This is a genomic window from Candidatus Competibacteraceae bacterium, from assembly GCA_016699715.1.
In the GTDB taxonomy this organism is placed as follows: domain Bacteria; phylum Pseudomonadota; class Gammaproteobacteria; order Competibacterales; family Competibacteraceae; genus Competibacter.
In genome coordinates this window covers 1,785,299-1,900,641 of sequence record CP065007.1, presented here as the reverse complement: position 1 = coordinate 1,900,641, position 115,343 = coordinate 1,785,299, and the positions used below count along the sequence as shown (strand labels likewise).

87 protein-coding genes and 4 pseudogenes (2 of these 91 running past the window's edge) are annotated in these 115,343 nt (G+C 61.2%); 31 read left to right on the top strand and 60 right to left on the bottom strand.

Features of this window, described 5'->3' with window-relative positions:
- The 9 genes from IPM89_08410 to dapD form a co-directional block, all read right to left on the bottom strand.
- Nucleotides 1-1,083, bottom strand: partial view of a HAMP domain-containing protein gene (locus IPM89_08410; protein QQS52961.1) — the 5' portion only. The gene continues 429 nt to the left of window position 1, outside the view; only the first 1,083 of its 1,512 coding nucleotides appear in the window; it begins with the start codon at nucleotides 1,081-1,083; its stop codon lies beyond the left edge, outside the window.
- Entirely contained in the window at nucleotides 1,077-1,784 is a 708-nt protein-coding gene (locus IPM89_08405; protein ID QQS55846.1) for a response regulator transcription factor, read from the bottom strand. The genes IPM89_08410 and IPM89_08405 overlap by 7 nt, the downstream gene beginning before the upstream one ends.
- Nucleotides 1,785-1,926: 142 nt before the next feature.
- Entirely contained in the window at nucleotides 1,927-2,691 is a 765-nt protein-coding gene (locus IPM89_08400) for a TSUP family transporter (protein ID QQS52960.1), read from the bottom strand.
- A gap of 15 nt (nucleotides 2,692-2,706) precedes the next feature.
- Nucleotides 2,707-3,510, bottom strand: a complete 804-nt coding sequence (gene otsB, locus IPM89_08395; GenBank protein ID QQS52959.1) for a trehalose-phosphatase — start codon at nucleotides 3,508-3,510, stop codon at nucleotides 2,707-2,709.
- The gene (locus IPM89_08390; protein ID QQS52958.1) at nucleotides 3,510-5,783 is read right to left on the bottom strand and encodes a trehalose-6-phosphate synthase; all 2,274 of its coding nucleotides are present in this window, start codon (nucleotides 5,781-5,783) and stop codon (nucleotides 3,510-3,512) included. Before IPM89_08390 ends, otsB begins: the two co-directional genes overlap by 1 nt.
- Nucleotides 5,784-5,841: 58 nt before the next feature.
- Nucleotides 5,842-6,999, bottom strand: coding sequence for a succinyl-diaminopimelate desuccinylase (gene dapE / locus IPM89_08385; protein ID QQS52957.1), 1,158 nt, complete (start codon nucleotides 6,997-6,999; stop codon nucleotides 5,842-5,844).
- A gap of 56 nt (nucleotides 7,000-7,055) precedes the next feature.
- A complete protein-coding gene (locus tag IPM89_08380) occupies nucleotides 7,056-7,760 on the bottom strand; it encodes a hypothetical protein (protein QQS52956.1) in 705 nt (234 codons plus the stop codon).
- Nucleotides 7,761-7,763: 3 nt separating this feature from the next.
- Nucleotides 7,764-8,993 carry a LysM peptidoglycan-binding domain-containing protein gene (locus IPM89_08375; protein ID QQS52955.1) on the bottom strand — a complete coding sequence of 410 codons (1,230 nt, stop codon included), beginning with the start codon at nucleotides 8,991-8,993 and terminating at the stop codon, nucleotides 7,764-7,766.
- 499 nt (nucleotides 8,994-9,492) lie between these two features.
- The gene (gene dapD, locus IPM89_08370) at nucleotides 9,493-10,311 is read right to left on the bottom strand and encodes a 2,3,4,5-tetrahydropyridine-2,6-dicarboxylate N-succinyltransferase (protein QQS52954.1); all 819 of its coding nucleotides are present in this window, start codon (nucleotides 10,309-10,311) and stop codon (nucleotides 9,493-9,495) included.
- Nucleotides 10,312-10,740: 429 nt separating this feature from the next.
- Here dapD and IPM89_08365 point away from each other — a divergent pair, with 429 nt between their 5' ends.
- From IPM89_08365 to glgX, 4 genes are all read left to right on the top strand, one after another.
- Nucleotides 10,741-12,762 (top strand): alpha-1,4-glucan--maltose-1-phosphate maltosyltransferase, encoded by a 2,022-nt coding sequence (locus IPM89_08365; GenBank protein ID QQS55845.1) that lies wholly within the window; start codon nucleotides 10,741-10,743, stop codon nucleotides 12,760-12,762.
- A gap of 13 nt (nucleotides 12,763-12,775) precedes the next feature.
- Entirely contained in the window at nucleotides 12,776-16,114 is a 3,339-nt protein-coding gene (gene treS, locus IPM89_08360; protein QQS52953.1) for a maltose alpha-D-glucosyltransferase, read from the top strand.
- The gene (locus tag IPM89_08355; protein ID QQS52952.1) at nucleotides 16,111-17,343 is read left to right on the top strand and encodes a glucose-1-phosphate adenylyltransferase; all 1,233 of its coding nucleotides are present in this window, start codon (nucleotides 16,111-16,113) and stop codon (nucleotides 17,341-17,343) included. Before treS ends, IPM89_08355 begins: the two co-directional genes overlap by 4 nt.
- Nucleotides 17,344-17,437: 94 nt before the next feature.
- The gene (gene glgX / locus IPM89_08350) at nucleotides 17,438-19,588 is read left to right on the top strand and encodes a glycogen debranching protein GlgX (GenBank protein ID QQS52951.1); all 2,151 of its coding nucleotides are present in this window, start codon (nucleotides 17,438-17,440) and stop codon (nucleotides 19,586-19,588) included.
- Nucleotides 19,589-19,624: 36 nt separating this feature from the next.
- Here glgX and IPM89_08345 read toward each other — a convergent pair whose 3' ends face one another.
- Together IPM89_08345 and IPM89_08340 are read right to left on the bottom strand one after the other, a co-directional pair.
- Nucleotides 19,625-20,041 carry a type II toxin-antitoxin system VapC family toxin gene (locus IPM89_08345; protein QQS52950.1) on the bottom strand — a complete coding sequence of 139 codons (417 nt, stop codon included), beginning with the start codon at nucleotides 20,039-20,041 and terminating at the stop codon, nucleotides 19,625-19,627.
- Nucleotides 20,038-20,295 (bottom strand): AbrB/MazE/SpoVT family DNA-binding domain-containing protein, encoded by a 258-nt coding sequence (locus IPM89_08340; protein QQS52949.1) that lies wholly within the window; start codon nucleotides 20,293-20,295, stop codon nucleotides 20,038-20,040. Before IPM89_08340 ends, IPM89_08345 begins: the two co-directional genes overlap by 4 nt.
- Before the next feature lie 393 nt (nucleotides 20,296-20,688).
- Here IPM89_08340 and IPM89_08335 point away from each other — a divergent pair, with 393 nt between their 5' ends.
- Nucleotides 20,689-22,584: an ATP-binding cassette domain-containing protein gene (locus IPM89_08335; protein ID QQS52948.1), complete on the top strand. Its 1,896-nt coding sequence runs from the start codon at nucleotides 20,689-20,691 to the stop codon at nucleotides 22,582-22,584.
- Nucleotides 22,585-22,627: 43 nt separating this feature from the next.
- Here IPM89_08335 and IPM89_08330 read toward each other — a convergent pair whose 3' ends face one another.
- From IPM89_08330 to IPM89_08300, 7 genes are all read right to left on the bottom strand, one after another.
- The gene (locus IPM89_08330; protein QQS52947.1) at nucleotides 22,628-22,993 is read right to left on the bottom strand and encodes a type II toxin-antitoxin system VapC family toxin; all 366 of its coding nucleotides are present in this window, start codon (nucleotides 22,991-22,993) and stop codon (nucleotides 22,628-22,630) included.
- Nucleotides 22,994-23,022: 29 nt separating this feature from the next.
- Nucleotides 23,023-29,577 carry a HEAT repeat domain-containing protein gene (locus IPM89_08325; protein QQS52946.1) on the bottom strand — a complete coding sequence of 2,185 codons (6,555 nt, stop codon included), beginning with the start codon at nucleotides 29,575-29,577 and terminating at the stop codon, nucleotides 23,023-23,025.
- Between the two features lie 84 nt (nucleotides 29,578-29,661).
- Nucleotides 29,662-29,853, bottom strand: a complete 192-nt coding sequence (locus IPM89_08320; protein ID QQS55844.1) for an excalibur calcium-binding domain-containing protein — start codon at nucleotides 29,851-29,853, stop codon at nucleotides 29,662-29,664.
- A gap of 573 nt (nucleotides 29,854-30,426) precedes the next feature.
- A complete protein-coding gene (locus IPM89_08315) occupies nucleotides 30,427-33,201 on the bottom strand; it encodes a hypothetical protein (GenBank protein QQS52945.1) in 2,775 nt (924 codons plus the stop codon).
- A 9-nt stretch (nucleotides 33,202-33,210) separates the two neighbouring features.
- Complete coding sequence (locus tag IPM89_08310) at nucleotides 33,211-33,663, bottom strand: WGR domain-containing protein (protein QQS52944.1); 453 nt, start codon at nucleotides 33,661-33,663, stop codon at nucleotides 33,211-33,213.
- The gene (locus IPM89_08305; GenBank protein ID QQS52943.1) at nucleotides 33,656-34,957 is read right to left on the bottom strand and encodes an RNA-directed DNA polymerase; all 1,302 of its coding nucleotides are present in this window, start codon (nucleotides 34,955-34,957) and stop codon (nucleotides 33,656-33,658) included. The genes IPM89_08310 and IPM89_08305 overlap by 8 nt, the downstream gene beginning before the upstream one ends.
- A gap of 349 nt (nucleotides 34,958-35,306) precedes the next feature.
- Nucleotides 35,307-37,157, bottom strand: coding sequence for a hypothetical protein (locus tag IPM89_08300; GenBank protein ID QQS52942.1), 1,851 nt, complete (start codon nucleotides 37,155-37,157; stop codon nucleotides 35,307-35,309).
- A 481-nt stretch (nucleotides 37,158-37,638) separates the two neighbouring features.
- On the opposite strand from IPM89_08300, the gene IPM89_08295 reads away from it, so the two are divergent.
- Nucleotides 37,639-38,898, top strand: coding sequence for an ammonium transporter (locus tag IPM89_08295; GenBank protein ID QQS52941.1), 1,260 nt, complete (start codon nucleotides 37,639-37,641; stop codon nucleotides 38,896-38,898).
- Between the two features lie 57 nt (nucleotides 38,899-38,955).
- On the opposite strand, the gene IPM89_08290 is transcribed toward IPM89_08295, so the two are convergent.
- Nucleotides 38,956-40,116 (bottom strand): PatB family C-S lyase, encoded by a 1,161-nt coding sequence (locus IPM89_08290; GenBank protein ID QQS52940.1) that lies wholly within the window; start codon nucleotides 40,114-40,116, stop codon nucleotides 38,956-38,958.
- A 106-nt stretch (nucleotides 40,117-40,222) separates the two neighbouring features.
- Between IPM89_08290 and IPM89_08285 the strand changes: the two genes are divergently transcribed.
- Complete coding sequence (locus tag IPM89_08285) at nucleotides 40,223-41,947, top strand: ShlB/FhaC/HecB family hemolysin secretion/activation protein (GenBank protein QQS52939.1); 1,725 nt, start codon at nucleotides 40,223-40,225, stop codon at nucleotides 41,945-41,947.
- A gap of 68 nt (nucleotides 41,948-42,015) precedes the next feature.
- Here IPM89_08285 and IPM89_08280 read toward each other — a convergent pair whose 3' ends face one another.
- The 8 genes from IPM89_08280 to IPM89_08245 form a co-directional block, all read right to left on the bottom strand.
- On the bottom strand, nucleotides 42,016-42,345 hold the full coding sequence (locus tag IPM89_08280) for a hypothetical protein (GenBank protein ID QQS52938.1): 330 nt from the start codon (nucleotides 42,343-42,345) through the stop codon (nucleotides 42,016-42,018).
- 6 nt (nucleotides 42,346-42,351) lie between these two features.
- Entirely contained in the window at nucleotides 42,352-42,684 is a 333-nt protein-coding gene (locus IPM89_08275) for a protease inhibitor I42 family protein (GenBank protein QQS52937.1), read from the bottom strand.
- 286 nt (nucleotides 42,685-42,970) lie between these two features.
- A complete protein-coding gene (locus IPM89_08270) occupies nucleotides 42,971-44,422 on the bottom strand; it encodes a hypothetical protein (protein QQS52936.1) in 1,452 nt (483 codons plus the stop codon).
- Nucleotides 44,423-44,726: 304 nt separating this feature from the next.
- Entirely contained in the window at nucleotides 44,727-45,362 is a 636-nt protein-coding gene (locus IPM89_08265) for a hypothetical protein (GenBank protein ID QQS52935.1), read from the bottom strand.
- Between the two features lie 245 nt (nucleotides 45,363-45,607).
- On the bottom strand, nucleotides 45,608-46,318 hold the full coding sequence (locus IPM89_08260; protein ID QQS52934.1) for a Crp/Fnr family transcriptional regulator: 711 nt from the start codon (nucleotides 46,316-46,318) through the stop codon (nucleotides 45,608-45,610).
- Nucleotides 46,319-46,343: 25 nt separating this feature from the next.
- Nucleotides 46,344-47,096 carry a DUF928 domain-containing protein gene (locus IPM89_08255; GenBank protein ID QQS52933.1) on the bottom strand — a complete coding sequence of 251 codons (753 nt, stop codon included), beginning with the start codon at nucleotides 47,094-47,096 and terminating at the stop codon, nucleotides 46,344-46,346.
- A gap of 29 nt (nucleotides 47,097-47,125) precedes the next feature.
- On the bottom strand, nucleotides 47,126-49,540 hold the full coding sequence (locus IPM89_08250) for a filamentous hemagglutinin N-terminal domain-containing protein (GenBank protein ID QQS52932.1): 2,415 nt from the start codon (nucleotides 49,538-49,540) through the stop codon (nucleotides 47,126-47,128).
- 11 nt (nucleotides 49,541-49,551) lie between these two features.
- On the bottom strand, nucleotides 49,552-51,765 hold the full coding sequence (locus IPM89_08245) for a CHAT domain-containing protein (protein ID QQS52931.1): 2,214 nt from the start codon (nucleotides 51,763-51,765) through the stop codon (nucleotides 49,552-49,554).
- Nucleotides 51,766-51,982: 217 nt separating this feature from the next.
- On the opposite strand from IPM89_08245, the gene IPM89_08240 reads away from it, so the two are divergent.
- Nucleotides 51,983-53,968 (top strand): adenylate/guanylate cyclase domain-containing protein, encoded by a 1,986-nt coding sequence (locus IPM89_08240; protein ID QQS52930.1) that lies wholly within the window; start codon nucleotides 51,983-51,985, stop codon nucleotides 53,966-53,968.
- Nucleotides 53,969-53,986: 18 nt separating this feature from the next.
- On the opposite strand, the gene IPM89_08235 is transcribed toward IPM89_08240, so the two are convergent.
- Nucleotides 53,987-54,787 (bottom strand): serine hydrolase, encoded by an 801-nt coding sequence (locus tag IPM89_08235; GenBank protein QQS52929.1) that lies wholly within the window; start codon nucleotides 54,785-54,787, stop codon nucleotides 53,987-53,989.
- A gap of 234 nt (nucleotides 54,788-55,021) precedes the next feature.
- Nucleotides 55,022-55,984, bottom strand: coding sequence for an endonuclease/exonuclease/phosphatase family protein (locus IPM89_08230; protein QQS52928.1), 963 nt, complete (start codon nucleotides 55,982-55,984; stop codon nucleotides 55,022-55,024).
- Nucleotides 55,985-56,245: 261 nt separating this feature from the next.
- Here IPM89_08230 and IPM89_08225 point away from each other — a divergent pair, with 261 nt between their 5' ends.
- Nucleotides 56,246-56,518: a hypothetical protein gene (locus IPM89_08225; GenBank protein ID QQS52927.1), complete on the top strand. Its 273-nt coding sequence runs from the start codon at nucleotides 56,246-56,248 to the stop codon at nucleotides 56,516-56,518.
- A 123-nt stretch (nucleotides 56,519-56,641) separates the two neighbouring features.
- Here IPM89_08225 and IPM89_08220 read toward each other — a convergent pair whose 3' ends face one another.
- On the bottom strand, nucleotides 56,642-59,641 hold the full coding sequence (locus IPM89_08220; GenBank protein QQS52926.1) for a protein kinase: 3,000 nt from the start codon (nucleotides 59,639-59,641) through the stop codon (nucleotides 56,642-56,644).
- A gap of 286 nt (nucleotides 59,642-59,927) precedes the next feature.
- Here IPM89_08220 and aroC point away from each other — a divergent pair, with 286 nt between their 5' ends.
- Both aroC and IPM89_08210 read left to right on the top strand, forming a co-directional pair.
- Complete coding sequence (gene aroC / locus IPM89_08215) at nucleotides 59,928-61,046, top strand: chorismate synthase (GenBank protein QQS52925.1); 1,119 nt, start codon at nucleotides 59,928-59,930, stop codon at nucleotides 61,044-61,046.
- A 19-nt stretch (nucleotides 61,047-61,065) separates the two neighbouring features.
- Nucleotides 61,066-62,208: an MFS transporter gene (locus IPM89_08210; protein QQS52924.1), complete on the top strand. Its 1,143-nt coding sequence runs from the start codon at nucleotides 61,066-61,068 to the stop codon at nucleotides 62,206-62,208.
- Nucleotides 62,209-62,213: 5 nt separating this feature from the next.
- Here IPM89_08210 and IPM89_08205 read toward each other — a convergent pair whose 3' ends face one another.
- The 10 genes and pseudogenes from IPM89_08205 to IPM89_08160 form a co-directional block, all read right to left on the bottom strand.
- The gene (locus IPM89_08205; GenBank protein QQS52923.1) at nucleotides 62,214-62,771 is read right to left on the bottom strand and encodes a class II aldolase/adducin family protein; all 558 of its coding nucleotides are present in this window, start codon (nucleotides 62,769-62,771) and stop codon (nucleotides 62,214-62,216) included.
- A 20-nt stretch (nucleotides 62,772-62,791) separates the two neighbouring features.
- Nucleotides 62,792-63,592 (bottom strand): 3',5'-cyclic-AMP phosphodiesterase, encoded by an 801-nt coding sequence (gene cpdA, locus IPM89_08200; GenBank protein QQS52922.1) that lies wholly within the window; start codon nucleotides 63,590-63,592, stop codon nucleotides 62,792-62,794.
- A 33-nt stretch (nucleotides 63,593-63,625) separates the two neighbouring features.
- Nucleotides 63,626-64,936 carry an amino-acid N-acetyltransferase gene (argA, locus tag IPM89_08195; protein QQS52921.1) on the bottom strand — a complete coding sequence of 437 codons (1,311 nt, stop codon included), beginning with the start codon at nucleotides 64,934-64,936 and terminating at the stop codon, nucleotides 63,626-63,628.
- A 78-nt stretch (nucleotides 64,937-65,014) separates the two neighbouring features.
- A complete protein-coding gene (locus IPM89_08190; GenBank protein ID QQS55843.1) occupies nucleotides 65,015-65,461 on the bottom strand; it encodes a nitrogen fixation protein NifZ in 447 nt (148 codons plus the stop codon).
- A 2-nt stretch (nucleotides 65,462-65,463) separates the two neighbouring features.
- Nucleotides 65,464-65,775 (bottom strand): nitrogenase-stabilizing/protective protein NifW, encoded by a 312-nt coding sequence (locus IPM89_08185; GenBank protein ID QQS52920.1) that lies wholly within the window; start codon nucleotides 65,773-65,775, stop codon nucleotides 65,464-65,466.
- Nucleotides 65,772-66,968, bottom strand: coding sequence for a homocitrate synthase (gene nifV / locus IPM89_08180; GenBank protein QQS52919.1), 1,197 nt, complete (start codon nucleotides 66,966-66,968; stop codon nucleotides 65,772-65,774). The genes IPM89_08185 and nifV overlap by 4 nt, the downstream gene beginning before the upstream one ends.
- A gap of 166 nt (nucleotides 66,969-67,134) precedes the next feature.
- Nucleotides 67,135-67,467 (bottom strand): PD-(D/E)XK nuclease domain-containing protein, encoded by a 333-nt coding sequence (locus tag IPM89_08175; protein QQS52918.1) that lies wholly within the window; start codon nucleotides 67,465-67,467, stop codon nucleotides 67,135-67,137.
- Nucleotides 67,468-67,563: 96 nt separating this feature from the next.
- Nucleotides 67,564-67,851 carry a hypothetical protein gene (locus IPM89_08170; protein QQS52917.1) on the bottom strand — a complete coding sequence of 96 codons (288 nt, stop codon included), beginning with the start codon at nucleotides 67,849-67,851 and terminating at the stop codon, nucleotides 67,564-67,566.
- A gap of 216 nt (nucleotides 67,852-68,067) precedes the next feature.
- Nucleotides 68,068-68,962 (bottom strand): annotated as a pseudogene (locus tag IPM89_08165) (AAA family ATPase).
- Between the two features lie 533 nt (nucleotides 68,963-69,495).
- Nucleotides 69,496-69,998 (bottom strand): annotated as a pseudogene (locus tag IPM89_08160) (ATP-binding cassette domain-containing protein).
- 22 nt (nucleotides 69,999-70,020) lie between these two features.
- Between IPM89_08160 and IPM89_08155 the strand changes: the two are divergent.
- The 4 genes from IPM89_08155 (at nucleotide 70,021) to IPM89_08140 (ending at nucleotide 72,444) form a co-directional block, all read left to right on the top strand.
- On the top strand, nucleotides 70,021-70,464 hold the full coding sequence (locus IPM89_08155; protein ID QQS52916.1) for a hypothetical protein: 444 nt from the start codon (nucleotides 70,021-70,023) through the stop codon (nucleotides 70,462-70,464).
- 199 nt (nucleotides 70,465-70,663) lie between these two features.
- Nucleotides 70,664-70,894, top strand: coding sequence for a hypothetical protein (locus IPM89_08150; protein QQS52915.1), 231 nt, complete (start codon nucleotides 70,664-70,666; stop codon nucleotides 70,892-70,894).
- A gap of 6 nt (nucleotides 70,895-70,900) precedes the next feature.
- The gene (locus IPM89_08145; protein ID QQS52914.1) at nucleotides 70,901-71,416 is read left to right on the top strand and encodes a DUF2779 domain-containing protein; all 516 of its coding nucleotides are present in this window, start codon (nucleotides 70,901-70,903) and stop codon (nucleotides 71,414-71,416) included.
- 230 nt (nucleotides 71,417-71,646) lie between these two features.
- On the top strand, nucleotides 71,647-72,444 hold the full coding sequence (locus tag IPM89_08140) for a protein phosphatase 2C domain-containing protein (protein QQS52913.1): 798 nt from the start codon (nucleotides 71,647-71,649) through the stop codon (nucleotides 72,442-72,444).
- A 1,082-nt stretch (nucleotides 72,445-73,526) separates the two neighbouring features.
- Here the strand turns inward: IPM89_08140 and IPM89_08135 are convergent.
- The 3 genes and pseudogenes from IPM89_08135 to IPM89_08125 all read right to left on the bottom strand — a co-directional run bounded on the left by IPM89_08135 (nucleotide 73,527) and on the right by IPM89_08125 (nucleotide 75,833).
- Nucleotides 73,527-74,186 (bottom strand): annotated as a pseudogene (locus IPM89_08135) (ATP-binding protein).
- Nucleotides 74,187-74,257: 71 nt separating this feature from the next.
- Nucleotides 74,258-75,358, bottom strand: a complete 1,101-nt coding sequence (locus IPM89_08130) for a WYL domain-containing protein (protein ID QQS52912.1) — start codon at nucleotides 75,356-75,358, stop codon at nucleotides 74,258-74,260.
- A 67-nt stretch (nucleotides 75,359-75,425) separates the two neighbouring features.
- On the bottom strand, nucleotides 75,426-75,833 hold the full coding sequence (locus IPM89_08125) for a hypothetical protein (protein ID QQS52911.1): 408 nt from the start codon (nucleotides 75,831-75,833) through the stop codon (nucleotides 75,426-75,428).
- 277 nt (nucleotides 75,834-76,110) lie between these two features.
- Between IPM89_08125 and IPM89_08120 the strand changes: the two genes are divergently transcribed.
- The 11 genes and pseudogenes from IPM89_08120 (at nucleotide 76,111) to vanZ (ending at nucleotide 94,318) form a co-directional block, all read left to right on the top strand.
- Complete coding sequence (locus IPM89_08120) at nucleotides 76,111-78,339, top strand: AAA family ATPase (GenBank protein ID QQS52910.1); 2,229 nt, start codon at nucleotides 76,111-76,113, stop codon at nucleotides 78,337-78,339.
- 35 nt (nucleotides 78,340-78,374) lie between these two features.
- On the top strand, nucleotides 78,375-78,668 hold the full coding sequence (locus tag IPM89_08115) for a hypothetical protein (protein ID QQS52909.1): 294 nt from the start codon (nucleotides 78,375-78,377) through the stop codon (nucleotides 78,666-78,668).
- The gene (locus IPM89_08110) at nucleotides 78,655-81,099 is read left to right on the top strand and encodes a VWA domain-containing protein (GenBank protein ID QQS52908.1); all 2,445 of its coding nucleotides are present in this window, start codon (nucleotides 78,655-78,657) and stop codon (nucleotides 81,097-81,099) included. The genes IPM89_08115 and IPM89_08110 overlap by 14 nt, the downstream gene beginning before the upstream one ends.
- Before the next feature lie 558 nt (nucleotides 81,100-81,657).
- Nucleotides 81,658-82,215: a cytochrome b/b6 domain-containing protein gene (locus IPM89_08105; GenBank protein QQS52907.1), complete on the top strand. Its 558-nt coding sequence runs from the start codon at nucleotides 81,658-81,660 to the stop codon at nucleotides 82,213-82,215.
- Between the two features lie 162 nt (nucleotides 82,216-82,377).
- Nucleotides 82,378-82,956: a 3'-5' exonuclease gene (locus tag IPM89_08100; GenBank protein ID QQS55842.1), complete on the top strand. Its 579-nt coding sequence runs from the start codon at nucleotides 82,378-82,380 to the stop codon at nucleotides 82,954-82,956.
- 404 nt (nucleotides 82,957-83,360) lie between these two features.
- Nucleotides 83,361-83,624, top strand: coding sequence for a hypothetical protein (locus IPM89_08095; protein QQS52906.1), 264 nt, complete (start codon nucleotides 83,361-83,363; stop codon nucleotides 83,622-83,624).
- A 229-nt stretch (nucleotides 83,625-83,853) separates the two neighbouring features.
- On the top strand, nucleotides 83,854-86,604 hold the full coding sequence (locus IPM89_08090; protein ID QQS52905.1) for a hypothetical protein: 2,751 nt from the start codon (nucleotides 83,854-83,856) through the stop codon (nucleotides 86,602-86,604).
- Nucleotides 86,605-86,646: 42 nt separating this feature from the next.
- A pseudogene (locus IPM89_08085) lies at nucleotides 86,647-87,533 on the top strand (IS982 family transposase).
- A 72-nt stretch (nucleotides 87,534-87,605) separates the two neighbouring features.
- Nucleotides 87,606-89,870 carry a DUF3883 domain-containing protein gene (locus IPM89_08080; protein QQS52904.1) on the top strand — a complete coding sequence of 755 codons (2,265 nt, stop codon included), beginning with the start codon at nucleotides 87,606-87,608 and terminating at the stop codon, nucleotides 89,868-89,870.
- A gap of 3 nt (nucleotides 89,871-89,873) precedes the next feature.
- Nucleotides 89,874-93,632, top strand: coding sequence for an AAA family ATPase (locus IPM89_08075; protein ID QQS52903.1), 3,759 nt, complete (start codon nucleotides 89,874-89,876; stop codon nucleotides 93,630-93,632).
- Nucleotides 93,633-93,946: 314 nt separating this feature from the next.
- The gene (gene vanZ / locus IPM89_08070; GenBank protein ID QQS52902.1) at nucleotides 93,947-94,318 is read left to right on the top strand and encodes a VanZ family protein; all 372 of its coding nucleotides are present in this window, start codon (nucleotides 93,947-93,949) and stop codon (nucleotides 94,316-94,318) included.
- A 34-nt stretch (nucleotides 94,319-94,352) separates the two neighbouring features.
- Here vanZ and IPM89_08065 read toward each other — a convergent pair whose 3' ends face one another.
- From IPM89_08065 to nifH, 12 genes are all read right to left on the bottom strand, one after another.
- Nucleotides 94,353-94,781 carry a TOBE domain-containing protein gene (locus IPM89_08065; GenBank protein ID QQS52901.1) on the bottom strand — a complete coding sequence of 143 codons (429 nt, stop codon included), beginning with the start codon at nucleotides 94,779-94,781 and terminating at the stop codon, nucleotides 94,353-94,355.
- A 120-nt stretch (nucleotides 94,782-94,901) separates the two neighbouring features.
- Entirely contained in the window at nucleotides 94,902-95,219 is a 318-nt protein-coding gene (gene fdxB / locus IPM89_08060) for a ferredoxin III, nif-specific (GenBank protein QQS52900.1), read from the bottom strand.
- Nucleotides 95,220-95,293: 74 nt separating this feature from the next.
- Nucleotides 95,294-95,719 carry a nitrogen fixation protein NifX gene (locus IPM89_08055; GenBank protein QQS55841.1) on the bottom strand — a complete coding sequence of 142 codons (426 nt, stop codon included), beginning with the start codon at nucleotides 95,717-95,719 and terminating at the stop codon, nucleotides 95,294-95,296.
- A 10-nt stretch (nucleotides 95,720-95,729) separates the two neighbouring features.
- Nucleotides 95,730-97,157, bottom strand: a complete 1,428-nt coding sequence (nifN, locus tag IPM89_08050; GenBank protein ID QQS52899.1) for a nitrogenase iron-molybdenum cofactor biosynthesis protein NifN — start codon at nucleotides 97,155-97,157, stop codon at nucleotides 95,730-95,732.
- Nucleotides 97,150-98,547: a nitrogenase iron-molybdenum cofactor biosynthesis protein NifE gene (nifE, locus tag IPM89_08045; protein QQS52898.1), complete on the bottom strand. Its 1,398-nt coding sequence runs from the start codon at nucleotides 98,545-98,547 to the stop codon at nucleotides 97,150-97,152. Before nifE ends, nifN begins: the two co-directional genes overlap by 8 nt.
- A gap of 146 nt (nucleotides 98,548-98,693) precedes the next feature.
- On the bottom strand, nucleotides 98,694-99,218 hold the full coding sequence (locus IPM89_08040; protein ID QQS52897.1) for a flavodoxin: 525 nt from the start codon (nucleotides 99,216-99,218) through the stop codon (nucleotides 98,694-98,696).
- Nucleotides 99,219-99,254: 36 nt separating this feature from the next.
- On the bottom strand, nucleotides 99,255-99,527 hold the full coding sequence (locus tag IPM89_08035; protein ID QQS52896.1) for a hypothetical protein: 273 nt from the start codon (nucleotides 99,525-99,527) through the stop codon (nucleotides 99,255-99,257).
- A complete protein-coding gene (locus tag IPM89_08030; protein QQS52895.1) occupies nucleotides 99,524-100,240 on the bottom strand; it encodes a dinitrogenase iron-molybdenum cofactor biosynthesis protein in 717 nt (238 codons plus the stop codon). The genes IPM89_08035 and IPM89_08030 overlap by 4 nt, the downstream gene beginning before the upstream one ends.
- Nucleotides 100,237-100,449, bottom strand: coding sequence for a putative nitrogen fixation protein NifT (gene nifT, locus IPM89_08025; GenBank protein ID QQS52894.1), 213 nt, complete (start codon nucleotides 100,447-100,449; stop codon nucleotides 100,237-100,239). The genes IPM89_08030 and nifT overlap by 4 nt, the downstream gene beginning before the upstream one ends.
- 63 nt (nucleotides 100,450-100,512) lie before the next feature.
- On the bottom strand, nucleotides 100,513-102,078 hold the full coding sequence (gene nifK / locus IPM89_08020) for a nitrogenase molybdenum-iron protein subunit beta (protein QQS52893.1): 1,566 nt from the start codon (nucleotides 102,076-102,078) through the stop codon (nucleotides 100,513-100,515).
- Between the two features lie 87 nt (nucleotides 102,079-102,165).
- Complete coding sequence (nifD, locus tag IPM89_08015; GenBank protein QQS55840.1) at nucleotides 102,166-103,644, bottom strand: nitrogenase molybdenum-iron protein alpha chain; 1,479 nt, start codon at nucleotides 103,642-103,644, stop codon at nucleotides 102,166-102,168.
- 18 nt (nucleotides 103,645-103,662) lie between these two features.
- Nucleotides 103,663-104,550 carry a nitrogenase iron protein gene (gene nifH / locus IPM89_08010; protein QQS55707.1) on the bottom strand — a complete coding sequence of 296 codons (888 nt, stop codon included), beginning with the start codon at nucleotides 104,548-104,550 and terminating at the stop codon, nucleotides 103,663-103,665.
- Between the two features lie 142 nt (nucleotides 104,551-104,692).
- Here nifH and IPM89_08005 point away from each other — a divergent pair, with 142 nt between their 5' ends.
- The 5 genes from IPM89_08005 (at nucleotide 104,693) to IPM89_07985 (ending at nucleotide 112,239) form a co-directional block, all read left to right on the top strand.
- Nucleotides 104,693-105,568 carry an NAD(+)--dinitrogen-reductase ADP-D-ribosyltransferase gene (locus IPM89_08005; GenBank protein ID QQS55706.1) on the top strand — a complete coding sequence of 292 codons (876 nt, stop codon included), beginning with the start codon at nucleotides 104,693-104,695 and terminating at the stop codon, nucleotides 105,566-105,568.
- A 34-nt stretch (nucleotides 105,569-105,602) separates the two neighbouring features.
- Nucleotides 105,603-108,947, top strand: a complete 3,345-nt coding sequence (locus IPM89_08000) for a response regulator (GenBank protein ID QQS55705.1) — start codon at nucleotides 105,603-105,605, stop codon at nucleotides 108,945-108,947.
- A gap of 135 nt (nucleotides 108,948-109,082) precedes the next feature.
- The gene (dctP, locus tag IPM89_07995; protein QQS55704.1) at nucleotides 109,083-110,237 is read left to right on the top strand and encodes a TRAP transporter substrate-binding protein DctP; all 1,155 of its coding nucleotides are present in this window, start codon (nucleotides 109,083-109,085) and stop codon (nucleotides 110,235-110,237) included.
- Nucleotides 110,238-110,380: 143 nt separating this feature from the next.
- Complete coding sequence (locus IPM89_07990; GenBank protein QQS55703.1) at nucleotides 110,381-110,893, top strand: TRAP transporter small permease subunit; 513 nt, start codon at nucleotides 110,381-110,383, stop codon at nucleotides 110,891-110,893.
- A gap of 2 nt (nucleotides 110,894-110,895) precedes the next feature.
- A complete protein-coding gene (locus IPM89_07985; GenBank protein QQS55702.1) occupies nucleotides 110,896-112,239 on the top strand; it encodes a TRAP transporter large permease subunit in 1,344 nt (447 codons plus the stop codon).
- Between the two features lie 57 nt (nucleotides 112,240-112,296).
- Here IPM89_07985 and IPM89_07980 read toward each other — a convergent pair whose 3' ends face one another.
- From IPM89_07980 to nifB, 5 genes are all read right to left on the bottom strand, one after another.
- Nucleotides 112,297-112,791, bottom strand: a complete 495-nt coding sequence (locus IPM89_07980) for a universal stress protein (GenBank protein QQS55701.1) — start codon at nucleotides 112,789-112,791, stop codon at nucleotides 112,297-112,299.
- An 83-nt stretch (nucleotides 112,792-112,874) separates the two neighbouring features.
- Nucleotides 112,875-113,477, bottom strand: coding sequence for a nitrogen fixation protein NifQ (locus tag IPM89_07975; GenBank protein ID QQS55700.1), 603 nt, complete (start codon nucleotides 113,475-113,477; stop codon nucleotides 112,875-112,877).
- 12 nt (nucleotides 113,478-113,489) lie between these two features.
- On the bottom strand, nucleotides 113,490-113,837 hold the full coding sequence (locus IPM89_07970; GenBank protein QQS55699.1) for a (2Fe-2S)-binding protein: 348 nt from the start codon (nucleotides 113,835-113,837) through the stop codon (nucleotides 113,490-113,492).
- Between the two features lie 28 nt (nucleotides 113,838-113,865).
- Entirely contained in the window at nucleotides 113,866-114,153 is a 288-nt protein-coding gene (locus IPM89_07965) for a (2Fe-2S)-binding protein (protein ID QQS55698.1), read from the bottom strand.
- 48 nt (nucleotides 114,154-114,201) lie between these two features.
- On the bottom strand, nucleotides 114,202-115,343 hold the 3' portion of the coding sequence (nifB, locus tag IPM89_07960; protein QQS55697.1) for a nitrogenase cofactor biosynthesis protein NifB. Its footprint extends 286 nt past the window's final position; only the last 1,142 of its 1,428 coding nucleotides appear in the window; its start codon lies off the right edge, out of view — the gene reads right to left on this strand; it ends in the stop codon at nucleotides 114,202-114,204.

Sequence of the window (115,343 nt, the reverse complement as noted above, 5' to 3'; positions counted from 1 at the left end):
GATGCGATGCTCGCGGGCGGGCAACGGGTATTTCTGCGCGATGTCTTGCAGCAGTTCGGCGGCGGCGAAGCACTCGCGGCGCGGCTGGATGGCATGGGCGTCGAGCTTGGCCAGTTCGAACAGATCGCCGACCAGCCGGCCCAGGCGTCGCGAGTGGCGCAGGGCGGCATCGAGATAAATCGCTCGGTCGGCGTCGGCGAGTTGGCCAGCCTTCATTTGCAGCGTTTCCAGATAGCCATGCAGCGCGGCCAGCGGGGTGCGCAGATCGTGCGAGACATGATTGACCAACTCGCGCCGCAGGGTGTCGCGCTCTTGCAAGCTCCCGATCAGGGCTTGCAGGCGCTGCGCCATCCGGTCGAAATGCGCGCCCAGTTGCTCGATCTCATCGCCTTGCGCGCCTTGGCCTTGATAGGGCGCGTAAGCCGTGAAATCGCCGCGCTGGAACTCGTCCACCAGTACTGCCAGCCGTCGCAGTCGGCGGGTCAACAGCCGAAACAATAGCAGTCCCGCCAGCAGCCCGGCTAACAGACTGCCAACCAGCACCCAGGCGCTGAGCCGCAGCAGCAGGCTGTCCTGATAGAGTCGTTCGAACGACTCGTACATCTGGCCGCGCAGCACCACGTACAGATACCCTTCGGGCCGTTCCGTCGAGGGGACCGGCGTGGCCGAGAAACTCTTGCGGGCGTCGTGGCTGCGCGGGTCGTCGCCGAGAATCGGCAACTCGGCCCCGGCCAGAAAGGCGCGAATCGGCTCCAGGGCGACATGGTCGCGTTTGACCGCCGCCGGTTCGGCGGAGTAGGCGAGAATCGCGCCGTCCAGGTCCAGCAGATAGATTTCGATGCTGGGGTTGATGGTCATGTAGCGCTCGAAGGTGGCTTTCAGCGCTCGTGGATCGAGTTTGCCCTCGGCGACCAGTCCCTGGTCGGCGACCAGATTGCGGGCCAGATCGCGGTTGAAACGCTGTTGCGCTTCCTGCAAGTAACGCTGGGTCAGGCCGTGGCTGATCAGCCCATGGCTCAGGCCGATGGCGCCCAGCAGCACCGCCAGCGCCAGCGCCAGTTTGCCGTACAGGGTGTTCAGCATGATTCGGCGAACTTGTAGCCGACACCCCAGACGGTCAGGAGGTAGCGGGGTTCCGCCGGATTCGGTTCCAGCTTGGCGCGCAGGCGGTTGATGTGCGAATTGACCGTGTGTTCGTAGCCGTCGTGGCCGTAGCCCCAGACCTGATCGAGCAGTTGGCCGCGACTGAACACCCGGCCGGGATGGCGGGCGAAATACAGCAGCAGGTCGAACTCCCGGGCGGTGAGCGACAACTCCCGGTCAGCGAGGGTGACTCGGCGCTTGTCGGTTTCGATCAGCAGTTCGCCACGGGTGATGCGCTCGTCGGCTGACTTGGCATCGCCGTGCTTGCCCAAGGCCTCGGCCCGGCGCAGCAGGGCTTTCACCCGCGCCAGCAGTTCCGGGAAGCTGAACGGCTTGACCAGATAATCGTCCGCGCCCAGTTCCAGCCCCAACACCCGGTCGAGTTCCGAGGACTTGGCGGTCAGCATCAGGATCGGTACGTAGTCGCCGCCGGCCCGCAGCTTTTGGCAAACGGTCAGTCCGTCCAGATCGGGCAGCATCAAATCCAGAATCACCAGGTCGTAACGGTCGCGGGCGTACAGGGCCAGCGCATCCTGCCCGCAATCGGCGATCTCCGCCTGGCAGTGGATATCCTGGAGGTGCAGCTTGACCAGCGCGGCGATATCGCGGTCGTCCTCGACCAGCAGCACCGTGCGAGCCATCGATTTCCGTGGGGTGTGCGTGTCGGCCAAGATGAAAACCCTCGCGCCGGGCAATTGTGGATCAAGGCATGATCGGCCCGGAAAGTCACAATTTCATCACGCCGCGCCCGCCAGACCGCCGGTCTTCCGGCTATCGCGGCTTTCAACCCGCCAGCAGCAAGCGTCCCGCCATCAGCGCCACCACCAGCAGGAACACCGGGCGGATGAACGGTGCGCCGTAGCGGATGGCGCTGTGGGCGCCGATGAACGCCCCGAGCATCAGGGTCACGCCCATGGTCAGGCCGACGCTGTAATCGATGTTGCCCAGGATGACGAAGGTTAGCAGCGCGGTGAGGTTGCTGACGAAATTCATGAAGCGCGCCACTCCGGCGGCGGCCACCAGATCCAGGTGGAACAGCTTCATCGCCGCCACCATCCAGAACGCGCCGGTGCCGGGGCCGATGAAACCATCGTAAAAACCGATCAACCCGCCGGCCAGCAGCTTGACCCCGCGCCGGCTCGCGGGCGTTACCGGCGCCGCCGCTTGGGGGGTTTGGACCGGCGGCGTTCGGCGCGGCCAGATCAGATAGCCCGACGCCAGCAGGATCGCCAGCGGCAGCAGCGTCTTCAGCGTACCGGCGCTCAACAGATAAATCAGCACCGCGCCGAGCAGTGCCCCGACGCAGGTGCCGAAACTCATCGCCCACCACAACACCGGTTGGAACAGGCCCTTGCGGATGAAGGTCAGCGAGGCGCTGAAGGTGCCGAAGGTGCCGACCAGCTTGTTGGTACCGACCACCAGATGCGGTGGCATTCCGATGCTCAGCAGCGCGGGCATGACCAGCATCCCGCCGCCGCCGGCGATGGCGTCGATGAAACCCGCCAGCAGGGCAATGATACCCAGCAGCAGGATGGTGGCGGGTTCCATGGTGGCGGGGTCGATTCAGGAAACGGCGATGGTTTCGGTCAGGGTCTCGGCCAGCGATGCCAGCAGGGCTGTCAGGGCAGCCGGATCGGGCAGGCGCTCGACCGCCTCGGCCGGCGGTTCCGGGCCGATGCCCAGGGCGATGCCGCCCAAGGCGTGCGCCGCCGCCAGCGCCGGCACGTCGTTGGCGGCGTCGCCGGCATACAACACCAGCGCCGGTTCCGCGCCGCCTTGGGCGACGAGGGTCCGTAATGCCGTGCCCTTGTCGTGTTCGATGGCCGGTAGCACTTCGATGGCCAGCGGTCCGTCCAGTACGTGCAGGGCGGCGGCGTGTGGCGTCAGCAAAGCCGTGGTTTCGGTGCACAGCGCTTCGACTCGTTCCGGTGCCAGTTGCCGATAGTGCACGGTAAAACCGAACGGTTTCTGTTCCACCCAGGCGCCGGGATAGGTGGCCAATTGGGCCTTGATGGCGGCACTCAGGGCATCGAGCAGAGGCCGGCTGGCCAGCGCCTCGGCGGGAATCAGGCGCTTTCCACCCAGTTCCAGTTCCAGTCCGGTGGAACCGCCGTAACTCAGTCCGGCCAGACCGACCATGCCAATGAGGTCGTCGAGCCCTCGACCGCTGACCATCCCGACCGTCACTCGGGGAATCGCCGCCAGCCGGGTCAGGGCCTCGCGCAGCGCGGGGTCCAGCGCCGCCAGGCGGGGATGCGCGACCAGCGGGGTCAGTGTGCCGTCGTAATCGAAAATCAGGACCAGGCGCTGGCCCCGGTGGTGGGCGGCGCGCAGCTTTTCCAGAATGTCCTGGCTGGTGGAGAGCATCAAGCGGTTTCCTGAGTGGATGGCGCAGGAGCCGGGTCGGTGGTCAGGGTTTCCAGGAAATCGGCGGCCCAACGATAGATATTGTGTTCCTCCACATGCCGCCGCATTCGCGTCATGCGTTCCCGCCGTTCGTCCGAGGGCATCTCCAAGGCCCGCTGGATCGTGTCGGCGAACTGATCGACGTCGTAGGGGTTGAAGATCAGCGCGTCGCTCAACTCGCGGGCCGCGCCGGCGAATTCCGAGAGGATCAATATCCCGTCCAGATCGGAGCGGGCCGCCACGAATTCCTTGGCCACCAGGTTCATGCCGTCGTGCAGCGAGCTGACGATGTTGATTTCGGCCAGCCGCATGAAGGCGTGGATGGTTGCCGGGTTTTGGTCGCCGACCAGAAAGCGGATCGGTTTCCAGGCAGCGGTCTGGAAGCGCCAGTTGATGGTGTCGACCAGCGATTCCAGCTCGTTGAGGTGGTCCCGGTAGCGACGGAGATAGCCGCGGCTGGGGGTGCTCAACTGTACCAGGGTGAACTGGCCCCGGTAGCGGGGGTAGCGCTCCAGAAAACGCGCGACGGCGCGGAACCGCTCCGGCAGTCCCTTGGTATAGTCGATTCGGTCGATCCCAACCGCAACCCGTATATTGTCCAGCGAGTAGCGGTCGCGTAGTTCGTCGATTTGATGGGCCAAATGAATGCCGCTGGGCGCCTGGCGCTCGCTCCAGGGTTGGACCCCGATGGGAAACGGTCGGACCCGCGAAACGTGATCGTGCGACTCCACGGTCAACCGGTCCCAGTCCATCCGGGCCTCGGTCATCCGATCGGCGGTATCGAGGAAATTGTTGCAATATTGCTGAAGGTGGAAACCGATCAGATCCGCGCCGAGCAGGCCGTGCAGCAGTTCGGCTCGCCACGGACAGATGCGGAATGCTTCCGGGTTGGGCCAGGGGATGTGCCAGAACAGACCGACCGCCAAATCCGGGCGGGCGTCCTTCAGCAGGCGTGGCACCAGCGCCAAGTGGTAATCCTGCACCAGCACCACCGCGGGATCGGTACCGAGCTCTTCCAGGGCGGCGGCGGCGAAACGCTGGTTGACGCGCAGATAGTGTTCCCAATTACTGGCCCGGAATACCGGCCGTTCGTGCGCCAGATGGCAGAGTGGCCACAGCCCTTCGTTGGCGAAGCCGTGGTAATAACCGCGTTCCTCTTCCCGGCTCAGCCATACCCGCCGCAGGGTATAGGCGGGATCGTCCGGCGGTACCGCCAGCCGCCCTTGATCGTCGGCGGTCATGCGGTCGGCGCTGCCGGCGCCGTGGGCGATCCATACGCCACCGCCGGCCCGCAGCACCGGATCAAGGGCGGTGACCAGCCCGCCGGCGGGGGTGCGGAGCTGGGTTTTGCCATCCTGCAACTCGTGCAGGTAGGGTTCGCGGTTGCTGAGCACCAGCAGACGGCGGCCGTGCAGGCGATCGGCCATATGGGCTTGCAGCTGCTCGCGAGTCCAGCCGCGATCGGTTTGCGTCACCGCCCGCGCCCGCGCCCGTTGCGTCGAGCGCGCGGTCCGCAACGAGTTGGCCAACCGGTCGTTTTCGTGGGCCAGCCGCGCGGCCGGCGGTTCAAGCAGCGGTTCGTTGTCGTCGCCGCCGCGCAGCTGCCGCACCCATTCCGTCATCCGCTTGAGTGGGCGGTCGTACAGCAACCAGGCGCCCACGACCACCAAGGTCAGCAGCAGCAGGGTGACGATACCTACCCAGAATCCGAATCGAACCCGCCGATTGATGACGCGCTCATCCACCTGCGCCATATCCTGAACCACCACCAGCACACCTTGCGGTTGACCGTCCGTCGCCCGAATCGCCGAGGCGAGGATATAGACACGGCCCTGATCGGTGAGGGTGGACTCAGTGATGTCTTTCTGTTCCTTGAGTGTCCGGGCAACGACTTTATCGAGATCGGCGGCGTATTCCCGCACCGCCTTGCCGGCGGCGAGCAGGCGGCCATCCGGTCGATAGACCGCCAATCCGATCAGCGGCGGATAACCTTCCAGGGTGGAACTCAGCGCCGCCGCCGCTTCGCGATCCGGCAGTTGCAGCGCGGCCTGGACCGAATAGGCCATTTGATGGGACAGCACGTAGGCGCGCCGGTCCATTTCTTCCAGGTCGGCGGTGCGCTCCCGCTCGACCTGAAACCAGGCCAGGGCGCTGATCAGCAGGCCCACCAGCCCGGCGACCAGCAGGCCCATCCGCAGCGCGTTGGGCAGGCGATATTTGGTTTTCGTGGGCATGAATATCTCTCGGGCAGGATTCCGCCAACGAGGGACGGATTCGGCTCATGGGGTTCGCTCAGGCCAGCAGCCGGCGCAGAATAGCTTGGTAGATTCGGCTCAGTCGTTCCAGATCGGTGACGGGCAAGCGTTCGTCGATCTGGTGGATGGTGGCGTTGGATGGCCCAAGTTCGATCACCTGCGCGCCGGTGGGCGCGATGAAGCGCCCGTCGGAGGTACCGCCGGCGGTGGACAGTTCCGGTTCCAGCCCGGTTTCGGCGCGGATCGCGGCGGCGGCGGCGGTCACCAGTTCGCCGGGCGGCGTAAAGAACGGCGACCCCGACAGGTTCCAGTCCAGTTCGTACTGGAACACCTGGCCGGTCTTGATTTCTTCGTTGAACAGGCCGGTTTCGATGATCAGGCGGGTGCGTTCCTCAAGCTGCCCGACCGTGACCGCCGGTGAAAAGCGGAAGTTGAACAACAGTTCCAGATCGCCGGGCACGACGTTGACCGCGCCGGTGCCGGAATGCAGGTTGGACATCTGCAACGAAGTCGGCGGGAAGCACTCGTGACCCTGATCCCAGACTTCATCCGCCAGCGCGCCGAGAATCGGCCCGATCGCGTGGATCGGGTTCTGGGCCAGGTGGGGGTAGGCGACGTGGCCCTGCTTCCCGCGCAGTCGTAGTCGGCCGTTCAGCGAGCCACGCCGGCCGTTTTTGATCGTATCGCCCAGTTGGGCCGAACTGGACGGTTCGCCCACCAGACACCAGCGGATTTTTTCGCCGCGCGCCTCCAGCCGCTCCACCACCTTGATTGTGCCGTCCACCGCCGCGCCTTCTTCGTCGCTGGTGACGAGGAAGGCGATGGAGCCGCGTGGACGCGGGCAGTCAGCGAGGAAGCGCTCGCAGGCGGTGACCATTGCCGCCAGGCTGCTTTTCATGTCGGCCGCGCCGCGCCCGTACAGCCAGCCCTCGCGGATTTCCGGGGCGAACGGCGGCGATTGCCAGCGCTCCAGCGGGCCGGGCGGCACCACGTCGGTATGGCCGGCGAAGGCGAACAGCGGCCCGTCGTCGCCATGCCGCGCCCAGAAGTTATCCACTTGGCCGCAGCGCAGCCGCTCCACCCGGAAGCCGAGCGCCGCCAACCGCGCGATCATGAGTTCTTGGCAGCCGGCGTCCTCGGGGGTGGTCGAGGGCCGGCGGATCAGGTTGAGAGCAAGGTCCAGGGTGGAGGGCATGGTCGGCAGGGGTCGAGTCCGGTCGGGAAGCGGTAATTCGTGCCTTGAAGTCTATCTTACTCCGGTGAAAAGTCGGAAGCGCCATGGGCGGTCCAACGCTGGTGGCCGGTCCGAATCAGGGTGGTGAGCGCGGCCAGTCGATCCGGTTGCGAGAAGTCCGAGTGGTCCCGGGCGTACTGTTGGGCGGCGAAAATCGCCAGTTCTTCGCCGAGAATGGCTTCGAGCGTTACCGCGCCGAGATGAAAAGCGGTGCTGGCCGGAGGAGCGGTACGGGTTAGATCGAGTAAGGGCTCAACGGCGGGCAAGCCGATCTTCGATAGGGCCACGGCCGCCGGAAAGGAGTACCAGTGCGGGTTGCCTTCGTCGGATACCAGGGAAAAGGAGGTGTCTCTAATCGTAATCAGTCTGGCCAGCAAGGGTGCGGCTGCGGTTGCCTTGATGTCACCCAGCAAGGTTATGGAAAACCAGTCCTTGCTCTTGGTGGCGACTCGCTGGCTTTTGAGAAATATGCTTTCTTGTCCGCCGACGATATCCATGAGTTCCCGGACATCGGCTTCGCGCTGATTCAAGTAATGTTCGACGAGGTTCTCCAGTTCCGTGCCGGATGTGCTACGTAACGAAGAGAGCGCTGGGCTTTGCGTTTCTGATGTCATGGCTTGGGACACTCCTATCGATAGGGTAACGACAATGGCGGCCGCGATATATCCAGATAAAGTGCGTGCCATTAAAATGGAATATTGGAAAAATCGAATAGCCATCATTGCTTAAAAACCAACATTGTCGGTAGCTTTGTTGCTACCATTGTTTTTCCATTTGCCGCCTTCCTTTTTTAACTTGTAATGTACACGCCAAGGGAAATAATTGGAAATCAGGTACCATTTGCCATTAATTTCCAGTCGCGTGAATTCCAGAAAGTGTAAGCGCCATTCCACGGTATTGCCGTTGGCGCCGGCCGTATGCCCGATGAATCGAGTAGGCGTGTCGATGCCCCATAATATCCTTGAGTGCGGCGCGGTGTAGGGATCGTTATCCTCGTCGCCGACGCCGGCGTCGTCGTTACCCGCGACCAGCCAGTCGGAGAAGGAGACGGCTCCGGCTCCGCCCGGGCGGCCATCGCCGTCGCTCATGCTGGGAAAGTTGTGATAATTGCCATGAAAGGAAGCATCGCCCGGCAATGCGACCGCATTTGGGTTGAGGGTCTTTTTGCGGATTTTCCGAGAGCTGTCCCATTTTTTGTTGACGCCCCCGGTCAATGGATCTCCCTTGTGATTCAATCCAGACGCGGGTGGCGCTGGTGACGTGTTGGTCCCGGACAAATTAGGACGATCGGCGGCTGTAATGATGGTGCTCGGTTTGATGGTGTGCGTGAACTCGTAGCCCATACTCACCAGGAAATAAGCTCCTTTATCGCCGGTACTATTAGTGGCGTCACTGGCTGTGATTTCTGACCAGACGATCCAGACATGCAGTTCGTCCACGATATGCCCGGTGGATTTGTTTTTTATTTTGACAGGAAAATGTCCGGCTATCAGTCGTGATATCCTGGCTTTGTGAGGAGTTCCTGGAATGGGGGTGGCGCCTTCCCATTCAAAGTTTGCGGTAAAGTTGGTGCTGTCGCTGGCCTTGAGAGTGACAAAAGGCGACATCGATTGCTGGTTGAAAGGCCAGAAGGCAAAGACGGTCATGGCGTTGTCAACCTTTGGAGAAACATAGTGTTTTTTTCCGACCGCACCAAGATTGCTCGGGATCGTGTCACCGGTTTTCCCAACCTGGTTGTCGTCGAGTTCAATCTTTACGGATGCGGGCGCAACAGGGCCTGTCGCACCATCTGGGATGATGATCACATCGCCAGGATAGATCAAATTAGGATTGGGCCTTTTCTGACGGAAAGCCGCATTGGCGGGATGATTATAGATATCCTGCCATTTCATTCCATGCTTGCTGGCAATTACCGATAGAGTATCGCCGGATTTAACTGTGTAGGGAGTAGGCATGGTAAGGTTCTCCAGTATTACATTTTCAATGCACACCGATGGTTAGTTATATTAGAAAGCATTTCTCATGCCGTTTTCTGAATTTTAATTTTCACATCCAATTGAAGAATGGAAAAACAGGAAAACCAAAATAACTAAAATAACTGTTTGAGAATGTTATAATTCACGGGTAGATTGCCAGTTTGAAAATTTTATTCATGGAAATATGAAATCAGTTGTAAGAGGTCATTTTGAGCGCTATTCAGTTCATTTTGACCCATGCGCCCAAGTTCATTTTGGGCCATGCGGGCATACTTTCGCGGACGGCTTTCCGATGAAAGCCGCCTCGGGCGAAGCAAAGTAAAATCGCGCTCAAGCGGAAGGGGCGGCGGCTTTTGATCGCTTGGGTTGGATTGCCGGGCTGAAGTGAAGCGCGGCGCGGCTGGGTTTTTTCGGCATCAACCCAGCCCGCCAATGTTAGGAAAGCCGGTTTCAGGAAAGCCGGTCTGGAAACGGCATATCAGTCGCGCAACAATTCGTTCAGGCTGACCCGGCCACGCGTTTTCTCATCCACCTGCTTGATGATGATCGCGCAGTACAGGCTGTGGCTGCCGTCGGGCGCGGGCAGGGCGCCGGACACCACCACCGATCCGGCCGGTATCCGACCGTAGCTGATCTCGCCGGTCAGCCGGTTGTAAATCTTGGTGCTTTGGCCGATGTAGACCCCCATGGAAACCACCGAACCACGCTCGACGATGACACCCTCGACCACTTCGGAGCGCGCGCCGATGAAGCAATCGTCCTCGATGATGGTCGGGCTGGCTTGCAGCGGTTCCAGTACGCCGCCGATGCCGACCCCGCCGGACAGGTGGACGTTTTTGCCGATTTGGGCGCAGGAACCCACCGTGGACCAAGTGTCCACCATGGTGCCCGAATCAACGTAGGCGCCGATGTTGACGTAGGACGGCATCAGCACCACGCCGGGCGCGATGTAGGAGCCGCGGCGGGCGGTGGCGGGCGGCACCACCCGCACGCCGGCGGCCAGAAAATCGTTTTCGCCGTATTCGGCGTACTTGGGCGGGACCTTGTCGAAATAATTGGTGTAGCCGTCACGGATGATCGTGCTGTCGTTCAGGCGGAAGCTGAGCAGCACCGCCTTTTTTAACCAGGTGTTAACCATCCAGGTACCGTTGCGCGGTTCGGCGACCCGAGCCCGGCCCAGTTCCAGCAGCCCCAGCGCCTCCTCGACCGCCTCGCGCAGATCGGCCGACGCGGTGGCGGCGTCGATCTCGCCGCGGCGTTCGAAAGCATCATCGATAATCCGCTGTATCTTATTCATCAGGGAACATCCTCGGCGGGGCGGCATCCCAACAGCGAGTTTGGGCACAGCCGCAAAAACCGTCATAATAGGAAGGGATAAAATTATAGAAGGATGATGGATCGTCGCTCGGACGACCCGTATCAGGGCGGCAACTTTATCACCTTACGTTTCCGAACGGCAGCATGTCGGCCACCGCCAGGCGCGGGGGATCGGTGCGCACTGCCAATACCCGTACAAGCACAGCGAAAGAGGATCATCGGTATGGCAAAGAAGGGCTCGGATGACAAAAAGTGGGCGCCGGTCAAGCCGACTTTCCCCGCCGACAAGCACCCAGCCGCGCCGGCTGAACCTGAACTGACCCAAGCCGCCGGCAAGGTCCAGCAGGCAGCCGCCAAACCGACCTCACCCGTTGCCGAGAGCAAGATCGCGGTGGTCGAGGCGAATCCAATGCAGGATTCCGACTCGCAAGCGCTGGAGGTTGATGGCCGCAAGCGAGCGATCATCGAAGGAGTGAGCCCGGAAGTCGACGCGGGCCGGTTTCCCATCAAGCGAGTGGTGGGCGAGACCGTGGTGGTGGAGGCCGATGTTTTCACCGACGGTCACGATTCGCTATCTTGCGTGTTGCAATACCGCCGGCAGGGCGAGGCCGAGTGGCGGGAAGTGCTGATGCTCCCTCTGGTCAACGACCGCTGGCGCGGTGAATTCCAGGTGCTGGACGTGGGACTTTACGAGTACACCCTCTGTGCCTGGGTGGACGCCTTCAAGTCCTGGCGGCACGATTTGCCCCGCTGGGAACAGGCCGAGGATATCGCGCTTTCCCTGCGGGTCGGCGCGGAACTGACCGAGAAGGCCAGTCGGCGCGCGAGCGGCGCGGACGCTCAGTGGCTGGCCAAACGCGCCGCGGCGTTGGCCGGCGATCAGGATCTGGACTATCGCCGCCAGTTGGGTTTGGACGAGGAACTGGCCAGGCTGATGCATCACCATGCCGACCGCCAATTGGCGATCCAGTACGAAAAGACCCTGGGATTGATGGCTGAAGACGAACGTGCCCGCTTCAGCACCTGGTACGAGCTGTTCCCGCGCTCCTGCGGTTCCGCGCCCGGCAAGCACGGCACCTTCAGGGACTGCGAAGCCTGGCTGCCGCGGCTCGCCGCCATGGGTTTCGACGTGCTGTACTTCCCGCCGATCCACCCCATCGGCCGGATCAATCGCAAGGGCAAGAACAACACGCTCACGCCCGGACCGGACGACGTCGGCAGCCCTTGGGCCATCGGCGCCGAGGAGGGTGGCCACAAGGACATTTTGCCGGCGCTCGGCACGCTGGGAGATTTCCACCATCTGGTGCGCAAGGCCCGGGAGCACGGCATCGAGATCGCTCTGGACATCGCCTTGCAGTGCGCGCCGGACCATCCTTACGTCAAGCAGCATCCGGACTGGTTCCGCTGGCGACCGGACGGCACGGTGCAGTACGCCGAGAACCCACCGAAGAAGTATCAGGATATCTATCCGTTCAACTTCGAAACCAGCGACTGGAAGGCGCTGTGGGAAGAGATCAAGAGTATCTTTGAGTTCTGGGCCGAGCAGGGCGTGCGTATCTTCCGGGTGGACAACCCGCACACCAAACCCTTCCCGATGTGGGAGTGGCTGGTCGCCGAGATCAAGAAAACCACTCCCAACGCCATCTTCCTGGCGGAAGCCTTTACCCGACCCAAGGTGATGCACCGCCTGGCCAAATTGGGCTACACCCATTCCTACACCTACTACGCCTGGCGTAACACCAAATGGGAGCTGATCGAGTACCTGACCGAACTGACTCAGGGGCCGGGGCGCGAATATTTTCGGCCGAACTTCTGGCCCAACACGCCGGATATCCTGACCGCCGCCCTGCAGTACGGTGGCCGGCCGGCGTTCATGTCCCGGCTGGTGCTGGCGGCGACCATGACCGCCAACTACGGCATTTACGGCCCAGCCTTCGAAATGATGGAGCATCTCGCCGTCAAACCGGGTAGCGAGGAGTATCTGGATTCGGAGAAATACCAGATCCGTCATCGCGGCTTCCAGGAATTGGACGGGCCGAACAGCCTGCGCGACTTTATCGCCCTGGTGAACCGCATTCGCAAGCGCAATCCGGCGCTGCAAGCCGATTGGAACCTGCGGTTCCACGAGGTCGATAACGAACAGATCATTTGCTACAGCAAAACCACTGACAATTACGCCAACACCGTTCTGGTGTTGGTGAACCTGGACCCCAATTACACCCAAGCCGGCTGGACTGGCCTGGATCTGGCGGGGCTGGGCGTGGATCCGGACCAGCCGTTTCAGGTGCACGATCTGCTGACGGGCGCCCACTATATCTGGAACGGGCCGCGCAACTATGTCGAGTTGAATCCGCACCGGATGCCGGCCCATGTGTTCCGCATCCGCAGCAGCCTGCAGACGGAACAAGATTTCGATACATTCAGTGGTTGAGGAGAAGGTATAGATGGCTCAAAAATCGAAGGGCTGGAACGGTGTGGAAGACCCGTTGTGGTACAAGGACGCACTTATTTATCAGTTGCACGTCAAGGCCTTTGGCGACAGCGACAACGATGGGGTCGGCGATTTTCGCGGCTTGGTCCAGCGCCTGGATTATCTCCAGGAACTGGGCGTGGACACGCTGTGGTTGTTGCCGTTCTATCCTTCGCCGATGCGGGACGATGGCTACGACATCTCCGACTATCAGAGCATTCATCCCCAGTACGGCACCATGGCCGATTTCCGGATCTTCGTCCGCGAAGCGCACACGCGGGGTCTGAAGATCATCACCGAATTGGTGATCAACCATACCTCCGACCAGCATCCCTGGTTTCAGGCCGCGCGCCGCGCCCCACGAGGCTCGCCGGAACGGAATTTCTACGTCTGGAACGACAATGACGATAAATTTCCGGAAACCCGCATCATCTTCACCGATACCGAGACCTCCAATTGGGCCTGGGACCCGGTGGCGGAACAATACTATTGGCATCGTTTCTTTTCGCACCAGCCGGATTTGAACCATAACAATCCGGCGGTGGTGAAAGCCGTGACCAGAATCATGCGGTTCTGGCTGGACTTGGGTGTGGATGGAGTGCGGCTGGACGCCATCCCCTACCTGTGCGTGCGCGAAGGCACCTACAACGAAAACCTGCCGGAAACCCATGCGGTGATCAAGCAGATGCGGGCCGTGGTGGACCGGCACTACCGCAGTCGCATGTTTCTGGCCGAGGCCAATCAATGGCCGGAGGACGTGCGCGACTACTTCGGCGACGGTGACGAGTGCCAAATGGCTTACCACTTCCCGCTGATGCCGCGCATGTATATGGCCATCGCTCAGGAAGACCGTCATCCCATCGTCGATATTCTGGAACAGACCCCGGACATTCCCGACAACTGCCAATGGGCGATCTTCCTGCGCAACCACGACGAACTGACGCTGGAAATGGTCACCGACCGCGAGCGGGACTACATGTACCGCACCTACGCCGCCGATCCCCGCAGTCGGGTCAACGTCGGCATCCGCCGCCGGCTGGCCCCGCTGATGGACAACGATTACAGCAAGATCAAGCTGATGAACAGCCTGCTGTTGTCGATGCCGGGCACGCCGATTTTTTATTACGGCGACGAGATCGGCATGGGCGACAACTTTTTTCTCGGCGACCGCAACGGCGTGCGTACCCCGATGCAGTGGAGCCCCGACCGCAACGCCGGTTTCTCCAAGGCCGACCCGCAGCGCTTGTACCTGCCGCCGATCATGGACCCGATCTACGGTTACGAGGCGGTCAATGTGGAGGCGCAGCATCGCGCGCCGGCCTCGCTGTTGAACTGGATGAAGCGGATGATCGCCGTGCGCCGGACCTGCCGGGCCTTTGGTCGTGGCCGGCTGGAGATGCTGCGGCCCGGCAACCGCAAGATTCTGGCCTATGTCCGCGCCCACGCCGACGAGGTGGTGCTGTGCGTGGCCAATCTGTCGCGTTCCGCCCAGCCGGTGGAGCTCGATCTGAGCAAATTCAAGGGCATGGTGCCGGTGGAAATGCTGGGTCAGAACCCGTTTCCGCCGATCGGCGAGCTGCCCTATCTGCTAACCCTGCCCCGCTACGGGGTCTACTGGTTCCGCTTGAGTTACGCCGCGCCGCCGGTCTGGCACGAAGACCGGTTGCCCGGTGGGGACCTGCGGATTCTGGTGCTGTTCCAGGGCTGGAAGAGCTTCTTCGTCGATCAGGTCGAGCCCAGCCGGCGGGAAATGGCCATGAATCTGCACGAGCGGCTGACCCGGCGGGTGCTGCCGGAATTCCTGCCCACCCAGCGCTGGTTCGCCGGCAAGAGCGGGCGCATCGAGTCGGTCGAGTTCGATAACTACGACGTCTGGGTCGATCAGACCGAATGGGTGCTGGCCCGAATCCGGGTCTGGCTGGCCGAGCGGCCGGAGCCGCAGGATTACGGTTTGCCGATGGCGCTGGCCTGGGAAGACGAGGGTGAGGAGAAACTGCGCCCACTGTGGCCCTACACGCTGGCGCGGGTCCGGGTCCGTGCCCGGATGGGCCTGCTGTACGACGCCTACGCCAATGAGAAATTCACGCAGTCCATGCTGAAGATGATGGCGCGCAACACCCGGATACCGCTGGGTGGCGGCTGGCTGAAATTCTCCTCGACTCGCATCTTCCACGGCCTGGCCGGCGACCTGCCGGAGATGCTGCCGGTCAAGCGGCTGGCGCTGGACAGCAGCAATACCACCCTCAATGTCGGCGACCGGATGCTACTCAAGGGCTATCGACGTTTACGGCCCGGCATCAATCCCGAGTTGGAGATGGGGCGATTCCTGACCGACGTCGCCGACTTCGGCAACGCCGCGCCGTTGGCCGGGGCCCTGGAGTACGAAGACAAGGATGGCAACGTCATCGCGCTGGCGATGCTGCAAGGCTTTGTCGGCAACCAGGGCGATGCCTGGACCTACACCCAGGATTACCTGAAACGGTTCCTGGACGATTGCGTGCAGCAACCGGAAACGGTGCGGGAAGCCGGCGAGGGCGTGCATGTGCTTTATCTGTTGTTCGCCACGACCCTGGGCCGGCGCACGGGCGAATTGCATCGGGCGCTGGCGCTGGCCACCGGCGATGCCGCTTTCGATCCGGAACCGATCACGCCGGCCGATCTGAGCGGCTGGATCGAGCAGATTCGACAGGAGGCGACCACCACGCTGGAGCGGCTGGAACAGGCGCAGTGGCGATTGGCGGAACCGGCGCGCTCCCTGGCTGGTTGCCTGCTGACCGCGCGCGAGCACCTCATGGCCCGGTTGGACCAACTGGAGATCGCGGATTCGCTGCCGATGAAGACCCGCTTCCACGGCGATTACCACCTCGGCCAGGTGCTGGTGGCCAAGGACGACGTCATCATCATCGATTTCGAGGGCGAACCGTCGCGGTCGCTGGAAGAGCGACGCCACAAAAACTCGCCGCTGCGGGATGTGGTCGGCATGTTGCGCTCGCTCAATTATGCCGCGCACGCCGCCTTGCGGCAGTCAACCGCCGACGGTACCGCCAACTGGGAAGAACTGGCGTCCTACATCGGCGATTGGGAGCGCCAGGCCCGGACCGCGTTCCTGGAGGGTTACGCCGCATCCCTGCGGGATTGCCCGAGCTATCCGGCCGATCCCGAGCAGGCCAAGGCCTTGCTGGATTTGTTTACGCTGGAGAAAGCCTGTTACGAACTGCGTTACGAACTGGATAACCGCCCCGACTGGGTTGCCATCCCGCTCGGGGGTTTGTGCGAACTACTATCACTCGAAACGAAGGATGTGCCGCGATGAAACAACCGAAAGTCCTGGCTTTTGTCATGGCGGGCGGCGAAGGTGCCCGCTTGAGCCCACTGACGGCGTATAACTCCAAACCGTCGCTGCCGTTCGGCAGCCGCTACCGCATTGTGGATTTCGTGTTGAGCAACCTGCTTAATTCGGGAATTCAGTCGATCTACATGCTGGTGCAGTACAAGTCCCAGTCCCTGATCGAACACGTCCGCAAGGCGTGGGTGGTGTCGCCGATGCGGAACGAGGAATTCGTGACGGTGGTGCCGCCGCAAATGATGCGCGGCGGCGACTGGTTCATGGGCACCGCCGATGCCGTGTATCAGAACCTGAATCTGATTCAACTGCACAATCCTGATTTGGTGCTGGTGTTCGGCGCCGATCACATTTATCGGATGGATCTCCAGCAGATGGTGGATTTCCACCTGGAGCGGGAAGCCGACGCGACCGTTGCCGCGCTGCCGGTGCCAATCGCCGATGCCAGTTCGTTCGGCGTCATCGACGCCGATCACGCGGGCCGGGTCAGCGACTTCAAGGAGAAACCGGCCAACCCGCCGCCCATGCCCTCCGATCCCACCCGCTCCTACGCCTCAATGGGCAACTATCTGTTCAACGCCAAGGTGCTGATCCAGGCGCTCAAGGAGGCGCATGAGCGCGGCGAACACGATTTCGGTCACCATGTATTGCCGAATCTGAAAGATACCCATCGGGTGTTCGCCTACGACTTCGCCACCAACAAGGTGCCGGGGACCAAGCCTTATGAGGAGCAGGCCTACTGGCGCGATGTCGGCACGCGGGATGCTTATTTCAACGCCCATCAGGATCTACTGGGCGAGAAGCCGCGTTTCGATATGTTCAACCCCCAGTGGCGGATCTTTTCCAGTAACTATCAGGGGCCGGTGGCGCGCCTGCTGGATGCCAGTGTTAAAAACAGCGTGGTGGCCGCCGGCTCGATGGTGCGTCAGGCCAAAATCACCAACACCATCATCCGTCGCGAGGTCATTATCGAGGAGGATGTGGAGATCGAGGATTGCCTGATTCAGGAGTACGTCCACATCAAGCGCGGCGCCCGGTTGCGGCGCGCCATCATCGGTGGTTATAACGTGATCGAGGCGGGTACCCGCATCGGCTACGATCTCGAACAGGATCGCAAGTTATACCAAGTGACCCAGGGTGGTATTACGGTGGTCGGGCCCGGCGAGGTGACCGCGACCATGCAAGCGTTTAGCGAATGAGGGCAGGGGACGGGTCTCGGGGGGCCGGTTTTTTTCCGCCGCCCCCCGGTTTCCTGTCCCCTAATTCTGTGGTTCCCTTTAGGGATTGAAGCCGATGATCAGTCCATCCAGCACCGTTGTCTGGCCCGGTCGGCCGTACCCATTGGGCGCGAACTGGGACGGCGAGGGCGTCAACTTCGCGCTGTTTTCGGAACACGCCGAGCAGGTGGTGTTGTGTCTGTTCGATGCGCGGGGTAAGCACGAAGTCGAGCAAATCCCCTTGCGCGAACAAACCGGTCGGGTTTGGCACGGTTATCTGCCGGACGCCCGACCCGGCCTGCTGTATGGCTACCGGGTGCAGGGACCGCATCGGCCGGAGGAGGGCCACCGTTTCAACGCCCACAAACTGCTGCTCGATCCCTACGCCAAGGCGATCGTCGGCCAGATTCAATGGAGCGACGCCCAGTTCGGCTACCGGATCGGTGGTCGCACCGAGGATCTGAGCTTCAGTACCCGTAACAGCGCACCGGGCATGTCCAAGTGTTTGGTGGCGGATACCGCCTTTTTCTGGGGCGACGACCGGCCGCCGCGGATACCCTGGCACGACACCCTCATCTACGAACTGCATGTGCGCGGCTTCACCATGCGCCATCCCGATGTGCCAACCAATCTGCGCGGCAGTTACGCCGGGCTGGCCTGCGGGCCGGTGATCGATTATCTCAAGGCGCTGGGGGTCACGGCGGTGGAGTTGCTGCCGATCCAGTACTTCATCGACGAGCGCCATCTGCTGGATCGCGGCTTGCGCAACTACTGGGGCTACAGCCCGCTCGGCTATTTCGCCCCGGACCCGCGCTACGCCGCCACCGATAATCCGGTCGCCGAATTCAAGAGCATGGTCAAGTCGCTGCACTCGGCCGGCATCGAAGTGATCCTCGACGTGGTGTACAACCACACCGCCGAGGGCAATCAACTTGGCCCGACCCTGAGTTTTCGCGGCATCGACAACGCCAGTTATTACCGCTTGTCGCCCGAGCATCCACGCTACACCATGGATTACACCGGCTGCGGCAACACCCTGAACACCGCCCATCCCCGGGTGTTGCAGATGGTGATGGACAGCCTGCGCTACTGGGTGCAGGAGATGCGTGTGGACGGTTTCCGCTTCGACCTGGCCGCCACGCTGGCGCGGGAAGCGGATGGCACGATCGATCAGAACGGCACATTCATGGACGTGGTCCAGCAGGACCCGGTGCTGTCGCAAGTCAAGTTGATCGCCGAACCGTGGGATGTGGGCGAAAATGGTTATCAGGTCGGCCAGTTTCCGGTCGGCTGGAGCGAGTGGAACGGCAAGTATCGCGACGTGGTGCGTGACTACTGGCGCGGCGAGGGTGGATTGATCGGCGAGCTGGCCTATCGCTTGACCGGTTCCGCCGATCTGTACCAGCACAACGGCCGTCGCCCGCCCGCCAGCATCAATTTCATCACCGCCCACGACGGTTTTACCCTGTACGATCTGGTCAGCCATAACGAGCGCCACAACGAAGCCAACGGCGAGAACAACCAGGATGGCGATTCGCACAACCGCAGTTGGAATTGCGGGGCGGAGGGCGACACCAACGATCCGGCCGTGCTGGCGCTGCGGCTGCACCAGCGGCGTAATCTGCTGGCGACCCTGCTGCTGTCGCAGGGCGTGCCGATGCTGCTGGCCGGCGACGAGGTCGGCCGTACCCAACGTGGCAACAACAACGCCTATTGCCAGGACAACGAACTCAGCTGGCTGGATTGGGATCTGGCCTGGTTAAAGGAGAATCGCGAGTTGCTGGTGTTTACCCAGCACCTGATCCAAATTCGCCAGCGGCATCCTACCTTTCGCCGCCGGCATTTTTTTCGCGGTATCCATGGCGACGGAGTCCGCGACATTCTTTGGTTCAACCCCGACGGCCGCGAGATCGACGACGACGAGTGGACACACGACTACGCCCGTTGTCTGGGGCTGTATCTGCCCGGTAACGGATTGGGCGACTGGGACGAGCGCGGACACGCGCTGGAGGACGACGATTTCCTGGTGCTGGTCAATTCCCATCACGAAGAAATCCCGTTTATGCTGCCGATCCTGCGGGACGGCTCGCCATTCGAGGTGCTGATCGATACCGCCTTGCCGCAGGGTCGCCCGGTCAGCGGCGACGAGCATCCCGCCGAGGAACCCTATCCAGTGCAGGGCCGCTCGCTGGTGCTGCTGAAACATCGCCGTCGGCGGCTGTCCTGATTGATCAGATGGATTCCGATCCTCGATCACGAAGTTTCAGGCGGTGTTCGCCAGCCAGTTTTCGACCAGGAGTCCCGGTACGCGGGAAAACTCGCGCATGTTGTTGGTGACCAAGGTTAGCCCCGACGATCGGGCGTGGGCGGCGATCAGCAAGTCATTGGGGCCAATGGGCGTGCCCGCGCGCTCCAGCGTGTCGCGAATCTCGGCGTAGTGCTCCTCGACCGGCGATTCCATCGGGAATGTCGCGATCTGATCGAGCAGCAACTTTACCCGTTGCGCCAAGCGTTGCGATCCGCTTTTCATCGCGCCGAAGCGCACTTCGCAGGCGACGATGCTGCTGATGCCGATTTGTTCGACCCCGACCGCCGCGATGCGCTGCATCACCGGTCCGCCGGGATGCCGGGCAAGATCGGATACGATATTGGTGTCCAACAGATAGCGTGGGCCGTTCATAGCTGGATGTCGTCCAACGCTGGCAGTCCCGCATCCACGTCGGGAAAGGCCTCTTCGATGGGTTCCAGCGTCGCCAGCAGTTCCAGGAGATGAGTCGGTTTCTTCACCGGTTCCACGATCAGGCGCTCGCCGTCTTTGTAGAGGATGACTTCATCGCCCGGCAACTCGAATTCACGCGGGATGCGCACGGCCTGATTGCGGCCATTGCGGAACAGGCGAGCGCGGCGTTCGACGATCTGATCAGATGCGGGCATGATGGCCTCTTCCGTTAGTTGCATAGGCCAAAGCATAGGCCGCGCTTGAAATCGCGTCAAACAGGCAGTGCGTGTCGATCCTTGCGATTTGCGTTGAAGGATGGAGCGCGGACGGGTTCATATAAGACCCTCTTTGAGTGGTGGAAACGCGGATGGTCGAGCCGGATCCCCCTGCCGCTGACGCGGCGCCCCCCTTTGAATCCATAATGACGCATCTTTCTCGCTAAAGTAATACCAATTCTGAATAGGTTTTCGTCATTCCCGCGAATGCGGGAATCCAGGCCGCCGCTGAAAAACGGGATACCCGCTTTCGCGGGTATGACGAACAGGGTGGTTATTGGCCTCAGAAAAGAACAAAACCTATCGGGAAACGATATAAGGATACGAATCCTCATGCCTTTGTTGAGTATCGACAACCTCTCCATCGCCTTCGGCGCCGAAAAACTGCTGGATGGCGCCAGCTTCCAAATCGATCCCGGCGAGCGGGTTTGCCTGATCGGTCGCAACGGCACCGGTAAAACCACCCTGCTGCGCCTGCTGGCCGGCGAGATTCAACCCGACGGCGGCGAAACTTGGCGGCAGCCTGGGCTGCGTGTGGCCACGCTGGCGCAGGAGCTGCCGGTGGATACCACCGCTACCGCGTTTGAGATCGTGGCCGGCGGGCTGGATGGGCTGGGGGATTTGCTGGCCAAGTATCACGAGGCGGCGGCGCAACTCACGCATGACCCCGCGCCCGAACGGATGCGGAACATGGAACACTTGCAGCACGAACTGGAAGCGCGCGACGGCTGGCGCTGGCAACAGCGGGTCGAAACCGTCATCAGCCGTTTGCAACTGCCAGCCGACGCCCCGCTGGCGGAATTGTCCGGCGGCTGGCGGCGGCGGGTGCTGCTGGGCCGGGCGCTGGTGTGCGAGCCGGATTTGCTGCTGCTGGACGAGCCGACCAACCATCTCGATCTGGAAACCATCCAATGGTTGGAGCAGGAACTGCTGGAATTTCGCGGTGGCCTGCTGTTCGTCACGCACGATCGGACACTTCTGCAACGGCTGGCCACCCGCCTGCTGGAACTGGATCGCGGCATGTTGACGTCCTGGCCCGGCGACTACGCGGCGTTTCTGGAAAAGAAGGCGGCGCTGCTGGAAGTCGAGGCCCGGCACAACGCCAAGTTCGACAAGAATCTGGCGCAGGAAGAAGTGTGGATTCGGCAGGGTATCAAGGCCCGCCGCACCCGCAACGAGGGCCGGGTACGAGCGCTTCTGGCCTTGCGCGAGGCGCACCGCCAGCGCCGCGAGCAACTGGGCAAGGCCAGCATCGCGCTGGAGCAGGCGGAAACCTCCGGCAGGCTGGTGATCGAGGCGCAACGCGTCGGCTACGCCTGGCAGGACGAGCCGCTGATCCGCGACTTCTCGACCCGCATCATGCGTGGCGACCGGGTGGGCCTGATCGGCCCCAACGGTTCCGGAAAAACCACTCTGCTGAATCTGCTGCTGGGGCGCTTGCGGCCGAATACCGGCGAAGTGCGCTTGGGCACCAAGCTGGAAGTGGCCTATTTCGATCAACTGCGCGAACAACTCAATCCGGAACAAACCGTGCTGGACAACGTCGCCGGGGGCCGTGAGCACATCGAGATCAACGGCCAGCGTCGCCACGTCATCGGTTACCTGGGTGATTTTCTGTTCACCGCCCAGCGGGCGCGCTCGCCGGTCAAGTCGTTGTCCGGCGGCGAGCGCAACCGGTTGCTGCTGGCCCGACTATTCAGCCAGCCGGCCAACCTGCTGGTCATGGACGAACCGACCAACGATCTCGATCTGGAAACGCTGGAACTGCTGGAAGAACTGCTGCTGGAGTACACCGGCACCCTGCTGCTGGTCAGCCACGACCGCACCTTTCTGGATAACGTGGCGACCAGTTGTCTGGTGTTCGAAGGCGGCGGGCGCATCCGCGAATATGTCGGCGGCTACAGTGACTGGCTGCGCCAACGACCCGCTGCGCCGGGAGCGGTTCCCGCCGTCAAGTCGAAGCCCGCCGCCTCGCCCATGCCAAAACCTGCCGCGCCAGGCAAGTTGAGCTACAACGAACGGCGGGAATTGGAGCGACTGCCGGCACGCATTGAGGAACTGGAGCAGCGCCAGCAGGAATTGCACGCCGCGACTGCCGATCCCGCCTTTTACAAGCAGGAAGCAGCGGTTGTCACGCAGCGGCTGGAGGAGTTGCGGGTGTTGGAGGCGGAACTGGAAGCGGTTTACGAACGCTGGGAAGAACTGGAAGCGCGAGAACGGGTGGGATGAAGTGCTGTGCCATGCGGCGCAATGGGCAAAACCAGCGGCTGGACTACCACGCTGTCCGTACCGGATAGGCTTGAATGTGGCTGTCTGGCGTTAGCAGAGCCAGACCGTGCGCAATCGCTTGGCAAATCAGCATACGGTCGAATGGATCTGGGTGATGGTTGGGCAGTCGCCGCAGTTCGAGCACGGCGGCTTCACTGAGATCAAGCGACAGAATATCGTGCTTGTCCCGTTCAGTCGGAATATATCGGTGCGGTGGTTCGGCCAGCGGCAACCAGCCTAAACCATGCTTGACCGTGATCTCCCACGCTGAAACCGCACTCAGGTAAATCGTATGCGTCGGATCGCTGAACAGGGTGCGGGCGGCGGTGGAACGTTGCGGGGAATCGCGCACTCGTGCTGAAGTTCGCAAGCATTGATTTTGTGGGTATCCCCCTGAGGTTATCCACCGGAAGCAACCCGATTCGCCACCCGTCGTTCCAAGCGCCGCAAGCCCTTGAAGGCGATGGCTCGAATCGTGCCGTCCTCGCTCTTGTTGGCCAGGATGCCCTGCAAGGTGGTTTGCGCGGCTTCGCCACCCAGTCGGCCCAGGGCCGCAATCGCGCTCGACCGCGCCGCCGCTTCCCCATCGGTTGCGGTGGCGCGACGGATCAGCGCCGCGACTTCTCCCTGCTCCAGATAAACCGGCAGCGCGGCTTGCCGCTGTTCGGTGCTGGCCAGCAAGCGGCCATCCGCGCCGGGCAGCACCGCCCGCAGGACCGGGCGCAAGGCCGCGCCATCAATGCGCTTGGATCGCTCTAAATGTTGGAGCACGGAGTCGCCGCCCAGCCGGGCCAGAGCAGCGCTGGCCGCCGCGCGCACCCCGGAATCGACATCCTCCAGCGCTTGCAACAGCGCGTTGCTGTCCTTGGCATCGCCGCACTCGGCCAGACAGCGAATCGCCTCGCGTCGTACCGCTACTGGATGGCGGGGATCGGCAAGTGCGGCCCGCGCCGCTGGCGCGACGGCGAGTTGCAGTTGACGGGCGGCCCACAGACTGGCCCGCCAAGCCTGCGCTTCCGCACTGACCTGTTCCCATAAATGCCGTTCGTCGGCTTGTCGCCAACCATTCGCCGCTCGTTCCAGCGCGCTTTGCACGGCTTCCGCCAAATCCCGGTCACCGCTGTTACCGGCGATCCAGGCTGCCTCGATCCGCGTCGCCGCCGCGTCGCCGCGCAGCAACTCGCCCAAAGCGTCACGGGAGAAGGCTTGGCGGCGGATCAACCCGCGCCGCAGGCGTTGTCGAACCTGTTGATCCTTAACTACACCGAGTCGCTGCGTGAGGGTGTCGGGGTCGCCCTGGCGAGCCAGAAAACGCGCGGCGGGCTGGCTGATCTCGGCGTATTCGCTGTTCAGAGCCAGCAGGTTGACCTGGGTGGCATCATTGGGATAAATCCGCCGCAACGCCTCCAGACCGGCCTTGCGCAGACCGGCGTCGCGCTGGTGCAGCAGCGACTCCAACACCGGTTCGGAAGCAGATACGCTCAGTTGACCCAGTTCGACGGCGGCCCGTTGTCGGGCGGTGCCATTTTCGTAGGGATCGCTGACGAGGCGTTCCAGCAGGGCACGGCTGCGCTCGTCGCCGACGCGCCGCAAACCGCTCAGTGTCCGCCAGCGCAGTTCGCCCACACCTTCGCGGGCCAGCCGTTCCAGATGGTCGCGCACCCGTTGCCGTTCGTCGGCGTCGCTCAGGCGGGGGAGCAAAGCGCCGAGCGCCTCGGCGGCATCCGGGGCCAAGGCCCGGTCGTCGGCGGGCAAATCGGCGCGTTGATCAAGCAACGGTTCCAGATAGTCCAAAGCGCGCCGGTCGCCTAACTCGCCCAGCGCGGCGATGGCGCGTTTCCGCTCTACATCCGCACCTGCCGTGAACGCCAGCAACAGTGGTTGGAAGGCTTCCGGCCGTTGTTGCCTGGCCAAGCCTTCGGCGGCGGCCAGCAACAGTTCGCGGCGACCACCGGCAAGCGCCCACGTCAGCGGTTCCAAACTGGCGTCGGGCATGCCGGCGACGATGCGTTGCGCCAATTGCGCGCAGGCCAGCGCCCGAATGGCCTCGTCGCGGTCGTCCAGCAGCCGGACCAGCAGCATTTCCGCCTGTTTCGCCTCCAGATTGCCCAACACTTCGACGACGCGCGTGCGAATCGCGGCGTTGTCGTGATCGAGTAACGGCGGCAAGGCTTCCAGGGCCAATGCTTCCCGATAGCGCGGGTATTGCCGCCCGTCCGCCCGCTTTTGCTCCGGTTGGACCCGGTCGCGCAACAGTTGTAACAGCACGTCCAGGGCTTGGCTGTGATCAGTGGCTTTGTCCTTATCCAGCAACCAGCGACCCAGCAGCGGCGCGGCGGCGATATGGCCGATGCGACCGAGGGCGCGCAGCAGGGCCGGATGGTCGGCGCTCAGGTCGGGATCGTCTTCCAGGCGCGCCGTTACGGCTTCGGTCGCCTTTGCCGCGACCTGCTCGTTCGGACGGGCGTGCGCCAAGACGACCAGCGCCTCCAGCGCTCGGTTGGCGATCCGTGGTTCGCCGCGCAGAGCGGCGGCCAACACGTCCAGGGCCAGTGACTCGCCGCGCTGGGCCAAGCCCACGGCGGCGCGCAAGCGCAACTCCTCGTGCTCGCTTTCCAAAGCGCGACTCAAGGCCACCGCGATGCGCGGATCGTTGGCATTGAGCAGGCGATCCACCACGGTGAGCCGCAAATCGTCATGGCGGCTGTTCAGCGCCAGCAACCAGGGTTCCAGACTGCCGGTGGGATACAGGCGGGGTAGTTGCTCCAGGGCGTGGCGGCGCGTTTCGGCGTTGGCGGCATTGACCGCGCTACGGGCCAGTTCGGCGGCGCGCGCATCGCCGGCTGCGGCCAAAGCCAGCAGGCGATCAAAAGCATTGCGGCCGAGGTCGGCGGAATCGACGTTCAAGGCCAGGGTCAGCGGTTCCAACGGCTCGTGCGGATGCAGTTCGGCCAGTGCGTTCAGCGCTGCTTGTCGGACCAGGTGATGCGGATCGCCCAGGGCTTGGCGCAGTACCGGCAACACCGCCTCCCGGCCAATGACGGACTGTTGGGCCAGCGTCGCGAGACGGGCGATGCTGTCGCGCCGTACCCGTTGATAATCGTCCGGCCCCTTGGCGACCGGCGCTTGCCGAATCAGGCCGGCGTAAGTTCCAAATGCCAGCCGCCACAGTTCGGACGCGCCGGCTTGATCCTGATCCTTGGGCAACGGTCGCCCGCCACCGGCGAAACGCAACACGGTCAGCAGGCGTTGGGTGGCGGAGCCGCTCGGCTGTTGTGACTTGCGCTGAAACAGCCCGCGAATCCAGCCGGTTTTGCGCTCCAGCGGCGTTTCGGCTTCGGGCGCGGTTTGGGGTGGCGCTGGGTCGGTGGCGATTTCGGCGAGACGCTTCGCTTCGCGCCAAAAGCTTTCCGGTTGCGGACGCAAGCCGAGAACCTGGGCGGCGGCGTAGCGCCGGGCTGGAGAATCGCTGGCCAGGGCGTTGACCACGGCGTTGAGCAGACGCGGCCGTTGCGCCGGGTCCGGCCAGTTGCGCATATCGCTGGCTTTCTCCGGCTGGCGCGGCCCGATCAGTTCCAGTCCCCATTGCCCCAGGTCTTCATCGCACAGCCGCACTTCCAGAGCGCGCGCGGCGGCGAAGCGGATTTCCGGCTGGCCGGCGCTCAGGGCGCTGAGCAGCAAATCCGGTTCCAATCGCGCCCGCGCCAAGGCAATATCGCGGGCCACGATCACGGCGAAGGTCAACTCCTGGAGATCGCGCTCGCGGTCTTCCAATCCTTGCAGCAAGCCTTGCACCCCATTGCCGCCGAGCGCGACGAAGCTGTACAGCGCGCCGCGCCGGATCGGCGGATGCTCGTGGCGCTGGGTGCCAGCCAGTACCGGCAGCGCCCGTGCATCGCCCAATTTCGACAGGCCGTCGGCGGCCCAACTGCGCACCGCCAGGTCGGCATGAGCCAGCGCGGCAACCAGCGGTTGCTCGTTGCCATTTAGACAGGCGGCGGCCAAGCCACGCGCGCCGTGTTCCCGGACCAGGGCATCCTCGTCGCGCAGCAAAGTGGTGAGAAACGGAATGCTGGCCGGGTCGCCCACGTCGGCCAGGGCGCTGGCGGCGCGCTGGCGCAGCGTATCGGACGGGCGGTCGTGGTCGGTCTTGGGGATACTCAGCAAAGCCCGCATCGCTCCGACGGCGCGGTGATCCCGGCGCTTGCCGCACAACTCGCCAGCGCGCACCCGCAGTAGATGGAACGGACTGTCGAGGGCGAGAGCGAACGCTTGCGCGTCGTTGGGCAGCAATTTATCGAGCGCTTCGATGGCGGCGAGGAACTGAGGCGCTTCCTCGCTTTGCAGCAGTTCGATTAAGCGGTTTCGCAGTGGGGCCGGGTCGGACGCTTCCAACGCGCCTTTCAAACCAGCCAAACGGACTTCGGCGGCAGGCGAATCGAGCGCCGCCAAGTGGTAATTGGAGCGTTTCTTGTCAGCGTCTTCTTTGGTCAAGGCTTGGTAGGCGGCCAATCCCACCTCGGCGGCGTTGTCGCCGACCCGCTCGATCAGCAGTTCCCTGGCCCAGGCGCGCGATTGGCGGGCTTGGCGAGCCAGTTCGTCCACGGCCCAGCGGCGCACGTCGGGATGCACCGAAGCGACTGTCCGACGCAGGGTGGTTTCCGGACGTTTGCTGTGCCAGGCCCATAACGTTCGCAAGGCTTCCCGGCGCACGTCCTCGGCTTCATCGTCCAGGGCATGACCGAGCAGTCCGTCGATACGGGTGGCGAGTTCGTTTTGCGCGGTCGCGCCGTGCTTGACCAGGAGTTGCAGGGCGCGGGTCCGAATCTCGCCCGCCTGAGTGCGCAGCGCCAGTTCGGCCAGATCGATCTCGCCGGCCGGACCTTCCGGTTCGGCCAACTTGAGCAGACCGTCGAATGCTTCGGCGCGTACTTGCGCATCGTCGTCGTTCAACAGCCATTGCAGACGCAAGCGCAAGCGCCGATCGCCCGCGAGATTGATGATGGCGTTGGCCATGAAACGGGCGACTATCCGCCGTGTCCCGACCTCCGGTTCCCGGCTGAGTTGCAGCAAGGCGCCGCTGGCCCGGTCGTCGCCGAGCCAGCTCAGACACAGGGCGCTTTGCAGGGCGATATCCGGGTGACGGGAGACCAGGGCCGCGAACAGCGGTTCCAGCTCCGCTTCGGCCAGAGCGTCGGGCGTGGCCGCGCTTTCTTCGCCGACCCCTTGTGCCCGGAGTTCGTCCAGCATCTTGGTGATGTCACCGCCGCCAGTGCGCAGGCGAGCGGCAAGCGCGGGATGCGCCGCGACCGCGACCCAGAGCGCCGCCTGACGGACTTCGTGGGTTTCGTCGTTGAGCGCGTGGCCAAGCAGTTGGCGACCCTGTGGCGTGGCGCTCAAGCGCTGGCGTCCCAGTCGGATCAGAACCGCGCGACGGATATCGGGGGAGCCTCGCTCGAACGCGCCGCGCAATGCGACGCTGGCTTCGGGGTCCAAGCTCAGCAAGCCGTCGAGGGCGGCTTCGCGGACTTTGGCGTCCGAGTCGTTCAGCCGCTCGTTCAGCAGTCTCGGCACCAGGGGCGACGCTTGGCGTAACGCGGTCAGGCCTTGCACCGCATCGAGCCGAATGTCCGGGTGGCGGCTGCCTAGCGCCGGTTGCAGGGCTTGCAGGGGCGTTTCGGCGTCGATCCGTTCCAACGCTTTCAGCGCGGCCTTGCGCACGCCAGCGTGATCGTCGTTCAGCGCCTTGGCCAGTGTCGGTCGGCTACGGCGGCGTTGGCCGTCACCTAGCCGTTGCGCGGCCTCAATGCGTCGCCCCGGCCGGGAATCCTGGCTGAGCACGTATTCCAAACCTTCCCGCGCCTCGTCCTCGGCCAGTTGCGCCAAAGCGTCCAAGGTGGCCGACGACGAGCGGTTCGCCTTCACTTCGTCGAGCAAGCGTTGTAGTCGGGAATCCCAGGTTTCGGCGTGACCGGACGGATTGCCGTTTTGATCGACCGGACTGAGCCAAATCAGCCGATTTTCCGTAACCGCGACCAACAGGCCGCCGCGCTGTTCCGGTTTGGCTTGCGGCAACGGCTCGAACAGCGCCAGCGCGCTGGCGTTGCGTCCAACGGGAACGGTGCGCGGTTTGCGGCGCTGGTCCAGCGTCCAGACCTTGAGTTCGCCGTCCTCGCCCAGCGAGAACAAACGGCGGGGTAGGGGACGGTCTTGTTCGTCGTTCAGCGCCGCACTGAACAGCAGGCTACGCACCGGCCCCTGATGGGCGGCGTCGCCGCTGCGATTTTCTTCGTCGATGGCCCCTTCCAGAAAGCAAACCCGGATCGAACCATCGCCGCAACCGGCTACGATGCGCCCATCGCCGGTGAAGGTCAGAGCAAAAATGCCGCGTTCACCGCAGGGCATGGCGCGGGGTTCGGCATCGCCCAGTCGCGCCAGTGGCAGGACGTAAATGGTGTTGTCGGCACCGGCGGCGGCCACGTTGCCGCTTGTCGGGTCCAGCGCCACGGCGCGTAATGGCTGTTCGCTCAGACGACGCTTGGTTTGCTCGCGCAGACGGGGTTGATCGCCGTCCATTTCGATGGCGTGCAGTGCCAGTCCGCCGTCATCGCCCACGCTCAGGATCTGCGAGTCGGACGCAACCAGCGCCCGCACCGTGCCGGTGTGAACAGTCTGCTGCCAATCCGGGGTTTTGCCTTCGCCGCTCGCGCGCCAAATGGCTAGATCGCCCTTGACGGTTCCAGCCAGCAACAGCTCATCGCCGCAAAAGGCCAGCGTGGATACGGCAGTGTCCAGCGGGGCACTGAAGCGCGCGTTCAGCTTGGGTAGTTGCAGCAGGTGGACGCTGGAGTCGGTGACACCCATTGCGTCGCGGCGACCGCCCACGGCAAGGAGTTTGCCGCTGGCGGCGACGGTCAATAAGCGTTCAATGTGGGGCGCGTATTGTTTGGCCACGGGAGGCGGTTCCTTTTGGAATACGGTTTACGCTTGGCAGTGGTGGTATCGGTGACAATAAAAGAAGCAAAACTTTATTTAAAATCACCCGCACCATTGTTTCTCACAAGGAACTCCATCATTGTTTCCGTCCATCTTTACATTAGGGCAGTTTCTCAAAAAGAAAGTTGCTTCTTCGCAAGAGGTCATCTGAGAACAATGGATTCGGCCATCACATTTGAAGCTTGAGGTTTTAACGCTAGAAGTTATTGCCTTGTTAGAGTTATGTGAGGGCATTACTGTCAATGCACCTTCTACCGGAATTTCCTGTGCACAGACTGTTCCTTCAGGTAAGTCACCATAAAGAATCCGTCCATCTCTTGTGATGCACTTTGTTGGATTTTTATAGGGTGAATCAGTGAATGATTGTTGCGTGCCTATTGATTCATGCTGTTTATATAAGTAATTACCATACCAACCAAAAGCTAAAATAATCGCAATCAGGATGATTTTTTTCATGGTAGAGATCAATCAATTTTTGGGTTGATTAGGAAATAAAGTTATGCAGTTTCCCGCATGGACCGAATTCGTGGCGGTGGTAATTCCCGTCCTTCCTTAACAAAATGTTGAATCGCATCTTCAACGACTGTAAATTTGATCTTCTTCGCTTCATTCAATTCATTTATGGTATTGATCACCCAGTTTCACTTTTAGCTCTTCGGATCGCGATCTCTGTAATGATGCTTTCAAGCGATTTCCCTTGAAATAACTGCTCTCTTTCGGTCGTGCAATCCCCTTTGCCTACATGAGACCGACTTGAGGAATGTAGCCTGTCGATCACATTCGGAGCTTGAGCAGGTTGTAGTTCTCTCACGTTGTTTTTACCCTCAAATTCACCTGTCCCACCGGCAAATCAATACTAATCGCCGGATGCGTCCGGCGGATTTGCACCAGAGCCGCGACGCAATGTTGCCATTCATTCTTGGCGCGGGAATGGCGGAATTCCGCCAGTACCGGTGTCACCAACTCCGCGAAACCGGCATCGGTCAGGGCCAGCGTTTTGATGGCCTCGATCAATCGGCGCTTACCGACACTGGCCGGCCACGGCCGTTCGGGCGCGGCCTGTTCGGCGTCCAACTCGTGCCGTTCCATCCGACCGGGTGGCAGGCCGAACAAAGTCTTGCGCAAAAACTGGCGTAGTCCCTCAAACGGAGCACTGGGCTGAAGCTCGGCGGCCTTCGCGGTCGGCACGAATTTCCGGCGCTGGCGTTCCCACAACAGCCGCACGGTGAACAGCCCAACCTCGCGGTGCGGGCTTTCCATCAACCAGGCCAGCCGCGTCGGATCGCCGAGTTGCTCCTGATGGCGGCGGATCAGGGTTAGCGCCGTCTCGCGGGTGATCTTGTGACGGCTTTCGGCCAGCTGAAACACTCGTTCCGGCAACAACCATTCGGCCGGCAGGGCCGGTTCCATTGAGCTTTCGCCTAGATGCAACAACTGTTCGATGGCAAAAGCACGCGACTCGCGGTATTCGCTATCGGCCAGCCGATACAGAAGAGTTGGCTCATTCCAGGCGCGCAATTCCTCCCGCGCGATGGCGACCGCCAACCGGCGCAGGTCGGGCCGTTGATCGGCGAACAATGGGCGCAGTCGACTCAACGGATAATCGGCGGCGCTCAAGTCGGGCTGGATATTGAAAGCGCGCGTTTCGGGATCGCTGGGGCCGATTTTCGGATGATGGGCCTTGAGATAGGTGGCGGCAAAGCGACGCACCGGTTCCGGTTGCGTGGGGCCGCAAGCCAGTTCCCATAGGTGATCGATCCCGCTGCGGTCGTCGCTGGCGAAGTCGCCGGGCCGGAAGGATTCCAGCAGATAGCGGTGGGCAAAATCGTGCAGGGTCGGGTCGGCCTGCCGCGCCATCGCCAGCAGCCAGGGTAAGCCGATGCGGTTCGGCGCGACCAGTTCCGAATCGCCGAGCAACTGGAGCGCGAGCGGGCGCAGCGTCGGGCGCATGGCGAGACCCTTGAGCCAGTCGATATCCAAATCCTCCCCTTTGAATTTACCCTGCCGCAACCAGCCGGCCACGGCATCGCTCAGGTGAGGATTCAATAAGGCTTGCCGCATCCAATCCAAGCCGATCTCGCGCCCCGGATAATCCGCCAGTGCCTTGAGCGCCCGCTGGCGGGCAATGGCGGTACAACGCGGATCGTCCAATACTTGGCGGTAGTCAGCGGCGGGGACCGTGACCTTGGCGTCGCGATAAAACTGGATGACGGCATCGAGCGCGGAATCGCCCGACCTCGATTTGGATGGCGCGAGAGCCAGCTCGACGAATTGCTCGGCGCTGATGTCTTGTGGCCGGAAACCTTGCCGCAGTTTGGCTTTGGCGAGAGTGGCGCTGGCCGGCGCGGTCAGCAGCTTGAGCAGGGTTGGCAGGCCCAACTCGGCTGGAGTACGTTGCTCCAGGATCGCCACGGCGAAAGCTTGCACGTCGCGCGCGCCTTCCGCCGTCAGCTTGACCAACTCGGCGACAGGCAGATCGGTGGCGTAGGCGCGAGCATAGTCGATGGCGTAGCGGCGGGCGGGTTCGTGGCCACTGTGGAGCAGCCCCAACACCATGTCGTGCAAGCCAAGTGGCTTCAGTTTCGATTGATGGAACTCGGGGTTGTCGCGCAGCAGTTTGATGATGAAGTCGTGCACGATGTCCAGCCGCTTGGTGCCGAGGCGGGCCAGCCAGGCCGGTTCGACGTGGCGCAGGGCGTCCTTGAAATCCTGCTCCAGTCCACGAATGGCGAATGCGCAGACTTGCGGGTTTTGGGCATCCTCCAGCAACCGCAGCAGCGGGGCGGGACTGATTTTCCAGGCATCGTCGAAGGCGCGGCGTTCCAGTTTGCCCGGCAGGCCGCTGCTCCCCAATACCCCCTGATCGGTGGCGCCGATCAAATCCTTGTGCCGCCAAATCTGGTTGGCGATCCAGCAGTGGCGGAAGTTGCACTGAGGCGGGTAGTGGCGCAAGACCTGGCCGGCGTACACCGGAAACAATTCGGGCAGGGCTTGGCCGAGTTGCCGCAGATAGCGCCAGGCGCGGCGGCGCATGTACAGCCAGGTTCCGCGCGAAATGTCGCCTTCGCCCAGTTTGGATTGCTCGTCCAGGCGATAGCACAGAACGCCCAGCATGGCGAGATCGTGGCGTTGCTCGGCTTGTTTATAAATACCCTTGATGCCTTGCCAGATGCCCCAGCCGATGGCGTTCGGCGGCAGTTGGGGAATCAGTTCCAACAGCAGGGCGCGGGCCGGTTCGTCGTCGGCCGCGTACAAGTCCAGCAACAGTTGACCCAGCCGCAGACGCGGCGGCGGGTTGGGCGACGCCAACAGCGCGGCCCAGGCACCGGTGCGCGCCGCTTGACGCTCGTCGGCGGTTTTGCCGGTCAGGGCTTGCGGGTTCAAGGTCTGGCGCAAGCGATCCAGCGACCAGGCATCGGGCAACTGGGGTTGGGCCTGATAGTCGTCCGGTGGATCTTCCGGCTGACCGGCGGGCGGGTCGGGCTGAGCGAGAAATTCCAGAACCCACGGGACGCATTGCGGATCGCGCCGGGCGGCGGCGTATTCCAGATCAGCGAACAGAATGGAGCGGTCGTCGGCCATGAGCATCGCCTATTGAGGCCGGTAGCCTTCGGCTTCCAAGGCCGCCCGGATTTGGGCAAAGGCGGCTTCGGCGGCGGAGGCGTCGGAGTAGTGTTCCACACCGTGAGTGTGCAGCGCGTTGCCTTCCACGCTCAGGCGCAGTTCCAGGCGGCGTTCGCCCAGCGTCAGGACCAGCGCACATTGCGAGGAGGCTGGGGCGGCGGCTTCGATGGCAGCGGATGGCGCGGCCGTTTCGCTCGGGCCGCCGTCGCCATCCACGTAGCCTTTCTTGTGTTTTTCCCGCGCCTGTTTTTCCAGTTCGCGCGTTGCGTCTTCCGGCGAATCGTAGCGTCTGGCCTGGGATTGTCCCTGGCTGCCGATCCGGCCGAAGTTGACTTCCAGATTGTTGCCGACGCAGCGCGCTCGCCAGAATTTGTTGGATTTGCTGTCCTGGAAAACCAGGGAAACTTGCCACTCACTCATCCGTGCCACGCTCCTCCAGTTGTTTGAGTTGCGCCAGAAACGGTTTGGCCCGCTCCGGATCGGTCATGTGCAGGAAGGCGACCCAGCCGCGCAGTTGCGCCAGACTTTCACCTTCCTTACCGGGCTTGCCATGCAGCCGGTTGTGCAGGGCGGCGCGCAGGCGTCGAACCTGGGCGCGCGGCACCCGCGCCGGACTGCCCGCTGGTGTTTCGTTGACGACCAGGCCAGTCACGGTTTGCCGGCGGCCCCGGCGCAGAATCCGGGTTTTTTTCGGATGTGGAACGAAGCCTTCGGCCTTGAGAATGGCGTGGACGCAACGCAGCAAGCGACCCAGCGGCGGTGGCGAGCTGTCATGCCAGGAAAAGGTCAGATCGTCGGCGTAGCGGGTGTAGCGGAATCCCAGCTTTTGACTCAGGCCGGACAGCCGGCAATCCAGTCGCAGGCAAACAGTGTTGCTGAGGGCCGGGCTGGTCGGAGCGCCTTGCGGCAGCGCGCGCGGCCCGCTGGCAACGTGGACATGCTGGCCGTCGAGTGGCAGCAGTTCGCGCGGCGCTTCGGTGCAGAGCAGGGCCAGCACGGTGGCGACCTGTTCGCCGTAGCCGCCTTTGCGGAACAGACCCTTGACCCGCCGCCAGGTGACAGTGGGGTAGAAGTGGCGGATGTCGAGCTTGACGATGGTGTGTGCGCCCGCGTGGACGGCGGCGTTGCTGAAGATGCTGCGTCCGGGTAGGAAGCCGTGCGCCGCCCCATGTACCGGCAGGCGTTCGGCGATCTGGCGCAAAATCCAGCGTTGGGTCTTTTTCAGCGTCGGCTTGGGCGCGCTGATCAGGCGGGCGCCGCCGTCGCGCTTGGGGATAGTCCAGTATTGGTAGTGGCTGCCGCTATCCACTTCGCGGTGGAACGCCAGCCAGCGCAGGCGGGGAATGGACAGATCGAGCGCCTTGGCGAGGGCTTGAACGTCCTTGAGCGCCGGTAGGGCGTTGACCTCGCGCCGGGTTTCGGGATCGGGGAGGTCGTAGCGGTCTTGGTCGGGCGTGTCGTGATGGAATACGTCCGCGCCCAGATAGACCAGATGGGCTTGGCGGAAGGCGGCCCAGCCCTGCTGGCGCAACTGCTTGCGCACGCGGCGTTCTTCTTCGCGGCGCGCTTTGTATTGGTGGAGGGCGGCGCTGGTGAGTTTGCCGGGGTCGGTAACTTCGTCCAGCAGATCCAGTTGCCGCAGCCGGGTGACGACCCAGCGTTCGATATCGCCGACTTGGGCGATGTCTTCCCAGGTGGGGGGGGTCTCGCTCATGCCTTTTTCAGACCGAGCGTAAGGATTGCTGGAGCGTGAGGCGCAAACCGCTACTTCTCACAAGGGACACGGTAGGCTCACCGGCCAGCCGCCAGTACCCGCCCCTAGTTGTTGGCGGAAACCGCGGTGGCGTGGTTGGCCCAGCTCCGCCGACAACTAGGGGCGGGTACTGGCGAAGCTGGCCAAGAACAGCCTACCTTGTGGCGTGTGTGGCGTTGGAATTCCCGGACGGCGCAACGCCGCCCAAAAGGCTAATGGAGGAACGCCTCACGCTCCAGCAATCATTACGCTACGGACTTTTCACTCCCTTGTCAAAGGTTGTTGTTAGTTATGAATCGGTTATATCGGGTTACGCCGTGCTGGCGTCGATAAAGCCCTGTTTGGCCAGACGGTCGAGGCGGGCGAAATAAGCGTCGCGAGCCTCTTCGGTGCGATTGAACAGCAGCCGTTGCTGGCGCAAGGTTTGGGGATCGTGACCCCAGCGCAGCAGTATCTGGCGTTCGTCCAGGGAAATCCGGTAGCTCAACACGGTTTCGCCTTGGCGACGGGTCAGGGTTCGCGTTTCGGCGCGAATCAGCCGGCGACCTTCGGCGGTTTCCCGCGCCTGTTCCAGCGCGACCTGTTCGCGGGCATAGCGCAGTCGCAGCGCGATCATGTGCGGGCAGGGTCCTTGTTTCAGGCCGGCGCGGCGGAATTCGTGGCAGGTGCAGCTTGCCTTGATGGTGCGGCCTTCGCGATCCAAAGTGAACGACGTTTGATAGTGGCGATGGGCCTGCCGATCCTGTACCTCGCCATCGATGGTGGTGCCATCCAAGCCGAGATCGTGGATGCGGGTCAGCTGGACCTGTTCTTCGGTCGCCAACAGTCGATGCGCCTGTTCCTCACGGGCGTCACGGTAGCGCAACCGATCCAATGTCAGCGGTTGAGCCATCAGCGGCCGGTGGTGGAACAGACCGCTGGCGATATCGTGGACCAAGGTTCCCTTGAGCAACTCCTGCAACAGCACTGGCCTGATGGTCTGGCGTGGTTGACGCAGTGTCTCGCTCAGGGCGTCCAAAGTTAGAGGGCGTTCGGTCAACTGTTTGATGACGCGCTTGGCCAATACTTCATCTTCGCCGCCGCCGGGCGCGAGCAGATCGAAAGTGGCGATACCGGCCCACCCGCTGTCGGTCCAGCCGCTCAAGGCCAAGCTCAGACTGGCGGATTCCATGTCCAGCACATAAAAAGCGGGTAAACCAGCGCCAAGTAGATAAACATCCACGGCTTTGACATGGGGCAGCAAGCGGCCGAGCAGATTCAATCGCTGGCGACCCCAAGTGCGTACTACCCGCGGCACTTGGCCTTGATAGGGCGAGCCGCTGGCGTTCAACACCTGTTCCCAGGGTTCCAGCACCAATCGCGGCGTTTGGCCCGGAACCAGTTCGTAACGCAGCGCGCGCGGCGCCGTTTTCGCTTTACGCAGCCTCAGGCTCAGGAGAACGTTGTAGAGGTCGATCGGGGCCAGGTGGACCCGTTCGGCGGGCAGGGTCGAAGCGGCTTGCACCTGCCCGAAGGCGCGCAGCCAGCGGTATGGCACCCGCACGGTCTTGGCGGTCCCGGCGGTTGACGAGTAACCATGCAAGGTGACAGCCCGGTGGGCACGGATGCCGGTCAATGCCTGCAACAACGATGGCGTGAGGCTGAGATGAGAAGTTCCCGCCGTGAAGGATTCGGCCTGGTAAGCGCTATCGGCTTTGAGATGCAGTCGTGCGTAGGTCGATTCATCACGCGAAAAGACTTCGATGCTGACGCCGTGCTCATCGACGCTGAACAAGGGATCGAGTGGGGCTTCCTGCTGAGTGGCTTCGCCGTATTGGGTGGCCAGGAAGGCTTTTTGTGCTTCCCAGACCGCTTGAGTAGCGCGCTTGCCCTTGCGTAGCAGGTAGGCCAGATAGTCGGCCCGGTCGCTGGCTTGGCGGCGCCGATCACTCGATAGGATGTCGCCGAGAGTCAGCAAACCATCGCGCACTACATCGGTTCGCAGGACTTCGGCTTTGAGCTGAACCTCGGGACGTGCGCCATCGAGCGGTAAATCCAATGGATCGTCATCGGTTTCGCCGGAGGGCGGGGTGAATTCCCGGTAGCGGTGAATCACTTCGGCGCTAGCCATTGAGTATCGGACCTTACACAAGAGTTTGTTCGAAGTTTGAGGTTTCGCCATGCTGGCACGGCGATGGCCCCTGGTGAAAAAATTATAGTACGACAGTGGCGGAAGGTCGTTTGCTCGGTTTCAGGGCAACTCGCGAATGATCGAGCCAATCGCTGAAGTCCGGCTGCTGGTGGAGGATAACAACCACCACCAACGAACCCATTCCATCTATCGGACTGTTCTCCGTTAAGTACTGAAACGCCCATATTTTGTGCAATAAATGTCAATTCATGCACTAATTAAGTGCAAAAATCCGTGTTGCTTGGATCGGATATTTGTTATCTAATTGATTTAAAAAACTATTTTATCAAAGGTGTGAAATTTGCTGATTTGCACCCGCTTTATCCGTGAACGGCCCTGTTTCGACCCGGAATGGGGCAAGCAATCCCGATGAATCAAACGATCCTAACAGAACGAATCGAGATGACGATCCATGAGCCAGAACGATAAACGGCTATCGAACTATCTACTTTTGGGTTTGGTGGGAATACTGATGCCCGCGCTATCTTGGGCACAGGAGATCACCACAAAGTTGAATCAGGGCAACACTGCCTGGATTCTCACCTCCACGGCGCTGGTGCTGTTCATGACCCTGCCGGGTCTATCGCTGTTTTACGGCGGGCTGGTGCGGACCAGGAACGTGCTGTCGGTGCTGATGCAATGTTTCGCCATCACCTGTGTGGTGTCGCTGCTGTGGTTTGTCTGCGTCTACAGCCTCGCGTTCGGGACCGGTGGCGACTGGATCGGCGGTTTCGGCAAAGCCTTCATGGCGGGGGTGGAGGAAGACTCCTTGACCGGCGACGTCCCGGAAACCGTGTTTTCCATGTTCCAGATGACCTTTGCCATCATCACTCCGGCGCTGGTCGTCGGCGCTTTCGCCGAGCGGATGAAGTTTTCCGCCATGCTGCTGTTCAGCATCCTGTGGCTGATCTTGGTGTATGCGCCGGTGGCTCATTGGGTATGGGGCGGGGGCTGGCTCCAGCAAATGGGCCTGCTGGACTTCGCCGGTGGAACCGTGGTGCATATCACCGCTGGGGTGGCCGCGTTGGTTTCGGCGCTGGTGTTGGGTCGGCGCCACGGGTTTCCGGGGACGGCCATGCCGCCGCACAATATGACCATGGTGGTGACCGGCGCGGGCATGTTGTGGGTCGGCTGGTTCGGCTTCAACGCCGGCAGCGCGCTGGCGGCCAACGGCAACGCCGGCATGGCCATGATGGCGACCCATCTGTCCGCCGCCGCCGGTTCGCTGGCGTGGATGGCCATGGAATGGATCAAATACCGCAAGCCGAGCGTGCTCGGCATCGTGACCGGCATGGTGGCCGGTCTCGGCACCATCACGCCGGCCTCGGGCTATGTCGGGCCGGCCGGCGCCGTCGTCATCGGCACGGTGGCGGGGTTCGCTTGCTTCAACGCCACCCAATTCCTCAAACGGGTGCTGAAGGTGGACGACTCGCTGGACGTATTTCCGGTCCACGGCGTGGGCGGGATGCTGGGGACGCTGGCGGCCGGCGTGTTTGCGTCCACCGAGTTGGGCGTGTTCAAGGGCCAGGGCTTCGCCCCTGGAATTAGCTCCATGGGGCAGCAGCTTGGCGTGCAGTTCGTGGGTGTGGTCGCGACGGCCGCCTACACGGTGGTCGTGACTTTTGTGGTGCTCAAGCTGGTGGATCAAGTGATCGGCCTGCGGGTGAGCCGCGAGGATGAGATCGGCGGCCTGGACATCGCCCTGCACGAGGAACGGGGCTACGATCTGTAGCGAAACGGCGGTGGCCAGGGAAGGCCACGGGATTTCGCGCGGTCGCCGCCAGCTTGTTCAGCGTGCGGCCAGCGCCGCCCCCATCCGCTCCAAGCCTTCCGCCAGGGTAGCGCGCGGGCAACCAAAGTTCAGCCGCACGAAACCTTCGCCGCCCGGACCGAAGGTCGCGCCATCGTTCAGCGCCACGCCGGCCCGCTCCAGGAAGAAGCGCTGCGGGTTGCCGGCGATGCCCGCATTCCGACAGTCCAGCCAGGCCAGATAGGTGGCCTCGGGCACGGTCACGTCGATATCGGGCCAGTGGCGGGCGATATGGTCGATTAGAAAATCGCGGTTGGCGGCGAGATACGCCAGCAAAGCCCGCAGCCACTCGCCGCCGTGGCGATAGGCGGCCAGCGCGGCGGTCAGGGCGAGGATGTTCACGTCCGGCACGATGCCGCGCATCGCCTGTTTGAATCGCTGGCGGAGATCGGGATGCTGGATGATCGCGAAGCTGGCGCCCAAACCGGGGATATTGAAGGTCTTGCTGGGGGCCATCAGTGTGATGCAGCGCCGGGCGATGTCCGGCGACAGGGCGGCCAGCGGCGTGTGCCGGCGTCCGTCCAACAGTAGATCGCAGTGAATCTCGTCCGAACAGACCACGAGATCCCGGCGCTCGCAGATCTCCGCCAGCCGGGTCAGTTCCTCGACCCCGAACGCCCGCCCGACCGGGTTGTGCGGGTGGCAGAGGATGAATAGCCGGGTGCGCGAGTCGATGGCCGTCGCGAACGCCTCGGCGTCGAAGCGGTAATGCAGCCGACCATCGCGCTGCTCGGCGCTCAGTTCAGCGGTGACCAGCCGTCGATCCTGATGGCCCGGCGCGGCCAGAAACGGCGGATACACCGGCGTTTGCACCAGCACACCGTCGCCCGGTTCGCCGACCGCCCGGCACACCACGTTCAAGCCGCACACCAGCCCCGGCAGATACACGATTTGTTCCGGTGTTACGGTCCAGCGATAAAGATCGGCCATCCGTGCGCAAATCGTTTCGGTCAATTCCTCCGGCGGCGCACCGTAGCCGAATATTCCGTGCGCGACTCGTTCGTGCAGAGCCGCCAGTACCGGTTCCGGGGCGGCGAAGTCCATGTCCGCCACCCACAGCGGCAGAGCCGAGCCGTAACGCTGCCATTTCAGGCTGTCGCTGCCGTAACGGGTAAGGGGCTGGTCAAAATCGCAAATCATAGTGAAACAATCCTGTGGACAACTGTAGCGGCCTAAGGTGGAATGATTCTAAGATGAAGTCATTGCCAACTTGAATGGATTAAGGCGATCCATGATGCGAAATCACATGAACCGTGGCGCTTTCCATCACTTTATTCGCTGGCGGTCGGTCCGCGCGTTCCTAGGCCTGCTGACACTGTGGCCGTTTTTGGCATTGGGGCAGGACGCGGACTTATGGGAGCAGCGGCCGGGCGGGCGCAACCTGACACCCCCGGATTATGCCAGACCCGCGCCGGCCTTGCCGGGTCGTCCGCCGCCATCCCTCGAATCGCCCCTATCCAGCCAAGAGCGGGTCTTCGTGCGCCGCTTCGAACTGACTGGCAACACCGTGTTCACCCGTGAGGAACTGGCCGCCGTCACCGCACCGTATGAGAACCGGGTCCTCAGCGCCGAGGAATTGCAGGAAGCGCGCCGCCAGTTGACCCTGTATTACGTCGAACGGGGTTATCTCAACTCCGGTGCGGTGATCCCGGACCAACAGGTCGAGAATGGTGTGGTTCGAATTCGGGTCGTCGAAGGCCGGCTGTCCGAGGTCGAGATCACCGGCAATACGCATCTGCGCGCCGATTATCTCCAGGACCGATTACAATCGAATGCCGGGGAACCCCTGAATGTTCAACACCTTCAGGAACGTCTGCAGCTCCTCCAGCAAAATCCGCTGATCGAGCAGCTCCAAGCGGAACTGGCGCCGGGCGTGCAACCGGGGGAAGGGCGATTGCGGCTCGGCATCCGCGAGGCTCGCCCCTACGAAATCGGCTTGGCGGTGGCCAACAACAATCCGCCGAGCGTCGGTGCGACACGAGCCTACCTGTACGGAGTGGACCGCAACCTCAGCGGGGTCGGCGACACCCTGGGGTTGAGCTACGGCCACAGTCTGGAAAGCAGCGACACTTCCGACTGGCGGGTGTTCTACGCGCGGCCGCTGAACGCCCGTGACACCGCCGTGCAAATCTGGGCCGAGCGCAACGATACCTCGGTGATCGAGGATCGTTTCAGTGCCCTCGATATCACCAGTGATCTGCAAAGTTATGGCATTGCTCTAACCCATCCCCTGTACCGGACGCCGCAACAGACTTTTGCCCTGGGCGTAAACCTGGAACGGCGGCACAGTGAGTCCTTTTTACTGGGGATTCCGTTCTCCTTCGCCCCCGGTGAGGACAACGGCGAGGCGACCATCACCGTCGCGCGCTTCGTGCAGGAATGGCTGGACCGGCGCTTGAATCAGGTGATTGCTGCCCGTTCCACTTTCAGCGTGGGCCTCGACGCCTTCGGTGCCACGGTCAATGCCCGGGAGCCCGACGGCCAGTTCGTGAGTTGGCTCGGCCAGTTCCAATGGGCGCGGCGCTTCGGGGAGCGGGATTACCAACTGCTCTTCAAAAGCATTCTGCAACTGACCAATGATCCACTGCTGCCGATGGAAAAGTGCGCGCTTGGGGGATTGGAGACGGTGCGTGGCTATCCCGAGAACACCCTGGTCCGGGACCGCTGTTTTGTGGCGTCGCTGGAATTCCGAGTACCCGTGTATCACCTGCCGCTGCCCGGTGTCAGTCGCGGCCCCAACGAGGGTCAGGTGCAACTGGCGGTCTTCACTGATTACGGTTATGCCAAGAACAAAGGGGAGTTCGACCTGGAACCGAACTCGATTTCCAGCGCCGGCGTGGGGGTTCGCTGGGACGCCAGCGACAAGGTCAGGGCGGCGTTGTATTGGGGCTACCCATTCCAGGATGTAAACACCGGCGAGGAAGCCTGGACTGGGTCACGGGTGAATTTCTTCGTGCAGGCCGCGTACTGATAGCGGATGGGAAAGGGTTTGGGAATGGCTCGTTCAAAGGCACTTGGCTCAATATGGATTCCGAACAGTTAGGCGAGAAAGGTGGTCATGAGTGGTTTTAGCAAGTTCTTGTCTCGTTGTCGGGTGTTATGGATGAGCTGGAAGTGGTGCCCAGGTAGAGTGGTTGTTTTTCTTGCGAGTGCTGAGCGGTGGATAGCTTCAACCCCATAAAATACAAACATTAAGACCCACACCCACGGCGGTCGATGATAGCCCGCCAGCACCGTCCCAGTCAGATCATCAAAATGATGAGGGCATTTGCAGCGATGTTTTTGTCGCGCCGGTTGCATGGTATTGTGCCCTTTTTCGTGATCGTTATTTGGTTCCATAAGAACCATCAAAGAACCAATTAATATCATGGCAAATCATTCTTGGGCCACAATTGTTATTGAAAATTTTTTTACAGCCATTTCCAGCTTGTTCCAAGGTCTTCGATACTCCAACTGGAGTTGACAGGTGCCGGCGGAGCCGACGCGAAAATGAAAGATCTGCTGCTCCGGCGCTCCTAATTTGTGGACGTCCGTCGTTTTTTCAAAAGTGGGCTGGCTGATTTCCGCTAGTATTTCTCGATCTTCACTTGAAACATTCCAGGAGTATCCCGTGCCAGGAATGGTGGATAAACTCAAAGTTAATTCATCACCTACATGCACCCGCAACTCCGAACCTTGATCCTGTTCGCTGATGGTCATGCTTGACATAGTACCCTCCACCTCTTTGCTGATTGGGTCCGCTATTAACAGTATCAATTCAGATAACTGGAATTTGTGATAAGAAGAACAATCTTGACAATCACAATGCCATGTCGTATTTGACTAACACTAACAACACCAGTCTCGTTCCAAAGTTTTACCCATCTGTTACCTGGACAACAGGGCTACCGCCGTTCCAATGTAACGTTCGAAACGACGGTGGCCCTTCACTTATCGGAGGCTAAGCTTGGGTACTCCATGATAACCATACCCGCCCTAAGTAGTCCGATTTCTGTCAACGAGCACCTGCCGGTCGATCGACAGTGATAAAGATATTCGGCTCGTTCGGATCTCGTGTGGTAATGATCTCCTCCTTATCGGTCACGGTTCCTGTGGTTTCGCGTTGTGCTGTCAGCCTTGCCTTGAGCCGTCCTCCCATCGAACACGGTATTGCCGTCGCTGTGAGCGTTCCTGAGTCAAATCCGATGGTGTAGCCGCTAAGCCAGACCTTCCAATAAATAGTATGGGTTCCGGCGGGCAACTTGATCGCGAACGAGGTATGGACGGGTACGTGCTGGTTCGCCACCTGGAACGAGCCAACGCGATAGGATGCCGTAAACATCGTATTGGGCGACTCTCCCGTATAAAGTCCCGTCCTGAAGGACTGAGGCGCGCTCCCTTGAGCAATGGTAGCCGAAGCCTCGGCGACGAAGGTAACAAACATCTCCTTGGCTAGGTTGAAAGTCAGTGAGGCGACATTGGCGTTTCCGGCGAACCGCTTATTGTCTATAAAATAAAACTCTTCATAAGCAATGCAACTGGCCTCTGTGCTGACTGGCTGGATGATCTCCGCCTGCACCCAGGATGCTCCATAGCCGATGCTGTTGCTGCCGTAGGTAATCCACATCAAGCCGTTTTCACCCCAGCCCTGGCCCCACGAGTTCTTGATTCTCCAAGCCTGTTTGGCATCATCCCAGCCGATCAGAGTGACGGCGTGGTTAACGTTGCCCGGATCGTTCTCGTTAAAGACACCGCCTGTATAGGCTTGAAAGGCGGAGGTTACGTTGACAGCGACGCCCAAGGGACCGTACTCGCACAATGCTTGTTTCAACGCCTCAACCGTTGGAATCTCGTGGGTGCTGTCGACATAACCCCAGGCGACTGCCTTGAACGGCCGCTTGACATCGGTTCTGCAGCTTCCCTGCCGGGCAACGTAAGGATAATCGCTATCTTCCGCTGACCCTTTATCGATGAGGTACTGGTAAGCAAACCAGCCGCCACCACAACCGCCGGCCCCGCTACAGTCCAGCGTATCCTGCTCCGAGCTATTTATCAGGACGTCATTCAAGATCGCATAGCTTCCCTCGAACGCGCCGTGGGTACCAAAAGCCCAACAACTACCACAATTGCCCTGGTCTTTTACCGCAGTCACCGCATTGTGGTCGGCCCAGTTGAATTGGGGATCACCAGGGGCACCGCGACCGGAGAACAAAGGTTTTTGCTCGGTTTTCAACAACGCTTTTGCCAAGGCGTTCTGTTTCTTGGAATGCTCAAGAAAATTGTCGGGTGCCTTCATGCCCGTAATTTGCTCGATTTTCCAGTCCATTGCGGTGGTGTACCCTATTTGAAAGGTCCATTTCTTTTTCGCGCCTTCATTCCGCAGGACAGCGATTGCGGATTTAATCTCGTTGCTTGCTGAGAGCTCTCGTTTCCGATAGTCCAAAGAAGGGGTGATGGAAGTTGCCATGGATTGACTCCTTTTGCCTATTTTCTCACATGATTGCTCCTAAAAGCGCTGCATTTGCCAAAAGATAACAGTGTTTAAGGAGCGGTTGATATGTAGATGGCGATATTTCGCTTGATTGCCTCCTTTTGCTTTAGTCGTAAGTCATCGAAAGCTAGCAGTAGGTCATGATGTATTTCGATATGGCTTATACACTTCTGTGTGGATCATTAATTACCGTATGTTGCTGCATGTGCCTGAATTGACAAGTACAGGATCCGATCAAATAGGCCAGGATTAAGGTTTTTTAGGCTCCATGAGATTTCAATTAATCAATTTTCCTTGCCACCAGAATCAACGCTTCCCACTGCGCACAGCGGTTTCGGACCCCAATGAATTCCATGACAGTGAAACCATGGGATTTCAGCAACATGGTCAGGCACTTCCTCGATCGGCGTTGCATGTAGCCACCATCCCATACTGCGAAGCGCGGCAGATTCCACCACTCGCGCACGGTGATCAGCAGGTTTCTCAGGTAGCCGCCATAAGGCATCGACAAGACAAGGATGCCGCCTTGCTGAAGATTTACGGCGGCCAGCTTGACCAGTGCGGAGGGTCTGGAAAATGGTTCGCCTGATTCGATGCTGACCGCCATGTCGAAAGGCGCCGCCTTGATCGAATCACTGTTAGGGCCTACCAGTGGTGGGTAAGAACGAACCGCCGGTGAGAATACGGCCGTATTGGCCGCGCTGACCTCTTCGGGTTCCGTGTTGACCACGGTATAACCCGCATGATGTAAGTCGTGGCACAACGGCAGAGTGCCGTGGCCGATTCCAAGAATCCGCATCACTCCGTGATGGGCGATGATGTGCAACACCACGGATCGAATTCGTGGATTCAGGCTGAAGGGTTCCGCGCCAAATTGGCGGGAAGGAACTGATTCGATGGCCTGACTGGCGTTCATGGGAGTGTCCTTGCGCGTCTGATCGCGAAGGGTTCCGCATCGGTGAATCCCCACCCTTCACGTATCGTTTGTTGGGGCCATTCACGCATTTTTCCCGACGGTCAGATGTGAGCTGCTTCACGTTTCATCGGTTTTTTTCGGGCGCGCGCGTCGATTCGCCGATTTTTTCGGGAACGCGAGTGAAGTCGGAAACACCGCCATCCTCTCCCGCCACGGGAAGGGACGCCGGTCAGCAAGGAGGGAGGTCAGATATTGGTGGTACGGCTTGAATGAGCCAGTTGACTCAACGCGACGGGTTGCAGGAGGGTGATGTAGCCCTGTTTGATGGCGAGCAGCCCTTCCGCCCGCCAGAGCCGCAGTTGTTTGTTGACACTCTCGCGGCTGGCGGCGACGAGGTTGCCGATTTCCTGCTGAGAGAGCTTTTGATCGATGCGGACCCCCGTCGGAGTGGCCGATCCCTGGGTCGCGGCCAGCTTGAGCAGCAGCCGAGCCAGGCGGGTGGGCAGATTCTGGAAAGCCAGCCGTTCGATGAAGTCGCTGGTGGTGCGTACTCGCCCGCACAGCACGGCGAGCAGGCGAATCGCAACTTGTGGATGGCGCTCCAGGAACGGGATGAAATCGGAACGCGCCAGCGTGAATAGCACGCAATCTCCGACCGCGATGGCGTCCGCGGTGCGGGTCTGGCCGTCCAGCAGGGCGATCTCACCGAAGCATTCCCCCGGCTGGGTCATGGCAAAAATCAACTCCTTGCCTTCATCGGAGACAATACTGATTTTGACCTGCCCCCGCAGCACCAGCATCATGCCGTTGCCGGGGTCGCCCCGCTGAAAAATCGTCCGGCCATCGTGAAATCGCCGCTCGACACCCAACAGGAGGAGTTGCTCGCGTTCGGTTGCCTCTAGGTGGCTGAATAGCTCATGTTGAGCTAAGGCGGTGCGTTTATCGATGGGCGGCATTGGTTCCGGACCATTCCGTCATTTTTCAGGGATTGGTTCCCCGGTCATAAGTGGCGGCGGTATTCAATCCGACCTGTTCCAGCAAGGCTGCCCGCTGTTCCCGTAAGTGGCGATCCGTCGGGTCGGCGTCGATTTGCTCGGACAGTGTGCCGATGGCGTCGTACCAGAATCCTCCCTGGGCGTACAGAAACGGCAATTCCCTTGGATTGGCCCGACTCAGTTGGGTGGCGAGCGTTGGGGAGGGCTGAACCCGTTTGATCGTGCCGCCGGCGATGATGTCGCGCGCGCGCTGGTTGGGGTCGATCACGGCGGCGATGACCCATTGATACTCGACCTCGGGTTGGAGGGTGTAGTTGAGGGGTAGGGCGTGAATGCCCGGCTGGGAGGCGGGTATTTTTATCTCGACCAGCGGTTTGATAGAGTGGTCGTCGTTCAGGGTGAATTCCACCGGGGCGGTCACTTTCTGGGAAGCGTACCAATACAAGATCGGTCGGGCCCGGTGGGTCAGGCCGGTGCTTTCAGGGGCGAGCACGCTGAGGATCAATCCACCATCCGGTTCGCCTCGGTTGGCGCCGCCGACTCGGGTGGCGGGCGCACCACGCAGCGGCGGTCGGTAAACGGGCGTCTGACTGATGGTGGGCGGTGTTGGCGCGGTTTGGGCGGCGGGTTTCGGTCGCGTGTTATCGACAGGGGGCTGCGTTTGTGCATGGCTGGGCGTTGCCAAGATTGGGAGCGCCAGGGCCAGGCCGACGAGCAGGGATATAGGAAGTTTGTTCATGATGGAGAGGCTCTAGAGGCCATGCGTTGTCATCGATTGCCAAAGCCCTGCGCGGCGGTTACGAGCGTATGGGCGGATGAGAGTGCGGGCGGTGTGGCCTCGCTCAGGGTCGGCGGTGCGGCGCGACAACGCACTGGGCGGACGGTCGCCGGATCGTCCGGACCGGGTAGCAACCCGCCGCGCCCCTGCACGATGAAACGGCTGCGGCTGTCCGGATCGCTGGTCCCGCAGCGGTCGCCAAGCTGGTCAGCGGCACTCAGGTAGTTGGTTGGTAGTACGGTCAGATTGCCGCTGAGGTCGGTGTTGGGGGCGTTGTTTTGTACGGTACCGTCGTTGCCGGTGATGCGCGAGGAGGCATTCAGCACTTGATCGGTGCTGACGGCGTCATGCAGGAATACGCCGGCGTTGATGAGGATGTTACCACCCCGACCCTGGTTGGCTTGGGCAGTAATGGTGCTGCCATTCAGGGCGACGATGTTGCCGCTGTTGATGGTGACGTTGCCGCCTTCGGTGTCGAAGCCGCCGTTGACGGTGGCACTGATGGCACCGCCGTTGAACAACCTGAGATGATCGACGTCGAGGGTAATGTTGCCACCGTTGGTTGTCGCCGAGGTGGTGCTGATCTGCCCACCGTTTCGCACCGTGAGAGAGTCGGTGATGGTCAGGTTGACCGTACCCCCATTACCCGTGGAATTAGGTCCGACGCCACTGGCGATACCGGTAAAGATCGGCGCATTCTGGCCATCGATGAGCAGATTCCGCGCGGTGATCGTTACATCCCCAGCGTCGCCCACGCCAAAGGTGCTGGCCCTGATTTCCCCGCCGTTTCGCGCCGTAAGGGTGCCTGAAAGGGTCAGATTGACCGTGCCTCCGTCACCCTTACCGAGTTCGACGCTGCTGAAGATGCCGGTAACGAGATCAGAATCCTGGCGGTCGACGAGCAGATTCCGCGCGGTGATTGCCACGTCGCCAGCATTGCCGTCGCCGAAGGTGACGGCGCTGATGGCGCCGCCGTTTTGCACCGTGATGTTATCGGCGATGTTCAGTTTGACCACGCCCCCATTACCCGTGGAGTAGCGCTCAGTGCGGCTGCCGATGCCGGTAGAGGGATTATCAGCATTCTGGCCGTCGATGAGCAGATTCCGCGCCATGATCGTTACGTCCCCAGCGTCGCCCGCGCCGGAGGTGGAGGCGCCGACTCGCCCGCCGTTTTGCACCGTGATGTTATCGGCGACAGTCAGTTTGACCGCGCCCCCGTCGCCCGTGGAGCCGGGCCCAGTGAGGCTGCCGATGCCGGTAAGGACATGAACATTCTGGCCGTCGACGAGCAGATTCCGCGCCGTGATCGTCACATCCCCGGCCTGACCTGAACCAAGAGTCTCGGTGGTGATCTTGCTGCCCTTGAGTATATTCAGGTCATGGGCAGAAAAACTGATTGAGCCACCTGTCCCCGAACTCAGTGCACGGGCGCGAAGCCAGGCGCCTTGGTCGAACTGGACATTTCCGGCTATTGCGACATCCACATCCCGTCCCGCCCGCGTCCCATAGGTATCGGCGAATACCTCTCCCCCTCGATTGACCCACTGTCCGCCGCGAATGAAGATGGCCCCGCCGCTCGCACCGCTGGTGTCCAGATTGGCCAACTCGACTTCACCAAACGGATCGCCCAGGTTCACCGTCGGTCGTTGCGCCGAGCTGTTTTCCAAGGTGAGAGTCCCGAGAGCGTCGAAGCCCCGCAGGGCCAAATCCGTCTCGGTGGGAACCACCTCCCCAGCCGAGCCGACTGTCGCCAGGTTGATCCGCCCCGCCGGGGCGTACAGCGTGGCATTGTGCAGCGTGATGTCCCCGCCAATCAGGGACAGGGTTTGTCCGTCCGGCACGCGCAGGAAACCGCCGCTAACCGTGATCGGCGCGGGCGGGTCGAGAAAACCGAACGCCGCCACCGGTGCGACCGTCAGCACGCTGTTGCCGGGAGTATGGGCATCGAACCACCCGCCGTCGCCCAGGCGTAGATAATCGGCGGTACTGACATGCACCGAACCGGACACATCCAGTGTGGCGTTCTCCCTGAACAGCAGCCCCGCCGGATTGAGCAGGTACAGATTCGCCCCCGGAATGGTCGAGCGGATCGTCCCGTCAATGAACGAGGCTTCACCGCCGGTGACCCGGCCGATGATGTTGTTCACCGAATTGGGACCGCTGAAGGTGGCGGATTCGCCGGTATCGATGGAGAACTGGCCGAAGCTGTGGAACAGGTTGCCGCCCACCTGCTGGCCCAGATCGGCGGGGATCTGATAATTCGGCCCCGCCAGTGCCCCGCCCTGGCCCAGCGTGCCGTCCGTGGTTACTCCGGCGTGGACGGGCAGCGCGAGGATCATGGTGAATGCGGTTGCGGCTATACCGATAAACCACCGCCAATCGTCGGTAAAATGGGATGCGTTCATGGGGGATGGCCTCACAACCAGTTGCCGATCAACAGGAACGGCGACCAATAGCCGGGATGCTGGTAACGGGGGTCGGCCAGCAACCGCGTTTGCGCCCGTTGCAGCGCCTCAGCCTTGGATAATTCCGGGTTCCGCAACTGCCGGTAGAACTCCGTCACCAGCAGTGACGACGCCTGATCGTTGATGAACCACAGGGTCGCCAGTGCGCTGCGGGCGCCGGCCTTGACCGCGACGCCCGCCAGCCCGAGCGCGGCGCGATCATCGCCGGCGGCGGTCTGGCAGGCGCTCAAGGTCAGCAGTTCCACCGGCTGATCGCGATACTGGCCGAGGCTCATAAAGCGCTCCAACCGGTCCAGGGTCAGGCGGCCGTCGAAGGTCAGCAGAAAGGTGTTGCGCGCGTCGCCGACAAACTCGCCGTGCGAGGCGATGTGAACGATGGAATAGGGTGTTTCCTTCAATTCCCGCTGCATGTTCGCCAGTCGAAAGTTGTCGTTTTCCAGCAGGGTGCCGCCGTAGGCGGCATGAATGGCGTCCAGTTCTCCACGCACGTAATTCAGCGGCGGAAAGCCCTGCACTGCTTCGGTCAGGCCATTGAGCAAGGGCTGTATTTTCTGACGCGGGAGCGGACGCAGATCGGTCAGGGTCAGGCCCGGCGTGGTGGCGATGGCGTAGCGGCTGATCAGAAAGCGCTGACCGTCGTGCAGGGCCGCCAGCGGCACGGTGTGCAACGGTCCGTCCGGCACGATGACCAGCGTTTCGACCTGTCGGGCGTCCAGTTCGCCTTGCAACGGGTGGATCAGCCAGCCGTGCAAGCGTTGGGCGAGCGGCAGGTATTCGCGGCTGGTGCGCTTCTCCAGAGTGCGCCGGAACCGGCGCACGGTGCCGGTGAGAGCGTCGCGGCCCACTTGCACCGTAACCTGCTGGAGGCCGCCCGCGGTATTCAGCAGCAGTTCCAGCCGGTCGGGCAACAGGATCGGATACAGTACGGCAGTGCGTGGTGGTGGTCGTTCCAGGGCGACGGTGCGCGCTTGCAGCGCGGTCACACACTCGTCCTGGAAGTAGTCACGCACCTCGGCGGTTTTCAGTGCCTCCATGGTATCGCGAGCGGCCCGCAGATCCGCTTCGCGAGCGGCGGCGATGGGCTGACCAGTGGCGCGTTGCAGCAGGAGATCCGCCAGTTCCGAGAACGCATCGCCGACGCTGGCCCGAAAGGAGGTGGTCTCGCCCGTCTGATTCGAGGCAAGATCCTGGCGGATGGACTGCAAATTCGCCACCGCCTGCTGGTAGGCCAGAATCGCGCCATTGTGGTCGCCCTGGAGTCTGAGTAGGCGGCCGATTGGCCATTGCCAGCGGTAAAGCAGTTCCGGGGCGTCGGCCTGCTGGGCCGCGAAGGCGGCTTGTCGGTACAGCGCCAACGCTTCGACCGGATGATCCTCATCCTGTTGTAACCGTGCCTGATAGCCCAGGGCGTAGGACAGGCCGGGCCGGTCGTTCAGCGCGCGAGTCATGGCGGCGGCGGCGGTGAAATCCTGAAGGGCCTGGGCTCGTTGTGGGGCGGACGCGCCGGGCAGTGAGCGGCGCAGTTGGCCGACGGCCAGCAGATGATAGGCCTTGTCGTGGCTGGAGGGCAGGGTTTGCAGCAGTTGGGCGGCCTCGGCCAATAGTGTGCCGGCGCGACGGTTCTCTCCGTTCCGCGCGGCCAGGCGGGCACTGTTGATCAGTACGGCGACGGTCAATGGCTTGTCTTGCGCCCGCCGTGCCAGGGTTAGAGCGTCCTCATAGGCGATGTGGGCGGCGTGCGGGTCGCCTTGTCCAGTGGCCAGATTACCCAGGTGGTTGAGGTTGGCTGCCGCGATGTGCGGCGCCTTGGCTTGCCGGGCCAGCGCCACGCTGCTTTCCAGCATCCGGCGGGCGTCCTCGCTCGCGCCGGTCAGCCGCAGGGTTTCACCCAGTTCGCCCAGTATGGTGGCGTGGAGGGCCGGATCGTCCAAGGACTCGGCCAGCGGTTGCGCGGCACGCAGGACGGCGATGGCGTTGCGGAAGTGGCCCGAGGCCCGATAGGCATTGGCCTGTTGCAGCAGGGCGTCGATCTGTTGGGCCTGCGCTGCGGCGGCCGACGGTGGTTCGGCCGTCGCGACCGTCGCGGCCAGCAACCAGAAAACCAGCGGACCGGCCGGGGCGATAGACAGCAGATACCGTAAAAATCGGTGTGTGTGGTGGTTCATGACGAAACACTCACCCTCGCTTTCCAATGAGGTCTATTGGAGCATAATAGTAAACTTTGTCATAAAATCAATTTAAAACAATTAGTTGATCCATGTTAAGCAAGCAATGCACCGGCAGGTACATGCGGTCGATGCCCATGTCTTGGGAGGCAACCATTGTCAAGTGGTCGGCGCGGAGTTTGTCTCTTTTTAGGGTATGGTTCGTTGAAAAAAACCTATGATCCGGGTCGATAAGGCATGGTGGCGATGGCTCCCGGAACAGCTGACCCGCTGGCGCGCGCCGGCCGTGTGCCTGGGGCTCGGCCAACTCGTGTTCATCGGCATACTTGGCCTATGGCAGGCCGGCATGCTGCAAGCTCTGGAGCTACTCGGCTACGATCAGGGCTTGCGCCGGCAGCCGTTAGCACCGCCCGATGGGCGGATCGTGTTGGTCGGCGAGACGGAAGCCGACATCCGCCGCTGGGGGTATCCGCTGCCAGACGGCGTCCTCGCCATGGCGCTGAAACGTTTGGCGCAGGGACAACCGCGCGTGATCGGTGTCGATAAATACCGCGATATCCCGGTGCCGCCGGGCAGCGAGCGGTTGGATCAGGTGCTCCGCCGCCATCCGGAGATCGTCTGGGTGACGAAATTCGGCAATTTCGCCGCCCACGATCCCGCCGTGGCTCCGCCCCCCGCTCTGGCGGGTACCGATCAGACGGGTTTCAGCGATATTCCCATCGACGAGGACGGCCTGACCCGACGCGGGCTGCTGTTTCTCGATGATGGCCGGCAGGTTTCCAGCGCCTTTGCCTTGGTCGTGGCCCTGCGTTATCTGCGGCTGGAGCGCATCGTTCCCCTGGCTGACTCCCAATATCCAGACTACTTGCGGCTGGGCGCGACCATGATTCGGCCGCTGACGGCGGACGAAGGAGGCTATGTCCGCACTGATAACGCCGGCTATCAATATCTGCTGGACTATCGGAGTCGGTTAAACGCCGCGCGGGTTTACACTCTGACCGACGTGCTGGAAGGCCGGCTGCCAGCGGCACGGTTGACCGATAAGATCGTGCTCCTTGGCGGAATGGCGGCGAGCGTGCCCGATTATTTCCAGATTCCGGTGCGACGGTTTCTAGCCGGCGAGCCAACAGCCAAAGCGCCGGCGCAAGATCCGGCCGGCCGGATCGCCGGCGTCGCGCTCCACGCCCTGCAAGTCAACCAACTGCTGCGGTTCGCCTTGGCGGGCGATTCCCCCATCCACGGTTTGCCCAACTTCGCCGAGATTGGCTGGCTGTGGTTTTGGTGCGTGATCGGGGTCGGACTGGCCCTGTGTCAATTGCGCTTCGGGTGGCTGCTGGTGTTGATGGCAGGCGCGCTGACCGTCCTGGTGAGTATTTGGCGGATCGCTTTTCTCCAGCAAATCTGGCTGCCGCTGGCCGCGCCGATGCTGGGGCTGACCGTTGCCACCGCCTTGTCCAGTGTTTATCTTTTAGTGTACGAACACGCCGAGAGAACGCTGTTAACAAATTTGTTCGCGTGCTACACCCCGCCAGAGGTCGTGCACACTCTCTGGCGGGAACGCCGGCAATTGATCGCGGGTAGCCGGTTGCGATCGCAAAGGTTGACCGCCACCGTGTTATTTAGCGATATCCGGGGTTTTACCACCATTGCCGAAACCCTGGAACCCGCACGGCTGATGGATTGGTTGAATGCCTACATGGAGGCCATGGCGCAGGTGGTCATGGCGCATGGAGGGATGGTCAAACAATACGTGGGCGACGAGGTGATGGCGTTGTTTGGCGTACCCATCCCCCGCCAGACCGAGGCGGAAATCGCCCTGGATGCAGCGCGGGCGGTGAGATGTGCCCTGGCGATGGGCGAACGGCTGCAACAGCTCAACATGAAATGGACGGAGCAGCAATTGCCGACCATCGCCATACGAGTCGGTATTTACACCGGGTCAATGGTGGCGGGCAGTTTGGGCGGCAGCCAGCGGCTCGAATACGCTGTAGTCGGTGACGTTGTCAATACGGCCTCGCGGCTTGAAAGCTTCGACAAGAACGCTCACATCACCGCCAACAGCATTTGCCGTGTGTTGATCGGCGAAACCACCTTTCGCTATCTGGACTGCCCGTTTCAGGTTATGGAGGTTGGCCGGGTCAAGCTCAAGGGGAAAAATCAGGAGATCGCCGTCTATCGTGTGGACGGCGAAATCTCTGAATGAGGCTTCGGTTTGCCCAATTTACACCAGGTTATACATCCGGCTCAGGTGTTGGTAGGCGATGCCGGACACATCGCGGATGACATCGCCACGATTGTCCTTCCAGGTCCGGTAGTGTTTGGTCGATCGGGACTTTTCGATGATACCGATGAAGGTGTAGGGGTAACGGCCACCGTTGCGCCCCTGCGCGACCAGGATACCCATGTTGCCGCATAGCCGCGCGGTGGTGCCGGTCTTGTCGAACACCCAGGTTTGCCGCGCCACCTCGTCCGCGCCGGTGTACACCCGGTCGCGATTGGGCAGGTTCATCAGCCGCTTGAGTTCGTTGGAAAACGGCAGTTGGTTGTACCAGAGCGCGTATAGAAAGCGATGGTAATCGAGCGCGGAAGCCTTGTTGCGATAGGTGCGGCCGCTGGTGGGAATACGCTCGACGATATGGGTATTCCGAAAAATACCGGGATGGTAGCGCTTGAGCGTGCGCTCCGCTTCGACCGGGCCACTGCGACGGCTGGTTTGGTTCAGCAAGCGCATGAAGTGATTGGTGGCGCTGTTGTTGCTGTATTGGATCATCGCTTCCATTCGCATGCGGTTGTAAGGGGTGTAGTGCAGCTTGCCCTCCAGCACCTTGTAGAAGAAAGCCAGCGCAATGAAGGGTTTGATCATACTGGCGCTTTGGTAGGGGATGCTGGCGTTGATGGCGGTCAAGTATTGCCGGCTGGTGAAGTCGTAGACCAGCCAGGCAGTACGTTCATTGGTCGCGATCCGGCCAGACAGGCGCAAGTATTTGATGTAATTGTCAATCGACGCGCTCAATGCGCTCATGGCCGGGGGTCGGGTCGCGGATGGATAGCGGCGCCGGGCCGCTTCGCCGCTTGGCGAGGCCAATCCGCCACAGGTGGCGGTCGCGAGTAGAGCCGTCATTTTGGCCAGAAATGTGCGTTTCGAGGGATCGGCAACCGAACTGGAATCGATGGAAGCGTCCGAGAGGGAGGGTTCGGTGAGTAACATAAAACGACCTCAGTCAGGCAAGGCTGGCGCGGGGGTTGGCGGAAGAATTCATGAGCGGGCGAGATGAAAATCAACGATGACCGGGTAATGATCGGAGCCGAGGGTCGAACCGGTTTCCCGGCGCAGGATTTCGATGCCGTCGGAGTACAACGCGTGGTCGATCGGAATCCAGAGCGGCGCCAGACCGACCGGCCAAGAGGGCAGGATACCACGGCCGTCCGCGCTGTCGCGCAGGCCGGAGGTGGCCAGCAGCCGCGCGAAATAGGGCGACCACGGGGAAACGTTCAAATCGCCCAGTAACAGCAGCGGGTACCGGGCTTGTCGGGCGAACAGCGCCAGGGCCGCCAGTTGCTCGTTGCGGTCCCGGGCGGCGCCGGCGCTGACGGGGGGCAATGGGTGGGTACCCACCAGGATAAGACGGCGTTCGCCAACCGCAATCTCGGCGGTGATCGAAGGCAGTCCCGTCGCGCCGAATTGCATGATTTCGGTTCGCGAGAACGGTTGCCGGCCGAGCAGGGCGATCCCGAAATTGTCTTCCCGTGGCGCAACGGCGCGATGTGGGTAGCGAGCGTCGAATTCGGTCAGTCGTTCGAGCAGCCAGGGTGTGACTTCCAGCAGTACGATGAAATCGGGTTCGTACTTGAGGATGGCGTGGCGCATTTTCGAGTAATCGCGGTTGGCGGCATTGACGTTGGCCAGCAGTACCCGAAAAGTGGTTTGGCCAGCGCCGGAGTGAACGGCGGCTTCGGCCAGGGGTAGCAGACGCGGTGCAAGGAGCATCGCGTTCAGCACGGCAAACGCACCGAAGACCGCTGCCCACCGATAGCGGCGCCAGTACAGCAACAACGGCAGGCACAACCCCAAGGTGAGCGCGTACTGAGGCCGGAAATGGGAAGCCAGTTCGAAAACCCACCAGATCTGTCCGCCGAACCCGATCAGGCTGATGGTGCAGATCAGTGCGCCCGAAGCGGTTAACAATCCCGCCAAGGTGATGCGGCCGGTGGTTTGCATGTTCGAATTTCTCGCATTCCGTTGGGGAGCGCAAGCCTGCGCCGGACCGTTTCCCGAGCTTGCTGGTATTAGGGAAAACCATGATACTTCCCGCGAAGTTCCTTATTTACTCTCCTAATCCAGACCGTAATATTAGCCATGTTGAATTTAAGGGTTAAGCGTATAAAATTACACCAAAAAATCAAGAACAGTCCACGATCATGGCCGCGCGGGGAGAGGCGCGGTGCTACCCAACCACCAAATCCGAGGAACCCAAGTCTAATGAAGAACGACATCACTCGACAGGTGAAGGCCAAGCGCAGTGGAAGCGAAGGTCTGATCCCTGTAGATAAGCATAGTTGTCCGTATCGCGGAGAAGCGTCGTGCGTGAGCCCGAGTGGAGGCAGCTACTGCGGCGGTTATGGCGGAGATATGCCCGTTAGAGGCACCCAACTGCATACCGTCCGCTGCCTGGAAGAAAATAACGCCGATTTTGTGTTGTACAACTGGATGAAGCTGCCCCGTCGCCCGGTTTACCCTATCAGGCAGCGGTAACGCGTCCAAGGCGGGGGCCGGCCAAGCCAGCATCGGCGTGGTAACGGCACCGAGGCCGCTCTGCAAAACCAAAGGCGGTAACCCCGGAGTAACCCGGGGTTACCGCCTTTGGTCATTTTGCGCTCACTGCTCCACTCTAACCCGGATCATCTGGTCGTTTTGCCATTCGCCAACGATTTTGCGATCGCCCTCGTAAAGCGTTCCCTGACCGTTCTTGCGGCCGTTACGCCATTCACCTTCGTAGCGGTTGCCGTTGCTGTAGTAGTACGTACCCTGCCCGTTGGGTTGGTCGTTGGCGAAGTCGCCGACATACTTGTCGCCACTCGCGTAGTAGTAGGCGCCTTGGCCATTCTTGCGGCCGTTGCGCCACTCGCCTTCGTAGCGGTTGCCGCTGCGGTAGTAATACGTGCCTTGGCCGTTGATCGAGCTGTTGCGCCATTCCCCGACATATTTTTCGCCCCGGTCGGCGTAGACGTAGGTGCCTTGACCATGCAGCTTGGCGCCGCGGAACTGGCCGGTGTACTCGCTGCCGTTCGGATAACGGTAGGCGCCTTGACCGCTCTCGCAGTTGCCACTCAGGCAACCGGAGGATGCCGGGGTTACCGCCGCCGTCCGGGTGTCCTGAGCGCTGGAGCGCGGCGCTTCCGGTTCCGGTTCCGGTTTTGGCTCCGGCGGCTGAGCGGCGACGGCCACCTCCAGCGTTTTGGGGAGGATGGCCGACAAGGTGCTTTCATCGCCGGCGGCGAGTTCGACCCGGCCGTTCCAGTCGGTATGGCCTTCCTGTCTGACCCGCACCCGATAGACGCCGGGCGGCAGGTCCAGCGCCAGCGGTGTCGTGCCGACTTTGCGGTTGTTGATCCAGACCTCGGCGCTATCCACATCGGCGCGCACGAACAGTTGGGCCGGCACGGTTTGCGGTTTGAGGGTTTTTCGACTGGCGTCGTCGAGCATGCCTTGCGGGGAGACCGTGACATGCAGGCTGACGTTGTCGTCAGTTTCGGTTTTGGCTAATCGGGTGTGGCTGTCCCCGGCAATGATCTGGGTTCTGGATTCCGCCGCCGTCGGAGCGGGTTCGGAGGGTCGCGGCACCGAAACCAGATTGATCGGCGGTGGCGAGATCGGTGCCGGCTGGGTGGGTTTGGGTTCCGGCTGTCGGGGTGGCGGCGGGCTGAGCGGTTCGGCGGGTGCTTGGGCGCGGGCCAGTTGTTCGCGCAAGCCGGGCAGGCGGGCATAGTTCGGGTTGAGCGACTCCAGCCGCTCGAACAGGCTCTTGGCCCGGCCGAGGTCGTTGCCCTGGATGGCGGAGGTGACCAGATCGAGATAACGATCGGCGATGCTGTCGAGTCCGGCCAGTGCCCTGGCATTGCCGCGATCCAGCTTGAGCACTTCGGCATAGCAGTCGGCGGCATTGCCGCCCCGGCCCACCGTCAGCCGGTTGGCCCGCAGGTGCGCGTCGCATTCCCCGAGCAGGGCGGTGACCCGGGTGGCGGTATCGTCGACCGGCGCCGGCGCTGGCGGTGCGGGCGGCGGAGTCTTGGCCGCGCGCAACTGGTCGCGGACTTCGGCGCGCAGCGCCAGCAGGCGCCGGTGGTCGGGAACCTCCCGCAAACCCTGTTCGATTTGCAGCAGACTGCTTTCGTAAGCCCGATTGCGTTGGTCGTCCAGCGCTTGCGCCAGAAATTCCTCGGCTTGCCGTTGATGCTGCTCGGCCCCGGCTTGCCGGTGGGTGGCTTCCTCCTGGTTTTGGAGTTCGGTCTGGCGCGCCAGCACTTCCTGCTTGAGCGCCAGCAGGCCGTTATGCTCGGGCATGGCCCGCAAGCCCTGCTCGATGTGAGCCAGGCTGACATTCAGCGCGCCTTCCTGCCGGGCGCGTTGGGCCTGTTCGAAAAACTGCTCCGCCTGCAATTCCATCCGTTGCCGCCGTTCCTCCCCGGCGCGAATGTCGGTCAGTTGCCGGTTGATTTCCTCACGTAAAGCCAGTAGATCGGGATGCTCGGGCGCCAGTTGCAAGCCTTGCCCGATGCGGGCCAGGGCATCTTCCAGGGCGCCTTCCTGTCGTTGCCGGCGGGCCTCGGACAGCAGTTGCTCGGCCTGTTCGCGCCGCTGCGCGGCGCTGTCGACGGCGGGTGTCTCGGGCGATGAAACCGGCCCGGCCAACGGCGGCACGGTCGGCGCGGGTCGATGCAGGTACAGGTAACCGCCACCGGCCGCGCCGGCTAGCGCCACGGCGGCGGCCAGGGCGCCGGTTTTCCAGCCGAATCGGCGCTTGGCGCGCGGGGGGGAACTGACGGTGGGCTGGTTGAGGCCGGTGATGCTTAACAGGTCGTCGATGCGCCCCGCTTCCAGGGCGTCCAGCGCGGCGATGAAGTCCTGGCCGCTTTGAAAACGCCGTTCGGGATCCTTGTCCAGCAGTTTGTTCAGCAGGGGTTGATAGGTACTCAAACGCGGCGGCAGTTCGGGGGTTGGCGCCGTCACATGCATCATGGCCAGCGCGAAGCTGTCTTCGGCGGCATAGGGGACGTTGCCGGTGAGCATCTCGTAAAACAGCACGCCGAAGCTGTACAGATCGGCGCGGGTATCCACCCCCTGGCCGCGAATCTGCTCCGGGCTCATGTAGCGCGGCGTACCGATCGACAGGCCGGTGCGGGTCATGATGGTGCTGCTGCCGAGTGTTTTGGCGATACCGAAGTCGGTCAGCACCGAGGTGCCGTTTTCGCGGAACAGGATGTTCTGCGGCTTGATATCCCGGTGGATGATGCCGCGACTATGGGCGTAGTGCAGGGCGCCGACAATGGCGCGGGCGATGATCAGGGTTTCCGACGGCGACAGCCCCTCGCGGATGCGCTGCTGCAAGGTACCGCCCCCGAGGTATTCCATGGACAGGTAATAGGTGCCCTCGTGCGAGGCGATATCGTAGACGGTAACGATGTGCGGGTCGCTGAGTTGGGCGATGATGCGGCCTTCCCGCAGGAAGCGCGCGGCAAATTCCTCATCCGTGGTCAGCACGGGCTTGATGACTTTTAACGCAACATGGCGATGCAGCGACTCCTGCATGGCAAGGTAGACGATCGCCATGCCGCCCTGGCCGAGTTCGCGCTCGATTTGATAGCCTGGAATGTACATGTTTGTCCTGTTTTATTGCCGGCACCGCGGCCCGGCGGCGGGTTTCATAGGTGTTCCATGCCGGCCGTCGCGGTCAGAGGAATTGGTGCGTCGTGGCGATACGCGAGCGACGCGGACATGGTCACGGGCCGACGCGGTATGATATGCCTTTCAATTGTAGGTAATCGCCCGGTTCGCGGCCAAAATTAACCGTTGGCGGTGCCCGGGTCGAAAGACGTCTCAGCAAATTCCGCGCCGTTAAGCCAAGATGGGGGAGCGGCGTGTCGCACCCAAGGATTGTTTCCGCATGTCTGGCAACACGTTTGGCAAGTTGTTCACTGTCACTACCTTCGGTGAGAGCCACGGTCCGGCGCTGGGCGCGATCGTGGATGGGTGCCCGCCCGGTCTGGAGCTGGCCGAGGCCGATTTACAGCACGATCTGGACCGGCGCCGGCCCGGTCGGAGCCGGCATACCACCCAGCGCCGCGAACCGGACCAGGTGCGCATCCTGTCCGGCGTGTTCGAGGGGCGGACCACCGGCACGCCGATCGGCCTGCTGATCGAGAATATGGACCAGCGTTCGAAGGATTACGGCGAGATCATGGACCGCTTCCGGCCGGGTCATGCCGATTACACGTATCAGCAGAAATATGGCGTCCGGGATTATCGTGGCGGCGGCCGCTCCTCGGCACGGGAAACCGCGTTGCGGGTGGCGGCGGGCGCCGTCGCCCGCAAGTATCTGCGTGGGCGTTACGGGGTGGACATTCGCGGTTATCTGGCTCAGCTTGGCCCGATCCGCCCAGCCAGGCTGGTCTGGGAAGAAGTGGACAACAACCCGTTTTTCTGCCCGGACCCCGACCGGGTGCCCGAACTGGAGCGGTTCATGGATGCGCTGCGCAAGTCCGGCGACTCCATCGGCGCGCGGGTGACGGTGGTGGCCAGCGGCGTGCCGGCGGGTTGGGGCGAGCCGGTGTTCGACCGGCTGGACGCCGATATCGCCCATGCGCTGATGAGCATCAACGCGGTCAAGGGAGTGGAGATCGGCGCCGGTTTCGCCAGCGTGGAGCAGCGCGGCACCGAGCACCGCGACGAACTGACCCCCGAGGGCTTTCTGAGCAACAATGCCGGCGGCGTATTGGGCGGAATTTCCAGCGGGCAGGACATCGTCGCCAGCATCGCCTTGAAACCGACCTCCAGCCTCCGCCTGCCGGGGCGAACCATCGACGTCCGCGGCGAACCGGTGGAAGTGGTGACCCAGGGCCGTCACGATCCCTGCGTCGGCATTCGCGCCACGCCCATCGCCGAGGCGATGCTGGCGCTGGTGCTGATGGACCACGCTTTGCGCCATCGGGGCCAGAATCTGGATGTGCGCACCGACACGCCACTGATCGCCGCCGCCGCCCCGCGCCGCGATCCCGCCGACTGAACGGCCGCGCTGGAATTCCGTGCTCCCGTTTCGGCTGTACCTGCGCCTGTCCGGTTTCTATCTGTTTTATTTCGCCATTCTGGGTGTGTTGCTGCCGTATTGGGGGCTGTATCTGTTGGCGCTGGGTTTCGACCCGGCTCGAATCGGCGAGCTGATGGCGATCCCGCAGGCCACCAAGATGGTGGCGCCCAACCTGTGGGGATGGTTGGCCGACCGCAGCGGTCGGCGGATGTGGGTGGTGCGCGGGGCTTGCCTGGCGGCGTTGCTGACATTTGCCGGGGTCTATCTGGCCGGCGATTCCTATGTCGGGTTGGCGCTGGTGATGCTGCTGTTCAGCTTTTTCTGGAACGCGGCGCTGCCTCAATTCGAGGCGGTCACCCTGAATCATCTGGGCGAGCAGATCCACCGTTACAGCCGGGTTCGGCTCTGGGGATCGGTGGGCTTCATCGGCGCGGCGGTCGGGGTAGGGCTGGTGGTGGAAGACTGGGGGATCGGCGTGGTGCCGATGCTGTTGTGGGGATTGTTTGCCGCATTGTGGTTGAACAGCCTGCTGGTACCGGAACAGGCCACGCCGCTGAGCATTCAGGCGTCGCCGCCGCTCGGGAGCGTATTGCGCCGGCCGGCGGTGATCGCTTTTTTCACCGCCTGTTTTCTCAATCAGGCCGCCCACGGGCCGTACTACGGGTTTTTCTCGCTGTATCTGGAGACGATCGGCTACTCGCGCGAGTGGATCGGCCTGCTGTGGGGTTTGGGCGTGGCGGCGGAGGTCGGGCTGTTTCTAGTGATGCATCGGTTGCTACCGCGTTTCGGGCCGCGCCGCTTGCTGCTGACGGCGCTGGCCCTGGCGGCGCTGCGCTGGGTGCTGATCGGTCATTTTGCCCGCGAGTTGCCGCTGCTGCTGCTCGCGCAGACCTTGCACGCCTTCAGTTTCGGGGTGTTTCACGCGGTGGCTATTCATCTGATCCATCAATTTTTTCCCGGTGCGTTGCAGGGGCGCGGTCAGGCGTTGTACAGCAGCTTGACCTTTGGCGCCGGCAACGCGCTCGGTAGCCTCGCCGCCGGTTATTTGTGGCAGGGGGTGGGACCGGTGGCGATGTACGATCTGGCGACGGTATTGGGTGTGCTGGGCTGGTGGGTGGCGTGGCGGGGGCTACGGTCGTGAGCGATTCAAATTTTCCCCGCCTGCTGGGCGATGAAGGCGGTCTTGGCCGACAGTTCCAGCGAGCAGGTCCACTTATAAGCCAGGTTGAGGCTGTCGGCGCAGGCGTAAACGCCATGGCCACGCACCACGGCGATGGGGTATTCCGCCAGGATTTCGGCGACCAGCCGCGGCGCGCTGGCCACGTATTGATCGTAGGGAATGGTCAGCACCGGTACCCGGTTGAAGTACAGCTGCCCCTCGAAATCGGCCGGCAGGAACTCTTCATTATCCATGGTCATTGCCACGGAATAGGGGCCATGACTGTGCAGCACGGCGCGGGTTTTGGAGTTGGACTGATAGACCGCCAAATGCAGGTGGGCGTCCATCGAGGCACCTTGGCCGATCACGCCGTCCAGGTGGCATTCGACCAGGTCGCCGCTGCTGAGGGTATCGGCGCAGCAGCCGGTGGGGGTGATCCAGAACGTCGCTCCGTTCCGCACCGAGGCGTTGCCGCTGTGGGAGTCGTTGAGGCCGTACTGGCGCAGCCAGTGGTAGTGTCGAACGAGATCGTCTTTGAGGTTCATGGCGGCGGATTATACATGAATCAGGTCGGGGTACGCCGGGCCGAGGCGGGCATCCGCGCCGGCTCGACCCGTTCCACGCCGGTTTCCAGGCGGCCGTCCGGGTGGAGTTCGAACCAGCGGTAACCGGGTGGCCGTTCGTCGACTTGCGGTTCGGCGGTGCCGGGCTTGAACTGCACGCAGGTCGCGGGGGTGGCCAGCAGGTGAATATCGCCGCGCCGGGCGCTGAATTCGGCGTGGATGTGTCCCCACACCACCGCCCGAACCCGTGGATACCGGTCCAGCACCGCGAACAATGCTTCGCCGTTGCTGACCGTCATGGTGTCGAGCCAGGGGGTGTCGGTCGAGACCGGATTGTGGTGCAGGCAGACCATGGCGTGCAGGTCGGGATGCATGGCCAGCGCGGTGTCCAATAGCTCCAGTTCGCGGGGGGGCAGATGGCCGCCGGGAGTGCCGGGGAAGCTGGAATCCAATAGTATGAACTGCCAGTCGCCAACGACGACATGCCGTTGCCACCGAACCAGGCCATCGCGCAGGCGCTGACCCAGGGCCGCGGGGAAATCATGGTTGCCCGGCAGGCAATAGACCGGTGCGCCCAGCGATTCCAGTGCCTGGCGCACCCGCGCGTAGGCGTCCGGCTCGTCGCCGACCAGATCGCCGGTGGCGAGGATGAAATCCACCACGGGATGCCGCTCCCGGATGCGCGCCAGCACCGCGCCCAGACCGGCATCCACGTCCACGCCCCAGACCCGGCTGCCGGGTTGGGTTTTCAGGTGCAGATCGGTGACTTGCAGGACTCGCAACGGGGCGGCGGCGATGGGCATGGAGGCGTCCTCGGGGATGACAGGCCGAGCAGTTTACAGGGTTTTGATGAAGACTTTGGAGCGCCGCTGCCAGTTGTACAAGGTTTGTTTTTGCACCGGCAGGTTGGCCACCTCGGCGGGTTCGAAACCGCGCTCGCGAAACCAGTGCGCGGCGCGAGTGGTCAGCACGAACAGCCGTTGCAACTGTTGCTCGCGGGCGCGGCGTTCGATGTGACGCAGCAGGGCGTCGGCGCGGCCGCTGTTGCGGTAGCTCGGATGCACGGCGACGCAGGCCAGTTCACCCACGCCTTCCTCGGGGAGCGGATAGAGCGCGGCGCAGCCGATGATGGTGCCGTCGCGTTCCAGCAGGACGAAGCGTTCGATTTCCATCTCCAGCCGTTCGCGCGAACGCCGCACCAGGGTGCCGTCCTCCTCCAACGGTTGGATCAGTTCCAGGACGCCGCCCACATCGTCGATGGCGGCGGGTCGCAGCCCTTCGTAAATATCGCTGGCGATCAGGGTACCCACCCCGTCGCGGGTGAACAGTTCCAGCAGCAACGCGCCGTCGATCCGGCGGCTGAGCAGATGAATCCGGCGCACCCCGGCCTGGCCGGCGCGCAGCGCCTGGCGCAGATGACGGGCGGAGTCTTCGGGCAGGGTGGGGTGTTCGGCCAGCAGCCGGTTGGCGTCGCCGAGGCTGAGCTGGCGGACCGGCCGGTCGGCGGGGTCGCGTAGTTCCGGCCCCTCGCTCAGCACCAACAGCTTGTCGGCGCGCAAGGCCATGGCGGCGGCGGTGGCCACGTCCTCGGCGCGCAGGTTGAAAATTTCCCCGGTCGGCGAATAGCCCAGCGGCGACAGCAATACGATGGCGTCCTGTTCCAGCCACAGGCGGATGGCGCGGTCATCGATGCGCCGCACTTCGCCGGTGAAACCGTGGTCCACCCCGTCGCGCACCCCCAGCGGACGGGCGGTGATCAGGTTGCCCGATACCACCCGCAGCCGGGCGCCGTGCATCGGCGAGTTGGCCAGCCCCATCGATAGTCGTGCTTCGATGCGGATGCGCAGTCGACCGACCGCCTGCTTGACCAGAGCCAGATCCTCGGCCTCGGTCACCCGCAGGCCGTTGACGTAGCGCGGCGCGCGACCGACCTCGCGCAGGCGGGTCTCGATCTGGGTGCGGGCGCCATGCACCAGCACCAGGCGAACGCCCAGGCTGTGCAGCAGGGCGAGGTCATGAATCAGGCTGGAAAAGGAGTCGGCCTCGACCGCTTCGCCGCCGAACAGCACCACGAAGGTCCGGCCGCGATGGGCGTTGATGTAGGGGCCAGCCTGCCGGAACCATTGCACGAACTGGTCCGAGTCCATCGGTCATCTCCACGAGTCTCGAAAAGGCTGGCGATTATGACAGAGCGGCGCCAAGACCTCATCCTCGTGGGCGGCGCTTCAATCCGGCGCGGCGGCATCCAGCGCGCTTTCCGGCACGCATAGCAGACGTTGACCGAACAGAACGTGGTAGTCCGCCGTCGTGTCCGGTTCGCGAAGCACCGCCAATACCGAGCCGGACGTTCCCGGAGGGACCGCCACCGCGCCGCCGATCGCCAGTGCCAATTTGGTGGTGACCGGGTCGCCACGTTCGAAGCGGTTGGGAATCCAGGGAGCGTCCGCCGGGATCAGTTCGGTTTCCCGGCAGCCGACGATGCGGTTGCCGGCTTCCAGGAAATGCACGCTGTAGATAATCTGATCCTGCAGGAACACGCCGATGTGGCGGACGAAACCCACGCTACCGCGCCGTACCAGCACCGTGCCGGTGGCGCAGCCCGGATAGGTGCCGTCGTTGCGGAGGTTGCGGATGACGCGGACCTCGTCATCGCAGGCAAAGCGCGGTTCCAGGATCACGGCCGGCGACCGATGTCCGACAACGGAATCCGCGTCTCGCGTGCCGCGGCCTGCCGTTGGAATACTTGAAAAACCTTTTCGGTCAGAGGATCGGAGTCCACGAAATCCTGATAGGCCCGTTGCAGACATTGGGTGTAAGCAGCCCGGTCGTGAGCCTCTCCTTTCTGCAAATAATCGTGGAAGCGTTGCAGGATGTGCAGGCGGCTCACCTCCACCACGTTGGGGTCGAAGTCGATCCCGAAGTAGAGCAGAAAATCCTCGGCCGAGCTCATCTCGCGCAGATCCTGTTGCAAAGTGGTCGTGATCATGATTGCACCTCGGTGTGGGTGGAGCGTTGCGGAAGGTTGGCGGGCAGGGGTGGGGGTGGATCGTCGATGCCAAGGTCGCGGTGAAATGCCTCCAGTTCGAGGGTCTCCGGCAAGCGCTTGTGCTGACCGACGAAGGCACGGACGCACTGGAGCACGGCGCTGGCCTGGCGTGGGTTCAGCGCGATGCCGAGATCGCGGTAGACCTGCAACACCGCGCGGGTGCCGGAATGCTTGCCGAGCACCAGGCGATGGCTACGTCCCAGTTCCGCCGGGTCCACGCCTTGATAGTTGAGCGGATGCTTGAGCAGGCCATCCACATGGATGCCGGCTTCATGAGTGAACGCGCCTTCGCCGACCAGGCTCTTGTGCCAGGACAGCGGGCGGTTGGCGGCGGCGGCGACCCGTTGCGACAGCGCCGGGAAGCGCGACAGATCCATGTCCACCTGGAAGCCGTACAGCTTGCGCAGGCCGAGCACCACCTCTTCCAAAGCGGCGTTGCCGGCCCGTTCGCCCAGACCGTTGACCGTGGTGTTGGCGTGGGTGGCGCCGCCCAGCGCGGCGGCCAGGGTGTTGGCGGTGGCCAGCCCCAGATCGTCGTGGGCGTGCATTTCCAGTTCGAGATCGACCACCGTTCGCAAGCGCTGGAAAATCGCCAGCGTGCCGAACGGCTCCATGATGCCCAGCGTGTCGGCGAAGCGGAACCGCCGCGCGCCGGCTTCCTGGGCGGTCTCGGCGGCACGCAGCAGAAAATCGTGGTCGGCCCGCGAGGCATCCTCGCCGCCGACGATGACTTCCAGCCCCAGCTCGCGCGCCTGCGGGACCAGGCGGCGGATCGCATCCAGCGCCTGTTCGCGCCGCCAGCCCAGCTTGTGCCGCAGTTGCTGGTCGGACAGCGGCACCGACAGATCGATGGCCCACACGCCCAGATCGGGGCATTGTCGCAGATCGGCCTCGCACATCCGGCTCCACACCAGCAACCGGGCGTTCAGGCCCAGCATGACCAGATCGCGGATACTGTCGCATTCCTCCGCGCCCATCGCCGGGATGCCGATTTCCAGCTCCGGTACCCCGAGTGCCGCCAGTTCGCTGGCGATCGCCCGTTTTTCGTCTTGAGAAAAGGCCACACCCGCCGACTGTTCGCCGTCGCGCAGGGTGGTGTCATCGATGATGAGGGTGCGGGTGACTGCGTTCATGGTCAGGCTCGCCGGAGGGTATGCCGCTGGAAGGCAGACAATCTTCGTGCCAACCTATGAACACTGATAAAACAGCGACTTGATCAGTTAATTCCGGCCACTGCGGGGGGTTTCGCACAGACTGAACAGCCTGCTTGTCGGGAAGCCGACAAGGGAAAAGCGGCCATCACCCCAGCCGCCGCCACTCAAACCCGGTCAGATTGCGTTCGGCGCGGCTGAACTCCATGCCGATCAAGGTCACCGGTTGGCCGGCGTATTTCTGATGGTAGCCGCGCGCCTGAATCTGTTCCGGCGCCCGGCCCGGCTCGCTCAGTTCGACTCCCTTGAATTCCAGCGGCCCGGCCCGGCCGGCCCAGAGGATCGTCAAATCAATCCGTCCGTGGTTGCTCATATCGTTTCCCGATAGATTTTGTTCTTTTCGGAGGCCAATAACCACCCTGTTCGTCATACCCGCGAAAGCGGGTATCCCGTTTTTCAGCGGCGGCCTGGATTCCCGCATTCGCGGGAATGACGAAAACCTATTCAGAATTAGTATCACATCCTCGGGAATCACCGTGAGCCCCAAGGCGGCGAAATAGCAGTACACGAGGGAGGCTCAGCAGCCTTCGTAATCGGCGATGGCGTTGCGGCAGTGCCAGTCGTGGGGGATGGCGGCGAAGAAAGCGTGGAATGCTTGGCGCAATTGCTCTGGGTCATCCGCTTCCAGGGCGGCGAAAATCCGGTCCTGGGTGTGTTCCTTGCGCCGCATGTCCGGCGTCAGCGCATTCAGCAAGGCGTCGCTCAGGCTCATCCGCACTTCCTGGTTGGGGTAGCCCAGTCGATATTTAATCCGTCCACCTTGATGGATCTTGTCGCGGATCGTCAGGTAGCCGGTTTGGAACAACCAGGTCTCGGGTTCGATGCACCCGACATCAAAGCTGCTGAGGAGAGTTTCCCCGGCTTCCAGCCTATCGAGCGAGGCCAGGTTGTAATATCGTTTCCCGATAGGTTTTGTTCTTTTCGGAGGCCAATAACCACCCTGTTCGTCATACCCGCGAAAGCGGGTATCCCGTTTTTCAGCGGCGGCCTGGATTCCCGCATTCGCGGGAATGACGAAAACCTATTCAGAATTGGTATAACGTCGGGTCTTGAGCAGGTTGATCAGGAAGGTGGGGGTGCCGGTCTCGAACCAGTAGCTGCGAAATTCGCGGTTGCGCAGATACAGCAGCACGTCGAAGGGGTTGTAGACCGGCTCGCCGAGAAAGTTGTAACCGTTGTACCACTGCCGCACTTCCGGTATGTCCACCCCGTCCAGCCACTCGGCGAAGGTGGTTTCCAGTTCGCCCTGGGTATACCGCAGATCGTGGCGAATCGCTCGTCCAGGGTGAGATCTTCCAGATTATTGAGCCCAGAAAACAGCGACACCTTGGAGAATTTGCTGACCCCGGTCAGCAGCACGAAGCGCAACTGGGCATCCTGGGTTTTGAGGACGGAGTAGAGGTTGCGAACCCCTCGCGCAGTGCCAACGCCTGTTCCGGGAGATGCAAATGATCCAGGATCGGCTTGTCGTATTCGTCCACCAGCACCACCACCCGCTCGCCGGTCGCGGCGTGGAGCTTGAGGATCAGTTCCTCCAGCCGGTCGCTGGCTTCGGCCTGTTCCAAGCGAAGATCCGCCGCTTCCGCTTGAATATCCAGCATCCGCCGGGTGCGCTGGTCCAGCCGCTGGCGGGAGTCCAGTATCCCCTTGCCGAAATCGAGGACGATTACCGGGGAACGGCGGCTCCAGTCCCAATGGTTTTCCAGGTGCAGCCCGGTGAACCACTCGCGCTGGCCGGCGAAAGCCGCCGCCAGGGTGCTGACCAGCAGGCTCTTGCCGAAGCGGCGGGGGCGGGACAGGAAGTAGTACTTGCCTTCGTCGGCCATGCGGGCGACCAGTGGAGTCTTATCGACGTAGCAGTAGCCTTCCTCGCGGATTTCCCGGAAGGTCTGGATGCCGATGGGGAGTTTGTTCATGCGGTTTTACCCTTTGGCTTGAACGGCAAGGGCGGGGAGGGTGGCCTCTGCCGTCGATGCCGGCGGGCGGCGAGAGCGAGTCGGTTGCTTCAATGCGCCCCGAGATAATGCCAGGCCCGGACCTTGAACAGACAATAAACGGCATCGCCTTCCGTCAATTGTAAATCCCGCATGGCTTTAAGTGTAATTTCGGCCAGAATCGGCACGCCCACGTCCACCTCCGCCAGTACGCGGTCGGCGATTTGTCGCAAGCCGAGGATGCGGCCTGGCACCTGGTTCTGGATGGTGATGTCGGGCACGGGATGAAGGGCGACGTCGGCGGCGCGTAGCGCGATCCAGGTTTCGGCGCCTGGCGGCAGGGTCGAGAGCGGTAGATGCAGTTCGTGATGATCGTGGCAAACCGTGATGCGGCCAGCCTCCGGCTCGTGCCGCAACACGGTCGCCCGCAACACGTTTTCCAGACCCAGCGAACGCGCCAAGTGCAGCGTCCGGTCCTGCCGGATCACGTCCGCAAACGCGCCTTGTCCCAGGATTTGACCGTGTTCCATCACCGCCAGATGCGAGGTCAGGTACAGAATCTCGTTGATGGCGTGACTGAGGTACAGCATCGGCAGGCGCAGTTCATCTCGCACCCGGCGCAGGAACGGCAGGATCTGCTGCTTGCGGCCTTCGTCCAGCGCCGCCAGCGGTGTTTGTCCAGCAGCAGCAGCAGCAGGCGCGGCGAGGCCAGCAGAGTGCGGCCCAGCGCCACCCGCTGCCGCTCGCCACCGGACAGGTGGCGCGGCCGGCGCTGGAGCAGATGGCCGATGTCCAGCAGGTCGAGAATTTGCGTCAGGGCAAAGCGGCGGTCCCCCGGTGACAGCAAGTTGAAGCCGTACAACAGGTTGTGTTCGACCGAGAGATGGGGGAACAACTGGCTGTCCTGAAACACCAGCCCGACCCGGCGGCGGTGCGGCGGTCGGTCGATGCGCCGGCGAGCGTCGAACAGCGTATCGCCGTTCGGGGACATCGCTCGAAGCCTGTATCCGAACGGCATTTTGATCAAGGGCGAGAACTTGGTGGAAGCGCTGGAATTGACCCGCCAAGCGCTGGCCGAGCAGCCCGACCGGCCCTTGTTCGAGGCCACCTTTCAGCGCGACGGCGTGCTGGTCCGCGCCGATCTGCTGCTGCCGGAAGCCGGCGGCTACCGCTTGCGCGAGGTCAAGGCCAGCACCCGGATCAAGGACGAGCATCGGGAGGATTGCGCGATTCAAGCCTGGGTGATCGGCGCCACGCTTTCCCTGACCGGGGTCGAACTGGCGCACGTCGATGCCACCTTCGTCTATCTCGGCAGTGGCGACTATCGGGGCTTGTTGAAACCGAACCTGCTGGATACCGACATGGCGGGTCTCCTGCCCGCCGTGCCTCAATGGGTCGCCGACGCGCGCGCCACCCTGGCCGGAGCGGAACCCACCATCGTCCCCGGCCCACAGTGCCACAGTCCTTATACCGTTTCCCGGTAGGTTTTCGCTTTCATGGCTCTTGCTATTCCGTCATACCCGCGAAAGCAGGTATGACGAATGGCGCTGTTTTTGACCTGAAAATACAAAACCTATCGGTAAACGGTATTACAACTGTCCGTTCCAGTCCCATTGCGGCCCCGGCCAACCCTCGCCACCCGACTATCCGCTTGGTTGCCTGCCCCGGCTTTCCGGTCAGCGCTTGCAAGGTTTGGTGGATCGGGGCATCGCGGACGTGCGCGACATCCCGGCCGACACTCCGCTGACGCCCAGGCAGGCTCGGGTTGCGCGAGTGATTCAGTCGGGGGCGGTCGAGCGCGATCCGGCGGCGGCGGTGCTCCTGAAGCGCTTGACGTATCCACGCTATTACCTGGACTTCGAATCGATGCAGGTGGCGGTGCCACCGTGGGTCGGAACGCGACCCTATCAATAACTGGTGGTGCAATGGTCCTGTCACGTCGAAACCGCACCCGGCCAACTGGCGCACCATGCCTTTTTGGCCAAGGGCGGGGATGACCCGCGCCGCGCCTTTGCCGAGACCCTGCTTGATACGGTGGGCGATGCCGGGGCGGTATTCGTGTACAACCGGGGATTCGAGGTCGGGCGGCTCCGGGAACTCGCCCAGACCTATCCCGACCTTGTGCCGATCCTTACCGCCCTGATCGCGCGGGTGGTCGATCTCAAGCCCCTGACCGAACGGTACTACTGCCACCCCGCGATGAAAGGAGGCGGGTCGCTCAAGGCGGTGCTACCGACGATAGCACCCGATTTGGATTACGGTGAACTCGCCATTGGTGATGGCAACGCGGCCAGCGGTGCTTGGCGGGAGCTGTATCACCCCGAGACTCCCATCGAGCGGTGCGCCGAGCTGCGGGTGGCCTTGGCCGAATATTGTTGTCGGGATACGCTGGCGCTGGTGCGGCTGGCGGGGTTTTTGGCGGAGACCCCGCCGTAGCATCGGTGAGTTGGAGGAAACCGCCAAGGGTCGTGGCGGTCGCGATGGTTGTGACCGGCAGGGGGCGACGCCCAGCGTCGCTTGGCGGGTAGATCGTTCGCGAAGGCCGCTAACCGAACGGGCCGGTGACTGGGTAAAGACCCACCCAGCGCTATCGGGTGGGGTCCGAGTTTCCTCGAATAAAATGTGCCCTTGAGAAAAATCGCCCCTCCGGCAACGCAGGATTCGGCATGATGTTGACGCTCGCCTATACCCTGCACCGAGGCCAAGTCTGCCGTCGGCAGCAGGACTGCATCCTGATCGACGGCGCCATTTATCAGGTTCCCGTATTACCGATCACCGCGTTGTCCCTGGCGTCGGACGAGGCGCTGCTGGCGGTCGCCGACGGGGTGGCGAGCAGTGGCGGCGATTCCCGGATCGCGCCGCAACAGGCCAGCCGGATCGTGCTGGAGGAACTCGCCAAGGCGGTTCGAGATCACCCGGAATGGCTACAGGACGGCTTCGTCGCCCACCGGCATGTGCGACAGGCGCAGGCTCGACGGGCCGAGAAACTGGCCGATCATCCGAAAACTTTCGGCGCGGCGACCACCCTCGCGGTCGCGCATGTTCGGGGCCAACAGGCGGCTATACTGAACGTGGGTGACTCGCGGGTGTATCAGGTGAACCGGGAAGGACGATGGCGGCGGCTGAGCAAGGATCACACGGTCTTGCAGGGCATGATCGACCGGGGTGAAGCGTCGCCGGAAACGGAATATGCCAGCCTGTATGGGGCGCTGGCTCATGTGTTGTGCGCCGACCCCGAGGAAAACGATTTCGCCATTCATCGGGTCGTGGTCGCGCTGGAAGCGGGCGATAGGCTGGTACTGTGCAGCGATGGCATCCATGACGAGATCGGGGAAGAAAAGCTGTGGGATTTGTTCGATCCACTGCTGGAGGTGGCGGCCCAAACCCAGGTTTGGCGGGACGCAGTTTGGGTGCATGGGGCGAAGGATAATCTGGCGCTGGTGGTGGCGAGGGTGGCTCTATGAATGGCGGCCCGTCGTCGATGCGGCGAGAAGACGCAGTCCGACAAATAGCTTTCGCTTTGGTTTTAATTCCTGCGAGGCTATGCAGCCCATAAAAACTCTTGAAGGACCACGGTGCAATTGGTAAACCTCAACGATGCCAGGTGAGTTGTGGGTGATTGGTTTGTTGCGTGGTTAGTAACCAAATATGGTTACTGTGCAATCTAACCTACATAAGTAGGTGCTTAGGAAATAATCTTGAATTTTCGACTTGGTGATGATGCGACGTTACCTTCTGGCGTTCCGAGCAGCCGGCTTCGTGGGCTGCTCGGCTTCTGCTTATAACGGTTCTAACACTTCCTTGTAGGCCATTCCCGCTTAATTTTGCCGTCGATTAGCAGGTTGACATATTCGGTTGCGCTGACGATTTTCACCTCAACAAACGGCTTCGCGAATTGCACCGCAGTACGTCCGGCTTCCGGATACGTTTCGGCGGTGCCGATTCGTCGCCACTTAAAGCTAGTATGTCGGGTATCACGGATTAAAATGTTATATTTCATAATCTTAATTATCAACTTAGACGGGTTAAGTGTAGCGACCTGCAATGATTAGAGAGGTGGCCCCGGAAAATAGGACGCCTGCTTAAGTGGAGTTTCTGTTCCAATGACCGGCCCTTCACGGGGCTGACACCGGAGAACAGAGATGAAAAGAATGAGAAGAAACCACTTGGCGGTCTTCAAGGCCAAGGTGGCCTTGGCGGCGCTCAAGGGCGACAAGACCCTGGCGGCGTTGGCGGAACCATTTGAAGTCCATGTTAACCAGATTACCCAATGGAAGAGCCAGCTCCAGGAACGGGCCAGCGCTGTGTTCGCCACGGCGGCGGAGCGGAGCGAAGGTACCGGGTCGGACGTGAAGGAACTCCACGCCAAGATTGGCTGGTTGGCGATGGAGAATTCAAGTTTTACAATGAACGGCACCCACATTCCTCGCTTGACGGTAAAACCCCCGATAGCGTGTACTTTAAGCTGCTGCCTACCCAACAAGCAGCCTAAACCGCAGAAACCCACTTCAACCTGGCAAAATTTTGTCCAGTAAACCGGGACCACCGCTTTGAGCATGAAGGCCGGGCGAAACCGCTCCGGCTTTTTAGCGAACAACAACAATCCCGCCAGAGTCAGCGCGCCATCGCGAGCCAGTCCCATATTCCGTAACGACTGCTCCAAGGACTGATCGGTCTCCTCCAACGGTTCCCGATAGCGGTTTTCAAAGTACTCCTCCAGTGCTCGATGATCGATATCCGCGACCGTGGTCCCCGAAACCGGGACTTCGTCGGCATAAATCAGTCCGGCTTGCTGAAACAGCCGCTGCATTTCCTCACGGGCAGTCATATGCCGCTTGTCGGCGCCGTTCTTGACCCAAATCCGCCCCTGATTATCGGTGTAGGGCTGATTCAGACCGTCTGGGGTCTGGATCACCATGAGCAGACCCTCCGCCGTCTGGATATTGAGCGAAATCGGATGGATGGGTGGACGCACCGACTGGGATGCCACATTGGAGAGCAATTGATTCCAGCGACCGATGTCGGCGGCGGTCAACCCCAGCACTGCACCGGCATCGTTCGCGCCCACGATCAACAGGCCGCCGCCGGAGTTGGAGAACGCCACCCATTCGGCGGCCAGTGAATCCATGTTGCCGATGTTTTCCTTGAACTGATGTCGGCTGTCCTCGCCACGGGCGAGAATCGCCAAAAGTTTGGTTTCGTTCATGCGCGGGCCTCTTGCTTTCCGCGATCCGCTGGCGATTGAATGGAAAACTGGCTGAATTCGCCATAACCAAATCATGACAGATCCAGATCGAACGCACCCTCCGGTGGCGGATTTGGCCTCGCATACAGCCGATTCATCCAATACGCCTGATTCGCCATCTCCTCCCGCAAGCGAGCCGGCTCCAGCACCTCCACCTTGGAACCGAACGACAGCAGCCACCAGCGCAATTGCGCGGTGTCGTTGACGGTGGCGGTCAGCCGGACATGGTCGTCGCCCTCATCCTCCATCACCTGATCGGCGGCCAGCCGGGTTTCCAGCAGATGCAGCCCGGCCCGTTTCCAGAACCGGGCCACCAGTCGCAACGGTTCGCCGCTACCCCCCATGCCCTGACTGCGCTCCACTTCCCGATCCGGGTCGAACTCCGCCGGCCGGCTCGCTTTCCGGTCCAGCATCGTGGCGGAGAGCATCCGATGCACCGCCAACTGCCGCACATCGGTATGTTCGTCGATGGTGCAGAGCAAGTAAAAGGCCGGCCCACGTTGCAGATAAACCAGGGGATGAATCGTCCAGTGGGCCGGTTCATCCCGCCAGAGCTGCTGGTAGTCGATTTGACACTGCCGGTTCTCGAACAAGGCCGTCAATACGGTATCGCGTACCTGCTTCTGGTGGCAACGCCAATCCTCCCGCGCCGCCGCCGACACCAGCGCGACCGGCGGCTCCGGCGGCAGCAGCGGCTGGACCGGCGGCACCACCCGCACCTTCGTCTCCCATTTTTTGACCGGCGCCCAGAACGACATCTGGTCGAGTTCGCCGCGCGCGGTCTCGAAATAGGGCCGCAGCGCCCGGTAAGACTCCTGAGGCAGCAGCGGCTTCAAAAACAGCTCCAGCAGCCGAAACGCCAGCACCTCCTGATCGGACAGGCGGGGCAGGGTGATGACTTTCTTGCGCTCGGGCCAGCGCCACTGCAAGGGCTTGGCGCCGGGATGCACGACTTCCAGAAAACCGGCCTCGCCCAGCAGCGCCAGGGCGCGTTGCACCGAACGCTCATCCATTTCCTCACCGATACTCTGCAAGCGCGTGAAGATCCTCTGGGCGGTCAGCGGCTCGCGGCCCTTGAACATCGCCAGAATGCCCAGGCGGCGACTGAAGGTGGTGATGGCGTCTTCTTTCATAGGGCTCGTCGTGTTCAGGGAAGGCGGCGGCGGATCGGGCACCGCTCGGCGGTGCCCGACGAGGTGATTATCCAGACTTACTGGAGAAATTTCCTGCCCGACGAGAAGGCGACCGGTTCGGCGGATCGGGTGCCTCATACGGCTGGAACCGACGCCGATCAAAATGATAGACGAGGAAATCGCCGGTCTCCCACAGCAGGCCCAACAGCAGATTGAGCGGCTCCCGATAGTAAGGCGATCCGGCTTCGTCTTCGTGATCGAGCCGGGGCGGATCGAGCACGTCGACCACCATGGCCGGTTGACCGTAAGCCGGAAACCGGCGATTTTTCAGGCCTGGTTTCCACATCGCCAGCATTCCGGGACGCAAGGCGTTTTCCCGGCCATTGCTCAGGCGCTGGTGCAAGGTGCGCAAGCGGTCGGCGGTGTCTTCGGTGGGCCTCGACGAGTAACTCGTGATCGCTATCGTCGAGATCAAGGTGATCCAGCAGGGCCTTCACTTGGGGTCCAGGGTCGATTTGCGGGGCATGGCGATAGCCTTCGGGTGAGCGAGTGGGGGGCTCGGGGTGGCTCGGGGGGCTCGGGCGGCGTCGAGTCAGGCATTAAGACTACCGCACCCGTGCGACGAGTTGCGTCGGATGAGGGCATTCGACCCGCATCCGCATCATCTGCATGTCGCCGCAACCCATCCGACGCATCCTGTCGGATGCTCATCATATGCTTGGCGCTGTTCCCTGATCTCCCTGGAGCCTCGCATGACCCTCCCCCGTTATCTGCACGTCAGCCCCATCGCCACGCTCACCGCGCTGGACGACGACGACACCGCCGCCTATCGGGCCTTGCTGGGCCGCTGGCTCATCGACCTCGCCCTGCTGCTCCAGGGGGCGCGAACCGGACACCGTCGTCACCGCTTTCATCATTCCGGGCATTGGGACAACGACGAGTTCCTCGCCCTGACCGGCCTGACCGCACTCGATGTCGCCGGGTCGGACGAGGCGGACGAGGCGGACGAGGACGAAGACGAAGACGAGGAGCAGCGCCGGCGGTCGCCGGATCGGTTCGTCCAGCGCCTCCAGCAGCGGCGCGCGGAACTGGCGCGGATTCCCGTGGACCCGGACCTGCCGCTGGTGCGCAACATCGGCTGGCTCGCCGAATTGCTGGGCCTGACGCTGGCCGATCAAGCCGTGCTGTGCTTTAGCACGCTACTGCACGGGGATCTCGCCTTCCATCAGGCCATCGCGGCACAGTCGTGCGCCATGCCGACCCGGCTGCTGCATAAGCTACTGGCGCGCTTGACCGGCTTGCCGCAAGAGGAGATCCGCGCGGCGTTGAGTCCCACCGCCTTGTTGTCCAGCACCGGCCTGATCGAGGTCGCGCCGGCCTGCGTCGATCTGGAAGACAAGATCAGCATTCGGCGGGACCTGCCGAATCGCCTGTTTAGCATCCACACCGACGCCGAGGGCTTGATGGCCTGCTTCCTCAAGCGCTCGCCCCGGCGCACCCTGAGCCTGGCCAATTTTCCGCATCTCGCCAGGGACACGGCGGCGGCGTCCGGCTTGTTGCGGGCGGCGTTGCAACACAAAATCCCCGGCACCAACCTGTTGCTGTACGGCCCGCCCGGCGTGGGCAAGACCGAATACGCCGCCGTGCTGGCCGAAGCGGTGGGCGCGGCACTGTACGAAGTCGATTACGCCGACGAGGATGGCGACCCCATCCGGGGCGAGCAGCGGCTGCGGGCCTTCAACCTCGGTCAGCGGCTGCTGGCCCGGCGCGATCGCGCCCTGCTGCTGTTCGACGAGGTGGAAGACGTGTTCGAGCGCGACCCCTTCGACCGGCTGTTCGGCGGGCGGGGCGACGGCGCCACCGCCGGCAAGGCGTGGATGAATCGCACCCTGGAACACAACCCGGCGCCGGCGCTGTGGCTCACCAATGACGCCGATTCGATGAACCGGGCCTATCTGCGGCGCTTCGATTATTCGATCCGCTTCTCGACCCCGCCGCCGTCGGTGCGGATCGAGATCGCCCGCCACCATCTCGGTGATTGGGCGGGGGCGGACGACTGGCTGGCGCGGATCGCCGCCCACGAACAGTTGACCCCGGCGCAACTGGAACGGGCCGCCAAGCTGGCTCGCCACGCCGGCAATGGCGACCTGGAGACGAACCGGGCGCTGGTGCGGCAAGCGCTGGACGGTTCGGTCACGCTGCTCCGGCAGCAACGCGCGCCGGCCCGCCCCCGCGTGCCGACCGGCTACGATCTGCGTTTTCTCAACGTCGATCAGGATATCCCGAAGCTGATCGCCGCCCTCCAGCGCCGCCCGCACGGGGTGTTCTGCTTCCACGGGCCGGCCGGCACCGGCAAGTCGGAGCTGGCCCGCCATCTCGCCGACCGGTTGGAAAAACCGCTGTTGGTCAAGCGCGCCTCCGACCTGCTCGGCATGTATGTCGGCCAGACGGAACAGGGGATCGCCGCGATGTTCGACGAGGCCCGCCAGCACGACGCGGTGTTGGTATTGGACGAGGCCGATTCCTTCCTGCGCGACCGGCGCGGTGCCCACCAGTCCTGGGAAGTGACCCAGGTCAACGAGCTGCTGACCCAGATGGAGGCGTTCGAGGGGATCTTCATCGCCACCACCAATCGCATGGAGACGCTGGACCCGGCCAGCCGGCGCCGCTTCCCGTGGAAGATCCGCTTCGATCCCCTCAAGCCCAATCAACGCTGGGGCCTGTTCGCGCAGGAGTTCGTCCGGCTGGGCGGCGAGCTGGCCGAGGCGGAGGATTATGAGGCCGAAGTGCGGCGGCTGGAGCGGCTCACGCCTGGTGATTTTGCCGCCGTGGTCCGCCAGTACGAGTTGTGGGACGAAACCCCCAGCGCCGGGGCGTTCCACGACCGGCTGGCCGTCGAGGTGGCGGCCCAGCGGGAGGCGGTGCTTGCAACGCCGACCGTCGTGCCCCATCGGCGCGGGAAAGCGTCGGTGTACCAGTGAGGCGGGAAGGATAAAGCAGGCGCTCCGGCCGGCATGTGACCGGCTGGAGCGCCAAAACCGCCCAACCACCACCGGCTGTCGCTGACGGTGTAGCGGAATCGATACCGGCCCGCGACCGGTTCTGGGAGCGGGCACCCACCGCTGCTTCCAGTGCCGCGCCGGTGGCGGAACTACTGGAACTCACTCTGGCGTCCGGCGCGCGACGGCCGCTCGACCGCCAACGCTATCCCAAACCCGACCGCCGGCTGGATGACGCGCTCCACATCCTGAGCACGGTCCTGCGGGCGGTCGCCCATGATCCCGAGGTACATTCCGATGACCCTGATTGAGACGATGACAGTTCTGGACGAAGCACCGATTCGACGCGAAGACGACGAGGCCGGATTCGGCAGCCTGAACACGACGCGGGGCGGCCTGCCGCTGCGGCGGTTGACAGTGGACGGGCGCATCACCGGGCTGCTGTACCGGCTGGTGGTGGCGCAAACTTTCGTCAACGCTCATACCGAGCCGCTGGAAGCGACCTACATTTTTCCGCTGCCGGCGCGGGCCGGTGTGACCCGGTTCCGCCTGCGTGTGGGCGAGCGGATCGTCGAAGGCGCGCTCAAGGAGCGCGGCGCGGCACGGGACGAGTACGACCAAGCCCTCCGTCAGGGCCACCGCGCCGCCATCGCCGAGCAAGAGCGGCCCGAAGTGTTCACGATCCGCGCCGGCAACATCCCGCCGGGCGAGGCGGTCGGGGTGGAACTGGAATTGGCCGGCCCACTGGCCTTCGCCGACGGCGAAGCCACCTTCCATTTCCCGCTGGTGGTCGCGCCGCGCTACATCCCCGGCATCGCGCTGGACGGCGCCGGTGTGGGATCGGGCGTCGCGCCGGATACCGACGCCGTCCCCGATGCCAGCCGCATCAGCCCGCCGGTGCTGCTGCCCGGACAACCCAATCCGGTCTATTTGAGCTTCCGCTTGGAACTGGACCCGGCCGGTCTGCCGCTGCGCGATCTGCGCGCCAGCCTGCACGACCTGCGGCTCAGCCAGACGAGGGAGGATTTGCACATCATCGAACTCACGCCGGGCACGGAGCGGCTGGATCGGGATGTGATTCTGCGCTTCCGGGTCGGGGAAACCAACGAGACGGGCGACCCGGCCGCGAGTCTGGCCAGCGGCCTGAGCGTCTATCGGGACACCGTCGCCAACGAAACCATCGCCCTGCTCACCCTGGCGCCGCCGGCCATCCTCCCGGTCACCCTCCGCCCGCGCGATGTGGTGGTGCTGCTCGATCGCTCCGGTTCGATGGACGGTTGGAAGATGGTGGCGGCACGACGGGCGGCGGCACGGCTGATCGACACCCTAACCGACCGGGACCGCTTCGGCCTGATCCTGTTCGACCACCAGATCGAGGAACCCGTGCCTCGCGCCGGCCAACTGCTCCCCGCCAGCGACCGCGCCCGTTTCCGGGCCGTGGAATGCCTGGCGCGGGTCGAGGCGCGCGGCGGCACCGAGATCGCCGCCGCGTTGCGCCGGGCGCTCCAATACTTTCCCACGCCGACCGCGCCCGACCGGGAGCGAATTGTGCTGTTCGTGACCGACGGTCAGGTCGGCAACGAAGATTCACTATTACGCCAAGTCCAGCGGCACGCCAAGGGTTGCCGGATCGTCTCCGTCGGCATCGATCAGGCGGTGAACGCCTCGCTGTTGGAGCGGCTGGCCGGCTACGGCGGCGGCTGGTTCGAACGGGTCGAATCGGAAGATCGGCTGGACGCCGTGCTGCGCGCGATGCATCGCCGGCTGGGCGCGCCGCTACTCACCGACCTGCGGTTGACCCCGGCGCTGGCGGAGGCCACGCCCGAAGTCGCCGACCTGTTTCCCGGCGTGCCGCTGCGGCTGGCCGGGCGCTGGCGGGGTGACCCACCGGCCCAAGTCACCGTCAGCGGCCGCACCGCCGACGGGCATGCGTTCCAGCAGACCCTGGTGCCGGTGATCACTTCGGACCGCGCGGTGCGGACCTGCTGGGCACGGGCGCGGGTGCTCGACCTGGAACAGCACTTCGCCGCTGGCCAACAGCACCCTGCACGGCTGGCGGAGGACATCACCGCGTTTTCGCTCCAATACGGCGTATTGTGCCGTTTCACCGCCTTCGTGGCCGTGGATCATGGCGAAACGCTCCATCCCGGCGGGAAGCTTCACTCGGTCGTCCAGGCGGTGGAATCGCCCGCGGGATGGGACATGCCGATGATGGCGGGTGCGGCGCCACCAGCAATGAGGGGCTGGGCGATCAGCAACCATTTGGAGAGGGCGTCAACCCAGCACCGGGCGGAAGAAACCGAAAGCGAGCATTGGGATCGAAGTGGTGGTTCTGAGCGGCGATTCCGGGAATCCGCCGAGTATCCGGCGCCCGCTTCGAGAACCCCACCCCCGGCTCTACATTTTTTCGAGCGCTTTCAAAAACGCGCAACGGCGCGGCCATCGAAGCCAATGTCTCCTCCGCCAACCTGGTTCATCCGGTTGGAAAGCGGCTTGAACGCGCCGACCCCTGATCCGGCGGAAGGGCTGGCCGCATTGCGCGATGCGCTCCTGGAACTGGAGGCACTCGGCGAACCCGCCGCCAAACTGGTCGAACAGGGCCGACTACTCGAACGGATGCTGGTGGATGGCCGGATGGAACTGACCGTGGTGAAAAAGCGGCTGATTGCCTGGTTGCGGCGGGTACGGGCGGTTCTTGGGCACCCCCCTAAACCCAGCCGACGTTGGTTCTGGTGGAAATGAGACCGTTTCTCAACGGATTTGGAGCCCCTGATGCCCCTTTTTGCTGAATGGTGCCGACGGTGGATCACTGGTCTCGGATCGGGCGCGATCGCTGGTCGGAGCGAGGGGTTCAACGGGGTGCTGGGGGTGCGCGAAAAACGGGTACTGTCTGTTCGAATGACCGTTTCCGACCGCACGATGTCCGTGCCCACGCCCGAGCACGGGGATCGTGGTTGGCCGGGGTCGCCGTCCAAGACGAGAGGGTGAGGCAGGTCGCACTCGGACCAGGGCGGCGTGGCGACGCACCGTGGCCGCAACCCCCCCCAGTGGCCGGCCGTTCTCGGCCGCCGGCACACGGCGGAACCGTTCTCGTACCTCCGGTGCGGGACGGTCACGAAGGGCTGGTCCGGGCGCACGGTGATCGGTTGAAGCTCATTACCCAAAAGCTCCAGCGGTGTTTTTGAAAGTCACAGGGCTCGACCGTATCGTCATGGCGAACATTGCCGTCGATCACCGCGGGGTCCATGATTTCATTGCTATCGCACTGGCTCTTCTCGGAACCACAGACAGGAGGACACCATGACCGAGATTCATCGCTACGCCCTGGTACAACGCCTGTTGCACTGGCTGATCGCCCTTCTGGTACTGGGGGTGCTGGGGGTCGGCATGACCTTGGGGTTTCTGGGTTTCGACGGCACCCAGGAAACCTTTGGGAAGGCGGGGACCAATGCCCTCTACACCGCCCACAAGACCGTTGGCGTCCTGATCCTGGTTCTGATGCTCCTGCGTCTGGGTTTCCGGCGGGTCTTGGGCGTCCCGCCGTATCGGCCACCCCTCGATGGATTCGAGCGCGTGGCCAGCCATGCGGTGCATGGCCTCTTCTATGTCGCGCTCCTGGCCATGCCGATCCTGGGCTGGCTCGCCACGGCGGCGGGCGGCTACCCGGTGCAGTTCTTCGGCTGGACCCTGCCGGGACTGATCGGCAAGGACAAGGCGCTTAGCGAGACGCTGTTCTCGCTCCACGGTCTGCTCGGCTGGGTTCTGCTGGGTCTCATCATCCTGCATATTGGCGGCGCGCTGTGGCACTGGCGGATCAAGCGCGACGGGGTGATGGCGCGGATGAGCCTGTTTCGCTAAGCCGGTGGACCGTTCGGGCGCTCGACCCCGCGGTGACTTTCTGGCCGGCCATCGTGGTTGATGTTCCATGGTCGACCCTGATGGTCTATTTCGCGGTTTTCGGCTTCCCTTGAGTTTGACTCTCTTGTATTCAATTTGCGCGCTCACCCGGAACCCGACTTGATGGAAACCCTTGCGGTGATCGACTTTGAAACCACGGGCCTCTCGCCCGAGGGCGGGGCGCGGGCCACCGAGGTCGCCGTGGTGCTGGTTCGCGCGGGGCGGATCGTGGATCGCTATCCAAGCCTGATGAACGCGAAGGTCCCGATCCCGCCGTTCATCGTCCAGCTTACCGGCATCACCTCCGCCATGATCCGCCATGCCCCGCCGGCGGCCGAGGTGATGCGCCAAGCCGCCGAGTTCATCGGCGACTGTCCGCTAATTGCCCACAACGCCGCGTTCGACCGCAAGGTCCTGGACGCCGAACTGGCCCGCATCCAGCAATCCCGGCGCCAGGAATTTGCCTGTACGGTTTTGCTGGCCCGGCGCCTGTACCCCGACGCCCCCAACCACCCGCTCGGCACCCTGGTCGAAGACGCCGAGAGGACCGCGCACCTGCTGTTGCGGATGGAAACCGACGTGCAGACTCGCTACCGCCTGCCGGTAGTGAGCCACACCCGGTGGCGCTTGATCCAACAGACCCCGCGGTCCGCCTTGGGCGCCTGCCTGGAACGGTACCGACAGCGAACCCCGGGGGGTTGACTCCGCAACCGCTCGGGTCACCCCTCTCCGCCGGATTCGCGGCATCGGCCCGTGGACCGGCGACAGGGCCGCCATCTTCTATTTTCAGGAGCCGGATAGCGGGCCGGACCGGGACGCGGCTGCTGGCAACGTTTTCCGCCGGTTTCTCCGTGAGGGTCAGCCCGTTGCGGAAACCGCCACCCGGTTTGCCCCCGATCGCTCGTTGCTGGCGTTGCATCGGTGGCGATGGGTGGACGAGGCGCTCTGAAGGGCGGCAGGGCGGGTTCCCGCTAAATTTGGATCGGGCGACGAGGGTACGCCGGCGGGCGGACTGCGGAGCGACGGGTTCAGAGGCCGATAAATGTCACTGATAACAGACGAAACACCTGATTTATAGAGCTAGAAATGCAACGTTTGATTTGCGGTTGTCAAGTAATATAGAGTGGCCACATTTCCGCAATACATCCGAAGCCCCGTCGCTGGAGGCGCGCATGGCCGACCGCAAGACCGCCACTCTGATGCTGCGCCTGAGCCCCGCGATCAAGGAGGACTTGCGCGCGCTGGCCGCGCGGGAGCGCCGCAGCCTATCCAACATGGTCGAGGTGATGATCCTCGACTATAGCCGGCGGTGTGCGGGGGGGGTTCCGGAAGACCCGCCCGCTACCGGCCAACCCCCCAGCGTGGCCTGAATGCCGAAGGCCACCATGCACGCCGAAGAAAACCGGCTCCGGCCGTTCATTGAACCCACCCAGCAATTTCATCGTCCCGCTGTTCCAGCGTTTCTATATCTGGGAAAAAACTTACTGGGATACGCTCTGGACCAACCTGATGGACCTGATCGAGGACGACGACCCGAGTTATATTCTTGGGTGACGGGCTAACACTGTCAAACAAAACAAATCAATTTGGAGCGATCAAATGTCGACTGAATTAAAAATTTGGTGCACAAATAAATATCAACCACGCTACAACCGGCTTCAGATTCTTCGTGTGTCCGATGGAAAGAATGCCCTTTGGCTAGATAAAGAGCAAGTCCGTTCGGTAGTTACTGACGACAATCCTCCCGCTACTGATGATTTCAAAAAACTAGGATTTGCCTTAGTTCGAGATAATGATAAACCACAGTGGTTTTGGTGGTCAGGGGAGGAGTGGTCACCTCTCGAAGAAGAGGCTGCATTAGGACGTTTGTATAATAATGATGTTGCTGAGGTTGTGCTAGAAGATGAAGGTCTTCGCAAACTTGTAGTAAAAACAATTGCGTATGACCATGCTCAGCAGATAATGGGGTCTTATATATTAAGAAATTTTATTAAAGGATTAGAAAAGCTATTTTCCCGTGCTAATTTATACCTTTTTGAGTTGCTCCAGAACGCAGTAGACGATGGTGCAAAGCGTCTGTCATTCGTTATCAGTGATAATAAGCTAATTTTTCAGCATGATGGTAAGGAATTCAATGCTGGCGACGTACTTGGACTTTCTGCTGTTGGGGCATCAGGAAAATCTGGCCGCACTATTGGTTTTATGGGGTTGGGTTTTAAGTCGGTTTATAGCCGGTTCGACCATGTTGGGGTCTTCGATAAAGAATGGTCATTCTGCTATGACCGACCGGATAACACAAACGATGGCCAATGGAAATTTCTTCCCAAGTGGTGTGATTCTACTCCGCCGGAAGGAGGGTTTAACTGTCGTTTTGATTTCTCGCGTGTACGAATTTCCGAATCGAATGAAGGAGAAAAATTGATTGAATATGGTACCTTACTCGAAGATTTTAAAAAAATAGAAACTGCTGTTCCAGTGCTTCTTGCCCGACGCTCTCTGAGAACTAAGAGCGATACTTGGGAATTGAATTGGAATGGACAAATTACCCGAGTCGGGCGAGAAACCGACGAACTACCCTATGTTGAGTATTTCCACTCGGACGATTCAGAAAAGCAGCGCCGGTGGTTCTTTTTTCTCAGTACCCGCTGGGCGCCTTCTGCCGAGGCTGTCAAGTGTTGGCAGGATTATCGAGAGGACTCCAGTGATCCTGGCGAGCAAGAACTGGTTCTCTTCACCGAAATCGATGAACAAGGCAATTTTATCAATGGGCAGACCATCGGGAAGTGTTATGCCGTTTTACCCACAGAAGAGACACTTCCGCTCGGCTTCAACCTTCAAGCTAACTGGGTACTCAACGCCGAACGCACCCACCCGAAGTCAGCCAGAGATAATGCTTGGAATGCAGATGTCATATCGCAATTGCCAAACCTGATTATTCGATTACTGCAATGGATCGCGAATCGAAAAGGATCTTGGGAGATTCAAGAAGTCTACCGGCGTTTGCCCACGTTTCAGATGAATAATGGAAAACCAATACTTACTCTCCTGGAGAAAGAGGTTGATTTTTCCACGGTCATTGAAGCGCTTTGCACAGAACCCCTAACACCAGTTTTAGATTCCCCAGAACCCCAGATAGGAGATTTGCTAACCAGTGATCCCTCTGAAGACGAGCAGAAAACTTCTTCTTCGCCTACCCAAAGTGGCCGCCTAATTGCTCATCGATTGGTTGTCCGTCCTGATCAATGCACCTACAAATTTGTAAAAGTTGATGAATGTCGATCCGTCCCAGATGCTTTCTTGGCCGACTTGGCACCACATTTTATTCGTCGTTGGCTTGGTGGATTCTATCCATTCGCATTTTCTACAAAGGATCCAGCAGGAAAGGATCCAGCAGGTCAATTTTTTTACTCGATGGAAATTCTCCGTGAACCCAGCGATAAAGAATGGGAGTCAACAATAGATAATTATCAAAAAATCCTACAATTACTACCTGAAAATGTGAGAGCGTGGGTCGTCATCCATGTAGTCGCTGCAACGCTGCGAAGTAAAAGCCAACAATACGCGCCATCCATTTCGCTTAGTATTCTACCTAATGGACACTGGAAACTCTGTGCTATCAATACTCTGAACCCGGCGGCCTATCAATATTATGGTAGTCTTGAGAAAGACGTGCGTGAGATTCTTGTACTTGACCCACAGAAAACGCCCGCGCTGGCGCTCATGCTGGCTCTTATAAGAATTCCAGAGAATTCGGTTGTTAAACATGAAGTTGACGCATTTGCCGTCGTCAAAATGCTCTGGCCGAATGGCTATGGCCAATTGCGTGATATCACTGAACCGTTCTTTAAGAAAGAAGCGGAAGATAATCGAGAGGATATGATCCATCGTGTCGTCGCTGTAACCACAGCCCTTCGAAAATTGCGTGTAAATGACGCAGTAACCCATGTTCTTGCAACAAAGGATGGGAAACTAGGGCTATTTCCAAAAAATGAGGTCTGGGTAGGAGCTGCTTACGGCTTTTCTCATATTGAGCAAGCAGCCGCTGGCGAAATATCTATTGTCGCTCCAGATTATGGAGATGATAGTGGTGCTTGGAAGAAATTTTTTATCAGTGAATGCCAAACATCTCTTCTACCAAGGTGGAAGATAGTTAAGGAAGATCATTTTTATAAGATTGGAGAGTATATAGAGAAACCAACAACACCGAATATAAAAAATAAATCCAAACCTCAAGATCTTCCTCTCAATCTGGATCCTGAAAATATTTATAAAGACAAAACTTTTACGCGATGTTCGACTTTTTCGAGGAGAGATGAGGGCAGACCGATGCGGCATGACGGTGCGAGCTAAGCTGAGAGGAACCAACCACCTCAACCGCACGGAGAGACCGCCATGCCGCTTGAAGACTTTATCATCACGGTGTTTTGCTGGGTAGAAGAACACCTGGAAGCCCTGCTGGGGATCATCGCTTGCGCCAGCGTGGTTTTGCCCCGAAGTTGGCGGACAGCGAAGTGATCACCATGGAGGTGGTGGGTGAGTTTCTGGGTTTGGATACCGATGTGGGCATCTGGAAGTATTTCCGTCGTCATTGGCCGTCGTGGTTTCCAAGACTCGGATCGCGAACCACGTTTGCCCAGCAAGCGGCCAATCTCTGGGTCGTCAAACAGCGGCTGCATCGGCATCTGCTGATCGACTTGGGGGCGGTGACGGACCCTATTCACCTCGTCGATGGCTGCCCCATGCCGGTGTGTATGCTGACCCGTGCCCCGCAATGCCGATGTTTTCCCGAGGCGGCCGGCTTCGGCTATTGCGCGGCAAAAAAGCAGTATTATTATGGACTTCATGGTCACTTGATGATCACATTCGATGGCGTGATCACGGCGTGGACGGTGACCCCCGCCGCCGGTGATGAACGCGAAGCGCTTTGGGATTTGACGGACGGCGTTCACGGCTTGGTCATTGGCGACAAGGGATACCTGAGCGCCTGTCTTCAGGCGGAACTGGCAACCACGGGGATCGATTTGCAAACCCCCTTGCGGGCGAACATGGCCGATTCCCGTGCGCCTTGGATCATCCAACAACTGACGAGAACCCGCCGCCTCGTGGAAACCGTCATCGGTCAACTGACCGAGCAGTTTCATTTTGAGAAAATCCGGGCGCGGGATGTTTGGCACTTGACGAGTCGGATCGCCCGAAAAATCTTGGCGCACACCTTGGGTATTTTCATGAACCGGCAAATCGGTCGGTCAGACCTGCAGTTTGAGAGCCTGATCGCCTGAAAAGTCGAACATCGCGTAACTTTTATAAAAATATATATATTTGAAACCACTATCGGCCCGTGGGACGAAATTTTGAAGAATGGCAACTTTGATCATGCTCGTGCCTGTGCTTTTGCTAAGGTACTTGCACTGGGAGAATACTCGAAAACGGATCACAGTGAAACAAAAGGCACTGGAACCCACAATTATGAATTCTTCCCAACAAAAACCTATGTTTCCTGGATAATTACCGACAAAAGACGTGCCTATGTTGAACTTAGCACCGCTTCTAATCATCAATGCCAAAACTGGATCGAGTTGTTGAGAGATAAGGCTTGGGTACCGACAAAAGGTGAGGGGGTAGTCAAGCCAAAAGATGTGCTGCTGTGGCCTGATCAAGACAATCCGGATGCTCCAGTTGCTGATCTGGATGATGCAACCAGAAAAGGACTGGAGCCTCTGAGAGAAGCTGTCAATTTTGGTAAAGATGTACGGCAGTATGGTCCATTGGATAGGCTGATTAACGCAGTTAAGCACTCTGAAACTTCCAATGAAATACTGGTAGATCTATGGCGTGAAATTCTCAATGATACACAACTCGATGTTGAACGTCTGAAGAAAAATGCCCGTAAGCATGACTTGATTCCAGTTAAAAATCCCTGCTGCGATGGGAAAACCAGAATTGGGTCAACACGGCTGTTATCGGGCAATTCTTCTCAAGGTCAATTTGATTTTAAAGGATTTCTGGTTGCAGTAGCAGATACTCTATTAGCTGATCTTGCTACGAAGTTAGTTGAAATTTTAGAAATTCCCGAGAGAACTACAGCCGATCAAGCCACTGATTACCTCGAATGGGTATGGAGCGCGGTTGCCCAGCAGAACGCTTTTCATGTCCAAAAGCAAGTCGTGTCTGCTTGGCGCATAGTTGCGGACGAACCGTCGGTATGGCCCAAGATCAAAGCGATTCGTGAAGGCGGAAAGATGCAACTTTTTTGTCGTCAACCTGGAGTTTATCACGGCAAATGGTTGCCGCTACCTAGTACAAACCCTGAGCCTGTCTGGAACGATGCTCCAGAGAAGGCAGCGTGCCTGCGTGATAACGATAGTATTTGTTTAGAAGCCTGGATTTTCAAGAAGAAAGATATCAATGTTAATAATTTAATCGGACTTCTTGGAATCAGCCGTCTGTCTGATGGTCAGCGATTCAGTTTAAATGTCGATATTTATGGCAATAAAAGCAGCCTGAGCGAGCAAACTCAACGGCTCCGTCTCATTACTAAGGCCATAATAAATGCTCACGGCCAAGATGAAGAGGAAGATGAGCTTTCTACCACTGAACTCACCCTCTATTCTGTCCAGTCCATCAGTAGAACATTCAGCATCGATGGCAGGGAACCGAACGAGGATAATCTAGACGCTAGATGGGATGGTGATAAGTCCATGTATGTCGTGGGAGATCGGTCCGTAACATGGGCGACTGATCTCCGGCCATTGGTCCAGCAAGCCTTACGACTCGGAGGTAACGCCCGAGGGCTTCGGTTCTTGGACCTTCTCCCTCTTCTCGATAATGACAAGACCTTCAATCGCAAATACGAACAACTCTGTCGTGAGTTGGGGGTGCCAGAATTTGAGATGGAACCCAATACCAAGGTAGAAAACCCTAATAAAACCGTTAAACCCACAACTCCCGAAGAGATTATTAATTTGCGACAAGTAGAATCTCCACCACCTTTGCCGCCAGTGCCCCCACCCAATCTAAATGAACCTGAAGGCAAGGGAGAAGACGTTGAGAGAATTGATAAGCGCCGATGGTTTAATAGAATTAAAACTATTGTTGATCCTGCTATATCTCGATTTATGGGTAGAGTGAAACAGGCACCGAACCGTTTCCTTATTGATGGCCCAAGAAGCGAAGAGGAGGAAGAGGAAAAATTAGCCTGCGAATCAAAACTCTCGAAAGATGATACTGACGCTCGCCAGAAAGTCTTTGAATACGAACAGGGAGAAGGACGTACACCTACGATTGCCACCCGCAATCAAGCCGGGTACGATGTGTCGAGTGTCGACGACTCATCGGGTCATGAGCGTAAGATTGAAGTCAAAGGTCTCCAAGGTACTTGGGAAAATGACGCGACAGTGACCATGACAGGCCGCCAGTTTGATGACGCACGTATGAAGGAAGGTGACTGGTGGCTTTACGTTGTAGATAACATCGGAACCGACCATCCATGTGTAATTCGCATCCATAATCCTGCAAAGGGAACACGCCGATTCTATCTCTACGCATGCCATTGGCGGGATAAAGCTGAAACAGAGCCATCTGAGCCACTCGTCGGACCCGACGACGGGGACGAATAAGCCATGCCTTCCATAATGCCGCCGTTTCGCATGAGTCCATCACGCATTGCGCGTTATTTCTTCCACGACTGTGAGCGTTTTCTGCGCTTCTCCGCTACACCAGACCCCAATAGAAAAGCAGAGGGTGTCCCGCAACACCAGCCAGATACCAGCCCAGTGATGGATGCAATTCAAAAAGCAGGGTATGGCTGGGAAGAACAGGTTGTCGAACAATTGCTGAAAGGCAAGGTACTCATAGCGAGTGGTACGCCCGATACTCCAGTGCGTGATCGTCGCTTTGATCGTCACCAAACCCTTGATGCCCTCCGCACCGCTAAGACCGGGAGCTTTATCTACCAAGGTTCATTACGTGCGCCTGATTCCTTCTACACACGCTTCGGTATCAACTCCGCTCTAATCCGTTTCTCCGATAATCACCCGGATCTGATTGCCATCGAGACGGTCGGCCAACAACGCCGATTCCGGGTCATTGATATCAAGCGCGGCGATACCGCCAAAGCCATCCATCGCATCCAAATCCTGCTTTACGCTTGGCAACTGGAAGCCATTATCGCCGCCGAAGGCATTGACGGGGTTGTAGATGTCGCTACGGGCAGTGTATGGCTTGGAAATACCGACACACCGCTTAATGTTGACCTAAATCCCGTGCGCCCGCATGTGATCCGTTTGCTCCGTCAAGACCTATCACGGATTTGCTCTAATCCGGCGGATCAAGCTGCATGGCATCTACATTTTCGGTGTGAATGGTGCGACTATTTTAATCACTGTCGCGCTGAAACGCGCACGACGAACAACATCTCGCGCTTGGCGGGTTTGACCGGGTTTGGCAAGCGCTTTCTGGGTAAACAAGGCGTCACCACCGTCGATGATCTCGACCACTGGTTAGCGCAGCCCACCGCCGACGACACGCTAGCGCGTTGCGCTTCCCTTGCCGGTCGCGGTCACCTCCTCCGGGGTCAGACCACCGCGTTTGTTCAAGACCAGCCGATTATTCACGGTGCGGGGTCCATGTTGCTCCCCATCGGCGAGAACGTCGCGGTTTTTCTCACGGCCCAAGAGGAACCCTTGGAGGAAACTTGTTATCTTGCCGGGGTACTGGTTTCCGTGCGGGAGAATCTGCGAGAGCCGGTTACCGGTAAGACAGACCTACCTAAGCCGGCGGTGTGGGTGGCTAAGTCACGCAGCGAGGTACCTACGATTGTTTCCGGTGTAGTGACCTACCTCAACACGCTCTTCAAGAATGTCGCCAATTACAACCAGAACCGGACTTGGCAGAATCAACTGACCTTGCAGTGCTACGTTCACAACGAACGGGAGCGTGCGGTATTCAGCCGATTACTCATGACAGCCTTGACTGATCCGGCGATCCAGCAAGCCGCCATGCGTCTGCTGCTCCACTTCTCCAGTCCTGATCTCGTCAATATCGAACAACACCCAGAAGAACCCGTGGCCTACCCGCTGGTCGTGTTGTTATCGGCACAAGCCCAGTTGATCGCCCTGCCCGTCGATACCAGCTATACCCTGCCGGAGTCGCTCGCCGCCCTCGGAAGCTCCTTTACCTACGCCCGCAATCCTCACGTTCATTTTCCGCTGGGTCACGCGATGCGACCGGACGGAATTCACAAGGTTTGGGATGGTCAGCAGGACTTCTCCATTGTTCGCAATAACGGCAGAGACTTGCTCTATGCAAGCCGTGCGCTCCTGTTCGCATTACGCCAGCAAGCAGGGGCGCAACTCGTAGCATGGCCACCGAAATTCACAATGCCGGGTACCAGCGGCATCCAATCGCCACTGCTGGCCCAGTTAGCGTTTTTTAGCCGTTTCGAGAGCATGATGTCCTGCTTGGAGATACAGGCAACGCGGGCCGAGGCGCGCGAAATCCAGCGAGCACAGGACAAAATTATTGAACTGGAGGCTGTAGGTGGCGATCACTTCAAGATCGTAAAAGGTCCTGCTACCCTCGATGAAAACACCATGCCCAACTGGTTGCTCGTGGCGGACGACGACTATGGTCGGCTCGCACAGTTACGATTCCCTGATTACTACTGCCGGGACAAGAGCTACTACGGTAAAAAATCACCACATCGCGCCATTGTGGGCATTGAAAAGGTGGGCACCGACAGTGCCGGGATTCCTCAGACCTTGCAAGTAGCCTGGAGCCAGGAATTCAGCACAGGATTCGCAGAGGCCGGCCAGCGCTATGTGATGCACCCCCGTTTCATTGACTACAACACCGATAGGGTGATCCGCTGGCTGGTCAGTCTTGACCGCTCTGGCCCGCAATTGCTGGTCACGTCCCTGCAAGCCCCTTCATCAAGCCCCTGTTCACTCAATACACCGGTGGAAAAACGGGTTGCTGCGAGCATTCCCTCGCTTTCGCTGACTCCCAGTCAGAACAAGGCATTCCAAGCGCTACGCCACTATGAAAGTACCGTCGTTTGGGGCCCACCGGGGACTGGAAAAACGCATTTCATTGGCGCAGCGATAGCCGCACTGGTAGCCGCGCATCACGTTGAGCAGAAACCCTTTCGTATACTCGTGACCGCATTTACCCATGCTGCCATCGAGAACGTATTGAAAAGCGTTGCTCGCACCCTCCAGACATGCTTCACCACCACGAATGTATCTGTGTGGAAAGCCGGAGAATGGAGGGGCGATAAAAAACCAGAATCCGTTACTGAGGTTGACCCGAAGTTCCGCAACCAGATCTTGGGACAGGATCAGGTAGTGATCGGCGCCACGGTTTACGCCTGCATTAAAGCCAGCCCCGGCCAAGTGTTCAACCTCGTCGTTATTGACGAGGCCAGCCAAGTACGACTTTCTGAAGCCTGTATTCCTTTAACGCTTCGTCACCAAGAGGGCCATCTGCTGCTCGCCGGTGATCACCAGCAACTTCCTCCTATCGTCAAGGGCGAATGGCCAGACCCGGTAAAGGGTCCCGCCATCCACGGCTCCATCCTGACTGCATTGCGCGTGGACCAGCACGCCGCGCTCGGCTTGCAGCTCCATGAAAACTGGCGGATGAACGCCACTCTGACATCCATTGCGGCTGAGTTCATTTACGGCGATCAATACAGGTGCGCTACGGACGAGATTGCGACCCAGCAACTCCGTTGGGCGGTGGCGGATGGCATGAGTCGCTTCGCCAAGCACTGCCTCGACCCCCAATATCCGTTTGTGATGGTGGTGCTCGACGGGGTGGATGCGGGTAAGGAAAATTTGTTGGAAGCGCGCTTGGTCGCGGGATTAACGCGCGCGCTGCGGAATGGTATGGTCACGGTTGCTGGGACGCCCTATGCCAATGACCGGGACTTCTTCCACGGCACCGGAAAAGACGGACCCGGTGTCTTCATCGTGAGTCCTCACCACGTTCAAATTGCCGCGATCCGCAAGGCAATTGCCCGCAAGGGGCTGACGAATCCGTTCGTCGATACGGTGGAGAAAATGCAAGGTCAGGAGGCCGAAGCTGTCCTGATCTCCTATGGTGTTTCGGACCCCGAATTTGCGCTGCGCGAAGCGGCGTTTATCTACGGGCGGAACCGCCTCAACGTCGCCATCACTCGCGCCCGTTGCAAGGCGGTCCTTTTTCTGCCGAGACCACTTTTAGATGCGCCCCCCGGCGTGCTGGATGTGGAAGAAGCGGTCGCGGGACTCGCGTTCATGCGGCAGCTTTATGATCTGGCTGCCGAGAAGGGGGATCGGAAGATATTTAACTGTAAGAAAAGCAAGATAAGTGTGGAAGTACTGCGGTTCAAAGCCTAATTTTTGAGCGCTTCAATTCTCCGCGCCACCGCAGCGTCGCTGCTGCCTGGCTGATCGGCGTCTTGATTACCCCGTGCATGGGGTGCTCGCTGTCTTCGATCTACTGGACATGAATGTCGGCCAGACGGAAATAGAGCACCGCCGCCGGTGGCCTCACGGCGGTTGAAGGCGTCGGTGTACGAGTGAGGCGGGAAGCCGGTTCGAAGGGGAGCGAGGTTGATCGGGATGCGAAATCGCTTTTTTTTCGATACGCTGCTCCCGGATGAACGAGACTGACCACAGCAACCGCTCCACTTTCGAATCGGAAAATCAAAATGCCGCGACTTCCCTGGCTCCCGCTACCCGTGGCCCGTTTGGCCCTGGTCCTTGTGGTGATCGCGATCATGGTGCTCGCCTTGATGCCGGCGACCACCGTGCCGGTGACCACCGCGTGGGATAAATTGGATCACGGGCTGGCATTTTTCACCCTGGCCCTGCTCGCCGAACAGGCCTTTCCCGGATGGCCGTTCTGGCGCGGCCTCGCCCTGGGCCTGGTGGCCTTCGGGGTGGGGATAGAAATCGCCCAGGGATTTACCCCGGACCGGGAGGCCAGTCTGTTGGATGTGTTGGCCGATGGCATCGGCATCGCGATTTATGGCACCGTGCGTCAGTTAACGGCCGCATGGGTCCGGACTGTCGCAGAGTAGGCGGGCGATGACACCTTCCTGGCAAAAGGCGTGCTTATGCCCCTACGCCCAGAATGACGCTGGTGGACTTGAACACGGCAATCGCCTCGGCGCCTTCCTTGAGTTCCAGACCGTCGAAGCTTTCGTTGGTGATGATGGCGGTGACAGTTCCGCCGCCCGGCAACTGGATCGTCACCTCGCCGTTAACCGTGCCCTTCTGGCAGCGGATCACGTTGCCTCGCAACTGGTTGCGGGCACTCAGCTTCAACGGCGCGGACCCTCTCATGATCATGACCGACGACGCCTTGACCAGCGCGTGGACCTCGACGCCGTCGTGGATACCCAGATTTTCCAGGCTCTTGGTGGTGATCAGGGCATTGATCTGGTCGCCGCCGCCGATATCGACGCTAACATCGGCGTTGATCTGGCCGATGCGGAGGACGGTCGCCTGACCCTTGAACTGGTTTCTGGTGCTGATCTGCATTGTCGATCTCCGCGAAGGTAGACAGGTTGGCGGCTGACACGCCGGCGACGGGCAGCCCGTCGTCCGGCGGCTTACCGGACGACGGGTAGTCTACGGAAACGACGTCCGGGTGGCGATGCTTCAGGCCGCCACCGGCAGCGCTTCGTGGGTAAAGCAGGCTTTGGGGCAGACCCGCGAACACGCCTCGCAGCCGATACAATCCATGGGGTTGGTGAGTATCATGAACGAGTTGTCGCTGTCGTCATCGTCGTCATCGTCGTCATCATCAAAGTCCACATCGTCCACCGCCCGCTGCACGATGGTCAGCACATCGCGCGGGCAAACCTTGTAGCAGCGGCCGCAACCGATGCACTTGCCTTCGTCCAGCGCGACCGCGAATTGAGGAATCCAGGCGGCTCCTCCACGAGTGATACCGGTGATATTGGGTTCTGCGCCCATAAATGACCTCTCTGGTTTATGCATGATGTCCCGGTACGGGCGTGCGACCGGACCGGGAGCGGTTAGGGAACCGTTTATTCCTGCCAGCCTTCCGCTTCCATCGCCTCGAAGCGCTGGGGATCGTTCCGCCGCCGGCGCACGCCAGGCAACCAGGGCGCTGTTCCAGACTTGAGCGCGGTTTGCGCCTCGTTCAGCAGTCGCTCGACCGGCATGTTTTCCTCGACTCGGATCGGTTGCACCCCGGCGGCCAGCAACTGCCGGATGGCGGAACCGCCGATCGCCTGGCAGTACACCGCCGCGCAGTCCCGCACCAGCGCCAGCTTGGTGGCCAGCTTGTCTTCGTGGCCGTCCTGCTCCAGATCGCCGAATTGGGCGAACTCCAGCAGGGTGGCCTGCTGCTCGCTCACCGCGTAGATGGCCAGGGCGCTGGCGGAGCCAAAATGCTGATCCACCCGCTTGCGGTCGCTGCTAGCGAAAGCCAGTTTCACGGTCGTCGTCATCGCCGTTGCCTCAGTGCCACCCGTGACGATCCATAGATGCCGTCGCAGTTTCATGCCCATGCTCCTCCGGCCGATGATCGGGTTTGGGGGAATAGAGGGAGTGGTAGGGCGTCACCGGCTGCTGATGCGTGCCGAGCAGGCCGTTGGCCAGATCGAACAGGGTTTGCCGGCTGCCGCGATAACCGATCCAGGTGCGCCGGTACGCGCCGATCTGGTCATACAGCGGAAAACCCATCCGCAGCAGCGGCAGGTTCAGGCGCTGGGCCGCGTCCGCCATGTGGGAGTTGCCCAGTAGCAGTTCCGCCTCGTTCCGTCGCGCCAGTTGCTCCAAATCCTCCAGGTCGCCGATATGCACCTGAGCCGCCGGAATACGTTCCAGCACCGCCGCGCGGCAGGGCGTGACCGCCGCCACGATTTCCGCGCCGATCTCGACACCCAGCGTACAGGCGGCGTGCAGCAGATCGGCGTCGGCGGCGATGGCCAGCCGCGCCTGGCCAAGCAGGAAATGGGTGTCGAGCATGGCGTCCTGCAATTGGGCGCGCTGCCGCTCCAGCCGCGCCGGCACCGGACCGCCGGCGATACCCGCCAGGGTCATGATCAGGCGGTCGTTCGCCTCCAATCCCCACAGGTGCTCAAAGCGATGCAGCGGCGTACCGGTGCGTTGAGCCAGTCGTTCGGCGGCGGGATACAAGGACGCGCCGATGACCAGGGTGGCGGCGGCATCACCCAGGGTGGCGAAGGCGGCGACCGGGGTGCCGCCGGTGGTGAGCGGCGAGAATTCATCGGCCGCCAGATGACCATCCAGGGAATCGCTCAGGTCGGGTAGCAGCAGCGGATGCAGATCGAAGCTCTCGATCAACTCCTTCAGCGCTTCCAGGTCGCCCGGCGTCAGGGAAGGTCCACACAGCACGTTGATTTGCCGGGGCCGGCGACCGGGCCGGACGCCGCTGGCCGCGACGGATGGGGTCCAATGTTCGATCATGGCCCGCACCGCCGCGGCGAAGCCGGATTCCAGGCCGCCGCTGAAGTCCGGGGTGTTCACCGGCACGATGCGGATCGCCCGAAATTCCGGATGGCGTTCGCGGAAGATCTTGAGCACTCGATGGATGTCGGTGCCTTGAGTTTCGGTCAGCCCGGTGGTCAACAGGCCCACCGCCGCCGGTCGGTGCTTCTCGCAAACGGTGCTCAATCCTTCAAGCAGGCTGTCGTCCGCGCCCATGATGCCGCTGATCTGGTCCAGCGCGGTGGTTTGCAGCGGGATCGGTTCGCGGAAATGGCGCACGAAGAACACCTTGGCAAAGGCAGTGCAGCCCTGGGCACCGTGCAGCAGCGGGATGGCGCGATCGAGGCCAAGCACCGCCAGGCTGGCGCCCAGCGGTTGGCTGGTTTTCAGTGGACTGACGGACAGGGGTTTGTTGCGGCGAACGATTTCAGCCATGAGTCGTCTCCGGGATTGCGGTCCAGGGCGCGGGTTGGCGCACGGCGTCCCACACCGGATTTTCCAGGGCGCGGACCAGTTGCCGCGCCAGCGTCGCCATGCCTTGATAGCCGGCGTAGCCGTGTTCCCGTTCCTGGTTGACATCCAGAAACGGCAATCGGGCCTTGATGGCGGTATACAGGTTGCGACCGCCGGCGATCAGGATGTCGGCCTGGTTGGCGCGGGCCAGATCCAGCAGGCCGCGCGGGTTGCCGTCGTCGATCATCTGGGCGTCCTCGCCCATCAACTCCCGAATCCGGGTCTTGTCTTCCTCGGTGGATTTCTTGGTGCCGGTGGCGACCACCGTCAGTCCCAGATCCTGCAAGGCGGCGACGATGGACCAGGATTTGACCCCGCCGGTGTACAGCAGCGCCCGCTTGCCGCGCAGTCGCTCCCGCCAAGGCGCCAGTTCAGCGTCAATCCGTGCCTCTTCACGGGCGATCAGCGCCTCGGTGCGGACCTGGAGATCGGGATCGTCGAGCAGGCGGGCGAAATCGCGCAGGGCGGCGGACACGTCACGAACACCGTAAAAACTGCCCTCGAACCAGGGCGCGCCAAACCGATCCCGCAGCTTGCGGGCGACATTGAGCATGGCGCGGGAACACACCACCATGTTGACCTCGGCCCGGTGCATGGTCTGGATTTCCCGGAAACGGGCGTCGCCGGACAGGGAACACAACACCCGCAACCCCAGTTCGTCGAACAGCGGCAGGGTGTGCCACAGTTCCCCGGCGATGTTGTATTCGCCGATCAGATTGATGTCGTGGACCCGCAGCTCCGGCCGCGCGGGGTCCACCGGCGGCGGTTCCGGCTCGCGGCCGCCGATCACGTACTTGAGCATCGCTTCGCCGGCAATGCGGTTGCCCAGATTCTTGCTGCCGAAAAAGCCGGCCGAGTCGATCGGAATCACCGGTACGCCCCAGCGCCGCGCCGCCGCCTTGCAGACTGCTTCCAGATCGTCGCCGATCAGCGCCGTCACGCAGGTGCTGTACACGAATACCGCCGCCGGGGCATGGCTATCGATCACCTGCTTGATGGCGTGAAACAGGCGCTTTTCGCCGCGCCCCATGATTACGTCCTGCTCGCTGAGATCGGTGGTCAGACCGAGTTTGTACAGGGTGGGGCCGGTGGAGCGGGCGCCGCGGCTGTCCCAGGCATTGCCGGCGCAGGAGATGGGGCCATGCACGATGTGCGCGACATCGGCAATCGGCAGCAGGGCGATCTGCGCGCCATCGAAGGCACAGCCGCCGGCGGCGGCTCCCGGCTTGGGGCGGGCGCAGCCGGACTTGCTTTTCAGGTTGTGAGTGCAAGCCGGTTCGTCGATCAGTGCGGCGAGATCGCTGGGTTTCATCGAATGATCCTCGGAGTGTCCTCAAACAGGCGCGGGGTTGCGGAGCGTTCAGGGCGCGGGGGGGCAGGGTACGGGGAACCAAAGAACAGGGCGTAGGGGAGCGGAATCAATCCGCCCCCCTTGCTCCCGGTGCCCCGCGATCGACCTCAACCCGTCACCGCCGCGCCCAGCAACTCGGGCTTGACCTGTTCGAGCCATTCTTCCAGCCGCTCGTCGGTCAGGTCCGCCTGATTGTCCTGATCGAGCACCAGACCGACGAACTCGCCGTCGCGCAGGGCCTTGGATTTCTCGAACTCGTAGCCTTCCGCCGGCCAGCCGCCAATCAGGTTGGCGCCCAGCTTCTTGAGCTTTTTGTAGGTGATGCCGAGCGCGTCCACGAACTCGGTGGGATAGCCGACCTGATCGCCCAGACCGAACATAGCGATGGTTTTACCGGTTACATGGCTGCTGTCCAGTTGCCCGAGGAATTCCGTGAGCGGTTCGGGCAGTTCGCCGTCGCCCAGGGTCGGGGTACCGACGATCAGCGCTTCGCAATCCTTTATCGCGTCCGGGGTGGTCTTGGCGAAATCGAACAGTTCGATTTCCCCTTCCTCGAACTGCTTCTTGATCCGCTTGGCGATCTTGCGGGTATTGCCGGTGTCGGTGGCGTAGAACAATCCGATCTTGGCCATGGGCGATATCCTCTATTTGCTTCATGAATAAATGGGTTAGTTCGTTTCTTCCAGTACCGCCGCCAGTACGATGCCGGTGGCGACCTGCAAATCGCTGGTCAGGCGCAGGCAGTGCTGGCTTCCATCCACCAGGTAGAGGTTGAAGCCGGCGCTTTCCAACGCGGGTTCCATGCCGTTGATGTCGTCGTCCAGGCAGTAGGTGAAATAGGTTCCTGGATACACTTGACGCAAACGGGAGGCGGTGGCGTGATCCAGGCCCTGATCCGCCGTCAGGCGGGCAATGTCGGTAAGCTGGCGTTGGGTGATCATGGCGTGGCTCCCATCCGCGCCGGCCGCTGTTCGTCGAGCGCGCGGGCGCGGAGTTTGGCCAGCCAGGGCGGCGGGTCGCCGGCCAGCACCTGTTGCAATTCGCTCAGCAGCGGTTGGATGTCGCCGATCACGCCGCGCTTGATCGGGTGGATGCCGCTGTTCACCACCCGGGCGGCGGCCGGTCCGCCGATGGACAGCACGCACAGCAAGTCGCAGTCGCCGATCAGCGCCACCCGCTCCGCGCTGTGATCCACGCTGAGCCGGGCGATGTTGGGCGCCGGGCGTACCGCGATCAATCGTGCCTCGGTCGCCGAGACCTGATAGATCAGGAACCGGGCGCAGGAACCGAAATGACCGTCCAGCCGCTCGCCGCTATTCGACGTGCAGGCCAGCCGGATGGAATGGGGCATTTCGCCCTCGCGATAAGGCTGAGGCTCCGGGATCTGGGCCGATGAGGCGTCCGCCTCATGCTCGCCTTTCAGGGCGCTCAGTGCCTGCCGCAACAGGGCGCCATCAACCTCGCGCAGGGAGCCGTCGGCGGCCTTCTTGAGATCCTTGACCGTCAGGTCGTTCAGCTTGATTTCGGTCAGGGGTTCATCCAACGCCGTCAGCAGGATGCGCAGCAATTGGCCCGAACTGGTATCGGGGAGTTGTCGTGCCGCCAGGGCAATGCGCAGCGCGACGCAACGCGGTAGCGAATGGGCGGCGGTCATAGCCGCTTTACCCTGACGGTCAACGGCAACCTGGGCGTTTGCTCCAAGGGTTCCAGATAGAATCGCGAACCATCGGACAACTGCATTTCACCACCCCAAGCGCCGGGTCCCGCGTGTTCCAGCGCCACCACGGTTTCCTCGTGGTCCTTTTTGGTGATGTATAACACCAGTTGACCGGATGCATCGTTCCGTAACATGACATTGGGCATGGCTGAGTTCTCCAGCACGGTGGAGGCAGGTTTGGCAGCCCGTCTCCACCGCGCGGTCGGTCGTCAACGAATCAAATCGAAGGCGTAATCGGTTTCGCCCAGGGTCATGGTGTCCTGATCGAGTTTTTCCATCACCGCATTGACCAGGGCTTTGAGCATGTACATCGCGCCTTCGTAGCCCAAGGTGGTGTCACGGTGCAGGTGGTGACGGTCGAACAGCGGGAAACCAATCCGAATCAACGGAACTTCATGTTCCTTGCCCTTGTGCAGGGTGTCGCGCTGAATGAACTTGCCGTAGGAGTTGCCAATCAGGAAATCGGGTTTGTTGCTGAATACCAGCGAACGCAGATGCCAGAGATCCTTGCCGGTATGCACTTCGGCGTCCTGACCGTAGGGCGAAGCCTTGAGCAGCTTGGTGATGTCCTTGGTCCAACGCTTGTTGGCGTTGTGACACAGCACATGCAGGGGTTCGGCGCCCAGCTCCAACAGGAACTGGCACATGCCGGTCACGAAATCGGGATCGCCATAGACCGAGAAGCGCTTGCCATGCAACCAGGTGTGGGAATCGGTCATCATGTCCAGCAGCCGACCGCGTTCCAGGGCCAGCGACTCGGGGATCGGCTTGCCGGTGAGTTCCGACACCTTCATCAGGAAATCGTCGGTCCAACTCAGCCCCATGGGCGGGCGAATCGCACTGACGGGTTGCTGCCAGGTCTCCTGCACATACTTCTTGGTCTTGGGCAACTGCCACGGTTGCAGCAACAGCGTATCGATGGCGTTGGGCGCGTCCTTGATCTCATCCTGCGTGGTGCCGCCCGCGTACATGCGAAATTCGCCATCGGTCGGAGTGTCGAGAATTTCCTCGGGATCGGACAGGAAGGTGTAATCGACGTCCATCTCCTTCAGCATCCGCTTGATCACACGGAGATTGCCAAGATAGGTCTCGAAACCGGCCACAATGTTGATCTTGCCGTTGCTGCCGACCGTCTTAGCTTCCATCGAGTTCAGGGTGAAGTAGCGGAGGATGCCTTCCATCATGTTGTCCCAGCCGGTGGTGTGGCTGCCGACGAAGCTGGGGGTATGGGCGAACGGGGTGGGGAAATCCATCGGCACCCGCCCGTCCTTCTTGGCATTGGCGATGAAGGCGTTGAGATCGTCGCCGATGACTTCCGCCATACAGGTCGTTGATACCGCAATCATTTCCGGCTGATACATGGCCTTGGAGTTTTCCAGGCCCTCGAACATGTTCTTTTGTCCGCCGAAGACCGCCGCGTCTTCGGTCATCGAGTCGGAGACGGCGGCAATCGGTTCGCGGAAATGGCGATTGAAATAGGTGCGGAAATAGGCCACGCAGCCCTGCGAGCCGTGGACATAAGGCAGGGTCTTGTAAAAGCCGAGCGCGCACAACACCGCACCCAAGGGCTGACAGGCTTTGGCCGGGTTGATGGTCAGCGCCTCGCGCTGGAAATTCAGTTCCTTGTAAGCCTCCGTGGTCGTCCACTGAAACACTTCTTCCAGTTTTTCGCGTGGAGGCGCTTCCTCAAACACCCGTTTGCCGACAAAAGATTCCTGGTATTCCTCGGTATTGAATAGCGGATAGCCCGCTTTAATGGTTTCAACGTCTTGCATGACTAAATCCTCATTAGCGCGAAGCGCGTAACCCAACACGGTGAGAATGTTGGGTTATGGCCTGTGGCCTCACCCAACCGACGGGTTTCAGGCAACCGCCGACTCCACTGCTTCAGTACGGGTGCGTTTCCAGGGAGCCTGTAAATTTTTCCAGCAGGGATTGTTGATCGTCATGTCCATATCGCGGGCGAAGATGGCGAAGCCGTCATAACCGTGATAGGGACCGGAGTAATCCCAGGAGTGCATCTGCCGGAATGGAATACCCATCTTGTGGAATACGTATTTCTCCTTGATGCCGGAGCCGATCAGATCGGGTTTCAGCCGTTCCACGAAGGATTCCAGCTCGAAGCTGGTCGCGTCGTCGTAAATCAGCGCGCCATCCTGCACTTCCTTGAAGGTGCGGTCGTAATCGTCGTTGTGGGCGAACTCGTAGCCGGCGCCGATGATTTCCATCCCTAAATCTTCATAGGCACCGATGACATGGCGAGGCCGCAGACCGCCGACAAACAACATCACCCGTTTGCCTTCCAACCGGGGGCGGTATTTGGCGATGATGGCGTCCATGACCGGTTGATGCCTGGCGATGACGCGTTCGGCGTTTTCCTTGATGGTGTCGTCGAAAAACGCCGCGATCTTGCGCAGGCTTTCGGCGATTTTGGTCGGCCCGAAGAAGTTGTATTCCATATAGGGAATGCCGTACTTCTCTTCCATATGCCGGCTGATGTAGTTCATCGAGCGGTAGCAGTGCAGCAGATTCAGCTTGGCGTGGCGGGTGGTTTGCATTTCCGGGATCGAGCCATCGCCGGACCATTGCGCGATGACTCGCAGGCCGATTTCCTCCAGCAGAACCCGCGAGCTCCAGGCGTCCCCGCCGATGTTGTAGTCGCCGGTAATCGCCACGTCGTAAGGCGTGGACTTGAAGCTGTCGTCTTCATCGCGGCCGTGCAGTACCCAGTCACGCAATGAGTCATTGGCAACATGGTGGCCGAGGGACTGGGAGACGCCGCGAAAACCTTCGCAACGCACCGGCACCACCACCTTGTCGATTTCCTTGGCCGATTTCTTGGCCACGGCTTCGATATCGTCGCCGATCAGGCCAATGGGGCATTCCGACTGTATGGTAATGCCTTTGACCAGGGGAAACAGGGTATCGATTTCGGCAATCAGCTTGGCCAGCTTCTTGTCGCCGCCGAACACCACATCCTTTTCCTGGAAATCGGAAGTGAAGTTCATATCGCCGAACACGTTGACGCCGCTGTGGCCGGTGATGTAGTTACGGCGACCCGCGCGGGAAAACTGCCCACAGCCGACCGGGCCGTGCGAGATGTTGGCCACATCCTTGACCGGTCCCCACACCACGCCCTTGGCGCCGGCGTAGGCACAACCGCGCGCGGTCATCACGCCGGGCAATGCCTTCTTGTTGGCCACAATGCATTTGTTGGATTTTTCCAGAGAGGGGTCGTTGACCATCAGATGCTTGGCGCGTTGCTTGCCGGTGGCTTCCGGGTAAACTTCCAGCACTTCCTGAATCAGTTGTTCGGTTTCTTGGCGGTTCATGGTCATAATTGTGTACTCCAGTGAGCCTCAGGCAGGGGCCAGCGTGGCTTCGGCGGCGGCGGTCTTGCCGACGATGGACTCGTCTTCCTCGTCGAGAATGCCGAATTCCATTAGCAAGTCTTCCAATTCATCCATGGTCAGCGGCTTGGGGATGACCAGTTTCTTGTTTTCCACGATCTTGCGCGCCAGGTCACGGTATTCATCGGCCTGCTTGGCGGTGGGGTCGTACTCAATGACGGTCATCCGGCGAATTTCCGCCCGTTGCACCACATTGTCGCGCGGCACGAAATGAATCATTTGGGTGCCCATTTTCTCGGCCAGCGCCTGAATCAATTCGGCCTCCTTGTCGGTCTTGCGCGAGTTGCAGATCAGCCCGGCCAAGCGCACCTTGCCGGAAGTGGCATACTTGCAGATGCCCTTGGCGATGTTGTTGGCGGCGTACATCGCCATCATCTCGCCGGATACGACGATGTAGATTTCCTGCGCCTTGTTTTCGCGAATGGGCATGGCGAAACCGCCGCACACCACGTCGCCCAGCACGTCGTAGAACACGAAGTCGAGTTCTTCCTCGTAGGCGCCTTCTTCCTCCAGGAAGTTGATCGCGGTGATGACGCCACGCCCGGCGCAGCCGACGCCGGGTTCCGGGCCGCCGGACTCGACGCAACGAACGCCGCCGTAACCCACTTTCAACACATCGTCCAGTTCCAGATCTTCGACGGTGCCCGCATCGGCGGCCATCTGCATGATGGTGTTCTGGGCTTTGGCATGCAGGATCAGTCGGGTCGAATCGGCTTTCGGATCGCAACCCACAATCATGACTTTCTTGCCCTCGGCGGCCAAACCGGCCACCAGGTTCTGGGTGGTGGTGGACTTGCCGATGCCGCCTTTCCCGTAAATTGCGCATTGACGTATCATTGCTTTAGCTCTCCGGTCGCTGAATGATGAACCTTGCTTTCACATGTCCTGCTTCAAACGCCGTGCCAAGAAAGATTCGTAGATAACCCCTTGTTTAATAATCCGCAACTGTTGTCAGAGACAACCAGGATCGAAACCAGACATGACAATCGCGACGGTTTGTCGGGTTGATAACAATGCGGTTGCGGCGCCGGTCGATGGCAGCGGACCGCGCCTGCCCAAGGGTTCCTACCTGCCGATCAACCGCTGTAACCTGCCGGCGATGATCCTGGGTGGTCTGACTTTTCAGCGCCATCCGGCCCCATTGTTGCTGGACGGGGTGGCGGAATTGCATCACCGCTTGTTTCGATCGTTGGATCTGTTGGCCGAACCGGGCGAGCGGGCGCGGCGGTTCGTGGACTACATGACGGTGTACTTTCGGCTGGAGGCGCTGGAGGAAGTGGGTCTGACGCCAGGTCGGCGCAAGCTGCGCGGGCGGGCGGATTACCTGCGCATGGTGCGCGGCTGGGCTTTCGATCCCAACGGTCAGGAAGGCGCGGTGCTGAAAGCCTGGGTGGAATCGCGCTTTGGCCTGTTGGCGCGCTTTCACGGGGGGTTGCTGGATGACCGCGTCCGGGACGATACCTACATGCACTTTCTGGAGGCGTGCAGCCGGGGCTTGTACAACACCAACGCATTGGAAGCGCAACTCGACCTGCTGTATGCCTATGGCCAGTACGAACAGCGACGCCAGCAGCCGGCGGTGACTCATCTAAATCTGTATCGCGGCTTCAACCGCTTCAGCGACGACCAGGTATTGGCCAAACCTGAACGCCGGCGCTGGATCGTGCTGCTCAACAACCTCAGTTCCTTCAGCGTCCGCCGCGAGCGCGCCGAGGAGTTCGGCGACCATCTGCTGCGGGCGCAAGTCCCACTGACCAAGGTGTTTTTCTATAACCGGATGCTGCCGGGGATGCTGAAGGGCGAGGACGAGTACGTGGTGGTCGGTGGGATTTACGAGGTGGAAAGATTGTGTTGAAAGCCGGTCTGATCGGACCGTGTGCAACAGGCCCATGACCCATTTTCTTGCGGCACGGATAGACTATGTTTTTTTTCTCTACGGCTTGAGTTTCGTCCTGCTGGCCGTGATCGCCTCTCCCTTGCGGCACCGCGCCGGCGCCGCGTGGCCGTGGGCCTGGTTGATGGGATTCGGTGCGCTGCACGGCGGCAACGAATGGTTGGATATGCTGGCGTTGTCCGCGGGCGACCCTCCCGCCTTCGCCGGGCTACGGCTTGCGGTCATGGCGGCATCGTTTCTGTGCCTGTTGGAGTTCGGCCGCGCTGGGACAGCCGCGCTGGGCGGGCGGGTGCCGGGACGCTGGATCGCGTTGCCGCTGCTGGCGCTGGCGTTGGCGGGCGCGCTGACGGGGATGGCGGGTTTGAACGCCGGAGTCCGCTACGCCTTGGGGCTGACCGGCGGGTTGTGGTCGGCCGGAGTATTGTGGCGCTATCGAAACGGCTCCCGTTCCGGCGGCGGCGCGCTCGGCTTCGCCGCCGCGGCGATGGCGCTGTACGCGCTCGCCACCGGCGCCATCGTACCGAAAACGGCATTTTTCCCGGCTTCGGTGCTCAACCACGAGTCCTTTCTGATCCTGACCGGTTTTCCAGTCCAACTCCTGCGCGGGGTACTGGCGGGGATGATCGCCCTGGGAATTTGGGGGTATGCCGAAGCCACCCGGCCTGTCGTCGCCAACCGCCCGTTTCTCCAGCAGCGTGAAAATCTGCTGCTACCGCCGCTGGTCGCGGTGTTGATCGTCGGTTGGGTCGCCACCGAGTGGGTGGGACAATCCACCCACCGGGAGCAAATGGCGCAGATTTTGACCTTGGCCAAAGCCGGCGTCGCCGCCGTCAATGAACAGCGTATCGCCCGACTGGCGGGCGAGGCTTCCGATCTGACGGCTCCGGACTACCCGCGCCTGAAACAGCAGCTCATGCGCTTGCGCCAGGCCGCCGAAGACGTCCGTTTCTACTATCTCATGCGTCGGGAGGGTGAGCGGATTGTTTTCCTGGCGGATTCCGAACCGCCCGGTTCCCCGGACGAATCTCCGCCGGGGCAGGAGTACCGGGCGGCGACGCCGGTGCTACTTGGGATATTCGAGCGGGGCGGTTTCGCGGTGGAAGGCCCGGAAACCGATGCCTGGGGAACCTGGTTTAGCAGCTTCGCCCCGGTGGTCGGAGAGTCTGGTCGGCCGCTCGCCGTGCTGGGCGTGGACATCGCGGCCCAGCGCTGGCTGGCGCAGATCGCCCGGAACCGTCTGGCACCGATTCTCATCACCCTGCTGCTGACGGTGTTGCTGCTCTTTCTGCGAGCCTCGCAACGGCGCAACCGGACGGCACTGGACACCTTGCGCGAGCGCGAACAGCGCTTGAGCAAGATCGCCTCCCAGGTTCCCGGGATGCTCTATCAATTCAAAATGTTTCCCAACGGCCTCGTCGGCCTGCCCTACACCAGCGAAGGGATTCGCTCGATATTCCAGCTAGAGCCCGAACAGGTCCACGACGATGCCAGCGCGATCTTCGATACGGTGCATCCGGATGACCTGGAGCGGGTCAGAGCCTCTACTTTCGAATCGGCGGAAACCCTGCAACAGTGGAAGTGCGAGTTTCGAGTCATCCTGGCCGGTGGGGTCGTGAAGTGGCGCTATGGTAACTCGATGCCCCAGCGCGAGCCGGACGGCAGCGTGCTCTGGCATGGGTTTATCACCGACATCACCGAGCAGAAACAATACGAGACGATGCTGAATCAAGCCAAGGAGCTGGCGGAAACCGCCAACCGCGCCAAGAGCGAATTTCTGGCCAACATGAGCCACGAAATCCGCACGCCGATGAACGGGGTGATCGGCATGACCGGCCTGCTGCTGGATTCGGATCTGAACCCCGAACAACGCCAGTACGCCGAGATCGTGCGGTCCAGCGCCGAATCACTGCTGGCGATCATCAACGAAATCCTGGATTTTTCCAAGATCGAGGCCGGCAAGCTGGAACTGGAGATGTTGGATTTCGACCTGCGCACCACCGTGGAAGATACAGTCGAGATGCTGGCGGTCAAGGCGCAGGAAAAGGGTTTGGAGTTGAATTGCCTGATTGATCCGGGGGCACCGTCCCTGCTACTACGCGGCGATCCCGGTCGCTTGCGGCAGATCCTCATCAATCTGGTCGGGAACGCCGTCAAGTTCACCAGCCGGGGCGATGTGACCATTCGCGTGGGCGTGGCGGCGGAGAACGACCGACAGGTTACCCTGTCGTTCCAAGTGAGCGACACCGGGGTGGGCATTCCTTCGGATCGCGTCGGCGCGCTATTCGCGCCGTTCGTCCAAGTGGACGGATCGACCACCCGCAAATACGGTGGAACCGGTCTTGGCCTGGCGATTTCCAGACAACTGGTCGAACTGATGGGCGGTCGCATCAGTGTGGACAGCATCGAAGGGCGGGGTTCCACTTTTCAGTTTACGCTGGTGTTCGGCAAACAGGCCAAGCCGTTGATTCCAGATCAACCGCAGGTCGATCTGGAAGGGATGAAAGTGCTGGTGGTCGATGATCACGAGATCAACCGGTTGCTGGTAACGACGCTGTTGAATTCGTGGCACTGCCGCTTCGCCGAGGCCACCCATGCCGACGAGGCGCTGACGTTGTTGCGCCAGGCGGCGCGGGAGGACGATCCGTTTCATGTCGCGCTGTTGGACATGCAGATGCCGGAAGTCGATGGCGCCGAGCTGGGTCGCCGCATCAAGACATGCCCGGAAGTGGAGCGCACGCCGCTGGTCATGATGACCTCAATGGGCCAGCGGGGTGACGCGACCCGCTTACAGAAAATCGGTTTTGTCGGCTATTTCACCAAGCCGGTGCGCCAATCTCATCTGCACGAGTGTCTGGCGATGATCCGGAGTCGAGTGACGCAGGCGCGGGAACGGACGGCGGACCAGATGATCACCCGGCATCTGATCACCGAGGTGACCCGACGCCGTGTCCGCATTCTGCTGGCCGAGGATAATGTGATCAACCAGCGGGTGGCGCTGGCCATCTTGAAGAAGCTAGGCTATCGAGCCGACGCCGTCGCCAACGGGAAAGAGGCCATTGCGGCGCTGCGGGACATTCCCTACGACCTGGTGCTCATGGACTGTCAGATGCCCGAGATGGATGGTTACGAAGCGACCCGCTCGATCCGCGCCCCGCAATCCGGGGTGCTCCGCCCGACGGTGCCCATTGTGGCCATGACGGCGAATGCCATGAAGGGCGATCGGGAGAAATGTCTCGAAGCCGGCATGGACGACTACATTTCCAAGCCGGTACAGCCCCGCGATCTGGCGGATATGCTCGAACGCTGGCTGGGTCGCGGCCAGGAAGGTTCCGCCTCGTAAGCCCGCGCCGCGACCGGCGGGATTTTTACAGCTCCTTGATGATCCTCTAGAAATTCCTGGTTTCTGGCCTAAGGTTTACACAAGGTCGGCCGTCGGTTCGATCTTGCTCGAAACCCCCAAAGGAGGATCATCCTTATGATAAAACTCAAAACCTTGCTAAGCGGGCTGGCCGTGTTGTCGTTCATACTGACAAGCTCCGCTTTCGCGGCCCGCGAGAAGTTCGGCGCCGATCGGCGGCACGAAGAGGTCAAGAAGGAATTACGGACCATCAAGCCGTCCAAGGAAGAATTCAGGTGGAAGATGGTCATGCCCTGGACCGAAGGCCTCCTGTTTTACGACATGGCCCAGCACTTCGCCGATACCGTCGCTCTCGCCTCCGGCGGTCGACTGGAAATCAAGCTGTTCCCGGCCGGCGCGCTGGTGGGCGCCATGGAAAGTTTCGATGCCGTCAGCAAGGGCTCGGCCCAAATCGGCCACGACTGGCCTGGCTACTGGAAGGGGAAGAACGAAGCGTTCGTGGCGTTCGCTTCGGTGCCTTTTGGCCTGGATACCGAGGGCTACAATATCTGGCTGTACGAGCGCGGCGGCCTGAAGATGATGCAGGACCTGTACGGGCAATATAATCTGTACGCGCTGCCCGGTGGCAACGGTGGTCAGGAGATGGGCCTGTTCTCCAACAAGAAAGCCACCAAGATGACGGATTTCAAGGGCTTGCGGGTGCGTACTCCGGGCTGGTACATGGATATCATGAACAGCTTGGGCGCCAGCGTGACGCCCCTGCCGGGCGGCGAAGTCTATCTGGCGCTGGAGCGCGGCGTCATCGACGCGGCCGAATTCAGCACCCCGGCCATGAATTACCCCATGGGCTTCGACGAAATCACCAAATACGTCATCGAACCCGGTGTGCATCAGCCCTCGGTCCAGTGCGCGTTCTTCATCAACAAGGATGCCTGGGACAAACTGCCGTCCGACCTGAAATGGATCGTCGATACGGCCGCCAAGGAAACCCAGCTCTGGTCCACCGCCTGGCAGGAAAATCTCAATATCGAGGCGATCGAGCGCTTCAAGGGCAAGGTCGAGTTCGTGCGCATGGACGACGAGACCATCACCAGCTTCGCCAAGCGGACCAAGGAGTATCTGGATGCACTCAAGGCCAAGTATCCCGACGTGAAAAAGGTCCTCGATTCCCAGGATAAATTCCGCAAGGACTTCGCCGAATGGCGTGAAATCCGCAGCGGTGTGACGCCGTGGCCGCTGGACGATTACATCGCCGGCAAGCGTACTCAATAATCGTTCGATCCCTCACCCAAAGCTTTTAGCAGCATTCACTTCACCGAAGGATGTGAGGCAGACTTCCGGCTTATTAAACTGGCTGGAAGCTGTCTCCGCGTCTCCCCGTTAGGAACCGCTGAAATTGTATGGAGGGATGGCGTATGCGCAAAATCGCTCAGGCAATCGACGCTTTGAATGAAAACACCGGCTATTACAGCGCCTTTCTGGTTCTGCCCTTACTCGCTGTCGTTAGCTATGAAGTCATCATGCGTTACGGCTTCAACGCACCCACCACCTGGGGATTTGAGGCGACGACCTTCCTCTATGGTGTCCATTTTGTGCTGGGTCTGGGTTATACCCATAAGCATAACGGCCATGTCGCCATCGATGTCTTCGAAGCCCGACTGGCCACCCGAACCCGTACTTTGCTCAGAATCGTGGTCAATTTGCTGATCTTTATTCCAACGATGGGGCTGATCTCCATCTGGTCGGTGATCTATGCAAGCACGGCCTGGATGCAATGGGAAGTTGCTTCCAGTTCCTGGGCGCCGCCGCTTTATCCCTTCAAGACACTGATGGCCATCGGTTTCGTGCTGCTCTTTCTGCAGGGTATTGCCAAATTGATCCAGGATTTCCATGGCCTGAATCAGCCAGCTTTCTCCGGAGAACAATAACCATGAGCCCCGAGTTGCTGACCTTGTTGATGTTTCTTACGCTGATTCTCTGTATTCCCCTGGGACATCCGCTGGCCATTACCTTGGCCGCGGTCGCCATGCTGTTTGGCCTGATCGACAATGGTTTCAACGTGCCGGCACTGCTGGATCTGTTCGTCAACAACAATTGGGGCACCTTCCTGAATTACACCTTGGTAGCCATTCCCCTGTTCATTTTCATGGCGCAGATTATGGACCGCTCCAAGGTTTCCGAGGCGCTGTTCGATGCGCTCTATCGATCGATGGGCAAGGTGCGTGGCGGACTGGGCTTGGCGGTGATCGTGGTCAGCACCGTGTTCGCCGCCACGACTGGCATCATCGGCGCTTCCGTGGTGGCCATGGGCCTGATGGCGGGACCGGCTCTGTTGCGGCGAGGCTACGACCGGGGCATGTCGGCCGGCATCATCTGCTCTTCGGGTACGCTTGGTATTCTCATTCCGCCGAGCATCATGCTGGTCGTGTACGGGAGCTTGACTGGTTTAAAGGAAACGTCGGTGGGGAACCTGTTCGCCGGCGCGATCCTGCCGGGACTGGTGCTGTCCGGGCTGTATTTGGCCTACGTCGCCATCCGCTGCGGTATTAATCCCAGCCTGGGTCCACCGATCCCCGCCGAAGAGGACACACTGACAGCGGGACAAAAGGCCACCATGATCCTCAAAAGTTTCCTGCCGCCCTTCAGTTTGATCCTGCTGGTGATGGGCACCATCCTGGCTGGCGTTGCCACGCCCACCGAAGCGGCTGCCATGGGAGGGCTTGGGGCACTGGTCTTGGCATTGCTCAACCGCATGCTCTCTTGGGAAGTCATCGCACAATCTTGTGTGTCTACCCTGAGAATTACCTGCATGATTATGCTGTTGTTTGTCGGTGGCAAACTGTTCAGCGTGGTCTTTCTCAGCATCGGTGGCGGCGATGTGGTCGCTGATCTGCTGCTGGGAATGGATGTCAGTCCCTATGTGGTCCTGGCGATTATGATGGCCGTGGTGTTTTTTCTGGGCATGTTCATCGATTGGGCGGCGATCCTGCTGGTCACCGTGCCGATTTTTACTCCCATCGCCATGGATCTGGATTTCAATCCACTATGGTTCGCGATGCTGGTCTGCGTCAATTTACAGACTTCGTTCCTGACACCGCCTTTCGGTTATGCCCTGTTCTATTTCAAGGGCGTGGCGCCTCCCGCTTACACCATGGGCGATATCTACAAGGGCATCATGCCCTTTGTGGCGATCCAGGTTGTTGGATTGGTTCTGATGGTGGTTTTCCCCCGTTTGATTACCTGGCTGCCATCCCTGTTTTTCGGTAGCCCATAAGCGAATCATGGATAATAAACCGGGGTAGATTCGAATGCCTCGAACTCCCGCCGGCGCTTATTTGCATTCGATGGGAACCAGAAAAACCGGGATTTTTGGGCGGCGGGCTTTCATGAGCACCTTGTGGGCCACCGACCCCATGAACATTTCACTCAAGGCGGTTTGGCCGTGGGAGCCCAGCACAATCAGATCCGCGCCGATCCGCTTGGCTTCGTCCAGAATGACCTGCGCCGGGTGCCCTTCCGCGACGCGCATGTCGGCCACCACCGTGTGAGCTTCGGGATGCAGGTGGTCCGCGCAGAACTTCTCCAGTCGCCGGCGCATTTCCCGGTTAACCTGCTCGAAGCCTTCCTGATGCAGGGTTTTCAGGGTAGCGGGTGGCACCATGGTTTCAACCAGGGATTGCGCATAGTCGCTCATCGGTTCCAGCGCATGGATCACATGAATTTTGGCGCCATACTGTTTGGCGAGCGAGAAGGCATGATTAAAAACCTCCGCGCCATGAGGACCCAGGTCGGTGGCATAGAGGATCGTGCGAATCGTGTAATCCATGGCGGCGCTCCAAAAAACGCGGAGTAGGTGAAGAGCAGCGAATGGAGGCTAGGATAACACAACGGTAAATGCGGTCTCCGGCGTCACTCCTCGGGGCCAAAGCAATGAGCGTAATCACAACAGACGGCGCAGGAAGGAGCGCGGCAGAGATAAACGCCTTCCTGAATGCAGAGTTGCTTGTAGAGGAATTTTTTCCACTTCATGTCGTGGTCGTTTTTTGCCGCCAGTGTCGGGAAGTTGCGTTGCATCAATTCGCTTAAATCCCGCCGCGACCACAAGCCCAAATCCTCCCAAAGATGATCGTTGCTCATGCAGCCGGTGGCGACGATCACGCTGAGCCAGCGTTCGGATTCATCCCGCCCCGCCCGATATCGTTGCAGCAAGTTGATCAGTTCGCCCAGTTCTTCCACCAATCGAGAATCCCAGCGCGGCGCTGGGCGTGGTGGAACGATTGGCCGGGAAGCGCCGGGGAAATGCCGGGTCAGCAAGACGTCGAAGTCGGCGGATTTCAGCCCCAGGCCCATGGGCAGCGTTCCGCCGCCCACGGCTTGTGTTGCCAGCATCCGCGCCAAGGTGTCGTCGTTGGGCAAGCCGCACCGATGACTCATCAGGATGCGATACCGCTCCCGCCGGGGATCGGAGTTGACGGGATCGGTAAGCGGTGCCGGCCGCGACGACCATTCCATGAGCGGTGACCGTCAATATTCGACCAGGATTTCTTCGTCCCGCACGATCATCTGACAGGCCAGCCGCCAGGGTGGCGGGATGTCGTCCACCAGGATACGACTGATATCCTCATCGCTTAGCTTGCCCAGTTCCTTCAGCAGATTTCTTTCCTTCTCCGTGGGTGGACCGCCCATCCGGGACTTTTTATCGATACTCGACACTTTCACCAGGCAAGTGCCGCATTCGCCATCCTGACAATCGAAGGCAATCGGAATCTGATTGTCCTTGGCGATTTTCAAGATCGTTTCGGTATGGCTGCCGGCCGCGGCATAAACCGTCTTGATGTCATGCTCGGAGTTTGAAAAAGTGATTAATGGCATCAGTGTCATCTCTTGAAAGTAAAAATTTTTAAGCAGGGCGCACCACAATTTCCCCACCCAGGGCTTGGGCCTGGCAGGCCACGCGGGTGTCCCGGCTGGCGAAGTGTTCCTTCAATATCTTGGCTTCCAATGCTGAAGGTTCGCTCAGATTTTCCATGCCTTGCGTCACCTTCATCAGGCAGGTGCCGCAATCGCCTTCGCGGCAGCCATAAACGATGCCGGAATTTAATTTATCCGAAATCTCAATGATTCGCGTGCCGGCCGGTACCGTGACCGTGACCCCAATATCGGCGAAACTGAGTTGTGCCTTGGCCATGTGTGTGTCTCTCTCCAGAAAGGATGTCGTAGTTGGTTGATGGGTTGCTCATGCGCTCGCGGGTTGGGCCGTGCGCGGCGGCGCGGTTAGCCGTCCGCTGGTCCGCCATTCCCGATGGATGGCCAGAAGCGCATCTTCGATGCCTTCGCCGCCGTGTTCGCTGTTGGGTTGGATACCCGCGTCTTCCAGTGCCCGCCACGGCGTGAAACCGACCCGCGAGCACAGGATCGCCACGCAATCGTGCAAGGCGCGGATCGCGCCCGCCATGGCGTCCTCCGAATCGCCGCAGGTGGTGGCGCCGTGACAGTAACGGGCAATCTCGCGACGCTCGATCAGGTGGCTTTCAACGGCGGAGACCTCGTAAATCAGCAGTTCTCGCAGGTGTCCGAAGTGGGCGTCGATCGTTTGGCCATTCAGGCTGCCCACCGCGATGCGCAGCGTTTCTCCGAGAGTCTGGGGGCGTATCGGGATGACCCCCGTTGATCGGATCGGTGGAGACGACGGTTGCGGCGGTTGTTCCAGCCGGCGGACGATGGCCGCCCGCACCATGGCCCGTTTGGCCATGGCCGCTTGCGGGTCCACCGTCATCGCCTCGACCTTGTCCATGGTGAATTCGCCACTACGATCCGCGCCCAACTGACCGGTGGCATCGGCGCGACATTGTTGGCAGTGGCTCATCATGCCTTCGTCGCTCTTGCAGGCGGCGCGGGTCGTCTCCAACTCTTCGGTGGTCGGCTCGCGCTGACCGGTGAGCCCGAAATGGGTGCCGTGCTCCGGTCGAGCGATCAGCGGCATGATGTTGTGCAGGACCGCGCCCTTTTCCCGGACGATGCGGTTGACTTCCGGGATGTGGGTATCGTTGATGCCTGGAATCAGCACCGAATTGATCTTGACTTGCACGCCGCGCGCGACGAGTAGATCCAGACCGCGTAGTTGTTGCTCGATCAAGGTGGCGGCCGCTTCGCGCCCACGCAGTCGGCGGCCCTGCCAAACGATCCATGGATAGATCTGGGCGCCGATGTCGGGATCGACGCAATTGATCGTAATGGTCACGTGGTGAATACCATGCTCCGCCAGCGTGTCGGCGTGTTCCGGCAGCGCCAGTCCGTTGGTGGACAGGCACAACAGCAGATCGGGCGCTTGTTCCCGCAGTTCCCGCAAGGTGGCGAACACCGGTTCGGGGTTGGCCA

Excerpts from the sequence above, each read along its gene's own strand:
- IPM89_08405 (QQS55846.1), bottom strand. The coding sequence starts at position 1,784 with ATGGCTCGCACGGTGCTGCTGGTCGAGGACGACCGCGATATCGCCGCG.
- IPM89_08400 (QQS52960.1), bottom strand. The coding sequence starts at position 2,691 with ATGGAACCCGCCACCATCCTGCTGCTGGGTATCATTGCCCTGCTGGCG.
- otsB (QQS52959.1), bottom strand. The coding sequence starts at position 3,510 with ATGCTCTCCACCAGCCAGGACATTCTGGAAAAGCTGCGCGCCGCCCAC.
- IPM89_08390 (QQS52958.1), bottom strand. The coding sequence starts at position 5,783 with ATGCCCACGAAAACCAAATATCGCCTGCCCAACGCGCTGCGGATGGGC.
- dapE (QQS52957.1), bottom strand. The coding sequence starts at position 6,999 with ATGCCCTCCACCCTGGACCTTGCTCTCAACCTGATCCGCCGGCCCTCG.
- IPM89_08380 (QQS52956.1), bottom strand. The coding sequence starts at position 7,760 with ATGATGGCTATTCGATTTTTCCAATATTCCATTTTAATGGCACGCACT.
- IPM89_08375 (QQS52955.1), bottom strand. The coding sequence starts at position 8,993 with ATGCCTACTCCCTACACAGTTAAATCCGGCGATACTCTATCGGTAATT.
- dapD (QQS52954.1), bottom strand. The coding sequence starts at position 10,311 with ATGAATAAGATACAGCGGATTATCGATGATGCTTTCGAACGCCGCGGC.
- IPM89_08365 (QQS55845.1), top strand. The coding sequence starts at position 10,741 with ATGCAGGATTCCGACTCGCAAGCGCTGGAGGTTGATGGCCGCAAGCGA.
- treS (QQS52953.1), top strand. The coding sequence starts at position 12,776 with ATGGCTCAAAAATCGAAGGGCTGGAACGGTGTGGAAGACCCGTTGTGG.
- IPM89_08355 (QQS52952.1), top strand. The coding sequence starts at position 16,111 with ATGAAACAACCGAAAGTCCTGGCTTTTGTCATGGCGGGCGGCGAAGGT.
- glgX (QQS52951.1), top strand. The coding sequence starts at position 17,438 with ATGATCAGTCCATCCAGCACCGTTGTCTGGCCCGGTCGGCCGTACCCA.
- IPM89_08345 (QQS52950.1), bottom strand. The coding sequence starts at position 20,041 with ATGAACGGCCCACGCTATCTGTTGGACACCAATATCGTATCCGATCTT.
- IPM89_08340 (QQS52949.1), bottom strand. The coding sequence starts at position 20,295 with ATGCCCGCATCTGATCAGATCGTCGAACGCCGCGCTCGCCTGTTCCGC.
- IPM89_08335 (QQS52948.1), top strand. The coding sequence starts at position 20,689 with ATGCCTTTGTTGAGTATCGACAACCTCTCCATCGCCTTCGGCGCCGAA.
- IPM89_08320 (QQS55844.1), bottom strand. The coding sequence starts at position 29,853 with ATGCCCTCACATAACTCTAACAAGGCAATAACTTCTAGCGTTAAAACC.
- IPM89_08315 (QQS52945.1), bottom strand. The coding sequence starts at position 33,201 with ATGGCCGACGACCGCTCCATTCTGTTCGCTGATCTGGAATACGCCGCC.
- IPM89_08310 (QQS52944.1), bottom strand. The coding sequence starts at position 33,663 with ATGAGTGAGTGGCAAGTTTCCCTGGTTTTCCAGGACAGCAAATCCAAC.
- IPM89_08305 (QQS52943.1), bottom strand. The coding sequence starts at position 34,957 with ATGAGCGAGACCCCCCCCACCTGGGAAGACATCGCCCAAGTCGGCGAT.
- IPM89_08300 (QQS52942.1), bottom strand. The coding sequence starts at position 37,157 with ATGGCGAAACCTCAAACTTCGAACAAACTCTTGTGTAAGGTCCGATAC.
- IPM89_08295 (QQS52941.1), top strand. The coding sequence starts at position 37,639 with ATGCCCGCGCTATCTTGGGCACAGGAGATCACCACAAAGTTGAATCAG.
- IPM89_08290 (QQS52940.1), bottom strand. The coding sequence starts at position 40,116 with ATGATTTGCGATTTTGACCAGCCCCTTACCCGTTACGGCAGCGACAGC.
- IPM89_08285 (QQS52939.1), top strand. The coding sequence starts at position 40,223 with ATGAACCGTGGCGCTTTCCATCACTTTATTCGCTGGCGGTCGGTCCGC.
- IPM89_08280 (QQS52938.1), bottom strand. The coding sequence starts at position 42,345 with ATGATATTAATTGGTTCTTTGATGGTTCTTATGGAACCAAATAACGAT.
- IPM89_08275 (QQS52937.1), bottom strand. The coding sequence starts at position 42,684 with ATGTCAAGCATGACCATCAGCGAACAGGATCAAGGTTCGGAGTTGCGG.
- IPM89_08270 (QQS52936.1), bottom strand. The coding sequence starts at position 44,422 with ATGGCAACTTCCATCACCCCTTCTTTGGACTATCGGAAACGAGAGCTC.
- IPM89_08265 (QQS52935.1), bottom strand. The coding sequence starts at position 45,362 with ATGAACGCCAGTCAGGCCATCGAATCAGTTCCTTCCCGCCAATTTGGC.
- IPM89_08260 (QQS52934.1), bottom strand. The coding sequence starts at position 46,318 with ATGCCGCCCATCGATAAACGCACCGCCTTAGCTCAACATGAGCTATTC.
- IPM89_08255 (QQS52933.1), bottom strand. The coding sequence starts at position 47,096 with ATGAACAAACTTCCTATATCCCTGCTCGTCGGCCTGGCCCTGGCGCTC.
- IPM89_08250 (QQS52932.1), bottom strand. The coding sequence starts at position 49,540 with ATGAACGCATCCCATTTTACCGACGATTGGCGGTGGTTTATCGGTATA.
- IPM89_08245 (QQS52931.1), bottom strand. The coding sequence starts at position 51,765 with ATGAACCACCACACACACCGATTTTTACGGTATCTGCTGTCTATCGCC.
- IPM89_08240 (QQS52930.1), top strand. The coding sequence starts at position 51,983 with ATGATCCGGGTCGATAAGGCATGGTGGCGATGGCTCCCGGAACAGCTG.
- IPM89_08235 (QQS52929.1), bottom strand. The coding sequence starts at position 54,787 with ATGAGCGCATTGAGCGCGTCGATTGACAATTACATCAAATACTTGCGC.
- IPM89_08230 (QQS52928.1), bottom strand. The coding sequence starts at position 55,984 with ATGCAAACCACCGGCCGCATCACCTTGGCGGGATTGTTAACCGCTTCG.
- IPM89_08225 (QQS52927.1), top strand. The coding sequence starts at position 56,246 with ATGAAGAACGACATCACTCGACAGGTGAAGGCCAAGCGCAGTGGAAGC.
- IPM89_08220 (QQS52926.1), bottom strand. The coding sequence starts at position 59,641 with ATGTACATTCCAGGCTATCAAATCGAGCGCGAACTCGGCCAGGGCGGC.
- aroC (QQS52925.1), top strand. The coding sequence starts at position 59,928 with ATGTCTGGCAACACGTTTGGCAAGTTGTTCACTGTCACTACCTTCGGT.
- IPM89_08205 (QQS52923.1), bottom strand. The coding sequence starts at position 62,771 with ATGAACCTCAAAGACGATCTCGTTCGACACTACCACTGGCTGCGCCAG.
- cpdA (QQS52922.1), bottom strand. The coding sequence starts at position 63,592 with ATGCCCATCGCCGCCGCCCCGTTGCGAGTCCTGCAAGTCACCGATCTG.
- argA (QQS52921.1), bottom strand. The coding sequence starts at position 64,936 with ATGGACTCGGACCAGTTCGTGCAATGGTTCCGGCAGGCTGGCCCCTAC.
- IPM89_08185 (QQS52920.1), bottom strand. The coding sequence starts at position 65,775 with ATGATCACGACCACTTTGCAACAGGATCTGCGCGAGATGAGCTCGGCC.
- nifV (QQS52919.1), bottom strand. The coding sequence starts at position 66,968 with ATGAACGCAGTCACCCGCACCCTCATCATCGATGACACCACCCTGCGC.
- IPM89_08175 (QQS52918.1), bottom strand. The coding sequence starts at position 67,467 with ATGCGGGAATCCAGGCCGCCGCTGAAAAACGGGATACCCGCTTTCGCG.
- IPM89_08140 (QQS52913.1), top strand. The coding sequence starts at position 71,647 with ATGATGTTGACGCTCGCCTATACCCTGCACCGAGGCCAAGTCTGCCGT.
- IPM89_08130 (QQS52912.1), bottom strand. The coding sequence starts at position 75,358 with ATGAAAGAAGACGCCATCACCACCTTCAGTCGCCGCCTGGGCATTCTG.
- IPM89_08120 (QQS52910.1), top strand. The coding sequence starts at position 76,111 with ATGACCCTCCCCCGTTATCTGCACGTCAGCCCCATCGCCACGCTCACC.
- IPM89_08110 (QQS52908.1), top strand. The coding sequence starts at position 78,655 with ATGACCCTGATTGAGACGATGACAGTTCTGGACGAAGCACCGATTCGA.
- IPM89_08105 (QQS52907.1), top strand. The coding sequence starts at position 81,658 with ATGACCGAGATTCATCGCTACGCCCTGGTACAACGCCTGTTGCACTGG.
- IPM89_08100 (QQS55842.1), top strand. The coding sequence starts at position 82,378 with ATGGAAACCCTTGCGGTGATCGACTTTGAAACCACGGGCCTCTCGCCC.
- IPM89_08090 (QQS52905.1), top strand. The coding sequence starts at position 83,854 with ATGTCGACTGAATTAAAAATTTGGTGCACAAATAAATATCAACCACGC.
- IPM89_08075 (QQS52903.1), top strand. The coding sequence starts at position 89,874 with ATGCCTTCCATAATGCCGCCGTTTCGCATGAGTCCATCACGCATTGCG.
- vanZ (QQS52902.1), top strand. The coding sequence starts at position 93,947 with ATGCCGCGACTTCCCTGGCTCCCGCTACCCGTGGCCCGTTTGGCCCTG.
- IPM89_08065 (QQS52901.1), bottom strand. The coding sequence starts at position 94,781 with ATGCAGATCAGCACCAGAAACCAGTTCAAGGGTCAGGCGACCGTCCTC.
- fdxB (QQS52900.1), bottom strand. The coding sequence starts at position 95,219 with ATGGGCGCAGAACCCAATATCACCGGTATCACTCGTGGAGGAGCCGCC.
- IPM89_08055 (QQS55841.1), bottom strand. The coding sequence starts at position 95,719 with ATGACGACGACCGTGAAACTGGCTTTCGCTAGCAGCGACCGCAAGCGG.
- nifN (QQS52899.1), bottom strand. The coding sequence starts at position 97,157 with ATGGCTGAAATCGTTCGCCGCAACAAACCCCTGTCCGTCAGTCCACTG.
- nifE (QQS52898.1), bottom strand. The coding sequence starts at position 98,547 with ATGAAACCCAGCGATCTCGCCGCACTGATCGACGAACCGGCTTGCACT.
- IPM89_08040 (QQS52897.1), bottom strand. The coding sequence starts at position 99,218 with ATGGCCAAGATCGGATTGTTCTACGCCACCGACACCGGCAATACCCGC.
- IPM89_08035 (QQS52896.1), bottom strand. The coding sequence starts at position 99,527 with ATGATCACCCAACGCCAGCTTACCGACATTGCCCGCCTGACGGCGGAT.
- IPM89_08030 (QQS52895.1), bottom strand. The coding sequence starts at position 100,240 with ATGACCGCCGCCCATTCGCTACCGCGTTGCGTCGCGCTGCGCATTGCC.
- nifT (QQS52894.1), bottom strand. The coding sequence starts at position 100,449 with ATGCCCAATGTCATGTTACGGAACGATGCATCCGGTCAACTGGTGTTA.
- nifK (QQS52893.1), bottom strand. The coding sequence starts at position 102,078 with ATGCAAGACGTTGAAACCATTAAAGCGGGCTATCCGCTATTCAATACC.
- nifH (QQS55707.1), bottom strand. The coding sequence starts at position 104,550 with ATGATACGTCAATGCGCAATTTACGGGAAAGGCGGCATCGGCAAGTCC.
- IPM89_08005 (QQS55706.1), top strand. The coding sequence starts at position 104,693 with ATGACAATCGCGACGGTTTGTCGGGTTGATAACAATGCGGTTGCGGCG.
- IPM89_08000 (QQS55705.1), top strand. The coding sequence starts at position 105,603 with ATGACCCATTTTCTTGCGGCACGGATAGACTATGTTTTTTTTCTCTAC.
- dctP (QQS55704.1), top strand. The coding sequence starts at position 109,083 with ATGATAAAACTCAAAACCTTGCTAAGCGGGCTGGCCGTGTTGTCGTTC.
- IPM89_07990 (QQS55703.1), top strand. The coding sequence starts at position 110,381 with ATGCGCAAAATCGCTCAGGCAATCGACGCTTTGAATGAAAACACCGGC.
- IPM89_07985 (QQS55702.1), top strand. The coding sequence starts at position 110,896 with ATGAGCCCCGAGTTGCTGACCTTGTTGATGTTTCTTACGCTGATTCTC.
- IPM89_07980 (QQS55701.1), bottom strand. The coding sequence starts at position 112,791 with ATGGATTACACGATTCGCACGATCCTCTATGCCACCGACCTGGGTCCT.
- IPM89_07975 (QQS55700.1), bottom strand. The coding sequence starts at position 113,477 with ATGGAATGGTCGTCGCGGCCGGCACCGCTTACCGATCCCGTCAACTCC.
- IPM89_07970 (QQS55699.1), bottom strand. The coding sequence starts at position 113,837 with ATGCCATTAATCACTTTTTCAAACTCCGAGCATGACATCAAGACGGTT.
- IPM89_07965 (QQS55698.1), bottom strand. The coding sequence starts at position 114,153 with ATGGCCAAGGCACAACTCAGTTTCGCCGATATTGGGGTCACGGTCACG.